Raw genomic sequence first — 115,343 nt, forward strand, 5'->3', positions numbered from 1 at the left:
ACCAGTAGAGCTCCTGGGGCAGCAGGGTGGCCGGACAGGCATCGGCACAGGCGCTGCAACGGATGCAGGCCTGTTCCGGACCGGGGAAGGGCAGTTCGGCACGGGTCGGTGCCAGCAGGCAGTTGGTCGCCTTGACCACGGGCACCATGGCGTGGGGCAGGGTAAAGCCCATCATGGGCCCCCCCATGATGACCCGCTGATCCGCCTCGGGTTGCAGCTCGAAGCGTTGCAGCAACCAGCGCACCGGCGTGCCCAGGCGTACCCAGGCGTTGCCGGGTTGTTTGAAGCTGTCGCCGGTGAGGGTGACGATCCGCTCGATCAGCGGCTCGCCGTCGATGATGGCGCGCTTGATGGCAAACACGGTGGCGACGTTGAGCACCATGATGCCAATATCGACCGCCCGGCCCCCCTTGGGCACCTGACGACCGGTGAGCAGTTCAATGGTCTGTTTGGCACCGCCCGAGGGGTACTTGGTGGGCACCGTCTTGACCAGCACGTCCTCGTCGGTGGTGTGGCGGGTCAGCTGGTCGATGGCTTCCGGCTTGTTGTCTTCCACCCCTATCAGGGTGAGCTTGGGTTTGAGCAGGTGCTTGAGTACCCGGATGCCATCCATGATTTCGTCGGCGTATTGCTGCATTAGCCGATCGTCGGTGGTGATGTAGGGCTCGCACTCCAGTCCGTTGACGATCAGGATCTCGGTGAGCTGGCCACGGCCATCGAGCTTGCTGTGGGTAGGGAAGACGGCGCCCCCGAGGCCTGCGATGCCCGCCTGCTGGATGCGTTCGAGCAGCTCGCCCCGTTCCAGATTCCAGTAGTCGGGTTTGCCATTGCGCTCGCCCCAGGCATCCTCGCCATCCGGGGTGAGGGTGATGCAAAGATCGTCGAGACCGGAGGGATGGGCAACCGTGTGGTTGCCAATCTCGGTGACGGTGCCCGAGGTGGGGGCATGGACCGGCACGATCCGCCCCTTGGCGTAACGGGTCAGGGGCTGGCCCTTCTTGACCCGATCACCCACCTGCACCAGCAGATCGCCGGCCAGGCCTGCGTGCTGGCGTACCGGAATGATGAGTTGCGGCGGCAGACCTGCGTCTACTACCGGGGTCTGGCTCGACTGACGTTTGTTGTCGGCCGGATGAATGCCGCCGTGAAAATCCCACAAGGTGCCGGCTTTGATATGTTCGAGTAAGGACTGCATGGTTACTCCACTACCTTGACCGGGATGATGACGTTGTTGAGATCCCACTTCCAGTTATCGACCGTGGTCGGCACCGGGATCATCTCGATGCAATCGGTGGGGCAGGGGTCAACACAGAGATCGCAGCCGGTACATTCGCTGGCGATCACGGTGTGCATCGCCTTGGTGGCACCGACGATGGCGTCTACCGGGCAGGCCTGGATGCACTTGGTGCAACCGATGCACTGATCTTCGTGGATAAAGGCGACCTTCTTGACTGGCACGGCGGCCTCGTCTCCCCCGCCGAGCGGCTGGGGTTCGACCCCCATCAGATCGGCAATCTTGCGCATGGTGGCGTCGCCACCGGGCACGCACTTGTTGATGGCGTCGCCACCGGCAACCGCCTCGGCGTAGGGCTTGCAGCCCGGGTAGCCGCACTGGCCGCACTGGGTCTGGGGAAGCAGGGCGTCGAGCTGATCGACGACGGGATCCTCCTCCACATGAAACTTGACGGCGGCAAAGCCCAGGATAATCCCGAACGCCAGCGCCAGCAGGGTGAGCACCAGAATGGCAAAGAGAATATGGATCATGGTTATATCTTGATTAGGCCGGTAAAGCCCATAAAGGCCAGCGACATCAGGCCGGCAGTGATCATGGCAATCGAGACCCCGCGAAAGGGGGCGGGCACATCGGCGGCCACCAGTCGCTCGCGCATGGCGGCAAACAGGATCAACACCAGCGAGAAGCCAAGCGCTGCGCCAAAGCCGTAAATCACGCTCTGGATAAAGTTGTGACGCTCATTGATGCTCAGCAGCGCCACCCCGAGTACGGCGCAGTTGGTGGTGATGAGGGGCAGGAAGATCCCCAGCAGGCGATAGAGGGTGGGGCTGCTCTTGCGTACCACCATCTCGGTAAATTGCACCACCACGGCGATCACCAGGATAAAGGCGAGGGTGCGCAGGTAGACGATATCCAGCGGCAGCAGGATATAGTGCTCCACCAGATAGGAGCTGGCACTGGCGAGGGTCATCACGAAGGTGGTGGCCAGCCCCATGCCGATGGCGGTTTCCAGCTTGCCGGAGACCCCCATGAAGGGGCACAGGCCGAGGAATTTCACCAGCACGAAGTTGTTAACCAGCACGGTGCCGATCAATAAAAGCAGGTACTCAGTCATCGAATGTCGGGTTATCCGGTTTGAAGGCGGGCGGTATTATCTGATTTTAGGGCACGTTAAACAACCGCAAGGGGGCAGGGTTATTATGCAACCGGATAATTTGCCCGCGGTTTTGCTCAAGATGGCGGCAGGTTTGGCGCCATGGCATGGTGGCGTGATGGTGCTGAGTGATGCGGTGAGCGGTTACTCTTTCACGAGGCGAGGGTGGCGGCGATATAACTCATTGAGTACCGTCAGCTTATTGCAACCATGATGGAACTCGCGATGGCAGTTGGGGCAGAGTGCCACCGTATTACTCACAGTATCTGACCCGCCATCTGCCAGCCCTTTGAGGTGATGCACCTCCAAAAAGGGCTCGCCCGCTGCTGTTAAGAAGGGGGCCGGCTCACCACAGGATTCACATCGCTGAGCTGCGTTGGTCAGCACCCACTCCCGCACCGATTGACTGCGTTCATGGCGGCTTGTCGTGCGGTAGTGTGCTTGGGGGGCTTGCACCCCTTGAGGAACGTTAGTCTCGGGGGCCGATGGCGCAGGCAGAGGAGCGAGATCGCGAATAAGCCCCTCAAGGATAGCTATGGTGCGCGAGCCCACATGCTTCGCCGGTTTTAATCCTGGCACCCAGCCTAGTCCCATCTGCTCAAAGACATAGGAGATGTTTTGCATGCGAAATTCAAAGGACTTGTCGGTCCGGCCAAATTGCTCGGCCAGTTCGCGATAATAGCGTTTTTTCACAAACCGCTCGCCCCGTTGGGCTTTGCCATGCATCTCCAGATAGGCCGCGACCGCCGCGCGTAACTCTTCGGTGGTCCAGTTATCGCGCAAGGTGAACTCCTAGAGATATTGAGGCAGTGAGAGGACAGTGGATGGCGTTTAACACAGAAAGCAGGCGCCATCTGGGTTTGCAGCCGTTGCCGGGCATGTTAATCCAAATGACGCCTTTTTTTAAGCGGTTATTTTGTCGTAACGTCGGTACACTGGGTCGATTTCTATAAACAAATCAGCAGGCTAGTTTTTCGTTCCCCTTATTGGCAAAGAACGGGCATCTGAATAGGCATGCCGCAATGCCGTGATATGGCACAACCACAAGGAGGTGGTGATGGATCCGGTATCCTATCTTTTCTCGGCCTATCTCAACCTGGTGCAGCAGCAGGTGTCGGATATCTATGGCACCGAGCTTAAGACGCTGGTGGTGCAGTATGAGGGGGAGCAGGTGCCCTACTCGTTTCAGCTGTGGCGGATCCAGCCACAGAGTGTTTGCCGACCTTACGAGCAGGATGTTCGGCGCTTTAGTCAGTGTACGGTCAATGCATCGGCGCTGTTTCACCGGCTCTGCGACGATCTGAATCGCCAAGACGACAGCAGTTTGCAACAGCCCAGGTTTCGCGCCATGTATTGCCAAGCGGCGGTCAGCTACCGCCCCATGATCGCCGAGATAGGGGAGGCCAGACAGAACCCGGCCCAATTGGCAGAACGGGCCTGCAATCAGGCCATTCTGGCGGCCATGGATAGCGAGAATGAAGCCCTGCAGGCCCAGCGTGACAAGGCGTGTGCCAAGGTGCAGTGAGGCTGGCTACCGATATTCTCAAAAAGAGGCTGTTTGCCGCACGTTTGAGCCGTTCTGCTCACTCGCTGTTCACGCCAGGTGAGTAGGGTAGGTATATAGCGGGAGCCGCCATCATCTTGATAGCCATGACAGCGATAATCACAGGGAGGATGCATGATCAGCCATATCGACCATCTGGTACTGACAGTCAGCGATATCGAACGCTCGGTGGGGTTTTACAGTACAGTGCTCAATATGGAGGCCGTTACCTTTGGCGAGGGGCGCCGCGCCCTGCGCTTTGGCAACCAGAAGATCAATTTGCAGCTGCTCGGGCAGGAGCCGCGCAACCGGGCGCAGGTAGGCTCGGGGGATCTCTGCCTCATTACCCGCTGGCCTCTGGATCAGGTGCTGGCCCAGCTTGCGAGCCTGGATGTCGAGATAGTGGAGGGGCCTGTGATAAAGAGCGGTGCCTGCGGGCCCATCGAGTCGGTTTATCTCCTCGACCCGGATCGGAACCTTATCGAAATAAGCCGTTATCGCTGACCTCTTGGTGCCTTGCCTCATTCTCCCTTGGCGGCGCGTCTGCGCAGTACCGAGTGCAGCGGAACAAGCAGGGCTAACAATGCGCCTGCGAAGAGCAATAGATAACCCAAAGGGATCAGGGCGAATGGCTCATGGAGGACTCCCTGAGTATCCAGAGTGGCGCCTATTTGATGAAAGGCCAGAAAACAGCCGAGCCCTGCCAGGATGAGCAGAATGCCGAGTCTTGTCATGGGGTGCTCCTTGTCCGCGACATGCGGTGAGAAAGGGGGAGTGCGCAGCCTGCCATGCTTGGGTGAAGTAACGGTGAAGTGGAGCAGAGAGACAACAACGGCAGCCCATTGGCTGCCGTTGTTGTTGGCGGGAGAGGGCGCTCGTTCAGGCCATCCCCTCGAGATGGGACAGGCGGAGTTAGCAGACCCCCTGCGCCAGCATGGCATCGGCCACCTTGACGAAACCGGCGATATTGGCGCCGCTTTCGTAGTTCACATGACCCTCCTCATCCTGGCCGTAACGCACGCAGGTGGCGTGGATGCTGGTCATGATCCCCTTGAGACGGGCATCCACCTCTTCCCGGCTCCAGCCAAGGCGCTGGGCATTCTGGCTCATCTCAAGGCCCGAGGTGGCCACCCCGCCGGCATTGGCCGCCTTGCCCGGGGCAAACAACACTTTGGCCTCGTGAAACAGAGCGATGGCCTCGGCGCTGCTCGGCATATTGGCGCCCTCGGCGACCAGTTGCACCCCATGGGCGATAAGCTTACGGGCATCTTCCTCCAGCAACTCGTTTTGGGTGGCGCAGGGCAGGGCGACCTGGGTGGCGATATGCCAGGGGGTGCGGCCGCTGTAATACTCGAGCCCCAGTTCATAGGCGTAATCGGCGATGCGCTTGCGCTGCTCGTTCTTGAGTTCCATCAACCGGGCCAGCTTCTCGGGGGTGAAGCCGTCGGGATCGTACACGGTACCACCGGAGTCGGAGGCGGTGATGACGCGGGCCCCCAGCTCCATCGCCTTCTCGATGGCGTACTGGGCCACGTTGCCCGAGCCAGACACCGACACCGTCATGCCAGCCAGCGACTGGCCGCGATGGGCCAGCATGGCCTGGGCGAAATAGAGCAGGCCGTAGCCGGTGGCCTCAGGGCGAATGAGGCTGCCGCCAAAGGAGAGCCCCTTGCCGGTAAAGACGCACTCGGCGCTGTTGGTGAGCTTCTTCATCATGCCGGTCATGTAGCTCACCTCGCGCCCACCGACGCCGATGTCACCGGCCGGCACGTCGGTGTTGGCCCCCAGGTGGCGATGGAGCTCCAGCATCAGCGCCTGGCAAAAACGCATCACCTCTCCCTCGCTCTTGCCCTTGGGATCGAAATCGCTGCCTCCCTTGCCACCGCCCATGGGCAATGTGGTGAGGGCATTCTTGAAGGTCTGTTCGAAGGCGAGGAACTTGAGCACAGAGAGATCCACCGAGGGGTGAAAACGCATCCCCCCCTTGAAGGGGCCAATGGCGGAGCTGTGCTGGACGCGGTAGCCGCGGTTCACCTGCACCTGGCCCTGATCGTCCACCCAGCTGATGCGAAACTGGATCAGCCGCTCCGGCTCTACCAGTCGCTCCAGCAGGCCATGTTGCAGATAGCGGGGATGGCGCTCGACATAGGGCCAGATGGAGGCAAGCACCTCGCTGACCGCCTGAATAAACTCCGGCTGGTGGGGATTGCGGCTGGCGACCTGCGCCAGGAAGTCCGCCCGGGATAGGGAATGACTCATCTGTAACTCCTGTAGTGAAGGGTGAAATTGGCCTCTTGCCAGAGAAAAGCACATGCCCTGCATCCAAATTTTTGAGGTTATAAGTCGCTTGGACGCAGACAAAGATCCGACTTAATGACGGGATTGCCGCCGATTATTGTGCTAATCGTCGAAAACTACCGAGACTCGGGGCGACGGGCACAAGATAATTCGTGTTGAGGAAAATCTTTTTATGCATTTTTGATTAATAAATAGCAAGAAATTATTAGTTCCGTATGGCGCAGAGACGGCGCCTGTGCATAACAACCAAATAACGATGAACAGGTGTAACGGGAGGGAGAGGCGTGACCCCTGGCGCATTTTGGCTGGCAGAGGGGCGCCGCGAGCAAGTATCCGGCGTGTTAAAGCTGGCAATATGCTACTGTGTCGCCATTTTTGACGGATAAGCTGGCCTTTACCCTTTTTAAGATGGAAAACTATGCAAAAACTTGATGCGGTGACGCGGTTGATGCCGCTGGCCGAGCCCTCGCTGGCAAACAATACCAGAGTTCAACGAGGCGAGGCTTCTGCCCGCAGGCAGGTGACCCATGCTGGCCGATGAATCCATGCGCCTGAACAAGTACATCAGCGAGAGCGGCATCTGTTCGCGCCGCGAGGCTGACCGCTTTATCGAGCAGGGCCACGTCTTCATCAACGGCAAGCGGGCCGGGGTGGGGGATCAGGTGTTTGCCGGGGATCTGGTCAAGGTCAACGGTCAGGTGATCGAACCGCGCGAGGCGGACAGCCTGGTGTTTATCGCGCTGAACAAACCGGTGGGCATCGTCAGCACCACGGAGGCGGGTGAGAAGGACAACATCGTCGACTTCGTCAACCACAGCACCCGCATCTTCCCCATCGGCCGTCTCGACAAGGACTCCCAGGGCCTTATCTTCCTCACCAACCACGGCGATCTGGTCAACAAGATCCTGCGGGCGGGCAACGATCACGAGAAAGAGTATCTGGTGACCGTCGACAAGCCGGTGACCGACGACTTTATCAAAGGGATGGCGGCCGGGGTGCCGATCCTCGGCACCGTCACCAAGAAGTGCAAGGTGAAAAAAGAGGCGCCGTTCGTGTTTCGCATCACCCTGGTGCAGGGGCTGAACCGCCAGATCCGCCGCATGTGTGAGCACTTCGGCTTCGAGGTAACCAAGCTTGAGCGTATTCGCATCATGAACGTCAGCCTCAAGGGGCTGCCGGTGGGTGAGTGGCGTGACCTCGACGGTGATGAGCTCATTGAGCTGTTCAAGCTGATTGAGGACTCCTCCTCCGAGGTGAAACCGGCCAAGGGCAAGCAGGGCGCAGCCCCGCAGGGCAACAAGGGGGTTGGCAACCTGGGACAAGGGGGCAAGCCGGGGCAGGGCAAGAAACCGCGCCGGGATGATGACCACGAAATTGGCGGACGCCCCAATGTGCCGGGCCCGGAAGCATTCGAGAAGAAAACCCCGGTCGGCAAGGGCGGTGCCGGTAAAGGTGCAGGGAAAGCTGGCGCAGGCAAAGGCGGTGCTGGCAAGGGGGCCCCGAACAAGGGGGGCAAACCCGCTGCGAGCAAACCGCGCGCCGGTCAGGGTGGGCGGCAGAAGAAGGGGCGCTAGGGCGCCTTGTCTGCTCGCTTTGTCGTCATCGACTCGCACATACACCGGCCATCAGGCCGGTGTATTGCTTTGGGAAAGAGGCTGGGATCAGTGATCCCGCCCCTCTTCCAGCTTGCGCTGGTAATCCTGCTGGACGATGGCGAGCGCCGCGAGAGCCAGGGCCGGATCGATCCGGTTGGTCTCCAGCAGTTCGATAAGATCCACCGCGAGCTGGACCTCGGGGGGGGCATTTTCCAGTGACATGGGGAGCTCCGGTAAGGGGAAAGCGCCATTATACACGGGGCCCGTCCCGACTGACTGGGGTTAGAGGTGCTGGCGCATCTCCTGGTCGATCTGCTCGCGCAGGGCCATCAGCTTCTTGGCGTAGAGCTGCAACTGCAGATCGGCGGCCGAGACCGGCTGCCACTGGGGTACCGGGGTCGGTTTGCCCTGTTCGTCCATGGCAACGAAGATGATGATGCAATGGGTGGTCTTGTGACGCTGGGCCTCAGTGGGGTGGCGGCTGTAGACATCCACCGCCAGGTGCATGCTGGTGGTGCCTGTGTGGATCACCTGGGCGTGTACCTCCACCAGCTGGCCTATCTGGATGGGGCGCAAAAAGCGGATCCCCCCCACATAGACGGTGACCGCATAGCCGCTGCACCAGCCGGCGGCGCAGGCGTAGCCCGCCTGATCGATCCACTTCATCACCATGCCGCCATGCACCTTGCCGCCGAAATTCACGTCGGCAGGCTCGGCCAGAAATTGCAGGGTCAACTCGCGGGGTGGGGTCATGTACTCTCCTTGATCCGGGTTCATTGCCGGTAACTCTTGCGGTAGGTTTCTGCCTGCTGGCAGGGGGGCAGGTCGCCAAGGGCAGGGCGCTTGTTGCCCTCCCGCTGGCCGAAGCTGGCGAACTCCTGCCGGCACTTGGCAGCCTTGCCGCCTTCCTTGATGCAGGCGTCGATCCGCTGCTGCTTGCCCTGTTCAATCAATTGCTGCTGGGCTTGCTGGCAGGCGGCGTCCAGTTTGGTCTGTTTGGCATCTCTGTTCTCCACTGCGGCCAGCAGGGGGCTAGAGAGGGCGCAACCGAGCAGCAGTACGAACATCTTCATGATGATTTTTCTCCTGATGGGGGGCGTCCGGCAATCACCAGGGCAATCCCCCCCAAGATGCCCAGGGTCGACAATATCAAGCGCAGTGGCCAGGACTCATTCAACCAGATGAGCCCGGCCAGGGCGGCGAGTAGGGGCACCAGCAGCTGGACGCTGGCGGCCAGGGTGCGGCCAAGATGGGGCAACACCAGATACCAGAGTGCATAACCAAGGCCGGAGGCCAGCGCCCCCGAGGCCAAGGCATAACCGATGGCGGCGGGGCTGGTCTGCAACTGCCCGAGCAGCAGATAGATCAGGGCGGCCGGCAGGCTGGCGCGCAGAAAGTGGCCGGCATTGGCAGCAACCGGATCGGCAAAGCGCGAGGCCCGCAGGGTATAGCCGGCCCAGGCGATGCCGGCCACTATCATCAGGGCTGCCCCCAGCGGATCCGGCGCACTGAGGCCGGGCAGCAGCAAGACCACCAGGCCTGCCATGGCGAGCAGCAGGCCGAGCCACTGGCGCCGGGGCAGAGACTCCCCGCGCAGCAGGGGCGGTGCCAGCATGCTGATCTGCACGGCGGCAAATAGCAGCAGGGCGCCGGTGCCCGTGGTCAGGGTGAGGTAGGAAAATGAAAACGCCGCGCCATAAATGACAAGAGCCAGGGCACCGCCCCAATCCCCCTGACGGGGCGATTTTTTGCGCGCGCCGCACAGCAGCACCAGTACCAGGGCGCCACTTGTCAGGCGCAGCAGGGTGAAGAGGGCGGGATCCATCCGCTCTTCAAACAGAGCCAGCCGACAGAGCACCGAGTTGGCGGCGAACGCCATCAGGGTCAGCAGAGTCAGTAACAGCAGGCGGGGCAGTGGCATCCATTCACCTTGAGTTCAGTGGGGCAGGTTCAGCATGGTTCACCATCCAACGAGGAGGTCCCATGAAACAAATGCTGGAGCAATTGATGGGAGCTGGCAAGGGCTGGCTCAATGAAGGCGGCGATAGCCGCAAGGCGCAGATGAAGGGGATGGCTCAGGGTGGCCTCGCCGCCGGTGCCATGGCCCTGCTGCTTGGCAACAAGAAGATGCGCAAATATGGTGGCAAGGTGGCGGCGGTCGGTGGGGCGGCGGCCCTCGGCGGTCTGGCCTACAAGCTCTATCAGGATTGGCAGGCACAGCAGGGCAGCCCGGCGCAGCCGACCCAGCCCATCGGCACCTTGCAGGGCAACGCGCTGGATGCCCGCGCAGCTCTCTTGGTGCGGGCCATGGTGGCGGCGGCCCGGGCCGATGGCCATATCGATAACGACGAGCGTCAGAAGATCCAGCAATATCTGACCGAACAGGGCCAGAGCGATGCGGCGCACTGGATCGATGCCGAACTGGCCCGCCCGCTCGATCCCCACGCCCTGGCGCGGGAAGTGACCGACATGGAGCTGGCCACCGAGGTCTATCTTGCCTCCCTGCTCGCCATCGACGTGGATCACTTTATGGAACGCGGCTATCTCGACGAGCTGGCGCGCGCCCTCAAGCTCGATGACAACCTCAAAGGCAGCATAGAGCGCCAGGTGGCCCAGCTGGATGCCCCCGCCTGATCCCCGGTTAGTACATGGATTGTCGATAAGGCCCCGTTACGGGGCCTTGTTGTTTTTTGGGGGAATGGCGTCCAGCTGCTGGTGGATAAGCTCTGCCAGCCGGGTGAGAGCCCCCTCCAACTGCTCGCTCCAGGGATGGGAGCTGTTGAGCCGCAGGCAGTGGTTGTGCAGCCCCTTGCTGGAAAAGAGCGCGCCGGGGGCCAGCGAGAAACCGCTGGCCAGCGCCCGGGCGTGCAGGGAGCGGCTGTCGAGGCGCGGGTCAAACTCGAGCCAGAGAAAATAGCCGCCATCGGGGGAGGAGATGCTCACTTCCACCGGTAGCAGGCGCAACAGGGCCGCCGATGAGGATCTCAAGGAGTCTTGAGCCATTGCCATCTTGCCAATGAAAAAGGCCGACACAGGATGTCGGCCTTCTCGTTCTGTTGCGTGGCGGACTAGATTGCCAGCGCCAGTCTGGCTTCACGCTGCTCGCTGATATGGGTGAGGACATAGGCCAGCAGCACGATAAGGGCGCCGATCCAGGGGGTGTGCATCAGACCGAGGTGCTCCACCACCAGGCCGCCGACCACGGAGCCCAGCGCAATGCCGACGTTGAAGGCGGCGATATTGAGGCCGGAGGCCACGTCCACCGCCCTTGGAGTGTGCTGCTCGGCCTGTTTCACCACCAGCACCTGCAGCCCGGGTACGTTGCCAAAGGCAAAGGCGCCCCACACCAGCACGGTCAGCACTGCCAGTACCGGGTGGGGGGCGGTGAAGGTGAGCACCAGCAGCACCATGGCGAGACCTGCAAATAGCAGCTTGAGGGCGGGCAGCGGGCCCATCTTGTCCGCGAGCTTGCCGCCCCAGATATTGCCGACGGCGACCGAGACCCCGTATACCAGCAAAATGAGGCTCACCGCTCCAGCGCTAAAACCGCTCACCTGTTGCAGGATGGGGGCCAGGAAGGTAAAGGCCGTGAAGGCGCCGCCATAGCCCAGCGCCGTCTTGGCATAGACCAGCAGCAAGGGCTTTTTGGTGAGCACGGAGAGCTGCTCGCGGATGGTCGAGGCGGCTCCTTTGGGCAGGTTATTGGGGATCAGCAGCAGGCTGCCCACCATGGCTACCAACCCCAGCAGGCTTACCACCAGAAAGGTTTCGCGCCAGCCGAACACCTGACCAATCCAGGTGCCGAGCGGTACGCCGGTCACCAGCGAGATGGTGAGGCCGCTGAACATGATGGCGATGGCGCTCGCCGCTTTCTCTTTGGCCACGAGGCCTGTGGCGATGGTGCTGCCCACAGAGAAGAAGACCCCGTGGGCCAGCCCGGTGAGGATGCGGGCCACAATCAGGCTCTCGTAACCGGGCGCCTGCCAGGCCAGCAGGTTGCCGGCGGTAAAGAGCGCCATCAGCCCCACCAGCAACCACTTGCGCGGTACCTTGCCGGTGAGTGCCGTGAGCACAGGGGCGCCGATGGCGACCCCAAGGGCATAGAGGCTGACAAGCAGGCCCGCCGAGGGGAGCGAGACATTCAGTTGCTCGGCGATGGTGGGGATCAGCCCCACGATCACGAATTCGGTGGTGCCGATCGCAAAGGCACTTAAGGTGAGGGCAAACAACGCCAGTGGCATAACAACTCCTTGGATGGTGACTCCCGACGGGAGAATGGCGCCAGTATGCCGAGGCAGTTTGTTGGCAAAAATGACGGCATGTTCAAATGACTTTTGATCAATTCACATCAATCTGGCCGTTAATCGCCTTCTCCCCCTGGCTTGCTGTGGCTATTGGCAGTGGTGTCATATTGCACTCGTTGGGCGTTGGGGTAAGCTCCGGTAGATGGTTTAGGCGCTGGTGCAGGAGTGGCCCGGATACATGACGGGGGATGTCGCTCAGGGCTGCCAGTCATGGCTTTTCCCTTGCAAAACAGGACACAAGATGAAACTGACCGGACTATCCTCCCTTCTTTTGCTGTGCGGTGCCTTTGCCGCCCAGGCCGCCCCGCAGGATCCCCTCTTCGCCTGGAATGACACAGCCGCCAAGCAGGCGATCACCCAATGGGTTGCTGATGCCACGGATCAGCAAAAGGCCACTTTTATCCCGGAAGATAAGCGCTTTGTGGTGTTTGATAATGACGGCACCCTGTGGCCAGAGGCGCCCCTGACGTTTCAGCTGCAGTTTGCGATAGACGAGATCAAGCGTCTGGTGCCAGACCACCCTGAGTGGAAAAAAGAGCCCGTCGTCGCCGCGGTGCTGAACGATGATCTCAAGGCTCTGACCAGGATGGGGGAGAAGGGGCTTGTGCAACTGGTGGCCCTGACGCACAGCGGCATGACCACCACGGAATTTGCCAAGCGGGTGAACAACTGGGTGAGCAGCAAAAAAGATCCCCGCTATGGCTGCCACTACAACCAGCTTGGCTATCTGCCGATGAAGCAGCTGCTCACCTATCTGCGGGAAAACGGCTTCAAGACCTGGATTGTCTCCGGTGGTGGCGCCGACTTTATCCGGGAGCTGGCGGAGCCTATGTATGGCATACCGCCGCAGCAGGTGGTGGGGTCGTTTGCGCAAGGGGAGTTTACCCTGACGGAGGATGGGTCAGCGATCCGCAAGACCATGACGGGGGCCTACTATGACGATGGCAAGGCCAAACCGGCGGCCATCCACCTCTTTATGGGACAGCGCCCGGTGGCGGCCTTTGGCAACAGCGATGGCGATGTGCCCATGCTGCAGTACACCTCGACCAACCCCGACTACCGTACCTTTGGTCTGCTGGTCCACCACACGGACGCCAAGCGGGAATATGCCTATGACAGTCACCCTCCGGCCAGTGGCAAGCTGGTCGATGGGTTGGCTCAGGCGAAGGCGCGGGGCTGGGTGGTGGTCGACATGAAGTCGGACTGGAACCAAGTGTTTGATCCTGCGCTCTGCCCAAACGTCCCCTGACGGGAGGTGATTGACGGGGCGTGATAAAGCAGCAAGCGGGGTTTGCTCCCGCAGATCCGGGCGAAGGCGGGAGCGCCTTCGCCCGGCTTGTTTTTGGCTGCTAGGGGCGTTACATCCCGGCTTAGTTATCCCAGGCGGGGGCAAAGTCCGGGTTGGCGCAGCGCTCGCCTCGATCCAGGGTGGCGATGGCGGCCATCTCATCGCTACTGAGCGTCACCTTGAGGGCGGCCAGATTGGCGGTCAGGTTCTCCCGCCTGGTGGAGCTCGGGATCACCGCCATGCCCTGCGCCAGCAGCCAGGCGAGCGACACTTGGGCCGCAGAGACGCCGTGGTGCTGGCCGATCTCCATCAGCAGCGGCTCGCTCAGCACCTTGCCATAGGCGAGCGGCATATAGGCGGTGACGGCGATGCCCTGTGCCTGGCAGAACTCCACCACCTTGCGGTTTTGCAGCAGGGGGTGAACCTCCACCTGCTGGTGGGCGATGGAGCCTGGCCCCAGGATCTCGATGGCCTCTTTAAGCTGGGCAACGGTGAAGTTGGAGACCCCGATCTCCTGGGTCAGGCCCCGGGCTTTGGCCTCGGCCAGCTGTGTCAGATAGACCGCCATCGGCACTTCATCCCTGGGGGAGGGCCAGTGAATGAGCGCCAGATCCAGATAGTCGGAGCCCAGTTTTTCCAGGCTCATCTCCAGGCTCGGGATCACCTTGCCCTGGCCAAACTCGCTGGTCCACACCTTGGTGGTCAGGTAGATATCCTGGCGGGGCACGCCGCTCTCGGCCATCAGCTGGCCCACTTCGGCCTCGTTGGCGTAGATCTGGGCGGTGTCGATATGGCGGTAGCCAAGCTCAAGCCCCTGCAGCAGGGAGTCACGCAGGGGTTGCCCGGACAGGCGGAAGGTTCCAAGACCCAGGTTGGGCATCTTCATCATGCTATTCCTCAAATTGATTGGCCCCTCTTTACAGATCAAAGGGCAGGGCGAAAGGGCAAGGCTGTGCTTTGTGTCGTCGTCAGGGATACGAGCCATTCAGGTACCCAGCGGCTGATAATGGCGAATGGTGCTGCCGGCAAACCAGGGCCCGGTTTTGGCGAGAAACTCGATAAAGTGGGGTTGGCTCTGGTGAGTGGTGAGGGCGGCTTCACTCTCCCACACCTCGTAGAGCATCCAGCTGTGTGGATGGTCCAGATCCTGATGCAGTTGATAGCGCAGGCAGCCCGACTCCTGCAAGGTGGCCGCGATCAAGGGGCTCAAGGCGGCGCGAAACTGGGCGGCAAATTCGGGTTTGGCCTCAAGCTGGGCAATCACTATCACGGGCGATGACATCTGAACCTCCTTGCAAAATGAAGGTTCAGTATGCCCACCGTCTATCACAGGAAACAGGGCGCTGGCCACAAAACAGTATTGAAGGGAGAGCAGCAATCGCAGTAGTGAGATTTTTTATGACTGATTATCTTAATTTGTCGTCAATGACCCTGTTTCTGCTATATGAACCAGTCTTTTTATAATTGAGGATGAATTCAACGATTGTGTCTGATCTATTTTTAACGCATACCTAAAAAGATTGGCCAGTCTATGTATCTCATCAGTGATAAATTCATTATCCATATCGATATAGGCCATTAGAAAATATGCTGATATTCTACGGTTGATATTTTCTACATATTCTGCAGTCGTTGGTGCAATATCACTAGCAATATATTCAAAAAGGCAATAAATATAATAAAGTAAATATGGAAGCCTTGTGTATAAATATCGTTGCTGACTATAGATTTGCTCAACACCTGAAAAAATAAAATTTATGTTCAATAAATCTGTTTTTATCGATGAGTGTTCGGTAAAAAGATGCATCGCATGATTACAAACTCTATCGAAGCTATCATAGCTCTTTTTGTCATATCGTAATTCAGAAATATATTGACTGCTGAATATTTCCCTTAAACCCATCTTATCTAAAACAATGTCTATTCGTTGAGCATGGCCTACTGGCCCACCTCCATTTTTAGGCCTGAGAAATAATGGGTCTTTAGATAAATGCTCTACAAATGAGTTTTTATCTATCGCCATTGACTCAAGCAGATATAAGCTTTCCTGTAATGGTTTTCGCAACAACATAAAGGAAACTGCCATTTTACTTTTTTGGATGTAGATAGGCCTTCAAAAATACAATGTAACATGTCTGATAAGACTGCTGGCAGTACAACAGTTCGTATTACTAAATTTCTTTGCTCACTTCTGTTGTTTTCTTCAAGCCAATCCAAGATATGTTGGTCGGTCTTTTCTAAAGAAGAAATTTCTTCTTCATTTATATTTATAGACTGATTGAAAACATCATGCATCTCCCCAGACTTAATAAATTCCACCATGACATCGTGAATATATAAACACAATTCATGAGAACGCTCAAATTCTGTCGGGAACATCATTTTCAGTGTTATCCTGTAATAGTCTTAGCGCCGAAATATAATAGCATGATATCGCATAGAATAAGCAGCTGAAAAATGCTGACTTGCTTCCCCATAGGGGTTAGATGCAGTCTGGCCCAGACCAGACTGCAAATTCATTGTTTCTGGGCTCAACAAAGTGGAAGCTGCAGCCAGCGGGAAAATCGAACAAGGGCACGAACTATGGTGCCCCGCGCTAGCTACCTTGCTCTGGGTCACCGCAATATCGGGGCTGTAGAACACCAGCAGGGCGCCCCCTTGCTATCAGGCGCTGGCCGACTCCGACCAGACGGCAAATTCATTACCGCTGGGCTCGGTAAAGTGAAAGCGGCGGCCACCGGGAAAGTCAAAGAGCGGCCGTACTATGCTGCCGCCAGCGCTGGCCACCTTGGCCTGGGTCGCTTCAATATTGGCGCTGTAGAACACCAGGAGGGCCCCGCCTTGCGCGCTCTGGCTGCAGAGATCGGCGCGATAGAAACCGCCATCGAGCCCTTCCCCGGCAAAGGCACAGTAGTCGGGGCCGTAATCGGCAAACTGCCAGCCAAAGGCGGCCTGAAAGAAGGCCTTGGTGGCGGCGAGATCCCTGGCGGCAAACTCCACATAGTTCAGTTTTTCATGGGCTTTCATCTGGGTTGCTCCCTGCTGGTCGATGGTTCGCCGGCTTATCCGCGCGGTGTCGATGAGTTGATGATGGCAGAAGAAACCTTGCCTATTGAAACTCCTCGCCCTGATTGGCCAGGGTATCGAGCCCGCATCTGGTGCAAACCAGATAGCGGTCGACCTGATCCATGGCGGCGATGCCGCTCATGCTTGAGCCGGAAAAAAGGCCGCTGAGAAAGGCCTTGAGGACCCCGCTGGGAGACTCTTCGTGGTGCTGAATCTTGGGCAGGATCCGCTCGCGGTGAGCGGTTTCAACCCCGCAGCGGGGACAAAATTGGTTGAACATGGGGTCACTCATGGATGGTGGGGGTCGTTGTCGTGGGGGCCAGCTGCTCCCACGGGGTCAATTTCAGCTGTTTGCGCCTTATTCCTATGTTGCTTGCCATCAGCAGACCGAAGAGGGCTGCAAACAGGGCTGTCTGGCGCAGGGCGTCAACGGGTTCCATTTCAGTGCCATGCCAGCTGAACAGCCACATCAACAGGCCCCAGATCAGCCCGGCGCTGATGCCAAATCCCAGCAGGTTGGCAAGCCAGCTCTGATAGTGGGGTGGCTTGACCGGGTAACCGAGCCTGCGCAGCAGTCTGAACAGGAGAGGAGCGTAATGGGATTGCCATACGCCCTTGCTGGCAAGCTCCTGATGGGCGGCGGCCAGTCGCTCTTCGAATGTCATGGGGTCTCTCTTGGTGAGTATGTGTGGCGCCATACGATGCCTGATGGCGGGCATTCTACCCATAAGCCCGATGGATAGATGGGTTGGCCATCACGTTATTGGCGAGGATTTTGCGGCTGGTAGCGTCCCGTTGGCCTTGCCAGTGCATGGCCAATGCGCCTATAAAGGCCCATTACTCTTGCCGGAATAACAGCAATGAAGACCCATTCTGATGAACTGACCCTGTTTGTGGCGGTGGTGGAGGCGGGCAGTTTTCGCCAGGCGGCGGAGAACCTCGGCATGGACAACTCGGTGGTGAGCCGCGGCATCAAGCGGCTCGAAGAGAAGCTCGCTACCGTGCTGCTCAATCGCACCACGAGGCGGGTCAGCCTGACTGAGGAGGGGAGCTGGTTCTATCAGCGGGCGGTGAAGATCCTGACCGAGATGAGCGAGGCGGAGGGGCTGCTGCTGATGCGCCGCGAACAGCCGGAGGGGATCTTGCGGGTCGATGCCGCTACCCCCTTTATCCTGCATCGGCTGGTACCCATCATCGGCGAGTTTCGCCGCCGTTATCCCAGTATCGAGCTGCAACTGCACAGCTCCGAAGGCTTTATCAACCTGATGGAGCGGCGGGTGGACATGGCCATTCGTATCGGCGAGCTGAGCGACTCCTCCCTGCGCGCCCTGCCGCTCGGACGATCCAGATTGCGGCTGCTGGCCTCTCCCGACTATCTGAAGGCGCGCGGCACCCCGCGCCAGCCGGCGGATCTGCTGACGGGTCACGAGCTGCTCGGCTTTTTGCATCCCGATCACCTCAATCACTGGCCGCTACTGAGTGAAGAGCAGGGGGATCGCTTTCCCATTCACCCGACCCTGCGTGCCAGCAGTGGCGAGACATTGCGTCAGCTGGCGCTGGCGGGGCAGGGGATTGTCTGCCTGTCGGACTTTATGACCGGGCCGGATCGGGCGAGCGGCGTCCTGGTGGAGGTACTGGCTCGCAGCAACAGCGGCGCTTCGCGCCCCATCAATGCGGTCTTCTATTCAGATGCCCAGCGGGATATCCGGCTGCGGGTCTGGCTCGATTTTTTGAAGGAGCAATTAGGCAGCCACACCCTCTAAGGGCTGAACAGGGCTGGGAGGAATATAGGTGCCAACCCATTCTCGGCCTCTGGCAGGCTAGAGATGAGCATGGATGTCTTGATGGTTCAATGATGCAGGTGGTCGTCAAGGCAGAACACACAGAGCGCGAGATAAAAAAGAGGCCGACATCGCTGTCGGCCTCTTGGCATGTTTGTTTCCAAAAAGGAGTCGGCTAGCCGATTAATCCTCTTCGGCCCAGCGGCGGGAACGCTCGACGGCTTTCTTCCAGCCGTTGTAGCGTTTGGCGCGCTCGTCACGGTCCATCTGCGGGATAAACTCTCTGTCCACGCTGAACTTGTCTTCCAGCTCGTCCGAGCTCTTCCAGAAGCCGACGGCGAGGCCTGCCAGGAAGGCGGCGCCCATGGCGGTGGTCTCGATACGGGTCGGACGCACTACCGGGGTGTGCATCATGTCGGACTGGAACTGCATCAGGAAGTCGTTGGCTACCGCGCCACCGTCCACCTTCAGGGCCGCCAGCTTGATGCCGGAGTCCTGCTGCATCGCATCCAGCACATCGCGGCTCTGATAGGCGATGGATTCCAGTGCGGCACGGATGATGTGGTTGCGGTTGGCGCCGCGGGTCAGGCCGACCATGGTGCCGCGAGCATACGGATCCCAGTAGGGGGCACCCAGACCGACGAAGGCCGGTACCAGGTAGACGCCGTTGGTGTCGCCCACCTTGGAGGCGAAGTAGTCGGTGTCGCGAGCATCGTGAATGATCTTGAGCTCGTCACGCAGCCACTGGATGGTGGCGCCGCCCATAAACACGGCACCTTCGAGGGCATAATTCACTTCCCCTTTCGGGCCGATGGCGACCGTGGTCAGCAGGCCGTTGTTGGAGCGAACCGGCTCGGTACCGGTGTTCATCAGCATGAAGCAGCCGGTGCCGTAGGTGTTCTTGGCCATCCCTTTTTCGAAGCAGAGCTGGCCGAACAGGGCGGACTGCTGGTCACCGGCGATACCGGCGATGGGGATGCGGGAGCCGCCACCACGTGTGGTGTAGCCATACACCTCGGAGGAGGGCTTCACTTCCGGCAGCATGGACATGGGGATGCCCAGCTCGTCCAGCATGCGCTGATCCCACTTCAGATCGCGGATGTTGTAGAGCATGGTGCGGGACGCGTTGGTCGGGTCGGTGACATGCACTTCGCCGTTGGTCATCTTCCACACCAGCCAGGTGTCGATGGTGCCGAACAAGAGCTCGCCGTTCATCGCCTTCTCGCGGGCCCCTTCCACGTTGTCAAGGATCCACTTCACCTTGGTGCCGGAGAAGTAGGCGTCCAGCACCAGACCGGTGTTTTCGCGCACGTACTCTTCGAGGCCCCGGGCCTTGAGCTCTTCACAGATGGCTGCGGTGCGGCGGCACTGCCAGACGATGGCGTTGTAGATGGGTTTGCCGGTGGCCTTTTCCCATACCACGGTAGTTTCACGCTGGTTGGTGATGCCGATGGCGGCGATCTCTTCGCTGCGAAGGCCGGTTTTGGCCAGTACTTCGGTAAAGACGGAGGATTGGGTCGCCCAGATCTCCATCGGGTCGTGCTCTACCCAGCCCGCTTTCGGATAGTGCTGGGTAAATTCGCGCTGGGAGGTGCCGACGATGTTGGCATCCTGATCGAAGACGATGGCGCGGGAGGAGGTGGTACCCTGGTCCAGAGCGACGACATATTTCTTTTCAGCAGACATGATGTTCTCCACGTTTTATGGGGCCGCTCTTACGCGGCGGCCTCTTCTTTGGCTTTGGCGGTTTGGGTGGCTTGCTCGGTGGTGGCAACACGGTTGCCCGGCACACAGGGGGCCAATACTTTCACATAGAGGGCGGCACCAATCTGGGCACCGACGATGGGGCCAAGGATGGGTACCCAGAAGTAGGGGTTGTCACGACCACCGGTCAGGGCCACATCACCCCAGCCAGCGAAGAAGGCAAACAGCTTGGGACCGAAGTCACGGGCCGGGTTCATGGCAAAACCGGTTAACGGGCCAAGGGAGGCGCCGATCACCGCGATCAGGATACCGATCAGCAGGGCGGCGGCGAAACCTTTGGGGGCACCGTTGTTGTTGTCGCACAGCGCCAGAATGCCCAGCATCAGCACGGCGGTGATCACCAGCTCGACCGCGAAGGCCTGCAGGTTGGAGATCAGGGCATTGGGGTAGGTAGAGAAGATGCCGGCGGTGCCGAGGCTCTCGATGCTGCCGCGTGCCACGTTATGGGTGACTTCCCACTGGGTGAAAAGGTTACCATACAGGAAGTAGACAAGGGCGGCGAAGCAGAAGGCACCTGCCATCTGGGCGATGATGAAGGGCACCACCTTGCGTTTGTCAAAGCCGGCGAAGGTCATCAGCGCCAGGGTGACGGCCGGGTTCAGGTGGGCACCTGAAATACCGCCGGTCACATAGATGGCAATGGCTACGCCAAGGCCCCAGGTAATGGAAATTTCCCACTGACCAAAATTGGCGCCTGCCAGCACCAGGGCGGCCACACATCCTACGCCGAAGAAGATCAGCAGGCCGGTGCCGATAAACTCGGCGATGCACTCACCAAGCAGGGTATTGGGTCTTTGTATGCTCATATCTGTATTCCTCGTATCCACCCGTAGTAGAGGTTTGATGTTCTGTTATTGTCGATGTTCCGTTTTATCGTTTTTCTATCTATCTGTTGCGTCCGGAAACGTTTCCCTGTTTTTTCTCACCTTACGCAAACGTTATGCTCGTTTTTGTTCGTTATCGGACGTGTGAGAAAATAACCCGTCCCGACGAATTCACCATCCCCCCGCCATGGGAAATGTGGGCAAGATCCCACTCATTGCTAAGAAAATGTGACGTAAAGCAACCTGATAACGGCCAATTACCCCCAAGGTGGTAGTCTCTATCCCTTGCCGTACAAGGGGTTGCGCTTGATGATTGATTTCTCATTTGAGGCTTTTTGTTTGTAATAAATCTGCAATATTTGAGCATGTGTCACAGAACTTGTGAGCGTTTATGCGCACAATTGGCTCGCTTTCGAATTTGAGGACTCACTCGATTCGTCAGCTTGGTCAGGGCATCCTCAACCGCCCATAACAACAATAAGGAAGCAGAACATGCTTAGTCTCTTCAGGCCTGCACCGCACATCGACAGGCTTCCGGCTGACAAGGTCGACCCCTTCTATAAACGCATGCGTTGGCAAGTCTTCATCGGGATCTTTTTCGGTTACGCAGGTTACTACCTGGTCCGGAAAAACTTCAGTCTGGCCATGCCCTATCTGGTGGAGCAGGGCTTCTCCCGCGGGGATCTCGGCTTTGCCCTGTCCGGGGTCTCTATTGCCTATGGTCTTTCCAAGTTTTTGATGGGCAACGTGTCGGATCGCTCCAACGCCCGTTACTTCCTCTCCGCCGGTCTGCTGCTGTCGGCCGGCATCATGTTCATGATGGGCACCATGCACTGGGCCACCTCCAGCATCGCCATCATGTTCGTGCTCCTGTTCCTGAACGGCTGGGTACAGGGCATGGGTTGGCCCCCCTGCGGTCGCACCATGGTGCACTGGTGGTCACAAAAAGAGCGGGGCGAGATCGTCTCGGTCTGGAACGTGGCTCACAACGTGGGTGGCGGCATGATAGGCCCGCTGTTCATTCTGGGGATGGGCTGGTTCAATGACTGGCGCAGTGCCTTCTATGTGCCGGCTGCGGCCGCCGCTGCCATCGCGGTCATCGCCTTCTTCGTGATGCGCGATACCCCGCAATCGGTTGGTCTGCCCCCCATCGAGGAGTACAAGAACGACTATCCGAAGGATTACAACGAGAGCCACGAGCAGGAGTTTTCCGCCAAGGAGATCTTCGTCAAGTACGTGCTGCACAACAAGCTCTTGTGGTACATCGCCATCGCCAACGCCTTCGTTTACCTCATTCGTTACGGTGTGCTGGACTGGGCCCCGACCTATCTGAAAGAGGCCAAGGACTTCTCCGTCGACAAATCCTCCTGGGCTTACTTCCTCTATGAGTGGGCGGGTATTCCGGGCACCCTGCTGTGTGGCTGGATCTCCGACAAGATGTTCCAGGGCCGCCGCGCCCCGGCCGGCATCCTGTTCATGGTGCTGGTAACCCTGTTCGTGCTGGTCTACTGGCTCAACCCGGCGGGCAATCCCACCGTCGACATGCTGGCGCTGGTGGCCATCGGCTTCCTCATCTACGGTCCCGTCATGCTGATCGGTCTCTATGCCCTGGAGCTGGCACCGAAGAAGGCGGCCGGTACCGCGGCAGGCTTCACCGGTCTGTTTGGTTACCTGGGTGGTGCGGTCGCGGCCAACGCCATGCTGGGCTACACCGTTGACCACTTTGGCTGGGATGGCGGCTTCGTGGTGCTGACCGCATCCTGCGTGCTCTCCATCATCCTGCTGGCGATGACCCTCAAGCACGAGAACATCGCCGTTGCAGCCAAGGCGGCGGCCAATAAGGCATAAAACGTGATCCCCAGCTTATTGATCCCAAAGGGGATCAGGTAAACTGCCAGAAGGCCCCGCATCTGCCGGGGCCTTTTTTCGTTTCATCATCGGAGTGAAAGCGTGAAACAAACCCAACGACATCTGGAGATCCTGGAGGTCCTGACGCGGCAGGGATTTGTCTCGACCGACGATCTGGTGAGCCATTTTGACGTCAGTCCCCAGACCATTCGCCGGGATCTGAACGATCTCGCCGAACAGAACAAGATCCGGCGCCATCACGGTGGTGCCTCTTTGCATTCGAGCACGGTCAATACCGCCTACAGCGCCCGCAAGGTGATGCAGCTCAAGGAGAAAGAGCGTATCGCCCGGGAAGTAGCTGCCAATATTCCCGATGGCTCCTCCCTCTTTATCGACATCGGCACGACCACCGAGGCCATCGCCCGCGCCCTGCTCGATCACCGTGAGCTGCGCATCGTCACCAACAACCTCAACGTGGCCAGCATACTGACCGCCAAGGATGACTTCACCGTCATCATCGCTGGGGGCGAGATCCGCAACCGGGACGGCGGCATAGTGGGGGAGGCGACCCGCGACTTCATCGGCCAGTTTCGCATGGATTATGGCGTCATCGGCATCTCGGGCATCGACAGCGATGGCTCCCTGCTCGATTTCGACTATCACGAGGTGAAGATTGCCCAGGCCATCATTGCCCACTCCCGTCAGGTGTTCCTGGCCGCCGACCACACCAAGTTCGGTCGCAATGCCATGGTCAATCTCGGCAACCTCAGCCAGGTTCACGCCCTCTTCACCGATCAGGAGCCGCCGGAGAAGCTGGTGCGCCTGATGGCGCAGCACCAGATCGCCTGCCATATCTGCTGATCATCGTCGGCAGATATCACTATTAGCCGCCCATTCGGGCGGCTTTTCTATTTTCATATCCCTTAATGGCTAGTTTTCACCTGGGCTGCGCTACCCCCTGTCCGGCAGCGCATCGCTGGTGAGCGTGCCATGCCATATTTGCCGCTTTTCGTGGGATGGTGCGATCACACTTTCGCCATAAAATGTTCGTTTGTTGGTTTTTCATGTTCTAAAATGAGCGAAATCAAACATTGCTGCCATAGCAATCATAAAAATGAAAGTAGGTGAACATGAGCGAACATTATGATCTGGTCGTCGTCGGCGGCGGCATCAACGGCGTCGGCATTGCGGCCGATGCGGCGGGGCGTGGGCTGAAGGTGGCGCTGTTTGAAGCGCAGGATCTCGCCTCGGCCACCTCGTCCAACTCCAGCAAGCTGATCCACGGCGGCCTGCGCTATCTCGAACATTATGAATTCCGGCTGGTGAAAGAGGCGCTGGCGGAGCGGGAGGTGCTGCTCGGCATGGCGCCCCATATCGCGCGCCCCATGCGTTTTCGCCTGCCCCATCGTCCGCACCTGCGCCCGGCCTGGATGATCCGTGCCGGCCTCTTCCTCTATGACAATCTGGCCAAGCGCGACAAGCTCAAGGGCAGCAGCGGCGTGCGCTTCCTGCCGCAAGATGGTTTGACCGCCGGCATCAGCAAGGGGTTTGAATATTCCGACGCCTGGGTCGATGACGCCCGCCTGGTGGTGCTCAACGCCATGATGGCCCGGGACAAGGGCGCCGACGTGCAGACCCGTACCCGCTGCGTCAAGGCGGTGCGCGGATCCAAACACTGGATCCTGACCCTGGAGCGGGAAGGGGGCGAGCAGTTCACCGTCTCCTGCCGCGGTCTGGTCAATGCGGCCGGCCCCTGGGTCAAAACCTTCTATGACGAGAGCCTGCACGAGGCATCCCCGCGCGGTATTCGCCTCATCAAAGGCAGCCATATCGTGGTGCCGCGCATCCATGAGCGCGAAGAGGCCTACATCCTGCAAAACGAGGACAACCGCATCGTCTTCGTCATTCCCTACCAGCAGGATTACTCCCTGATCGGCACCACGGACGTGGAGCACCACGGCAGCCCGCGCGAGGCCAGGATCAGCGACGCCGAAGTCAACTACCTGTGCAAGGTGGTCAACGCCCACTTCACCCGCCAGATCGCCCCGAAAGATGTGATCTGGACCTATGCCGGGGTGCGCCCGCTGTGCGATGACGAATCCGACTCGCCCCAGGCGGTGACCCGCGACTACACGCTGGAACTCTCCGGCGAGTCCGACGGCGCGCCGCTGCTCTCGGTGTTTGGTGGCAAGCTCACCACCTATCGCAAGCTGGCCCAGGCTGCCTGCAACAAGCTCAAGCCCTGGTTCAGCCAGATGGGCGACGACTGGACCGCCAGCAGCCGCCTGCCCGGCGGCGAGTTCGATTGCACGGTACGCGAACTGGCGCGCGCCTATGCGCTCGAATTCGACTGGCTCGATGATCGCAGTGCCCTGCGCATCGCCGAAGCCTATGGCAGCCATGCCCGCCTCTGGCTGAAAGAGGAGCGTGGCCAGCACTTTGGTGCCGGATTGTATGAATCCGAGGTGCGTTATCTCATCGAGCGCGAGTGGGCCTTTACCCTGGAAGATATCCTGTGGCGCCGCAGCAAGCTGGGGCTGCGCCTCTCCGACGCCGAACAGCAGCAACTGCAAGCCTGGTTGGCGCAACATCATCACGCCTTGCCCAAGGCAAGCTGATGAAAAAGCGGGCTGCTGCCAGGCAGCCCGCCCTAAAACTGCAATAAACCTCTGATAGAACAACTACCTACACAATAATAAAGAGCATCACATATGAAAAAATTCGCTATTTCCCTCATTGCGTTGGGCCTTGGGGCCTCCCTGTCATTGCCTGCGCTGGCCGTCGATGAAGGCAAGGTGGTGATCGCTCACCGCGGCGCCTCCGGTTACCTGCCCGAACACACCCTGGAGTCCAAGGCCATGGCCTACGCCATGGGGGTGGACTACCTCGAGCAGGATCTGGTGATGACCAAGGATGACCAGCTGGTGGTGATGCACGATCACTTCCTCGACGGCATCACTGACGTGGCCGAGCGCTTCCCCGGCCGGGCCCGCCCGGATGGGCGCTACTATGTAGTGGACTTCACCCTGGACGAGGTGCGCTCCCTGCGCATGACCGAGCCGTTCCAGCTGGTGGATGGCAAGCAGATCCCCGTTTATCCCGCCCGCTTCCCGCTCTGGAAGTCCAACTTCAAGATCCACACCTTCCAGGAAGAGATCGAGATGATCCAGGGCATGAACAAGAGCACCGGCAAGAATGTCGGCATCTATCCGGAGATCAAGGCGCCCTGGCTGTTTCGCCACGAAGGCAAGGACATCTCCAAGGCGGTGCTGAAGGTGCTCAAGGAGTACGGCTACACCACCAAGGATGACAAGGTCTATCTGCAATGCTTCGATGCCAACGAGCTCAAGCGCATCAACAGCGAGCTGATGCCCGCCATGGGGATGGATCTCAAGCTGGTGCAGCTGATGGCCGAAACCGACTGGAACGAGACCATGGTCTACGCCGCCAAGGGCAAGGCGACCCCCTATGACTACGACTGGATGTTCAAGCCGGGCGCCATGAAGACCATCGCCTCCTATGCCGAAGGGATTGGCCCCTGGAAGCCGATGGTGGTGACCGAGCCGGGTACTCCTGGCAAGCCGGTCTTCACCAACATGGTGAAAGAGGCCCATGCCGCCGGTCTCAAGGTGCATCCTTATACCTTCCGTCAGGATGAGGGACAGATCCCTGCCTATGCCAAGGACTTCACCGATCTCCTGAACATCTTCCTTTATCAGGCGGATGTGGACGGGGTGTTCAGCGACTTCCCGGACAAGGCGGTGGCCGTCATCCAGGCCCATGAGACGGCTAAAAAATAGTGAAAAAAGAGTAAGTTGGTGCATGGCGAGGTCAGTTGGCCTCGCCTTTTTCATGAGGCTCCCGCAACGGGCGTGTGCACCATGTCAGAAAATAACCAGATAGCGTCATTGTGTGCCGGTTCCTGCGAGATTTGCGGCGCAGAGCGCTGGCATGAAATCGGCAGAGCGGTTAGTCTAGCGGCGTTGAACCAACCCCAAGAGGTACAGATGAAAACCGTACTGCGTTTTAGCCTGCTGGGCGCCTTGTTGCTGGGCGGCCATGCCGTCGCTGCCGAGCCGAAAAAATTTGATATCAGCATGTTCCCAGCCGCTGACGTGAATCAGGAACGTGTGGTGATCCGCCTGCCCGAAGTCGAAAAAGAAGCCGACATGATGGTCGAGCTGCAGGTTGGCAAGAAGATGATGGTGGATTGCAACGTGCCACGTTTTGCCGGCAATCTGGAACAGCACAGCGTCAAGGGCTGGGGCTACAACTACCTGGTGCTGGGCAAGGTGTCCGACCCCATCAGCACCCTGATGGCCTGCCCGGATGGACAGAAGAAGGAGTCTTTCGTTCAGGTATATGGCCAGGGCTTCTTTGTGAACTACAACTCCAAGCTGCCGTTCGTCATCTATGTGCCCCAGGAATATGAAGTGCGCTATCGTCTGTGGCGTGCCGACAACCTGGCGCAACCGGCCATGATTGAGTAACTCGCTCTGCAGCCCTGCGACACGAGTTGACTCGCGATAAAAACAAAGCGCCATATGGCGCTTTGTTTTTATCTGTCGCGGTGACAAACCGGCCTGTCAGGATGACATCGTTTTGGCATAAGCCCGTTATTTATCAATGATTTTTTCTTGTTTTGAGACGAAATCATCAATAGGGTCGGGATAAATCGACATCAATAAAAATTTTTTATTAACATAGTGAAAAAATTGATTTTGCACTCGGCGATGGCCTGATGATACTTGCCCGCAAAGGTCAAACTAACCAGAAAAAAAGAGCACTATGAGCTTCGAATCAGACAAGCGTTTCAACGACTTCAAACATTTTCCCCGTGGCCTGCGTCGCAGTGGTGAATTCACTGTGGCCGAAGCGGACAGTCTGGAAAAGTACGGTACCGCCATGCTGGCACTCTATCAGGGCAACCTGGCTCCTCGTGACGAGGTTGAGTCTGCCTTCATCGAGCAGGTCAAATCCGGCGCTGCCGGTGCCAACCCCCATGCCAAGGTGTGGTTCAAGTACCTCAAGGTGATTGGTCCCAAGCGTGTTCATCGTCTCTGCACCGTCGTGGGTGGTGCCAGCGAAGAGAGCAGCGGTGGTGGCAGCTTTGACGTGGGCGGTGGCGGTGGCAGTGACGAGTCCATCGATTAATGGATACCGAGCTGCTTCGGACCTTCATTGAAGTAAGCAAGACCCGGCACTTTGGCCGGGCTGCCGAAAATCTTTACCTGACCCAGTCGGCGGTGAGTTTCAGGATCCGCCAACTCGAACAGCAACTGGGTGTCAGCCTGTTTGCCCGCCATCGCAACAATATTCGTCTGACGGCCTCCGGTGAGCGCCTGCTGCCTTATGCAGACGCCATCTTGCATACCCTGGGTCGTGCCAAGCAGGATGTGGCCCTCTCCCCCGGATTCAGTCAGCAGCTGGCTATAGGGGCGCCTGCGGTGTTCTGGGAGCTTGACTTCAACGACTGGCTCAACCACATCTATGCCCTGGCCCCCGGGCTCGCAGTGCGTCTGGAAACGGCTTCGCGCGAGCACCTCTGCCGGCAGCTGCTGGAGCGCTCCCTCGATCTGGCGCTGCTCTCCGAGCCCACCAAGATCGACGAGATCGCCCTGCACCCCATCGGCGAGCTGGTGTTCGAGCTGGTGAGCCGGGAGCCGGCCGCCAATGCCGACAACCTGATCCAGATGCCCCATATTCATCTGGACTGGGGCACCAGTTTCGAGCCGCAGCCGAGCCGTCTGCAGAGCCTGCAAAAGACGCCAGTGCTGCATTCGAGCTCCGCCAGCATGGCGTTGCAGTTCGTGCTGGCCAATGGCGGTGCCGCCTATCTGCCGCGGCGGATGGTGAGCCCCTATCTGGAGAAGGGGGCCCTGCATCTGGTGGAAGAGGCGCAGCCCCTGAGTCGCCCCCTCTATCTCGCCTATCTGGAAAAATCCGATCGGCGGGAGCTGATCGATCAGCTGCTGGCGCTGCCGCTTGGCTGGCATGAAGCCGATCTGCGCCTGAACGAACCTCAATAAGCCCGTCGAACTCATAAAAAACCCGCCTGCAGGCGGGTTTTTTGTTTGGGGCAAGGGTTGCCGGCTTCCTGGATGGGGAGGGTGGTGTCGGGCCTATTCTTGCTGCCAGCCTTCCCTTGTTCATGCGCTGAGTCACGGATTGCCCCGACCGGGCTTGGCCGGGGCTCACAAGATCAGTTAATTTCCGGCTCTCGTTGCGACACAGGGATGGAGTGCAAGTGATCGATTTTCGTCACCCCGAATGGCGGGAGCTGGCCCGGCAGCTGCTGGAACACTCGCCCTTGGCGATCCGGGGCCGCCAATGGCAGCCGTTGGTGGGCCTGCTCAGGGACAACCAGCTGTTGCTGGCCCTAGGCAATCACCACTATGAGCTGACGCCGGCGGGACGACGCTATCTGACCCGTGAGCTGATGCTGGCGGAGATCGCCACGGCGCCACCGGCTCCCGAGGAGTGGCTGCACGCCCAGGGGTGGCAGCTGGGGGAGCTGGTCAACGAGCAGGTGCTGGCGGCGCTATATCGCAAGTCTGGGACGGGGTTCAGTCCGGTCGAGCAGATCGACTTCGAGGACAAGGGGATCCGGCTCTGCAGCGATCAGCTGCTGCGCCTACGCGCCTCTGCCCCCTTCAGCCTGTTTTTCAGTGGCGGTACCCTGCTCGATGCCGCGTCCTGGTTGCAGACCCTGGGGGAGGTGGCCCTGCCGGAACGCACCCTGGCCGGGCTTGGCAAGATCCTGTGGGGGGAGGGGGAGCTCTTGCGGGTGATCAGCACGGATTGCATCGGCGCTTTTGCCGAACTTCCCCTCGCGGATGGCACTTTGCTGGTGTGGGCGCCGGCCACGGCCCACTCGACCCTGCAACAAATCGTGGCGGCCCTGCCGCCCAATGTGCAGTGGAGCCATCTCACCGCCCTCGACCCCGCCGGGGTGGATCGGGTCCAGGCGCTGGCCCAGCGTCTCGGGCGTCCGGCCAGCTGGTGGTTGCCCGTTTCCCTCTCTCCCATCATGAGCGCCTATGGCCAGCCGCTGACGGAGAGCCGGCCCTGGGAGACGAGCCGTCTGCCCAAATCTTTGTTGGCAGTTTGTAGCGCTTTGGTTGAATCCAATGGTGGTTTGTCTGCCGAAGTGTGCGCACTGGCCTCCAGCTGGCATGCCGTCGGCTGAAATCGCCGCACGGATGGGCTAAAAAGCGGTTTTCCCTCCTTGAACGCAGTGATATAAAGAGCTGACGAAGCGCTCGCAGGATGGGCGCTTTTGTTTGCCACCATGCTTTGCCATCCAAGCCATCAACGGAATACAGGGAATACCATGTTTGAAAAGGTTGTTGCCGCCCCAGCGGATCCGATCCTGGGCCTGACCGAAGCCTTCCGCACTGACACTCGCAGCCACAAGATCAATCTGGGCGTAGGGATCTACAAGGATGAGACCGGTGCCACCCCTATCCTTCATTGCGTCAAGCGAGCCGAACAGAAGCTCTTGACCGACGAGAAGACCAAGAATTACCTCGGTATTGAAGGCAATATCGAGTACGGTCGCATCGTGCAGCAGCTGCTGTTCGGGCAGGACTCCCCTCTGGTCAACAGTGGCCGCGCCAAGACTGCCCAGGCACCGGGCGGTACCGGTGCCCTGCGCATCGCCGCCGAGTTCGTGGTGCGCAACAATCTCGCCAAGACCGTCTGGATCTCCGATCCCACCTGGGCCAACCACGTCAGCGTGTTCCAGGCCGCCGGCCTGACCGTCAAGTGGTACAAGTACTACGATGCAGCGACCAAGGGACTGGATTTTGCCGCCATGCAGGCGTCGCTGGCCGAGGCGCAAGCCGGCGATCTGGTGTTGCTGCACGGTTGCTGCCACAACCCGACCGGTATCGACCCGACCGCTGATCAGTGGCGCGCCCTGGCCAAACAGAGTGCCGCCGCCGGCTGGCTGCCGCTGTTTGACTTTGCCTATCAGGGTTTTGCCCGCGGTATCGAAGAGGATGCCGAGGGTCTGCGCATCTTCGCCCAGTGCCACGACGAGCTGCTGGTGGCGAGCTCTTTCTCCAAAAACTTCGGCCTCTACAACGAGCGGGTTGGCGCTTTCACCCTGGTCAGCGCGACCAAGGAGATCGCCGAGGTGGCCTTCACCCAGGTCAAGACCGTCATTCGTGCCAACTACTCCAACCCGCCGTCACACGGTGCGGCCGTGGTCACCGCTGTGGTGAGCGATCCGGCCCTCTATGCCGAGTGGGTGGAAGAAGTGGCCGCCATGCGGGTGCGCATTCGCGAGATGCGCGAGCTGCTGGTGGAAAAACTGGCTGCCCGTGGCGTGAACCAGGACTTCGGTTTCATTCGTGAGCAGAATGGCATGTTCTCCTTCTCCGGCCTCAGCAAGGATCAGGTTGAGCGCCTCAAGAGCGAGTTTGCCATCTACATCGTCGGTTCCGGCCGGATCAGCGTGGCCGGGATCACCCGCGCCAACATCGATCCCCTGTGCGATGCCATCGCCAAGGTGCTGTGACAAGTTAGTCGTGATGGCGCCAGACCAGGCAAAAGCCCGCCGGGGAGACCCGGCGGGCTTTTTTGTATCCGTCGCTTTTGGCTGCGTCAGCGTCGCCGTTTGCTGCCTCCCAGCAGGGAGCCGAGCACCCCGCGTACCAGTTGGCGCCCCACTTCGTTGCCTATGGTGCGGGCCACGCTCTTGGCGGCGGTCTGTACCACGCCGTCATGCTGGCCACCACGGGGGCCGGTGCGGCCAAACAACATCTCGTTCAGGGCATCGAGCAGCCCGCCTTCCCCGCTGGATGACGGCTCGCTGCCTTGCTCGCTTGTGGTTGTCACCTTGTCCCCGTTGAGACGCTCGAAGGCGGATTCGCGATCCTCCGGCGTCTCGTAGCGGCCATGCAGCAATGAGCCATGGATCAGGTTCTGTCGCTCTGCCTCGCTCAGGGGCCCGATCCGGCTGGCAGGCGGGGCAATAAAAGCGCGCTCCACCACCCCGGGGCGCCCCTTCTCGTCGAGCAGGGAGATGAGTGCCTCGCCGACCCCGAGTTCGGTGATGACGCCGGCCGCATCGAAGGCCGGGTTGGCGCGCAGGGTGTTGGCGGCGATCCGCACCGCCTTCTGATCGCTCGGGGTAAAGGCGCGCAGGGCGTGCTGCACCCGGTTGCCAAGTTGCCCCAGCACGCTGTCGGGAATGTCGGCCGGACTCTGGGTGACGAAGTAGACGCCCACCCCTTTGGAGCGGATGAGCCGCACCACCAGCTCGATCTTCTCCAGCAGCGCCCTGGGGGCATCGTTGAACAAGAGGTGAGCCTCATCGAAGAAAAAGACCAGCACCGGCTTGTCCGGATCGCCCACTTCCGGCAACTGCTCGAACAGCTCCGAGAGCAGCCAGAGCAGGAAGCAGGCATAGAGGCGGCTGGAGTGGGTCAGCTTGCCCGCCGCCAGCACATTGATATGACTGTGACCCGCTTCGTTGGTCTGCAGCAGATCCTGAATGTCCAGCATGGGTTCGCCGAAGAAATGATCGCCACCGGCGCTCTCCAGGGTGAGCAGGTTGCGCAAAATGGCCCCGATGGAGGCGGTGGAGACGTTGCCGTAACGAGTAGTGAGGGATTTGGCATTCTCCCCGGCAAACTGAACCATGGCTCGCAAGTCCTTGAGATCCAGCAGCAACAGCCCCTCGTCGTCTGCCACCTTGAACACCAGCTCCAGCACCCCGCTCTGGGTATCGTTGAGACCGAGCAGGCGGGAGAGCAGCAAAGGCCCCATGTCGGAGATGGTGGCCCGCACCGGGTGTCCCTGCTCGGCAAAGAGATCCCAGAACAGGGTCGGGCTCGCGGCAAAGTTGGGGGCTGGAATGCCGAGTTGCGTCAGCCTGGCATCCAGCTTGGCCGAGCCAGTACCGGCGGCGCCAAGGCCGCTCAAATCCCCCTTTACATCGGCGAGAAACACCGGTACCCCGAGGCGGGAGAAGCCCTCCGCCAGCACTTGCAGGGTGACCGTCTTGCCGGTGCCGGTTGCCCCCGTGATGAGACCGTGGCGATTGGCCATGGCGGGCAGCAGGGTGAGGGGCTTGCCATCGGCATAGGCCAGGATCAGCGGGTCGGCCATGGTGGCCTCCTTGTTTCGGATTGTGTGCAGGAAACAACGGCTTACAAGGAGTGTGGCGGGAGAGTCAGATGAAGGCAAGACGGGCCATGGCGACCCGTCTTCGGCACGGAATAACGGCGGTTTGTGCTAGCGCTGAGCCAACTTTTGTTTCAGTTGCAGTGCCAGCAGGGTCAGCAGGCCCCCGAGCAGGGCGGTGATGATGGCCAGCAGCAGGCTGCCGAGCAGGAAGGGAGGGACCAGGGTGGCAGCCTCCTGCTCCAGCCAGTGAAGTGTCCAGGTGAGGTGGAAGGGCTCCGGCGGCTGGCTTAGCACCAGACAGCCGGTGCGATAGGCGTAAAGATACATGAAGGGCAGGGTCAACGGATTGTTGAACCAGACTGCCAGCAGGGCCAGCGGCAGATTGAGGCGAAAGGCCAGTGCCAGCGCGACGGCGATCAGCGAATGCATGGGGATGGGAAACCAGCAGGCAAAGATGCCTGCGGCCACGGCGCCGGCGAGGGCCCGGGGCTGGGTCTGCCATAGCGCCGGGTTGAGCAGGCGCTCACCAAACAGGGCAAACCACTTCTGCTGGCGCAGGGTGTCCGGGTTTATCTTGAGGCGTTCAAGCCAGCCGCTCAGCATGCTCGCGCCACCTTGCGTTTTTGCCACTGGCGCACCGTGCTGATCCGCCAGAAGGTGCGGATCAGGGCATAACCAATCAGGGAGCTCAGCAGTGCCAGCACCAGGGAGCCCAGCAGCAGCGGCGGGGCCACGGTTTCAAAGACCGAGACCAGCCAGGCCCAGGTGAATTCGATGTCGATGGGTTGGGCGTGCTGACCCAGCAATTGGCAGCCGGTCAGGTAGGCGCCATAAAACAGTGGCGGCATGGTAATGGGATTGGAGAGCCAGACCAGCGCCACCGAGAGGGGCAGGTTGACCCGAAACAGGATGGCGCCCCCGGCGGCCAGCAGCATCTGGCAGGGGAGGGGCACCCAGGCCATGAAGAGGCCCACCGCAAAGGCCCCCGCGGCGGAGCGCCGATTGAGATGCCAGAGGTTGGCATCGAGCAGCAGCTTGCCAAACAGGCGCAAGTGCTTGTGTTCTTTCAGGCTTTGCTGATCGGGCATCCAGCGCTGTATGAGTCGTTTGGGCATATCGTAACCTTGCTAAATACTTGCTCCATGGATCTGCGTCTGTTGTCGTTTGCCCTGGGGGCAAGCTCCTCACTGCTCTGGCCATGGTTACCTTCACTCGCATGGGGGGGACTCTTGCTGTCCCTGCTGCTTCCCCTTGCATATTATCGAGCCTGGCGGCTGCTGTTTCTCCTGTTCGGCATCCTCTGGATGCAGGCCAATCTGTCGTATCGACTGGCCTGGCTGAACCTGCTGGGAGATCAGGCGAGCCACATCATAACCGCACAGCTGAAAAGTGCAGAGCCCGAGGGCGATAAATTTGTGCGCCTGCAGCTGCAGGTGGAACAACTCGACGGCCAATCGCTCTGGCCCGCGCCTCTGGTGAGAGTCAATGCCTACCAGGCGCTGCCTGCGTTGACAACAGGCAGCCGGCTGACCCTGGTCAGCTCCCTCAAACCGGCACACGGGCTTGCCAACGAGGCGGGGATGGACGGTCGTCGCCTGCTGCTGGGCAAGGGGATCACCGCCACCGGCAACTTGCGCCGGATCATCGACATTCAGCCGGTGCCACCGGGTTGGCGCGAACGCTGGCTGGCGGCGGCCGAGGCAAGCTGGCGCCCGCTCACCCATGGCCCCCTGCTGGCGGCGCTCACCTTTGGCGAGCAAGGCGGGATTACGGATGAGCAGTGGACCCTGTTTCGCGGCAGCGGCATCACTCACATCATCGCCATCTCGGGTCAGCACATTGCCCTGGTGGCCGTGCTGGGCTGGTGGCTTGGCCGCCTGTTCGGGCTGCGTGGCGCCATCCTCACGTCATTGCTGTTTGCGGCGACTTACAGCTGGCTGGCGGGCTTTGCTGTGGCAACCGAGCGGGCACTCATCATGGTGCTGGTGTGGAGTCTGCTACGTTGGTGCCGGCGGGAGTGGCCCGCCTATCGCATCTGGTTGTGGGCCTTTGTGGTGCTGGTATTGTGGGATCCCTTCGCCCTCTACTCGGCGGGGTTCTGGCTCTCGTTTCTGGCGGTGGCCATCTTGCTGCTGGTCGGCTATTGCCATGCCCGCCCCGGGCTTTGGCAGATCCAGCTTTGGTTGCTGCTCGGTCTGTTACCCCTGCAGTTGGCGCTGTTCGAGGGCATAGCGCCGCTGGCCATGGTGATCAACCTGCTGGCGGTGCCGCTCTTTTGCATCGCCATCATACCGCTGGCCCTGATCGGGGTGCTGCTTGCGCCGCTTGCTGCCCCATTGGCTTACGGGCTGTTCTGGCTGGCGGATCTTGGGCTCGAGTGGGTGCTGAGTCTGCTGGCCTGGCTGGCGGCCCGGTTGCAACTGTGGTGGCCGCTGCCCCACTGGTGGTTGCCCCTGTGCTCTCTGCTGCTCTTGCTCTGGGCGGGTTGGCGATGGCCACCGGCCCGCTGGCTCTGGTTGCCTGGCGTACTGGCCATGGCGCTTGCACTCTGGCCCACCGAGGCGCGCTGGCAGCTGAGGGTGCTGGACGTGGGACAGGGGTTGGCGGTGCTGATCAGCAAGGGGGATCGGGCCATCCTCTATGACACCGGCGATCGCTACCCGGGCGGTTACAACATGGCGGACGCGGTGATCCTGCCCCAGCTGAGCCGGCTCGGGATCCGGGTCATCGATCGCCTTATCCTCAGCCACAAGGACAGGGATCATGCCGGCAACCGCCAGCGATTGCTCACCACCCTGATGGTACGTGGCGAGCTCTCTTCCCATCGGTTCGACGAACGAACGTCGCTTTGCCAGCGGGGGCAGCAGTGGCGCTGGCAGGGGCTCGATTTCTCTGTGCTCTGGCCCGAACATCCCGGGGGCGGGCGCAACAACGATGGCTGCGTGGTGCGTATCCGCGACGGGCACACCAGCGTGCTGCTGAGCGCGGACATCGAACGCCAGGCTGAGCAGCGGCTGGTAGCGCTGGAAGGGGAGGGGCTTGCCAGCACCCTGCTGGTGAGTCCGCACCATGGCAGCCGCACCTCTTCCACGCCGCCCTTTGTCGCGGTGGTCGCTCCTCGCTACGTCGTGCACAGCGCAGGCTTCATGAACCAATGGAGGTTTCCCCGCCCCGAAGTGGTGGCGCGCTATCGGGCCGCCCGCCAGTGGGTTACGGGGCTGCATGGTGCCATCCTGATCCAGCCTGAGGGAGAAGGCTTGATGGTCAGTGCCGAGCGCAGCCGGGGCCCTTGGTATCGGCGTGATGGCGCCTGGTGGCGACCCGGGCTCTGGCCTGCGCCCTGATCCGCTTTTTATCGTGCCAGGCCCTTTATCGAGATGGGGATGCTTGGTGGAAGCCCAAGCTTTGGCTAGAATAGCCCGTCATTTCCATTACTAACGGCTATTCATGCAACAAGAAACCTCACAAGAGAGCTGGCCAGTATTCAAACGCCTGCTCGGCTATGTTCGAGATCGCAAGCTGGGCCTCATTGGCGGCATCATCGGCATGCTGGGTTATGCCGCGGTCGATACCACCTTCGTCTACTCCATCAAGCCGCTTATCGATCAGGGGATCAATGGCAACGATGCCACCGTGCTGAAATGGATGCCCTTCTTCGTGCTCGGCATCGTCGCCCTGCGCGGTCTCGCCAACTTTCTCTCCAACTACTGCATGGCCTGGGTCGGCAACCACGTAGTAATGCGACTGCAGCAGCAGGTGTTCAACCACATGGTGGCGATGCCGATGAGCTTCTTCGACCGGCAGAACACCGGTCATCTGCTCTCCAAAGTGACCTATGATGCGAGCCAGGTCTCCTCGGCCGCGAGTACCACCTTGGTGACCCTGGTGCGGGAAGGGGCGACCGTCATTGGCCTGCTCGGCCTGATGTTCTATCACTCCTGGCAGCTGTCGGTGATCTTCCTGGTGGTGGGGCCGCTGGTGGGCATCATCATCGGCCTCATCAGCCGTCGTTTTCGCAAGATCAGCCGCCATATCCAGCAGGCGGTCGGAGACATCACCACCTCCACCGAGCAGATGCTCAAGGGGCATAAAGAGGTGCTGATGTTCGGTGGCCAGAAGGTAGAGGAGAAACGCTTCTTCCAGGTCAGCAACAACATGCGCCAGCAGACCATGAAGATGGTGGCGGCGGATGCCATCGGCAGCCCCATCGTCCAGATGGTTGCCTCCATCGCCCTGGCCGCCTTCCTCTATGTGGCGACTATCGACAGCGTGCGCAGCGAGCTGACTGCCGGTACCTTTACCGTCATGATCACCTCCATGATGATGCTGCTCAAGCCGCTGAAAAGCCTGACCGACGTCAACAACCAGTTCCAGCGCGCCATCACCGCCTGCCACAGCCTGTTTGGCCTGCTCGATACCGAGCCGGAGCAGGATACCGGCACCCGTACTCTGGAGCGTGCCCGCGGCGAAATCGAGTTTCGCAACGTCACCTTTACCTATCCGACCAAGGACACTCCGGCGCTGCACAACGTCAGCTTCAAGGTGGAGGCGGGTAAATCCGTGGCCCTGGTGGGGCGCTCCGGCTCCGGCAAGAGCACCATTGCCAGCCTGCTGACCCGCTTCTATGACATCGAGCAGGGGGAGATCCTGCTGGACGGCATCAACATCCGCGAGTACCAACTGAGCGAGCTGCGCAAGCAGTACGCCCTGGTCTCCCAGCATGTCCACCTGTTCAACGATTCGGTGGCCAACAACATCGCCTACGCGGCGGAGGACCGCTACAGCAGCGACGAGATCCGCCAGGCGGCCCGCATCGCTCACGCCGACGAGTTTGTCAGCAAGATGCCGCAAGGTTACGACACTGTGGTCGGTGAGAACGGTGCGTCCCTCTCCGGCGGCCAGCGTCAGCGTATCGCCATCGCCCGCGCCCTGTTGCGCGATGCTCCGGTATTGCTGCTGGACGAAGCGACCTCGGCGCTGGATACCGAATCCGAGCGCCATATCCAGGCCGCCATCGACGAGCTATGCAAGGCGCGTACTTCCCTGGTGATCGCCCACCGCCTCTCCACCATCGAGAAGGCGGACGAGATCCTGGTGATCGACGAGGGTCATATCGTCGAGCGCGGCAACCACGATGCCCTGATGGCCCAGCAAGGCACCTATGCCCAGCTGCGCGCCATCCAGTTTGGCAACCAGGCTGCGGGTCACAAGGAGTGATGGAGCAACTCTGGTATGGCAAAAGCGGTTGGCGCTGGTGGCTGGCTCCTTTTGCCCTGCTGTTTGCCATCATCAGCGGTGCCCGCCGCTACGCCTACCGACGTGGCTGGCGCAAGGCCTATCGGGCCGGCGTTCCCGTCATCGTGGTGGGCAATATCTCTGTGGGGGGCAACGGCAAGACCCCGGTGGTGATCTGGCTGGTGGAACAGTTGCAGGCGCGCGGTTACAAGCCAGGGGTGGTGAGTCGCGGTTATGGCGGCAAGGCGCCCCATTACCCCTACCGGCTTGATGCTGCCAGCACCACGGCGCAGGCTGGCGATGAGCCTGTCCTGATTGCCCGGCGCTGCGGCTGCCCCGTGGTGGTGGCCCCCAAGCGGGCCGATGCGGTCAGGCTGCTCGAGCAAAGCGGCGAGGTGGACATCATCATCACCGACGATGGCCTGCAGCACTATGCGCTGGCCCGCGACATCGAGCTGGTGGTGGTGGATGGCGCGCGCCGATTTGGCAATCGCTGCCTGCTGCCCATGGGGCCGCTGCGCGAACCGGTGACTCGCTTGAAGCGTGTGGATGCCATCATCTGCAATGGTGGCGAGCCGGCCAAAGGGGAGTATCCCATGAGCCTGATCGCCGATGGGCCGAGACGGGTGTGCGACGATGCCCCGCTTGCCGACCCTCTGCCGCGCGCCGTGGATGCCCTTGCGGGGATCGGCCATCCTCCCCGTTTCTTTGCGACCCTGACCGGGCTTGGCTATGAGCTGCAGCAAAGCGTCGGCTATGCGGATCACCATCCGTTTGATCGCGATGAACTTGTCGCCCGTTTTGGCCAACGCCCCCTGTTGATGACGGAAAAAGATGCGGTCAAGTGCCGCCCGTTTGCCCGGGACAACTGGTGGTATCTGCCAGTCAGCGCCCAACTGCCCGCCTCCTTGCTGGACACCTTGTTGCAAAAGCTGGCTCAGGCCAAGTCGGCCACTGTCGCTGCTGCCGGCGCCAGAGAATAAACGGCAGGCTTGCTCTGCCCCTGAAGGGATTATCACCTTGTCCGGCATCTTCCCTTGCCGGGCAAGGCGCTTGCTCGACACATTGTTTGCCGGGCCTATCTGCTCGACATTGTTGAAGGAGTATCGTTTTGGCATTGGATATCAAATTGCTCGACATCATCGCTTGCCCTGTCTGCAAGGGGAAACTGCAATACAACAAGGCTGTCCATGAGCTGGTCTGTCGCTTCGACAAGCTGGCTTATCCGCTGGAGGAGGGGATCCCCGTGCTGCTGGAAAACCGCGCCCGTCCCCTCAACAGCGACGAGCTGCCATCATGAGCTTCGTGGTAGTGATCCCTGCCCGCTACGCCTCGACCCGCTTGCCGGGCAAGCCGCTGGCGGATATCCATGGCAAGCCCATGGTGCAACATGTGGTGGAGAAGGCGCTGCAATCCGGCGCCGAGCGGGTGATCGTCGCCACCGATGACGAGCGGGTGGCACAGGCGCTGGCACCTGTCGCGGCAGGCATGGGCGCCGAAGTGTGCATGACATCACCGGATCATCAGTCCGGTACCGAGCGCCTCGCCGAGGTGTGCCGTCACTACGGTTTTGCTGCCGATACCATCATCGTCAACGTTCAGGGGGATGAGCCGCTCATCCCGCCCACCATCATCCGTCAGGTGGCTGATAACCTGGCCGCTGCGACGGCGCCGATGGCGACCCTCTCCGTGCCCATCCAGGATGCGGAGGAGGCATTCAACCCCAATGCGGTCAAGGTGGTCACCGACAAGGATGGCTACGCCCTCTACTTCAGCCGGGCCAGCATTCCCTGGGATCGGGACCGTTTTGCCCAAAGCCACGAGCAGATTGGCCCGCACTATCAGCGCCACATCGGCATCTACGCCTATCGCGCCGGTTTCATCCAGCGTTATGTGGACTGGGCGCCGAGTGCACTGGAGCAGGTAGAAGCGCTGGAGCAGCTGCGGGTGCTCTGGTACGGCGAGAAGATCCACGTCGCCCAGGCCCTCGAGGCGCCGCCGGTCGGGGTGGATACCCCGGCGGATCTGGAGAAGGTGCGTGCTTTCCTGGCCAGCTGAATGCATTGCCAGCAAAATGGAAAAACGGTGTCGCGAGACACCGTTTTTTGTTTTGATTATTTATATAATTATTTGATTTAAAACGCCATTAATGCACATTCTCAAACTTTTGGCCTGCGTAGTTTGCCAAAGCGACGAGTTTGGTTATGATGCAAGACGCCCTGTTAACCCTAACCGGGCGGCAATAACGAGATAAGAACGGGGTGTTTGGGTGATAAATGTATTCCTGGTCGATGATCATGAGCTGGTGCGTACAGGGATAAGACGCATTCTGGAAGATGTACGCGGGATCAAGGTGGTGGGCGAGGCACAGAGCGGGGAAACCGCGGTGGCATTTTGTCGTCAGCACCATCCGGATGTGATCCTGATGGACATGAACATGCCGGGTATTGGCGGCCTGGAGGCGACCCGCAAGATCCTGCGGATCCGCCCCGATGTGCGCATCATAGTGCTGACCATTCATTCAGAAAATCCGTTCCCCACCAAGGTGATGCAGGCGGGGGCCGCCGGTTATCTGACCAAGGGGGCCGCACCTGACGAGATGATCCAGGCGATCCGGCTGGTGCACTCGGGCCAGCGCTACATCTCCCCGGAGATCGCCCAGCAGATGGCCCTCAGCCAGTTTGCCTCGGCGGACGAGAACCCCTTCAAGTCCCTCTCTGAGCGGGAGCTGCAGATCATGATGATGATCACCAAGGGGCAGAAGGTGACCGATATCTCCGAACAGCTGAATCTGAGCCCGAAGACGGTCAACAGCTACCGCTACCGGCTGTTCAGCAAGCTGGGCATCAATGGCGATGTGGAGCTGACCCATCTGGCCATTCGCTACGGCATGCTGGATGCCGATACCCTGTAACCGGGTCATGTGTGGTCACAAAGGCGGCGTGTGCCGCCTTTTTGCTTTTTGCCACCCTGGCGCAGTATGCTCTCCCCGTTGATGTTCACTGCACCTGTTTTCGCCCCTTTGTATTGAGTCGAGTCACCGATGTCCCTATCTTCCGAGCCCCTCTTTGACAGCAAGGCCTTCTTGCGCGCAGTGACCCACCAGAGCGGCGTATATCGCATGTACGACAGCGGTGGCACCGTCATCTATGTGGGCAAAGCCAAGGATCTGAAAAAGCGGCTTGCCTCCTACTTTCGGGCCAACGTCGACAGCATCAAGACCCGCACCTTGGTGCGCCAGATCGCCGATATTCAGGTGACGGTGACCCACACCGAGACCGAGGCACTGATCCTCGAGCACAACCTCATCAAGCAGTATCAGCCGCGCTACAACGTGCTGCTGCGCGATGACAAATCCTATCCCTGGATCATCATCACCGCTCATCAGCACCCGCGCATCGGGGTTCATCGTGGAGCCCGCAAGGTGAAGGGGGACTATTTCGGTCCTTACCCCTCCGGCGGCGCGGTGCGCGAGAGCCTGCACCTGATGCAGAAGATTTTTCCGGTACGCCAGTGCGAAGATGCCGTCTATGCCAACCGCACCCGTCCCTGCCTGCTCTACCAACTCAAACGCTGCGCCGGACCCTGTGTGCCCGGACTGGTGAGTGAGGCCGAATATGCCCAGCAGGTGGAGCTGGCCAAATTGTTTTTGGCGGGCAAGAACCAGCAAGTGATAGGCGAGCTGGTAGGCAAGATGGAGTCCGCCAGCGGCGATCTGCGCTTTGAAGAGGCCGCCCGCTACCGGGATCAGATCCAGGCGCTGCGCCGGGTCACCGAGCAGCAGTCAGTGAGCGGCAACGTGCTGGACGAGCTCGATGTGGTGGGGGTCGCCTTCGAGCAGGGCTCGGCCTGTATCCACGTGCTCTTCATCCGTCAGGGCAAGGTGCTGGGCTCGCGCAGTTATTTCCCCAAGGTGCCGGGGGATACGCCGCAAGAGGAAGTGGTGCAGGCCTTCTTGCTGCAGTTTTATCTGTCGGGGCAGGGGGGACGGCAGATCCCGAGCGAGGTACTGCTGGATGTAGCCCTAGAGGACGAGGCGCTGATCGCCGAGACCTTAAGCCAGACTGCTGGCTACAAGGTGCGAGTGGTGAGCCGTACCCGCGCCGAGCGGGCCCGATTTATCAAGCTGGCCGCCATCAATGCCGAAACGGCCCTGCGCTCGCGTCTGGCCCACAAGAGCACCATCACTGCCCGCTTCAGCCAGCTGGAGGAGCTGCTGGAGCTGGAGGCCCCCATCGCCCGCATGGAGTGCTTCGATATTTCTCACACCATGGGGGAGCGCACCGTCGCTTCTTGTGTGGTATTCAACCGGGAGGGGCCCCTCTCTTCCGAATATCGCCGCTTCAATATCGACGGCATCACGGGTGGGGATGACTATGCCGCCATGGAGCAGGCGCTGGAGCGCCGCTTTGGCAAGCCTCAGGAGCCGGACAAGGTGCCAGACATCCTGTTTATCGACGGTGGCCTCGGCCAGTTGCGCCGCGCCGAGGAGATCCTGGCCCGCCAGCTGGAGTTTCTTGGTGGCAAATACCCCTTGCTGGTGGGTATCGCCAAGGGGGTGACCCGCAAGGCAGGGCTGGAGACCCTGATCATGGGAGAGAGCCACGAAGAGCTGCACTTGCCGGCGGATATGCCTGCCCTGCATCTCATCCAGCATATTCGCGATGAATCCCACCGTTTTGCCATCACGGGACACCGTGCCCGGCGCGCCAAGGCTCGCACCAGCAGCAGCTTGGAGGATATTCCCGGCGTCGGGCCCAAGCGCCGTCAGGCGCTGCTCAAATACCTGGGGGGGTTGCAGGAGGTGAAACGGGCGAGCGTTGATGAGCTGGCCAAGGTGCCCGGCATCAGCCAGGAGCTGGCCCAGACCATTCATGATGGCTTGCATTCAGCCTGAGCCTTGAATGAAGCCGCTTATTCGACGGGGCCGACAGCCGGGGAAAATCGCTAACTCCTTGATGCACAAGAGCCGTGACGAAGAGGGGGCGTAAATGCCATAATGACCCCGCATTTCGTGAAGATTGCTGGGTTAACAAGACCAGGACGGGCGCCGCCGCGGTTGCATCGCAAATCGGCTTTGGCGCACTATGTAGCGACGTACAAGAAGTGGCTGAAAATAATGACAAACATACCTAACCTGTTGACGTTTTTCCGGATTTTGCTCATCCCCGTCTTCGTCATCATGTTCTATCTTCCCTACCAGTGGTCCTATCTGGCTGCGGCCATCGTCTTCATCCTGGCGGCCGCCACCGACTGGTTTGATGGTTACCTCGCCCGCAAGCTCAATCAGTCCACTGCCTTTGGTGCTTTTCTCGATCCGGTCGCCGACAAGATCATGGTTGCCGCTGCCCTGGTGGTGATTGTCGAGCACTACAACACTATCTGGGTGACCATCCCCGCCATGACCATGATTGGTCGGGAGATCATCATCTCCGCCCTGCGTGAATGGATGGCGGAGCTGGGCAAACGTTCTGCCGTCGCGGTCAGCTGGATTGGCAAGTGGAAGACCATGATCCAGATGGTGTCGCTCACCGGCCTTATCTGGCAGTACAACGTCTGGATGGTGTGGCTCGCCTATGTGCTGCTCTATGTCGCCACCGTGCTTACCTTCTGGTCCATGTTCCAATACATGAAGGCCGCCTGGGGCGATCTGACCCATCACTCCAGATTTTGAGCCGGTGAGATGGAATGTGCGCTTTCTGGCAATTTGATGGAAGAAATTGGCAAAGGCGCTAAAACTGCTCAAAAAGGGCAAAAAATGCCCGAACGATCAGTTAATTAAATATTTCTGGTTGACTGAGCGAGGAACATCGCTAGAATGCGTCTTCGTAGTCAGGCAGTCAGCCGGACCAATGCGGGAATAGCTCAGTTGGTAGAGCACGACCTTGCCAAGGTCGGGGTCGCGAGTTCGAGTCTCGTTTCCCGCTCCAAATTCAGACAATAGAGAGTCCTCTCTCTTTTGCATGGCGCGTTAGCAAAGCGGTTATGCAGCGGATTGCAAATCCGTTTAGTCCGGTTCGACTCCGGAACGTGCCTCCATATTGACAAGCCCGCGGCGCGGACTTGATACCGATTGCGGTGCCCGAGTGGTGAAATCGGTAGACACAAGGGATTTAAAATCCCTCGACGTTCGCGTCGTGCCGGTTCGATTCCGGCCTCGGGCACCATTAAAATCAAAGACTTACGAAGGCCACTAGCGATAGTGGCCTTTTTGTTTTTTCCCGTGTCCACGTTTGGTCCACACGGAATTTTCCTAACCTACTTCCGGCAGATCTTCGAGCGTCACGTCGAGGTTGATGTTGTTGCAACATGTATCCAACCTTCATGGTCTAAGACGATGTGGTTTTTTGTTCTCTCAAGCCATATCAGGCAACCTCATGACATACCTTGAGGGTATTTAGTGTGTACTGGGGGAAATACCCCAAACCGATGCCAAGCCTTGACCACTCAGCTCTGGCGCTACCTCTTTGCTTTCTCCTACATGTGAAAAGTCTCCCATGCTGATGCAGGAGATGCTCCATCCGATATCGTTGCCACAGGTAAAATTACAAAATGGTGTGAGAAGGAACTGTGTTTGCCGGTCGATAAATTAGGCATGTACGGTCCGTCTGAAGTATCGCTATGGCGTTAAGGATACTCAGCTCGCACCCAAATGTTTCTCTCTCAAAATAGCTAGGTGAAAACGAGCTGAGGCACGATGCCTTCTGGCTGAAGGGGAAGATGAGTGGTCTAATCATCCCATTACTTCCCTGAAACCATGACATGGTTCACATAATGTGTTTTGGTTATAGCCTACGATGCCAGCTAGCGAATGCTAGTCAGTGGTTTGTATTTTGTGAGGAATACAATATGTCACTTTTAGTGAAGGATAGATTTGTAGACCGTCATTGACCCGACTTTACCGACTGCGGAGTAGTCGCTCACTTCAGTAATCTATTAATACTGCTCAAGTACGAGAGTTTTTTTCCAGATCACATACAGCGACAGTTTTTCTGTTGCCTTTTCCGCTATCCTTCCCTTTTATTATGCCTATTCGTTGTCATTCCTCACAGAGGCATAACCATGATCTTGATTAAACAAAATCAAGATATTACTTCCCCCTTGAAAAATGATGGCAATCTGTCAGTTCGACTGATTGAGGCTGCATATAAAGTTATCGATAAGGTTTCAGTAATTGTTGGACTGGTAAAATTCGAGGGGTTATTTTTCAGAAGATATCGAAAAGGGAACCAGATTTATATTTCAGGTTGCACAGAGAGATTGAATTTATCAAGACAGCGGATTGTTTCTTTACTAAAACGAATGGAGAGAAGGAGCTGGGTTAAACAAAAGGAGATTTTTCATTGTGCCATAAGAGGATTTCATAAGCATTCTTAACTGCTTAACAAAGGAACCATGATCTCCTCTAAGGGAAAAAAGATGCCAATTTTTTTACAGTGAAGGAGGATTGAAAAATGTCATCAGAACATCCCGGAGAGCTAAACATCTGCTTAAAGTGGGTATCTATGTCATTGGTTTCTCTTTTCCAGTGGTACCCATAGGACAGGTCCGCATCCGTATATCGGCTGCTCACGGTCGTGACTAGTTGGACAAGACCATCACGGCCTTCATTAGAATCGGCGATGAAATGGGGAATATCTGAATTTTTCCTTATCCTTATGGAGTAACATGATGAAAGCACTAAGTAAACTAAAGCCTGAGCAAGGTATTTGGATTGTGGACGCGCCCAAGCCTGAAATGGGCCATAACGATTTGCTGATAAAAATCCGCAAGACGGCTATCTGTGGTACCGATGTACATATTTACAACTGGGACGACTGGTCTCAAAAAACCATCCCAGTTCCCATGATTGTAGGACATGAGTATGTCGGCGAAGTAGTAGATATAGGTCAGGAAGTTCGTGGCTTCAATATTGGTGACCGCGTTTCAGGAGAAGGACATATCACTTGCGGCCACTGCCGCAATTGTCGCGGAGGTCATCCCCATTTATGCCGAAACACCATCGGAGTTGGAGTTAATAGAGAAGGAGCCTTTGCGGAATATCTGGTGATCCCTGCCTTCAATGCCTTTAAGATTCCTGATGATATCAGTGATGATTTGGCCGCTATATTTGATCCCTTTGGTAATGCTGTTCACACGGCTTTGTCATTCGATCTGGTGGGGGAAGATGTACTGATTACTGGCGCAGGTCCTATCGGTATTATGGCTGCCGCGGTTTGCCGTCATGTTGGTGCACGCCACGTGGTCATTACGGATATCAACGACTATCGTCTAGAACTGGCTGATAAACTGGGTGCCACCCGTACTGTCAATATCAACAAAGAGCGACTCGAAGACGTGATGGTCGAGCTTGGTATGACAGAAGGGTTTGATGTTGGGTTGGAGATGTCCGGTGTTTCCTCGGCTTTCCATTCCATGCTGGATACCATGAATCACGGTGGAAAAATCGCCATGTTGGGTATCCCCAGCGGGGGGATGGCTATTGACTGGAATCAAGTGATTTTCAAAGGCCTGGTGCTCAAAGGTATTTACGGCCGTGAGATGTTTGAAACCTGGTACAAAATGGCGAGTTTGATTCAATCAGGATTGGATATTTATCCCATCATCACTCACCACTATAAAGTGGAGGACTTCCTGCAGGGTTTTGATGTCATGCGTTTAGGCCGTTCAGGCAAGGTTATTTTAAATTGGAGTTAATAGCATGAGTAAAGTTTAAATGCACCTGTATCATAGGTGCATTTAAACTTTTGGCGATATTTTTGTTGGCCATTTGAAAGTCAAGCTCGTGTCGTCATATTTATATCAAGAAATACACTCTTCATTGTAGCATGTGAAGTGGGTAAGGAGGTGGGGTATGCAATCGCTTAAAATAATCATTGATACATTAAATGTTTTTTTATGGGATTATTTTTTGGTAATCGTTCTTTGTAGTGTAGGGATATATTACACGGTCAGACTTAGATTTATCCAAGTGTTACGCTTTAAACAAGGGATTTTATTATTGCTGCGAGGTGTTTCTCTTTCTGGAGAAAAGGCGGGTAAGGCAGGGATGAGCTCTTTTCAGGCAATTGCAACTGCAGTTGCTGGACAGGTCGGGACGGGGAACTTGGCGGGACCTGCTACCGCAATTATCGCGGGGGGGCCAGGGGCTATATTCTGGATGTGGATATCTTCTCTTCTTGGAATGTCTACTATATATGCTGAAGCCATCCTTGCTCAAAAATATAAATCTACTGATCGTAATGGGCAGGTAGTTGGAGGTCCTGCATATTATATTGAGCAAGGATTGAACAAAAAATGGTTGGCGGTTACATTTGCCATTCTCAATATTTTGGCACTAGGGTTAGTTGGGAATATGGTTCAGTCTAATTCCATTGCCAACGCTTTTCATAATTCTTTTGGCGTCAGCACATGGGTTGTCGGAATATGTATTGCCATTCTGGTCTCATTGGTGGTGGTTGGTGGCCTGCATTATATAGCTGCTCTCAATGAAAAACTTATTCCAATAATGGCATCTCTTTACATCACGGGTGCAGTTATTACGCTAATAGTCAATTACCAATATGTTTCACAAGCATTCTATTTAATATTTGTTGCTGCATTTTCCCCTCAGGCTGCATTCGGGGGAGCAATAGGTATATCTATCCAACAGGCTGCTCGTTTTGGGATTGCTCGAGGATTATTTTCTAATGAAGCTGGTATGGGCTCCACACCACATGCCCATGCTGTGGCAAAGGTAAAAATCCAGAGGATCAAGGATTAATGGCCATGATGGGGGTTTTCACTGTTTGCCTCATCGTGACACTGACGGGTTTGGTTATCATTACTACCGGTTTGAGCTCACTTAATAAAGAAGGGCTTCCTTTATCAGAACTTCTTTCCTTCATAGGTGAAAAAGGAACCGGTATCACAGTTACACAAAATGCCTATGAACAAACGTTTGGTTACTGGGGAAATATTTTCATATCTATTTCACTGCTGTTTTTTGCATTCTCAACCATTATTGGATGGTATTATTATGCGGAGACAAATGTTCGTTATTTATGCAGTTCAGCACGCTGGTTAAGGTGTTTGAAAATTTTGGTGATATTATGTGTCTTTGGTGCTTCGTTATTTAACGTGGATTTGGTCTGGAACATGGCTGATGCTTTTAATGGGTTGATGGTTATACCTAATATAATTGCGCTATTAATTCTATCGCCTATAGTTATTGAATACACTAAAAAACATGTTTATCGATAATGATGGGAGTACCAACTGATTGAACAGTAGTAAAGTTAAAAATTGATGAGTATGTACTGATAACCGGTGTTGTTGCCTGAGTCAGCCATCAAAAAATAATATCTCCTGCCCCGAATGACAGTTAATATTGGAGCTTTCTAACAAGTAGAACAAGGACGTTCAGTTTGTTTATCGGATGCATATACGTATACGCGATAACTTCCCTCACTTGGTCGTTGCATTTTTGTAGAGAAACTTTTCTGGTTCTCATCTATTTGAATTCAAATATTGCTTTCTCCGCCAGTGGACGACTGCGCTACCATGGACATTTTCCAAAGAGACTTCCAGCACGACGATATCTTGGGTCGCGGGATCAACGACCAGAGAGTAACTTGTGCCAGCGTCGCGGCTTCTCGGCACCGTGTGTTTTCTGAGCTTCCACTCGCTCTGACCACACACCTTGAGCCCGGTCAAGTAGGATAGCCAGGCTGGGGATTTCTCTTGGGCTGGCTGATTACAGACCACCTTCATCGTGCGAACCCGTTTGCTGACGCTGCCATAATGGACAGAGGCGCACTCATCTGTTCGAACAGGGAGTCGAGTACTGTTTGGTCTGCTCACAGGAAATGATTAAAAATGTCCCTGAGCATTGGGAGACGACAAGTTGGCTGTGGTCCTGTCGTTCGTGATGCTTGGATGTCATGATAATTATCCCAGTACAAGAAAAACGATATAAGCGATAGGTGATATAGGACAAATAGAGCTAGATAAACTCTTTTGACAGTGATGTAGATCGCAAAACGGGTTACCGCAATGACCTATTTTGTTTTTCGTGCCAGAGGTTACTGAACTTAATCATCTATTTTAATCACGCCTTTGGGGAGTGTGTTATGTTGTTTACGTTGGTTGATAGCATTATCCGACTTTATCATTGACTCCTCACATTATGCTGCGGTGCAGCATGTCATCTAACTCTTCCTCAGCGGAATAGTTACGTCTTTATTTTATTAGCTCCATTATTTTCTACTATTCATCTCTCACTTTTGAGTTGTGCCGTTCTACGCCCGGTTCAGGGGCGTTTTTACCTTGATGCTGGAGGGACGCTTTGCCATGGGTAATGATGCGTATGATGTGATTATTATCGGTGGTGGCCCGGGCGGGTTAAGTGCTGCTATTTATTCAGCACGCGCCAGATTAAAAACGCTGGTGGTGGAGGAAAAACGAAAACCAGGAGGGCAGTGTTCAACAACCGCTACTCTGGAAAATTATTCAGGAGTAATTAAAGTAGGTGGTTCGGAGTTAATGGATAATTTTACCGAACACGCCCGTCATTTTGGCACCGAGTTTATTCAGGGGCGCGTCCAATCCCTGAAGCTGAATGAAGATGGGTTGCAGAAAACGGTGCAATTAACAGATGGGAATGTGTTAACGGCGAAAAGCGTCGTCATTGCCACTGGCACGCGTCCCCGAGTATTGGGGATCCCCGGCGAGAAAGAGTTTGCCGGGCGTGGCGTCTCTTACTGCGCAACCTGCGACGCCGATTTTTACACCGATCTTGATGTTGTCGTGGTGGGCTCCGGCAATACGGCGGTTGAGGAGTCTGTCTTTCTTACTCGTTACGTTAACTCGCTGATGATGATTGTGATCCACGATGAAGGTCACCTTGATGCCGACCGGATCGTGTGTGAACAGGCTTATGCCAACGAGAAAATTACCTTCCTCTGGAACAGTACGGTAATGGCGATTACCGGTGATGATCTGGTCGACGCCGTCGAAGTAAAAAACGTTAAAACCGGGGAATGTTCGCAGATTGCGACCAACGGTGTCTTTATGTTTGTCGGCACAGTGCCGCAGACTGACTGGTTGTCGCCGCTCAAAGAGGCGCTACCACTGACAAGGGCGGGCTATATCGATGTTAACGCACAGCAGGAAACGCGTTTGCCCGGTGTATTTGCCGTCGGTGATGTCTGCAATAAATTCCTTCGCCAGGTGGTTACCGCTGCGGGCGAGGGGGCATCCGCTGCCGTCGCCGCGAGCCAGTATCTCGAACAAGAAACCTTCTGGCAGCAGCATGTGCTGAGCAGCCCATTCAAAATACTGGTGCTGTTCTGGTCGCCGACGGTGCCGCAGAGCGTGCAGATGATGATGCAGCTTGAGCATGACATCGACAATCATCCTGACTGGCGATTGGTTCCGGTCGATTCCTACAAAAATCAAAGATTAGCGATGCGTTATGGCGTGACTGAGCTGCCTACGCTGTTGTGCTTGCACCAAGGTGAAGAGTTCCGACGACGCATCGTACAGCCAGATGAATTGCTAACTACTGCCATTTTTGCGGAGTGATCCCCCATGATTGAACTCAATAAAGACAACTTTGACGACATGGTCGCGCAGGGCATCGTGCTGGTTGATTTCTGGAGCGAAAACTGCGAGCGCTGTAAAGAGCTGATGCCGGATATCCATCAGCTTGCCGATGCGTATCGCGGACAGGTGACTTTCTGTAGCTTGAATATTCAGGGCAATCGTCGGTTGGCGATGGCGCAAAAAGTGATGGGATTGCCCTCTATTGTCATCTGGCAAAACGGCGAGCGGACGATCCACCTGAGTGGAGAAGATCTGGATAGTGAACAAATTCGTCAGGCGCTGGAAACCTTGCTGCATGGCACTGCATAAAAATTTTATTACCAAAGGAGAGCGTTATGGATCTGAGTAGTAAAAAAGTCATCCTCCTCGGCGATCGGGATGGTGTACCTGGCCCGGCGATAGAAGCGTGCGTGCGTTCCACAGGTGCAGAAGTGGTGTTCAGCACAACCGAGTGTTTTGTCTGAACAAGTGCCGGAGCGATGGATCTGGAAAATCAGCGCCGCATTCTCACATTGTCAGAAACATATCCGCCGCAGGAACTGATTGTGATCCTGGGGGGAGCAGAGGCAGAAGCATCTGGGCTGGCATGTGAAACAGTGACTAACGGTGACCCGACTTTTGCAGGTCCTCTGGCCGGAGTTCAGTTAGGACTCCAGTGTTATCACATTGTTGAAGATGAAGTGAAGCAAGCCGTTGATGCAGAAGTGTATCAGCAGCAGGTTGGCATGATGGAGATGGTACTTGATGTCGACGCTATTGCCAGGGAGGTGCGCCACTATCGGGAAACATACTGTCATTACCTGGATCAGTGAGTGACTTTCCAGCCAGCTAATGACTGGAGTGACTCCAGGAGGAAATATGGGAAAAGCGGTAATACGGCAAGTAGGTTATATCTTGGCGCATGCCCCGAATTTGTTGATGTGGCACGGTAGCGCAGCGCAACAAGCACGGCTGCAAAACCCGGATGAACCTTGGCTAGCGGCGATTCCTGACCATCTGAGAACGTTTGAGCAGGCGGTGAGTTATCCGCCGAATCAGTGCTACATCGGCAACCTCAGCCCTGCTCAGCTTGCGGCGACCCCCAAGCCGTGGACCCAGTCGGATTATGCTGGCGGCCCCCGCAGCGATTGGGGGGAAATCTATAGTGAAACTTTCTTATATGCGCTGCTTTGCTACGTCGACGCATTTGATTTAACTGCGTGGCAGGCATCGTTTATTAGTGAAATGAAGGACCAACTCAGCAAACACCCGACGCTGTCACAGCATGCGCTGCTGGACAGCGCGGTCACGGTGAGCGATGACGAGCTGGCACTTCTGGTTGAGCAACATGCGGCTCCGCTATGGTTTGGCAATCGGCTGGTTGGATGTGTGAAGGCAGCTCACGAGCTGGACATCAACCTTTCCGCACACGTGATGCTGGAAAACCTGGTGGCGAAAGCCAGTGCGGTACTGGCAGGTTGGCAGCTTCCTGATGAGGCCCTGGCGCAAGTTGAGTACGTCATCGAGTGTTCAGAGGAGGCGATCGGCGATGTCAATCAGCGCGGCGGCGGTAATCTGGCAAAGGCAGTAGCAGAAAGCATCCACTGTCGACAGGCCACAGGGATCGACATGCGCGGCTTTTGTGCTGCGCCGGTTCACGCGCTGGTTAATGCTGCTGCGCTGGTACAAAGCGGCATTTATAAGAGCGTACTGGTACTGGCGGGCGGCTCGGTCGCCAAACTCGGCATGAATGGCCGCGATCACATTAAGCATGGTATGCCACTGCTGGAGGATATGATCGGCAGTTTCGCCTTGCTGATCACCGCCGATGACGGCGTGAGTCCTGTCGTGAATACACGTGTATCGGGGCGGCATACGGTAGGTACGGGGTCATCGCCGCAGTCGGTGATGGCATCACTTATCTCGCAGCCGCTGAAAGCGGTGGGCATGACGACGGAAGATGTTGATAAGTTCAGTGTCGAGTTGCAGAACCCGGAGATCACCCAGCCGGCAGGTGCGGGCAACGTGCCCGAATCCAACTACAAAATGATTGCGGCATTGAGCGTCATGGAGGGGTGGCTGGAGCGCAGTCAGCTCGACGACTTCGTGGCTCGCCACGGCATGCCGGGGTTTGCACCCACGCAGGGGCATATCCCGTCCGGTATCCCGTTTATCGGGCACGGTGTGCGCGCGATTGCCGAGCAGGCGATACAAAACTTTATGGTCGTCGGCAAAGGTAGCCTGTTCCTCGGAAGGATGACCAGTCAGTTCGATGGTATCAGCGTTCTGGTGGAACATAACTGGGGAGATGAAGAGAGCAGCACTCAGGGGCAGCACGAACTTTCCGCGCAGTTGGCGGAGGCTATGCGTAAGGTTGCCGATGTACTGGATGCGGGAGGTCAGCGTGGCTGAACACTCAATTGCACAGGCGTTACGCGGCATGGCGGATGCGCTCGTCGGCGAGTCTGAGCGGCCAAAAATCGCCTTTACCGCGCTGGGGAGCGAGCTGCCCGTGGAAGTCTTGCTGGAGGCAGCAAAACAAGCGACGGAGCAGCTCATTCCAGTCATCATCGGCCCCGTCGGGTTGCCCGGATACCCCCATCTCCCTGCCGACGATCTTTCGTCAGCGCACCGTATCATGGAGCAGCAACTGGCATTGGGTGAGGTGGCTGGTGCCGTCACACTGCATTACAACTTCCCGCTTGGCGTGGCGACCGTGGCACAGGTTTACTCCGTGGCGACAGGACGTCAAATGGTGCTCGCCAGTACCACGGGCAGCAGCGATGTCCGACGACCGGCTGCGATGGTGAGAAATGCGATCGCCGGGCTGGCACTGGCAGATGCGCTGGGCATCGCTGACCCCAGCCTGGGGATCCTCAATGTGGACGATGCCACTGCGGTGCAACGGTTGTTGACGCGGCTAAGCGAATCGGGATTTTCGTTACGCTTCGCCTCATCAGGCAGGGCGGACGGCGGCGCGCTGATGCGTGGCAACGATCTGATCCGCGCCACACCGGACGTTATGGTCTGCGACACCCTGACCGGCAATTTGTTGATCAAGCTGTTCAGTGCCGGTCAGAGCGGCGGAACAGTGGAAACCCTCGGCAGCGGTTACGGTATTGGCCTGGGGCCGGAGCAGAAAGCGACTATTGGCATCATCTCCCGCGTCAGCGGCCCGGCGACGATCGCCAATGCGCTGCGGTTCTGCGCCCTGATGACGCAGAGACAGTTGATGACTTGCTGGCAGCGTCGCTGGCAGCAAGCCTGCGCATGCGGCATTGAGGATATTCTTCGCCAGGATGCGCCCCCCGTAGCCACTAAGGTGGGACCCTCATCTGAGGTTGCCCCACCGCCAAAGGTGGTGCTGGACGATGAGATCCACGGCATCGATATTTTGCAACTCGATGAGGCCAGGCTGTGCCTGTGGCGAGCAGGTATATATGCCGAAACCGGCATGGGGTGCACCGGTCCGGTGCTGATGGTTAATCACCAGCGACGCGCTGATGCACTCACGCACCTGCAATCGTATCTGAACTAAGGAGCCAGCGATGAAACTGGAACTTGGCACAATTCATATCCAACAGTTCACGTTTGCTGACACAACATCACTGCAGGACGGTCATCTGCAGCTCAGTAAAAGAGAACTTGAGCAGTATATCCGTACGCTCCACCCGCAGATCGTCGAACTGGAAGCGACAATAGTTAATCCCGGCGATTCAGTAAGAATCATGCCGGTAAAAGACGTGATTGAACCTCGTACCAAACTGGATGGGGGATGCTGTTTCCCCGGTCTCAACCAGGGTGAAGAGAATATTGTCGGCAGCGGTAAAACGCTGGCGCTGAAAGGGGTTGCCGTCGTCACGACGGGTAAAATCGTGGGCTTTCAGGAGGGCATCATTGATATGAGCGGCCCGGGCGCAGCCTACAGCCCGTATTCTTCGTTATGCAACCTGGTGCTGCGAATTGAAGTGGATGAGCATTGCAACCAGTATCAGCACGAAGAGATCTTGTGCCGGGTTGGCCTGATGACCGCCCGCTGGATTGCCGAGCAGGTAAAATCCACACCGGCTGACGATGTTGAGTGTTTTGAAACGCTGCCGCTGGCTGAACAGCAGGCGCAATACCCGGATCTACCATCCGTGGGCTATGTCTATATGCTCCAGAGCCAAGGGTTGCTGCACGACACCTGGTACTACGGCGTGGATGTGAAAAAGATTGTGCCGACACTGATGTACCCCACCGAGGCGATGGACGGCGCAATTGTCAGCGGCAACTGCGTGTCCGCCTGCGATAAAAATACCACCTGGAGTCATCAGAATAACCCTGTCATTCGGGCGTTATACCGCCGCCACGGGCAGGACCTCAACTTTATCGGCGTCATTCTCACCAACGAGAACGTCACCCTGGGTGACAAGGTTCGTTCATCCAATATGGTCGCCAAGATGGCTGAGCTACTTGGTCTGGATGGCGCGATTATCACGGAAGAAGGGTTCGGCAATCCGGATGCGGACCTGATGATGAACTGCCACAAACTGGAGGCTCTCGGCATCCGGACCGTGCTGCTGACTGACGAGTATGCCGGACGTAGTGGCGAGAGCCAGTCGCTGGCGGATGCGGATGCGTCGGCGGATGCGGTGATCAGCGCCGGGAATGCCAACGCGTTGATTAAGCTGCCGCCGATGGAGCGGGTGATTGGTCATTCGCTGTATGCCGACGTGATTGCGGGTGGTTTCGATGGCAGCCTGCAGGACGATGGCAGCATTACCGTAGAGCTACAGGCCATGATGGGGGCAACCAGCGAACTGGGCATCCATACCCTGTCGGCGCACAGTGGATAAGGAGTGAACGCAAATGAGTTTACGGATCCTGCATTATCTCAACCAGTTTTTTGGTCAGAAGGGGGGGGAAGAGGCTGCGGGCTACATGCCTGAAATGCACTCTGGTCCTGTCGGTGTTGGGTTACAGCTGGAGAAGATGCTTAGTGGTGACGGCAGTATCGTCACCACCATCATCTGCGGCGACAGCTATTTCAACGAAAATAACGAAGCGTGCAAACAGTATGTTCGCGACGTGCTGGCAGAGGTTCGTCCGGATATGGTTGTGGCCGGGCCGGCGTTTAACGCCGGACGTTACGGGATGGCCTGCGGTCAGGTAGCGCAGGTGGCCGCTGAACAGGATATCCCGGTGATAAGCGGCATTTACCCGGAAAACCCCGGCTATGAGCTGTACCGTCCGTGGATGTATGCCGTTGAAACCGGCAACTCTGCCGCCAGCATGCGTAGCGCGCTTCCGGCGATGGTGGCGCTGATCAAGCGCTTTATCGCCACTCAGGGCAACCCCGGCCTTCCTGAAGAGGCTGGTTACTTACCACGGGGCGTGCGGATCAACCACTTTGAGACGCTGAACGGTGCCGAGCGCGCCGCCGATATGCTGGTGAGCAAGCTCAAAGGCGAGACTTTTCGTACCGAGTACCCGATGCCGGTATTTGACCGGGTGGATCCGCAGCCGCCTGTGGTGGGCATGGCGCAGGCTACGATAGCGCTGGTGACTTCCGGTGGCGTCGTGCCAAAAGGCAATCCCGATCATATCGAGTCATCCAGCGCATCCCGTTACGGCGAGTATTCGCTGGATGGGATTGAAGCGCTGGACGCAGACAATTATCAGACGGCACATGGTGGTTATGATCCGGTGGCCTGTAATGACGACCCTAACCGCGTGTTACCGGTTGATGTACTACGTGATCTGGAGCGTGAAGGGGTCATAGGAAAACTCTATCCCCACTATTATGCAACGGTCGGGAATGGAACGTCGGTGGCAAACGCTCGTAAATACGGTGCGGATATTGCGCTGAAACTGCAAAAGGCCGGGGTGAGCGCGGCTATCCTGACGTCAACCTGAGGCACCTGTACTCGTTGCGGCGCAACGATGGTGAAAGAGATCGAAAAACTGATGCCAGTGGTACATATCGCAACCGTCGTACCTATCTCACTGACCGTAGGGGCCAACCGTATTGTGCCTGCTGTCGCTATTCCGCACCCTCTGGGTAACCCGCAGTTGGAGCCTGAGGAAGAGAAGCAGCTTCGTCGTCAACTGGTGGAAAAGGCACTGCAGGCGCTGCAAATGCCGGTAACAGGACAGACGGTATTTTAAAACCCGGTGCACTGGCCTGTGGTCGGGGTGTTAAACGACGGGGGATGGCATGGTGACGACGCTGTTTATTGTGACCAATAACCCTATGGTGGCGGCGCGTTATGCCGACTATCCGGTTTGTCAGCAGGTCAATTATCTGCAGGTTCTACTGGCTGCGCGCGATGCCGTTCATCAGGGGAAGCGTTTGTTGATGCACCCGGAAAGCGGCAGCGTGCAGCCAGGGCAAACGCCGTACCGGTCGCTGCTGCTGGAGGACGTAAATGCGAGTCTGGATATCACGTCGCTGGAGATGATCGAAAACGCGCTGGTTCGCTATCGTCATTTTTCCGGTACTGGTCGGCCCCTTGTGGCCTGGACGGATGCAATATTACGTGATTTCCAGCTCATCGATTTGAGCTTCATGCGTCAGGCAATGGAGGTCTGCGACAAACGTCATTGAACAGGGAGCAATACTGTTTTTTTGAGGAAGTTGATGGGGCCCGGTGGTCCCCGCGGTCTTCAAAACCGTCGTCAGTCTATCGGCTGGGGCAGGTTCGACTCCTGTCACTTCCGCCACCTTTATCCCGTATCCCTTCCAGCAGGCACCAAAAGGGAGAGAGCCTAATGTATGCAGTCATTGGTACAGCCGGACATGTCGATCATGGTAAATCAGCCCTGATCCAGGCGCTTACTGGCGTTCACCCTTCACACCTTCCACAGGAACTCATGCGCGGTATGACCATTGATTTGGGTTTTGCCTGCCTGCGCAGTTCTGACGACGATGAGATTGGCATCATTGATGTTCCAGGGCATGAGCGATTCTTGCGAAATATGCTCAACGCCTTATGGGGGTTGGATATGGTGCTGTTTGTCGTCGCGGCGGACGAAGGATGGTCGCCGTTAAGCCAGGAACATTTACGGGTCATTGGCGCGTTGGGCCTTCGGCAAATTGTCGTTGCCGTTACCAAGTGTGATCTGGTTGACGACACTCGCATGGGGCAGGTCGAGGAAGAAATCCTCGAACATTTTCTTGCCGAATGCGACATGTTGCCAGACATCTGGCGAGTAAGTGCAAAGACCGGCGAGGGCGTTGACGCGCTGCGTCAGGGGTTGCTGGCGCGGGTTCGAAGCTTGAGCGTGCCAAGGCCGTTAACGGAAGGGCCGCATCTCTATATTGATCGTGTTTTTTCCGTCAACGGTGTGGGTACGACGGTTACCGGGACGCTGCGCGGTGACACGATTGATGTGGGGGATGTACTGCGTCTTTTTCCTGGTAACCAGCTGGTGAAGGTGAAACTGATACAGAGCTACCACCTTGCGCGCGAACGGGCGCAGCCCTGTAGCAGGGTGGCGATGAGTTTTCGCCAGCTGAAAAAAGAGGCCGTGGCGCGCGGTGATTGCCTGGCCAAGCCGGATGCTGACATTACCGCCAGTCGGGAGTGGCTTGTTCAGCTACGACCTGGCTTTTGTATGCCGAAGAAGCAGTGCCAGCTGGAAGTTGCGGTGGGGACCTCTCATACACAGGCGCGCTGCTATTTATTGGGTGAGGGCAACCTGGCCCGGCTGCAGTTGTTAAAATCGCTGCCGGTTTTTTGGGGACAAAATGTCCTGCTGATGATGCCTGGTGGTCACCGTATGGCTGGGGCCGGCCGTGTGGTCTGGAGAGGACCGTTGAAGCGGGAACAGCGGCCACGGCTTATCGAGACGTTGCTTGCGGCGCAGGAGGTGGATTTACCTCAGTTGCGATGCCGCGTACAGCTGGCGGTGGATGGTTATGTTCGCGCCAGTGATGAGATGATAACGCCACCGGAATGCCATGTCCTTGCTGGCTGGTGGCTGACGGAGCACTACTGGCAGCACGGCTTATCGAGCCTGAATCACATCCTTCAGCAGGCGACATCGGCGTTAACGGTGGAAGAACTGGCGACAAGGGGAAATATGCCGGTGGAGCTGGTTGGCGAGCTGGTCGGCGAACAGTGCAAGGAGAGGGAATGGCAAACGACGGCAGAAGGTGTCAGCCTGGTGGGGGCCAGTTTTGGCCGACTCAATCACGAGCAGCAGACGTTGCTGGATGAAATCAATACGGCAGGCAAGCTCTGCTTTTCTGCCGTTCGGCATGAACGCCCGCATCTGACGCAACAGCTCAAAGCGCTGACAGAAAAAAAATACATAGTTCCCATGGGCGACAAACTGTTTATTGCTCGCGAGTGCTATCAGACGTTGCTGGAAGATATTTTCCGTGCAAGTCATCCCGGCGAATTGCTCTCCATTGTGGATGTCAGACAGCGAACGGGTCTGGCAAGAAAGCAGGTGATACCACTGCTTAATCGAATGGAGAGGGATGGCTGGGTTCGACGGGAAGGTGATCTTCGGCGCGTGAAAAAGTACTGGCGGGCAGAGTCTGCGGTATGACTCCGGGCATTGATGGTGTTGTTATATAAACATCAGTAACAGCGGCAGCTTGAAAATAAAAACAATGATTTTTCAATTTATCTCTCTGGCCACAATCCATGCAATCATTGGCGGTGGATAATGCATTTACAGCCTGATAGTTGTTGAAACAGGGAGTTGGAATAGCGAAGGCATGGCAGGTCAGTGTGGTGGGAAATTGTTATCTTGAACACGCTATTCGCGCAATATAGTGAACAATGTCTTAGCCAGGGATCATCGTCAGGGAACCTATATAGCAGCCAGCTCTGCACGCACCACAACCATTGCACTCATCCGAAATAATAGGGAGCGAGTTTGCTGGAACGCTGATGGCACCCAGCGGGCATATTGCTGCACATTCATCACAGTTGCCCAGTGTGCGGGCATTGCAATTGTCTGCAATCTGGGGTCGCCACCCGGTATCGTTCTGACCAAGGTTATTCAGGGCCATCGTCTGACAGGCATTCAAACATTGGTGGCACAGAGTACAGTGATTAAGAGATAGATCCATCCTGGGCCCGTCTGACGTCATATGTAATACATATTGAGGACAGGCCGAGATACAGTCGCCACAATGATTGCATAGTCGTTGAAACAGGACTTCTTCGACGGCCCCCAATGGGCGCCCTGTATTTATCGGACGTTGAGATTCTTGCGCCATGGTTGCCCTGGCACTGCGAGCGACGCGCTCAAACAATTCCCGGCGGCCAGGATTGGCGGGCACGTCGTTGATATCATCAGGGAAGTACATGGCAGTCATCCTGGTTTTCAACAACAAGGTCTTGGCACAATATTGATAGCGTGTTCTGCGCAGTACAGGTTTAACCAATTCAGTGTGAAAGCTGCAACAGCTTGATAGAAATCGGTATTGGCATTTTCCTTCATCTTGCCCAGCATTGTGGGGGCAAAGGGCATCAGATGTGCCGCCAGCAGGGTATTGGCATTGGCAATATCGCCTCTATCCAGCAGCACCGAAAACATCATCAGCATCAGGCCGATATGATCTTCCGGTTCACGCATACCGGTATCGCACATCATTCCCAAATGGCTCAAGAAGGTCCGGTATTCCAGTGTTGAACAGCCAAACAGCACGTTTTCAGGGTCGAGATAGACAGAGCCCCAGGGGGGAGAAGGCATGGTGCCACTGCCTTGCAACAGGTTGAAAAAATCGGCGGCCAGCTCATCCGGCATTGTTGCCCCGGCGAGTCGGGATAACCGTTGCAACAGTTCATCCTCCTGCTCGGCAAAGCCGTCCAGTATGGTGACGACAGTCTGCGATGACGGGGGATGATAGAGCAGCGCACCCAACAGGCGCGAATATATAGCATTGTTAGTTAACATAGTTGTACAGCCAACTTATATTTTGCCAGTAACCCTATCATCCCAATAAACCATAGGTGGTTTGTTTTTGTCAAAGATTGACACCCCGGAACGAGAGTATTGAAAATAATAAAATGAATAGATTGTGATGTTTGCCGTCATTGTAATTTATGTCTTGATTAGCACGCTAATCAGGAGTTGTTAGATATGCTAACCATATTAAAGATAATAATCACAATCAGTTTATAAAAATTATATTGTCGCCGTTGATCTCATTTTCCAACATCGGCAATAGCCGTTTTCAATTTTTTTGATTTACGACAACGTTTGCCTGATTCCGAAAGGATAGTAGTCCATATGATGTGGACTATTTAGTCTGTGATAACCACTTATCGAGACGTTGTCATATGAAAGATGCACTGGAATCATTATTGACCGGCGGGTTGACCAGGCGGGATTTTATCAAGTCCTCCAGTGTCGCAGCAGTCGGCCTGGCTGCCACGGCGGGCGCCGTGGCACTGCCTTTCAAGAGCATGGCGGCTTCTGCTCCAGCAGTGAAAGAGGAGAAGATAGTTTGGAGCGCCTGTACGGTGAACTGCGGCAGTCGCTGTCCGCTGCGCATGCATGTGGTAGATGGCGAGATCACCTGGGTCGAAACCGACAACACGGGCAACGACCTGTACGGCAATCATCAGGTGCGCGCCTGTCTGCGTGGCCGTTCGATGCGCCGCCGGATCTACAATCCGGACCGGCTGAAGTACCCGATGAAGCGTATTGGCAAGCGAGGTGAGGGCAAGTTCAAGCGGATCAGCTGGGACGAGGCGTACGATGAGATCGCTGCCAGTATGAAGCGCATCATCAAGGAGTACGGTAATGAAGCCATCTATCTGAATTACGGCACGGGAACCCTGGGGGGGACCGTGACCAAGTCCTGGCCTCCAGGCAGCACCCTGATTGCCCGCCTGATGAACCTGACCGGCGGCTACCTCAATCATTACGGAGACTACTCGACAGCCCAGATCACGGTTGGCCTGGATTATACCTATGGCGGTGGTTGGGCCGATGGCAACTCATTTTCCGATCTGGAGAACAGCAAGCTGATTGTCCAGTTTGGCAACAACCCCGCAGAGACCCGCATGTCGGGGGGCGGTCTGACTTATTATCTGGCAGAGGCGAAGGCGCGTTCCAACGCCCGCATGATAGTCGTGGATCCCCGCTATACCGATACGGCAGGAGGGCGCGAAGAGCTGTGGATCCCCATCCGCCCCGGAACCGACACGGCGTTTGTGGCGGCCATGGCCTATGTGATGATCACCGAGGAGCTGGTCGATCAACCTTTTCTGGACAAGTATTGCGTCGGTTACGACGAGAAAACCCTGCCAGCTTCCGCCCCGGTCAGGAGCGACTACAAGTCTTACATTCTGGGGCTGGGGCCGGATGGTGTCGCCAAGACGCCGGAATGGGCGACCAGGATCACCGGCATTCCGGTTGAAACTATTATCCAGACGGCCCGTGAGATAGCAACAGCCAAGCCCTGCGCCATCCTGCAAGGTTGGGGTTTGCAGCGCACCGCCGCCGGGGAAATCGCATCGCGCTCCATCGCCATGCTTGCCCTGCTGACCGGCAATATCGGTATCAACGGGGGAGGCACCGGGGCCCGTGAATCGGATTACAGCATCCCCTTTGTCCGGTTTCCTACCCTGACCAACCCCGTTAAAGCCTCCATCCCCATGTTCCTATGGACGGATGCCATCGTGCGCGGCACCGAGATGACCGCAACCCGGGACGGGATCCGGGGCGTGGACAAGTTGAAGGCACCCATCAAGTTCATCTGGAATTATGCGGGAAATTGTCTCATCAACCAGCATGCGGACATCAACCGGACCCACGACATCCTGCAGGATGAGAAGGCATGCGAGATGATAGTGGTGATTGATAACCACATGACGTCGTCCGCCAAGTACGCCGACATAGTGCTGCCGGATCTGACTACCTCAGAACAGGCCGATTTCTGCATGGATGCCTTTGCGGGGAACATGGGGTACTTCATTTTTGCCGATCAGGCCATCGCACCCCAGTTCGAGTCAAAAGGGATTTACGAGATTTGCTCCGAGATTGCCAAGCGCATGGGCGTCGGTGAGGCTTTCACGGAAGGCCGTGATCAGGAGAGTTGGCTGCGCCATCTCTACACCCTGACCCGGAAGCAAGACCCAGGGCTGCCGGATTTTGAGACCATGCGAAAGCAAGGCATCTACAAGCGACGGGATCCGGACGGTCACTATGTTGCTTACAAGGCATTTCGCGAGGATCCGCAGGGGAATCCGCTCGGTACACCATCGGGAAAAATCGAGATCTACTCTGAGCGGCTGGCCCAGATTGCTGCGACCTGGGAGCTCAAAGAAGACGAGGTGATCCACCCGTTACCTGTCTATGTATCGACCTTCGAGGGGTGGGACGACAAGAAGCGGACCATTTATCCGCTGCAGCTGACCGGCTTCCACTACAAGGCACGTACTCACTCGACCTACGGCAACGTGGACATTCTCAAAGATGCGGCACGTCAGGAGCTGTGGATCAATCCCCTTGATGCCGACGAGCGAGGTATCCAGCAAGGCGATCTGATCCGCATCTTCAACGATCGCGGTGAGGTCCACATTCCGGCCAAGGTCACACCACGCATCCTGCCCGGTGTGGTGGCACTGGGGGAGGGAGGCTGGTATGCCCCGGACGGAAGCAAGGTCGACAAGGGAGGCTGCATCAATGTGCTGACGACTCAGCGACCGAGCCCGCTCGCTAAGGGCAATCCCCAGCATACCAACCTGGTGGATGTACAACTGGTGAAGAAGGCATAAGGGCTAACCATGAAACAGTTCGGTTTTTACATCGATTCAAGCAAGTGCACCGGATGCAAGACGTGCCAGCTCTCTTGCAAGGACGTCAAGGATCTGAACGTTGGCACCAACTACCGCCGCGTCTATGAATACGCAGGAGGTGGCTGGGTGAAAGACGGCGATGCATGGCGTCAAGACGTTTATGCCTATTACGTGTCGATAGCATGCAATCACTGTGCCGAGCCAGCATGTACCAAGGTGTGCCCGAGCGGCGCGATGCACAAGCGGGAAGACGGCTTCGTGGTGGTGGATACGGATACCTGTATCGGTTGCAGATATTGCGCCATGGCCTGCCCTTATGATGCGCCGCAATACAATGCGCAGAAGGGTCATATGACCAAGTGCGATGGCTGCTACGAACGGGTTGCCGATGGCAAACCGCCGGTGTGTGTGGCCTCCTGCCCGTTGCGGGCGCTGGCGTTCGGTCCCATCGAAGAGTTGCGTGCCAAGTACGGCTCTCTGGCCGAAGTGGCGCCATTGCCGCCGTCGTCCTTGACCAAACCCAACATCATCATCAAACCAAACCGCCATTCCCGACCTTGTGGGGATACGACTGGATACTTGGCGAACCCGAAGGAGGTGTAATATGGCTTGGCATGAATGGCCGCTAATCCTGTTCACAGTGATGGCCCAGACTGCGGTGGGGGCGTTTCTGATATTAAGCGCACTGCTGCTTGCCCGGCGCATCTCAGCGGAAACGGAACCTCGGTTGCATCGAGCCATGTTGGGACTGTGGGTGCTGATGGGGCTGGGCCTCGTTGCATCCGTGATGCACCTGGGGAGTCCGCTTCGTGCGATGAATGCACTGAACATGGTGGGCCACTCCTGGCTGTCTAACGAGATCGCCGGCGGCATGGCCTTTTTCGCTTTCGGCGGCTTGTATTGGTTGCTTTCGGTATCGGAAAAAGGGAGCGAAGGGGGACGCAGAGGTCTGATGCTGGGGGCCATCCTGGCGGGTCTCTTCTTCATGTACGCCATGGTCATGGTTTACATGATTGATACTGTGCCGACCTGGTACACAGGTTTAACGCCGGCTTCTTTTCTGCTGACCATGGGGGGAGGGGGAGGCGCCCTGGCGCATTTGCTGTTGCTGGCGGCGCGTCATGACGTCGCTGTGGCTGACACAGTTCTTCCCGTTTGGGGGCTACTGGTGGCGCTGGGGGTGGCCATCGCGGTGATGCTGTTGTCGCTCCATCTCGGCGGGATTGAAACCAGCGTGACGAGCGCGCTGGCCAGGGTACCTGATCTGGCTGTTACCCAGTCGGTTCGTCTCGTGTTGCTGGCTGCGGGAGTCTTGCTGTGGTTGTGGCCGCTGTTTACCAAGCGAACACCCACTGCGGCGCTGATGGCTGTGTCGTTTGGCTTCATCCTGGTGTCCGAGCTGGTGGGGCGCGGGGTGTTCTACGGGATCCATCTCACCGCGGGTTTGGGGTGATCCGAGGACTGGTGCTGACAGGCAGGATATGTCCCAGGCTAGCAGATCATGAGGGGCGGCTGAGGGACAGGGAATGACTATCTTGTTGGCCTGGTATCTTGCTGAGGCAAGCCTCAGGCACCAGTGATTGAACATAGCAAGCAAAGTGTTATCAAGGCCGCTGCAATAGCGGCCTTTTGTTTATCGTGAAATGGCTCCCGGATGGCGGTGGAAAGTGAGCGGGATAACACCAGTCTCGAGCAATAGAAAATGCAAGAAACCGGATGCCAGAAGGTATCCCGCTGCGGCAGGCAAGATAGCAGCCTCTGTTCATTTATCGATATTGTCTTCCTTTGCTGGCTTGTTTGCGTCGTCCACAGGTGCCATCCATCGCACCAGTTCAACCTGATCATGGCGCACCAGTTTCATTTCTCCGCCTTTGAGGCGATAGGCGCAGTGGCTGGTATTGCACATGACCCTGATGTGCGCGGTTTCGCCCAGCAGAGGTGACAGGGCCCGATCCGACCGTTCGTTCAACTGGCCGTTTTCCAGCTTTGTGACTCGCGCTTCTTCGGCATCGAGTCCTTCCATGAAATTGGAGAGTGTGGGCAACAGAATGATGAGTGCAGGTATAGCCAGAATGGCAAAGCGGTCGTAGACAATCTTTAGCCAGGCAAGCAATAGATAGAGTCTTGGGGCTGGGACTCGTGCCCTGCGGCGAAAGAAACGCCTGGCTCTTGGATATTGTCGCAAGCCGATGCGATGGCAAAACCATGCCCAGCGCAGACGAAGCCTGCCCGAAAGAAACAACACGAAAGTGAGCAGCACAATACCGGCAACGGCATAGAGCAGGTAAGGGCCATATAGCTTGCCCATCTGCAGCCAGAGCAAATAGCCCGTGGCGAGCGTGATATCAGCCGGTTGGGGAAACTCTGCGATATCGAGGCCATGGACCAGACATCTGCCGTAAAAGTGAGCCATACCGCTCAAATAGATACTGGCGGTGATAATCGGGATGGCTGCAAAGAGAGTGGTCAGGAAGTGGGCCATCTTGACCTGGGGCTCTTCTGGTTCCGGTGACTTGCGTACCTGCTTGAGGTGCTGCCTTAACCAGTGCCAACGCTCCCAGTTGATTGCTTTTCTCTTTTTCATGTATCCCTACGCCAGAAAAGATGAGCTTCAAAGTTGTCCGCTATTGTAGCGAGACCACAGAGAATGAACATGTGGTCTGGTGGCGGGATCCGCAGATTGGCAGCAAGTGTTATCCGGCAAATAAAAGAGGGCCTCACTCTGTGAGGCCCTCTTGTTATGGGATGGCAACCTTAACGAGGTGCACAGTGTCAGGAACCGGATCCCGTGCTGGCCTCTGACATGGCGGCGGCACTCTTGCGTCGGCGCAGCACGCGCACCAGGGGGGGCAGGGCGATGACCAGCACCGCCAACACCAGCAGGCTCTGGCTGATGGCGCTGCCCCACAGGATGTCGAGTTCGCCGTTGCTGATAGAGAGTGCCCGGCGCAGGTTTTGCTCCAGCATCTCCCCCAGCACGAAGCCCAGGATCAGCGGCGAAAGGGGGAAGTTGAGCTTGCGCAGCACATAGCCAAATACCCCGAGACCGGCCATCAGCAGCAGGTCGAAGGTGGTGCTGTGCACCGCGTAGACCCCCACCGCCGAGACGGTGGCGATGGCCGGGGCCAGGAACCAGAGCGGGATGCTGAGCATGCGGGTGAACAGCCCGATGAGGGGGATGTTCATGATGAGCAGCATGATGTTGGCCAGCAGCAGGGCGGCGATCAGCCCCCAGACGATGTCCGGCTGTTCGGTGAACATGGTCGGGCCCGGGGTGATGTTGTAGAGGGTCAGGGCCCCCATCATCACCGCCGTGGTGCCAGAGCCCGGCACGCCCAGGGTCAGCATGGGGATGAAGGAGCCACAGGCGGAGGCGTTGTTGGCCGCCTCGGGGGCTGCCACGCCGCGGATGTCCCCCTGGCCGAAGGTGCCTTGCGGGCCGGCCAGGCGCTTCTCGGTCATGTAGGTGAGGGCGCTGGCGATGGTGGCGCCGGCCCCCGGCAGGATGCCGACGAAGAAGCCGGCGGTGGCCGAGCGCAGCATGGTGCCGGTGCACTGGGTCAGCTCGCGGAAGCTGAACAGCAGGCGGCCGGTCTGGCGCACCAGCTGCTGACCCCCCTTGGTGTGCTCGAGCATCAGCAGGATCTCGCTCACCGAGAAGAGGCCGATCACCACCACGATGAACTGGATCCCGTCCGACAGGTGCACGCTGTCGAAGGTGAAGCGGTAGACGCCGGTGTTGGCGTCGACGCCGACGGTGGCGAGCCCGAGGCCAATCAGGGCGGCGAGGAAGGACTTGAGCGGGTTCTGGCTCATCATGCTGCCGAGGCAGGCGATGGCGAACACCATGAGGGCAAAGTACTCGGCCGGGCCGAAGGCGAGCGACCAGCGAGCCAGGGCCGGGGCGAACAGTATGATGCCGCCGATGGCGAGCAGGGAGCCGACGAACGAGCTCACCGCCGAGATGGAGAGCGCCACCCCGGCGCGTCCCTGCTTGGCCATGGGGTAGCCGTCGAGCGCCGTCATGATGGCGGCGGCGTCCCCCGGCACGTTGAGCAAGATGGAGGAGATCCGCCCGCCGTACTCGCAGCCGATGTAGACGGTGGCGAGCAGGATCAGGGCCGACTCGGGGGGCAGTTTCAGGGCGAAGGCGAGGGGCAGCAGGATCGCCACACCGTTGATGGGGCCGAGCCCCGGCAGCAGCCCGACCACGGTGCCGACGAAGCAGCCGATGAGGGCGATCAGCAGGTTTTCGGGGGTGAGGGCCACCGCGAAACCTTGCGCTAGGTACATCCAGGTATCCATGACAACTCCTTAGGCCAGCCAGGCGCCGAGCGGCAGGGTGACATCCAGCAGCCGGTCGAAGGCGTAAAAGAGGCAGATGCCGAGCAGGGGCCCGGCGATGAGGGCGGCGCGCCAGCTGGCGCCAAACAGCCGCCCGACCACCACGGTGAGCAGGGTGGTGGCGAGCGGAAAGCCCAGCCACTCAAAGCCCCAGCCGTAGGCAAACAGGGCCAGCACCATGGCGGCGATGCGCAGCAGCGCGGGACGCTCCGGCCAGCTGGCCGGATCCGGCGTGCGCTTAAGCAGCAGCAGGGCGCAGCCGGCCATCAACAGGCTGATGACAAGCGGGAAGGGGCGCGGCCCCACCGGCTCGTAGCTGTATTCGCTGTGCAACTGCCAGGCGAGGGCGGCGGCCCCCAGGCTCAGCAGCAGCCAGCACAGGGCAAACAGACGATCGCTCATGGTGCTGGCTCCCTCTTACTTGGCTAGGCCAAAGGCCTTGGCCTGCTCGCGATAGTCGGCCACCTGGGCCTTGACGTAGCTATCCAGTGCCTCGCCGGTGAGATCGAACTCGAACAGGCCGCGCTGATCACGCTGGGCCTTGAAGGTGTCGGTCTTGACCAACTGATCGAAGGTCTGCTTCCACCACTGGTACTCGGCGTCACTCACCTTGGGGCCCACGTAGAAGCCGCGAATGACCGGCCACTCCAGGTCATAACCCTGCTCCCTGGCGGTGGGGATGTCGGCCAGCTTGCCCGGCAGGCGATCCTTGGCAAACACCGCCAGCACCTTGAGTTTGTCGCCGCCAAGGTGGGGCACCATCTCGCTCAGATCGCCCGAGACCGCCTGCACGTGGTTACCGAGCAGAGCGGTGACCGGCTCGCCACCGCCTTCAAAGGCGACGTAACGCATCTTGTGGGGATCGACTCCGGCCAGTTTGGCCAGCAGGGCGGCCTTCATCCAGTCCTGGCTGCCGATGGAGGCGCCGGCGCCGATCACCACGCTGTTGGGATCGCGCTTGAGGGCGGCGACCAGCTCCTTGAGGTTCTGGTAGGGGGCGTCGTGACGCACCGCTATCATGCCGTAGTCGGTGCCGACGGCGGCCAGCCAGCGCACGTCATCGACGCCGTAGCGGCCGAACTTGCCCTGGGAGAGGTTCAAAAGCGAACCGCCGGAGAAGGCGACCACGGTGCCGGCCTCGGCCGGGCGCTGGGCCACGATGGCGTTGTAGGCCACGGCGCCGACGCCGCCCGGCATGTAGGTGACGCGCATCGGCTTGTCGATGGTGTTGGTCTCCTGCAGGCTCACCTGCAGCAGCTTGCAGGTGAGATCGAAACCGCCGCCCGGCTTGGCGGGGGCGATGCATTCGGTCCGATCAGGGGCGCTGGCGGTGTCGGCTGCTTGCAGTGGCAGGGCACCGAACAGGGCCAGCAGGGCGAGGGCATGACGTGTGTGTTGCTTCATGGAGTGCTCCATCTTGTTGTTGTTTTTTCCGGGTGTGACCTCGTCGGTAGACGAGGTGATGCGAAATTGTTAAAACAACAACCTTTCATTCACCTTTCAGTCGTGGCCTAAGTGACGGGAGCGTGAAGTGGATCACACCTCGCAGTATGGGGAGACGAGATGCGTTTACTGCTGGCCGAAGACAATCATGAACTGGCGCACTGGCTGTCGCGGGCCTTGACCAGCGCCGGATTCGCCGTGGATTGGGTGGCTGATGGCGAGCGGGCCGATCAGTTGCTGCGTCAGGAGCGTTATGCCCTGGCGATCCTGGATATCGAAATGCCCAGGCTGGATGGGCTGGCGGTGCTCGGCCGGTTGCGCCGCCGCGGCCAGGGCTTGCCGGTGCTGCTGCTCACCGCCCGTGGCGCGGTAGAGGAGCGGATCTGCGGTCTCAATGCCGGCGCCGACGACTATCTCGCCAAGCCGTTCGATCTGGGGGAGCTCGACGCCCGTCTGCGGGCCCTGCTGCGACGCAGCGAAAGTGGCGGCGCCGAATTGCGGCTGGGGCAGCTGATGCTGCATCCGGACGGCTATTTCGTGGTGGATGACGCCAGGCTGGCCCTGACCCCGCGCGAACAGGCGCTGCTCACCGCCCTCATGTATCGTCAGGGGCGGCCGGTGGCCAAGGGGCAGCTGTTCGAGCAGGTGTTCAACCTCGATGACGAGGTGGGGAAGGAGAGCATCGATCTCTACATCCACCGGCTGCGCAAAAAGCTGGTGGGCAGTGGCGTGGTGATCACCACGTTGCGCGGGCTGGGTTATCTGCTGGAAGCGGCGCCGGAGGCTTCCCATTAACCGCTCGCTCCTTCATCAACTGCTGCTGTTTCTTGGCGCTCCCTTGCTGATCCTCTGGGGGGCGTCGGCCTGGTACAGCTACTACGGCGCCCTGGCCGCCGCCACCCAGGCTTATGATCGCACCCTGCTCGCCTCGGCGCGCACCGTGGCCGAGCGCCTCGACGTGCAGCAGGGGCGGCTGCGGGTCGATGTCCCCTACGTGGTGCTCGACAGCTTCGAGCGCAACATGCGCGATCGCCTCTTCTATCAGGTGCGCTCGCCATCCGGTCGGGTCATCTCGGGCTATGAGGAACTACCGGCGAAGCCGGACAAGACGCCGCTCACCGACCGTTATCCGGCGCTCGCCTATTTCTACGACGGGGAGTTTCAGGGCACGCCAATTCGTGCCGTCGCCCTGCTGCAACCGGTTAACGAAGGGGGGCTGAGCGGCATGGCCACTATCACGGTGGCCGAAACCCTGATGGGGCGTCGTGAACTTGCCGAGCAGCTGTTGTGGCATGCGGTACTCTCTCAGGGGGCCCTGGTGGCCCTGACCCTGCTGCTTGCCTACCTGCTGCTCAAGCGCCTGCTTACCCCGATGCGCCGTCTGTCGCGCGAGCTATTGCGCCGCGATGCCGCCAACCTGGCGCCGCTGCCGGACTTGCTCCCCTGGCAGGAGACCCGGCCGCTTATCCTCGCCTTTAATCGCCATCTGGCCAGATTGCGCCAGCTGGTGGCCCGTCAGGAGCGCTTCAGCGCCGATGCGGCGCACCAGCTGCGCACCCCGCTGACCATACTGAAGACCCAGGTGGAGGTGGCCCGCAGCGGTAATGATCCCGCCCTGATGCAGGAGAGCCTGACGGCCATGGCGGCCCGGCTCGATCACACCATAGCGCTGACCGAACGCTTGCTGCTGCTTGCTCGCCTCAAATCCGACGAGTGCTCCGGCCTTCGCCAGCGCGAGCCCATCGAGCTGGTGGAACTGGTGCAGCAGGCTTGTCTCTCCCGCTTGGCACAGGCGCGCAGCAAGGGGATCGATCTCGGCTACGAGGGGGAGGAGTCCGCCATCATGGTGGCCGGGGAGCCGCTGCTGCTCGGGGAGCTGTGTGCCAACCTGCTGGACAACGCCATCAAGTACAGCCCGGCAGGTGGCACTGTGACGGCGCGGGTGCAGGCCACCGGTAAGCAAGTCTGGCTGGAGGTGGAAGACAGCGGCCCCGGTATCGCCCCCGAGCAGGCCGAGCGGGTTTGGCTGCCGTTCCAGCGGCTCGAAAACGGCGCCGATCAGCCCGGTGCCGGCCTTGGCCTCGCGCTGGTGCGCGACATCGCCCACTACCATCATGGCGAGGTGTTGCTGCTGCCTGCGCCGCAACTCGGCGGCCTGCTGGTAAGGCTGAGCCTGCCGATGTGAGGCAGGCGAGGGGAGAATAAAGAAAAAGCCCGTCACCATGGTGACGGGCTTTTTGCTGTTGGAACCCCGGAGATGCCGTTGCCGGTTTGGGCCCTTGAACCGTCGGTTCAAGGCGGGGATCGGATCTGACCGCAGGCTTCTCGGTCGTGCCGAGCATGCGCAATAGCCAGAAGGCAGATCCCCTGTTTGGTATGAATATCGGCTCGGGGACTTGAACCGGCTGACAAACACCCCAGGGAATTTAAAACGGTGCGAGATTAGGGCTGTTGCCCCTCTTCTTCGCTGGAATCACCATACTGTCCGTGCTCTATCAAGGCCGCTTCTATGGTGCGTTGCAGCATCTTGATCCGCTTGTCCATGGTCTCAGAGTATTGGTGGTTTTTCTCTTTTTCAAGGCAGAGCTCATGGCAAAAATTGAGCGCCGCCATCACAGCAAGCTGTTCGTTGCTGGAGACTTTGGAACGTTGACGCAGGTCGATCAATTTTTCGGTCAGCTGCTCGGCGGCCTGGCGCAGGGCATCCTGTTGTCCCAGGGGACAGGATACCTTGTAGGGACGTCCCAAAATGACGATTTCTACGGCCTCTGTGCTCATGCCTTCCTCAATACGGCGAAGAAACTTTCCGCCTTTATCCACGTGGACAACTGGGCGGGACTATATAGCGCAGATGCATAACTTTCAAGGCCTTGCTGGCTCTGGAAGAGGGAGAATGCTAGGATCCTGACCATAAATTTTGCAAACTTGCATGAACTTTGAGCGGATCCACTATGAGCAAGACAACCCCCCTTAACTATGCGGCCGTGACGGCCATCATGGAGCAGCATGAGCTGATGGCCAGTGCGGTCGAGGCTCACGGTGTGATCTGTGGTCTGGTATGTGGTGGCGTGGCGCTGGATGAGAAGAGCTGGGTGCCCCATTTCAACGATCTGGTGAACGACGGATTCGGCCTGCCGGCCCCGGTGCGCCAGCTGATGACCGATCTTTATCACAATGTGGTCGAGAGCCTGATGGCGCAAAAAGGGGTCGAGCTGCTGTTGCCCGGTGACGAGACGCCGCTGGATGAGCGCATTGATTCGCTGGTGGACTGGTCCCAGGCGTTTCTGGCCGGTTTCGGTGTGGTGCAGCAGGAGCTCTCCCGCGCCTCGGAAGAGCTGCAGGAGATGATCCAGGATATCGCCAGCATCACCCAGGTCTCTGCCGAGTTCGATCAGGAAGATGACGAGAACGAAGCCTCCTTCCTGGTGCTCTACGAGCACGTCAAACTGGGGGTCATGATGGCCTTCGAAGAGTTTGGCAAGCGTCCGGACAGCCCGGTTACCCCGCCAACCCTGCATTGATGTACCGATTGTGGTGACAGATCACCCTTTTTCACCCGATGAAAGCAAAGAGCGCCCCGTGGCGCTCTTTTGTTATGGCAAAGTGATTGCAACGTGATGGCAAAAGCTGACTAACCCTGTGAGCTGACACCGGTTTTTTGCCGCCAACCGCGCAATCGGCCTCGCCCTTTGTGGTAGCATGAGGCCATGTTTTTGACTTCTCCTTCTCTGCTTATGTCCCAATCTGATGTGCGACAGGTCGATGTGACCCTGGTCGGTGGCGGAATGAGTGGTGCCGTGCTGGCGCTCTCTCTGGCGGCCCTGCGCAAGCCCGATGGATCGCCCCTGTCGATCCTGCTGCTAGAGGCCAGTGCTCCCGACATCCATGCCTCTGCACCGGCTCACCCGGGCTTCGATGCCCGCGCCATCGCGCTGGCGGCGGGCACCTGCGAGGCGCTGGAGCGGCGTGGGCTCTGGCTCCTGTTTGCTCCCCACTGCGCCCCCATCACTCATATTCATGTCTCGGATCGGGGCCATTGTGGCCAGACTCGCCTGTCAGCGGCCGAATACGGTCTGCCCGCCCTGGGGCAGGTCATTGAACTGGCGGCCGTGGGTCACGCCTTGCAGCAGGCCATGGCTGCCTGCAAGCAGATCCGGGTGGTGTGTCCGGCGCGGGTCGGCGATATCCAGCCCCGGGAGGAGGCGGTCAGGCTCACGCTTGAGAGCGGCGAGCAGGTGGAAACCCGGTTGCTGGTGGCGGCCGACGGGGGGAACTCCTTCGTGCGCCAGCACTTCAAGCTGGCGGTGACCCGCCACGATTTTGAACAGAGTGCCATCATCGCCACCGTCAAGACCGCCGAAGATCCCGCCGGCCGCGCCTTCGAGCGCTTTACCGAGCAAGGGCCCCTGGCCCTGCTGCCGATGCAGGAGGGGCTCTCCTCTTTGGTCTGGAGCGTCGCGCGTCATGAGGTGGACGAGCTGATGGGACTGGATGAGGCCGCGTTTCTGGCTCGCCTGCAGGCGGCGTTTGGCTGGCGGCTGGGACGTTTCGAGCGCACCGGTCAGCGCCATGTCTATCCGCTGGTATTGACCGCCTGCGACTATCCGCTGGCCCAGCGTACCGTGCTGGTGGGCAATGCCGCCCACGCCCTGCACCCCATCGCCGGTCAAGGCTTCAATCTCGGCATGCGGGATCTCGATCTGCTGACCGACGCCATCGCCAGCGCCCTGGCGGTGGGGGAGGATATCGGCAGCTTCGCCGTACTCAATGGCTACTGGCAGCAGCGCAAGGTCGATCAGGCGCAGACCGTCTGGCTCACCTCCTCGCTGGCCCAGCTCTTCTCCAATGGTCACGATCCCCTGGTGGCGGGGCGCAATCTGGCGCTCTCCCTGATGGGGCGGCTCCCCTGTCTCAAGGCGCCGCTCGCCTCCCGTACCCTGGGCTTTGTCGCCGATGTGTGTGGCAAGCGTTAAGGGGCCCGGGGTCAACTTATGCTGAAAGGGGATGTGCGATGGCGCCCCCTGCTGGCCACGCTGGCCAGCCATGAAAGGAACAGATGATGCAGATGCAAGATGTGGATGTGGTGATTGTCGGGGGCGGCATGGTAGGCCTGGGGCTCGCCGCAGCCCTCAAGGAGAGTGCCCTCAAGGTGGTGGTGGTCGAGGGGCGCTTGCCCGACTCCGAGCTTGGCGAGGTGGCCGACAACCGGGTCAGCGCCCTGAGCCTCGCCAGCCAGCGCATCCTGCAGCGGGTCGGTGCCTGGTCCGGGATTGCGGCGCGCCGCCTGCAGCATTACGACAAGATGGCGGTGTGGGAGCAGGACAGCTTCGGCCACATCGATTTTGATGCCGCCAGCCTGCGCCAGAGCGCCCTCGGCCATATCGTCGAGAACCGGGTCATCCAGCTGGCGCTACTGGAGGCGATCGAGGGGGCCAGCAACATCCAGCTGCTCACGCCGGCTCGCGCCAAGAGCCTGCAGAGCGGCCCGGCGGGGGCCCTGCTGCTCCTTGAAGATGGCCAGGCCATCTCGGCGAAACTGGTGGTGGCGGCCGATGGTGCCCACTCCTGGGTCCGTCGTCAGGCCGATATTCCGCTGACCAGCTGGGATTACGGCCATCACGCCCTGGTGGCAACGGTGCGCTGCGCCGAGCCCCATCAGGCGGTGGCCCGCCAGATCTTTACTCCGGAAGGGCCGCTCGCCTTCCTGCCCCTGTGGCAGGGGGATCTCTGCTCCATCGTCTGGTCCCTGCCTGCCGCGCGGGCCGAGGCGCTGTGCGCCTGCGACGATGAGAAATTCAATCGCCAGCTCACAGCGGCATTCGATGCGCGGCTCGGTCTGTGCAAGGTGGAGGGGCCGCGCAGCGCCATCCCGCTCACCGCCCGCTATGCTCGCGATTTTGCCCGCGAGCGGCTGGTGCTGGTGGGCGATGCCGCCCACACCATACACCCGCTGGCAGGGCAGGGGGTCAACCTCGGCCTGCTGGATGCCGCCGCCCTGGCCGAGCTTATCCTCGCCAACCAGCGTGCCGGCAAGGATATCGGCCTGCAGGCCAATCTACGCAGCTACGAGCGCTGGCGCAAGAGCGAGGCGGCCAGGATGCTGGCGGCGATGGAGGGGCTCAAGCGACTGTTTAGCGGCGCTCACCCCCTCAAGAAGCTGGTGCGCGGGGTGGGATTGCGTGCGGCCGATCTGCTGACGCCTTTCAAAGAGGGGGTGATCCGTGCCGCCATGGGGCTGGAGGGCGAATTGCCCGCCCTGGCCCGTCCCGAGTGGGTGCCGGTGACACCGGTCAACCCGGTGCCGCGGGCCAAGCTTTCGCCAAAATGATGAAAAAAACTAATATTACCCGGCTTTTTTTATAAAAAAAGTAATCTGGCAAGGCTGATGCCCCTGACGAGGCGTCAGCCTTTAATTTTGGTGCAGTGCGAAACGTTTTTCTGCAAATTGTGACGAAACGGTGAAAATCGAAATTTAATCTCGACTTCTTCCGTTTACGGCTGTTTTTATCTTGGCGTTTATCTTAGTGTCTGGAAGCACTTAAACGGGAGGGGATTAGTTTTTTTTGAGCGGCGCATGGGCCCGCTTGGCATATAATCCGTCCCGTTCAAGGAATCCCTCTTGCCCGGCAAGGGCAGGAGCGAGCACAGACCCGGTGACCGGCTCTCTTTGCTGTGAAGGCTTATCTTTGCAGTGAATCGGGCGGGTTGCGAGAGTTGTCGCTAACGCTAAAGGGCTTTTTGCTAAGGAAAGAATGCGATGATCCAGACTACTGTACTGCATCCCAAACACCTGGAAGCCGGCGCCAAAATGGTGGACTTCCATGGTTGGGAAATGCCCATCAACTACGGTTCCCAGCTGGAAGAGCACCACGCGGTGCGCAGCGACGCCGGCATGTTCGATGTCTCCCACATGACCATCGTCGATCTGACCGGCGAGCGGGTCAAAGCCTTCCTGCAACACCTGCTGGCCAACGATGTGGCCAAGCTGACCGTTTCCGGCAAGGCCCTCTATAGCGGCATGCTCAATCCCGAAGGGGGCGTCATCGACGACCTCATTACCTATTACCTGACTGATACCTTCTACCGCCTGGTGGTCAACTCCGCCACCCGCGAGAAGGATCTGGCCTGGATCCGCCACCACGCCATCGATTTCGATGTCACCGTGACCGAGCGCCCCGAGCTCGCCATGATCGCGGTGCAGGGCCCCAACGCCAAGCTCAAGGTGGCCTCCGTCCTGAGCGCCTCCCAGCGCACCGCCGTGGTGGGGATGAAGCCCTTCTTCGGCGTGCAGGCCGGCGATCTCTTCATCGCCACCACCGGCTACACCGGCGAAGATGGCTACGAGATCGTGGTGCCGCAAGAGAAGGCGTGCGATCTGTGGCAGGGGCTGCTGGATGCAGGGGTTGCCCCCTGCGGCCTGGGCGCGCGGGATACCCTGCGTCTCGAAGCCGGCATGAACCTCTATGGTCAGGACATGGACGAGTCTATCTCTCCGCTCGCTGCCAATATGGCCTGGACCATCGCCTGGGAGCCGGCCGATCGCCAGTTTATCGGCCGCGCCGCGCTGGAAGCGCAGAAAGCGGCGGGCAACCAGCACAAGCTGGTGGGCCTGGTGATGGAAGAGAAAGGGGTCTTGCGTGCCGGCATGGCGGTCACCTTTACCGGTGCCGATGGCGAGCCGCGGGAAGGGGTGATCACCTCAGGCTCCTTCTCCCCGACCCTGGGCTACAGCATCGCCCTGGCGCGGGTGCCCCGTGACATCGGCGCACAGGCCCAGGTTGAGATCCGCAAGAAATTGGTTACCGTGAAGGTGACCAAGCCCGCCTTCGTCCGCAATGGTCAGGCGCTGGTGTAATGATTGATGGCGGCGCAGGAAGGTCCTGCGCCGCGCCCTTTTGTAAAAAGTGATCCAAGTACATTAAGGAAGCACAAATGAGCCATATCCCGAGCGAACTGAAATATGCCACCTCCCACGAGTGGATCCGTGTCGAAGCCAACGGTGAGGCCGTCGTCGGTATCACCGAGCACGCCCAGGAGCTGTTGGGGGACATGGTGTTTGTCGAGTTGCCCGAGGTGGGTAAGCAGGTCAGCGCCGGTGACGACTGCGCCGTGGCCGAGTCGGTAAAAGCCGCCTCCGACATCTACAGCCCGGTGAGCGGCGAGATCATCGCCGTCAACGAAGAGCTGGAAGGCAGCCCCGAGCTGGTCAACTCCGATCCGTACCAGGCTGGCTGGTTGTTCCGCATCAAGCTGGATGACGCAGGCGAGCTGGCCAACCTGCTGGACGCCGAAGGCTACCAGAACGTGGTGGACGAAGAGTAATGCCTCCGGGCCCTGCACAGCGTGCGGGGCCCTTTTGTATGACGGTCTGCCAACGAGCGGGCCGCAGGATGCCGGCGCGCATCCGCCACAATGGGATAACAGTTCCATTGCGGCACCCATGAACATGAGTGGAGTCGGTCCAGGCCGACTATCAGTGCTTTTTATCAGGATTTATGAGCAGGAATAGGGAAATGACCCAGTCATTGTTTGAACTCGAGCAAAAAACCGATTTCATCCGCCGTCATATCGGCCCGGGTGAGGAAGAGCTGCGCGTGCTGTTGGCCGAAGTGGGTGCCGAGAGCCTGGACGATCTGATTGAGCAGACGGTCCCGGCCGCCATCCGTCGCCCCGGCCCCCTGGGGATCGGCGCCAGCATGACGGAGGTGGAGGCCCTGGCCAAGCTCAAGGGTTACGCCGCCCAGAACAAGATTGCCAAGAGCTATATCGGCATGGGTTATCACGACACCCACGTGCCCCATGTCATCCTGCGCAACGTGCTGGAGAACCCGGGCTGGTACACCGCCTACACCCCCTATCAGCCCGAGCTGGCCCAGGGCCGTCTCGAAGCCCTGCTCAACTTCCAGCAACTGACCCTGGACTTGACCGGCATGGATCTCGCCAGCGCCTCCCTGCTGGATGAAGCCACCGCCGCTGCCGAAGCCATGGCACTCGCCAAGCGGATGGCCAAGTCCAAGTCCAACCTCTTCTTCGTGGCCGACGACGTGCATCCCCAGGTGATCGACGTGGTCAAGGAGCGCGCGGTGCACTTCGGCTTCGACGTGGCTGTGGGCCCCGTCGCCGAGGCGGTGAGCGAAGAGGTGTTCGGTGCCCTGTTCCAGTATCCCACCACCACGGGTGAGGTGAAGGATCTGCGCGCCCTGATCGCCGCGGTGCAGGCTCAGAAAGGGTTGGCCTGCGTCAGCGCTGATATCCTCTCCCTGTTGCTGCTCAAATCCCCGGGCGAGCTGGGCGCCGATGTGGTGTTGGGCTCTGCCCAGCGTTTTGGCGTGCCCATGGGTTACGGTGGTCCTCACGCCGCCTTCTTCGCTACCCGCGATGCCTACAAGCGCTCCATGCCGGGCCGCATCATCGGCGTCTCCAAGGATGCCCGTGGCAAGAATGCCCTGCGCATGGCGATGCAGACCCGCGAGCAGCACATCCGCCGCGAGAAGGCCAACTCCAACATCTGTACCGCCCAGGTGCTGTTGGCCAACATGGCGAGCTTCTACGCCGTCTACCACGGTCCGGTGGGGCTGAAAACCATCGCCTCTCGCGTCCATCGTCTGACCAGCATTCTGGCGCTGGGGCTGAAAGCCAAGGGTGTGGCCCTCAAGCACGACAGCTGGTTCGATACCCTGACCGTCGTGACGGTCGACAAGGCTGCGCTGATCGCCAAGGCCGAGGGGCTTGGCATCAACCTGCGCGCCGATCTGGATGGCGCCGTGGGGGTGTCTTTGTCCGAGACCACCACCCGTGACGACGTGGTCGAGCTGTTCGAGCTGTTCCTGGGGGCAGACCACGGCCTGGATCTGGAGGCGCTGGACAAGGCGGCCCAGGCCCATCACGCCATCCCGCAGGATCTGCTGCGTACCGACGCCGTGCTGACCCACGAAGTGTTCAACAAGTACCACTCCGAGACCGAGATGCTGCGCTACATCCACCGTCTCGAAGCAAAAGATCTGGCGCTCAACTATGCCATGATTTCGCTCGGCTCCTGCACCATGAAGCTCAACGCCACCGCCGAGATGATCCCGGTGACCTGGCCCGAGTTTGGCAAGCTGCATCCGTTCGCCCCGCTCGAGCAGGCCAGGGGTTACCAGCTGTTGCTGGCAGACCTTGAGGACTGGCTGGTGAAAGTGACCGGCTACGATGCGGTCTGCATGCAGCCCAACTCCGGTGCTCAGGGCGAGTACGCGGGCCTGCTGGCCATCAAAAAGTACCACGAGTCGCGCGGCGAGGGGCATCGCGACATCTGCCTCATTCCGGCTTCTGCTCACGGGACCAACCCGGCGTCTGCCCAGATGGCGGGCCTCAAGGTGATCGTCACCGCCTGTGACAAGGCCGGTAACGTGGATCTCGATGACCTGCGCGCCAAGGCGGCCGAGGCGGGGGATCAGCTCTCCTGTCTGATGGTGACCTACCCCTCCACCCACGGGGTGTACGAGGAGACCATCAAGGAGGTGTGCGACATCGTTCACCAGTACGGTGGTCAGGTCTATCTGGACGGCGCCAACATGAACGCGCAGGTGGGCCTCACTGCGCCTGGCTTTATCGGTGCGGACGTCTCCCACCTCAACCTGCACAAGACCTTCGCTATCCCCCACGGTGGTGGTGGTCCGGGCATGGGCCCCATCGGTGTCAAGCAGCATCTGGCACCGTTCGTGGCCGGTCACGCCGTGGTCAAGACCGATAAAGAGAGCCGTGACAACGGCGCCGTATCGGCCGCACCGTTCGGCTCGGCCAGCATCCTGCCCATCAGCTGGATGTATATCGCCATGCTGGGTGACGAGGGGCTGAAGAAATCCACCCAGGTCGCCATCCTCAACGCCAACTACCTGGCCAAGAAGCTCGGCGAGGCCTTCCCGGTGCTCTACACCGGGCGCAACCATCGCGTTGCCCACGAGTGCATCCTGGATATCCGTCCGCTCAAGGAGGCATCCGGCATCAGCGAGATGGACGTGGCCAAGCGCCTGATGGATTTTGGCTTCCACGCGCCGACCATGAGCTTCCCGGTGGCGGGTACCCTGATGGTCGAACCGACCGAATCCGAATCCAAGCGCGAGCTGGATCGCTTCGTCGAGGCGATGATCGCCATCCGCGCCGAGATCGCCAAGGTGCAGGACGGCCACTGGAGCCTGACCGACAACCCGCTGGTGCACGCGCCCCACACCCAGGATGACGTGATGGACGAGCAGTGGAACCGTGCCTACAGCCGCGCCGAGGCGGTCTTCCCGTCCGACGCCGTGCGCGCCAGCAAGCTGTGGCCGTCGGTTAACCGCATCGACGACGTCTACGGCGATCGCAACCTGTTCTGCTCCTGCGTACCTACCGAGGATTACGCCAAGTAAGAAGAGGCGTTGATCACGGCCATTTAAGTTGGAAACCGTGACATTGAAGTTGGAAACCGACCATTCAAGTTGGAAACTCAAAGGCCCTGCAACAGCAGGGCCTTTTTATTTTGTGCGGTGAATATCTGTAATTAAATTACAAAAATGATCTCAGTTGGATCTTTCAGGCAGGTCAGGGTCTACCTCTTGTCAATGGCACACATAAAAGCATCATTCCAATTGATGCAAAAATAATGGGCGTTGATATTGACTCAGTAGCGTCAGATGCGACACACTGTAACTGCATCATTAACGATGAAGAGATTTTTTGTGAAGCTGAACCAAATTGCCACCATCAGTGCTGGGCACCCCTATCGCGGCAAGATCCCGGAGATCGATTCCGGCAGCATGGCCGTGGTGCAGATGAGAGATGCCTCGCCAGAAGGAGGGGTTGACTGGTCTGCCTGCCTTCGCTCCGAGCCTACCAGCAAGAAGGAGCCTGACTGGCTGCAAACCGGCGATATCCTAGTGGCGGCCCGTGGCAGCACTAACTATGCCGTGCTGGTCGATACCGGGCTTGCACCATTGCCCGCCGTAGCCGCCCCTCACTTCTATGTGGTGCGGTTGCATAGCGAGGCGCTCAGTCCCGAATTTCTGGCCTGGCAGCTCAATCAGTCCCCTTGCCAGCGCTACTTCGAGCTTCACGCCGAAGGCAGCGCGGCAAAAAGTATTCGCCGTCAGGTGTTGGAGGAGGCCCCTATCGGTATCCCATCTCTTGCAAGACAAGCCGCCATCATGAAGCTGGCCCACAGCCTGCGTGAAGAACGGAACCTGATGCAACAACTGCAACGTAACGGCGAGCAGATAATGCAGGCCATCGCTGCCAGCCTGCTCGAACAATCCGATCAGCCAGCGAAATAGTTTCGCTGAGCAGCCCATTTTTCCAAGAAATACCCAAGGAATTGTGACTTATGACTACCTCGATAAACCAGGACGATATCAACAAGGCCCTCTGGTCTGCCTGCGACACCTTCCGGGGCACTGTCAGCCCTGATACCTATAAAGACTTCGTGCTCACCATGCTGTTCCTGAAATACATCTCCGATGTCTGGCAGGATCACTACGATGGCTACAAGGCCGAATATGGCGATGAGCCGGAGCTCATTGAAGAGATGCTCAAAAACGAGCGCTTCGTGTTGCCCAAACAGGCCAGCTTCTACAGCCTGTTCGAGCGTCGCTTTGAACCGGGCAATGGCGAGCGGATCGATCAGGCGCTGCACGCCATCGAAGAGGCCAACGGCACCAAGCTCAAAGACGCGGGCAAGAGCGTGTTTCAGGACATCAGCTTCAACACCGACCGACTCGGCGAAGAGAAGCAGAAGAACACCATACTGCGCCACCTGATGGAAGATTTTGCCAAGGATGAGCTCAACCTCAAACCGAGTCGGGTCGGCACTCTGGATGTGATCGGCAACGCCTACGAGTATCTCATCAAAAACTTCGCTGCCAGCGGCGGCCAGAAGGCGGGGGAGTTCTATACCCCGCCCGAAGTTTCCGATCTTATCGCCGAGCTGCTGGAGCCGATGCCGGGCGACACCATCTGCGATCCGGCCTGTGGCTCGGGGTCACTCTTGATGAAGTGCGGCCGCAAGGTGGTGGCAAACCATGGCGAGAAGCACTACGCCCTCTACGGGCAGGAGGCCATCGGCTCCACCTGGTCGCTGGCCAAGATGAACATGTTCCTGCACGGGGAAGACAACCATAAGATCGAGTGGGGCGACACCATCCGCAACCCCAAGCTGCTCGATAAAAACGGCGACCTGATGCGCTTCGATATCGTGACCGCCAACCCGCCCTTTTCGCTGGATAAATGGGGTTATGAGGAAGCGGGGAACGATAAGTTCGGTCGCTTCAAGCGCGGGCTGCCGCCCAAAACCAAGGGGGATTACGCCTTTATCCTCCATATGATTGAAACCCTGAAGCCCAAGAGTGGGCGCATGGGGGTGGTGGTGCCCCACGGCGTGCTATTCCGGGGTTCCAGCGAGGGGAAAATTCGCCAGCAGTTGATCGACGAAAACCTGCTCGATGCGGTGATCGGCCTGCCGGAGAAGCTCTTCTATGGCACCGGTATCCCCGCCGCCATTCTGATCTTTAAAAAGCAGAAGGTAGACGACAATGTGCTGTTTATCGACGCCAGTCGTGAGTTCAAGGCGGGTAAAAACCAGAACCTGCTAAGTGCGGACAATATCGCCAAAATCGTGGCCACCTATCGCAATGGCGGCAATGTCGATAAATACGCCTATCTCGCCTCGCTTAAAGAGATCAAGGAGAACGACTACAACCTCAATATCCCCCGTTATGTGGATACCTTCGAAGAAGAGGAGGAGATCGATCTGCTGGCGGTGCGGGCCGAGCGCGAACAACTGAAAACCCAACTGGCCGAGCTGGAAACCGAGATGGCTAACTATCTGAAGGAGCTCGGTTATGGTGCCTAATGGGTGGAAAAAAACACATCTCAAATGTGTTATTAGTGGCACCATCAAAAACGGTTATTCGCCACTCCCAGCTTCAACTACTACGGGTTATTGGGTATTAAGCCTTGGCGCATTGACTGACCATGGAATCAATCCTTTAGAAATAAAACCTGTGGTAGTTGATGAGAAGGTAAAACAAGCTTTACTTTCTGATGGTGATTTTTTGATTAGTCGTTCTAATACCCCAGACAAAGTAGGGCGCTCGATTAGATTCAAAAATGAAGTTCAAAACTGCTCTTACCCTGATCTTATGATGAGATTTTGTGTAGATACCCAAAAAGCAGATCCCAATTTTATTGAAATAAAATTAAAGTCAGCAGAGGTAAGGCAGTATTATAAAAGCTGTGCCGCAGGCAGTAGTAGCTCAATGGTGAAAATAAATAAAGCGGTTGTTGAAAATACTCCGCTTCTGCTTCCCTCATTTCCTGAACAAAAGAAAATCGCCAAAATCCTCTCCACTTGGGATAAGGCGATCAGCACTACTGAGCAACTGCTGGCCAATAGCCAGCAGCAGAAAAAGGCGCTGATGCAGCAACTGCTCACCGGCAAAAAACGCCTGCTGGATAACAATGGTGTGAGGTTTAGTGGGGGGTGGCGCGAGCGTTTGTTGGGAGATATATCAAAAATAACTACTGGCAGCTCTAATCGGCAAGATTCACATATGAACGGTGCATACACGTTTTTTGATCGATCTGAAGATATAAGAACTAGTGACACCTACTTATTTGATTGCGAGGCTGTAATTGTTCCAGGTGAAGGGCAGGACTTTATACCTAAGTATTTCGTAGGAAAATTTGACCTTCACCAACGCACCTATGCAATCATGGATTTTCCCGAATGCCACGGAAAATTCTTGTTCTACGCAATACATTACTTCCGTTCGCATTTTCTATCTCAAGCAGTTGGGTCAACAGTGAAATCATTGCGGCTACCTATGTTTCAAAAAATGAAGCTGAATCTGCCAACGTTTGAGGAGCAACAAAAAATAACAGTAGTGATCTCCACTGCCGATCAAGAAATTACTACCCTGCAACAAAAGCTCGATGCCTTAAAGCAGGAGAAAAAAGCCCTGATGCAGCAACTGCTGACCGGCAAGCGGCGGGTCAAGGTGGTGGGGGCCGCATGAAAAAAGTGACCCTTCACCCCATGACCGAGGCCGACGTTGAGTGGCTGGAGCAGCGGCTGATGGAGTATGGCAATGACGACTCGATGCTGAGTCTGTCGGCACTCGACGGCTTTCTGACTGGCGTGCTCTCCGGCCCCGAGCTGGTATCACCCAGCCAGTGGTGGCCGGTGCTCTGGGGCGGCATGCCCACCGAGTGGTCATCCGAGCGGGAGATGAAACGGGCGCTAGACCTTATCATGGGCCATATGAATATTCTGGCCCATACCCTCTGTTATCAGCCCGAGCACTTTATCCCTGTGTTGATGGTCAATCTTTTCGAAGAACAAGAGATCTGCAACGCCGAAGAGTGGTGCTTTGGCTATCTGCGTGGCATGGCGCTGGGGAACTGGCCAGCACTGCCAGAGGAGCTGGATACCTGGCTTGAGGTGATCCGCCTGCATGGCAGCGATGACCAATTGCCACTGCTTGCCAGCCTGTCGCTGCCGGAACATCAGCAGAGCGTGGCCGAAGTGGGCCCTGCCGCGTTGAAATTGCACGCCTATTTTCTCGCACAACGGGGGCCAAACAGGGGGCCTGTCGCGGCGCCATCGGTGAAACCGGCCAAGGCCCCTGCCAAGGTCGGGCGCAATGAGCCCTGCCCCTGTGGTAGCGGCAAGAAGTACAAGCAGTGCTGTTTGCACTGATCAGGCGCTCGGCCCGTACCCTCAGTGAGGGTGACGGCCAGGCGAATGGCGAGCCTTGGTTGCATCGCATCACCATAAAAATTAAATAAGATAAACAGTCAGTTAGGGATAAACATGAAATTACAACAACGGATGGAACGGCTGGTCAACGCGGTATGTGAAGGGATGTTTGAGCGGGAGGAGGTGATCTCGGTGGCACTGCTGGGTGCCTTGTGTGGTCAGAATACCTTTCTTTACGGCCCACCCGGCACGGCCAAAAGCCTGATCTCCCGTCGCATCGCCTGTGCCTTTGCCAATCCGGCCTACTTCGAGTATCTGATGAACCGGTTCAGTACCCCCGAGGAGGTCTTTGGCCCCATCTCGATCAAGGCACTCAAAGAAGATCGGTATGTTCGTAAAACCGAGCATTATCTGCCCCAGGCCGATTTCGCATTTCTGGACGAGATATGGAAATCGAGCCCGGCGATCCTCAATACCCTGCTGACACTTATCAATGAGCACACCTTTCGCAATGGCGAACAGATCGAGCAGGCCCCACTGAAAGCCTTGGTGGCTGCGTCGAATGAAACACCCGATGCCAATCAGGGGCTGGATGCGCTGTATGATCGCTTTATCATCCGCCTGATGGTCGGGCCCATTGAGCAGTCTGATAATTTTGAACGATTGCTGGCGTGTAAACCGACCGAGGCGGCTATCAGGATTGATGACTCGCTTGTTGTGAAGGCCGATGAGTGGGCTAAATGGCGAGAGCAACTGCATGAGGTGAGTTTGTCACCGGAAACCCTGACCATTATTCGCCTGATCCGCAGTGAACTCGCCACCAAATATGACAAACTGAAGGTCTATGTTTCCGACCGCCGCTGGCAGCGGGCGACCCAACTGCTCAAGGCCGCAGCCCTCTTTAATGGCCGCAGCGAAACCAATCACAGTGATGCCTTGCTATTGCGGCACTGCTTGTGGACCCATGAAGAGAACCGTCTTGCCGTTAACGATATCGTCGAGCAAGCCGTTAAGGATACCGGTTTTGACAGTGGTATTAATCTCGCGCAGATTGATGCCGAAAAAGAATCATTGGAGAAAGAGATCCATAATGAACTTTTCAGTGCCACTGATATTTACGATACACAGATTATTAATGGGCACGCTTTTTTCAAAGTGAAGAACGACTTTGATAATACTAGGATTGGTTCTTACATTTTTATTCCATTGGATAACCTTAAGAACACACATGAATTCCACCCGACAAGTGAAACGGGTAATGAACTAAATTATATTGTCTGTCAATTTGATGGCCAGGGTACTTGTCGGATATCAATGAAGAGCAGATATGGCAGTTTTAATTTCAAACCAGAAGTTCTCTTCCATAAAGGTGACAAGAAACCAAATATTAACAAGCGGCTTATCACCTCATTGGCTGAGTCGGTGGCAAAAACCAGAGAACAGCTTATAGCCACTCTGAATAAGATAGAAAAACAGTGCCAAGGCTATGAGAAAAAATTGGCATCCATTTTCGTTCCTGCCCAGCAGAGCGCATTGGCTATTGATGGCATTACCGAGCAGATTGCTCGGCTCAAATTGCGTATCAAAGATTGTGAACGGCTGGAAGCCTTATGCAAATAAGCCAGGTGGAGAGTGCTTCGCATCTCGCTCAAAAAGAACTCCGCGACAGCTATGGTGGATTGCTGGCTCACTCCAGCTCGCTGACCAGCCAGGTCTCGCAGCACATCGAGGAGTGGAAGAGAGATACTGAGGCAGCGTTGACCAACGAGTGTCCATTCGCTGAGCATGCCCACAAGCTGAACCATTGGCGAAGAGAGAGTGCGCTTGGCGATATATCCAAAGCCTCTTTTCAAGGGGCGGTGAAGGATTATCTCGCGCTCTGTAAAGCCAGCCAGCACCCGGTGGACCCGCCATTTTGGCAAAAGCAGGTTGCCGATAGTTTCGCTCAGGACGTAGAGCAGCCGAGAGAGGATAAGGCCGTCAGTTGCCAACTGCTGGCTACTGAATGGCAAAAGGTGCTGGATAAAGCCCGCAATAGTTGGGAGCTGGCCAGGATCGAGCAGCTGCGTCGCCAGTTAATGGAACGATTGGAGAGCATGCTCAAGCTGTTGCAGCAGTTGCAACCGCTGCTTGAAGCGTTGGGGCTGGATCCGGGGCGACTGGTTGATCTCTCCAGTGGCCAGCTCTCTGCCCAAGATCTGGCCCAGTTCCAGAAGTGGGCAAGCTATCTGGCAAACGACAAGGGGTTGCATGCGTTATGCGACTTGCTCGGCAAGATCCGGCAGATTGAACTCTCCGAAAAGATTGAGCGGGTGAAGGTCAACCACGTTCTGGATCTCTGTCTGCCCGATATCAACTCCCGAGAGGAGATAGTGGCTATTAGGTTGGGACGAGATCTGGAGCATGTATTGCCCAGCGAGAAAGCCCTGTTGGCTGATGACGAGACCGCATTGCTGTTTGATTTGAAGTTCGTCGAGTCACGACTGATGAGCTTTGATATGGCAGGTATGCAGACTCAACATCTGCATGTTGAACGAGAAGAGGAGAGGCCGGTCAACGAAGAGGAGAAGCGCGGCCCCATGATCCTCTGCGTTGATACCAGTGGCTCGATGAGCGGGGCGCCCGAGACGATCGCCAAAGCGATGACGCTATTTCTGGCAACCAAAGCGAGAGAGGAGCAACGCCCCTGTTACCTGATTAACTTCTCTACGGGTATCAGGACCTTGGAGTTGAGTGGAAAATGGGGCCTTGCGTCGATAATCGACTTTCTGAAAATGTCGTTTCATGGTGGTACTGATGCGGCACCAGCCCTTGGCCATGCGTTGAAAACCATGGCCGCAGAGACCTACCAAAAGGCCGACCTGTTGATGATTTCTGACTTCATCATGGCGGATCTGCCACCGGAGACCCTGGCAAATATCGAGCAACAGCGTGGTAAGGGTAACCGCTTTTACTCTCTGGTGGTCGGCTCTGCTTATATGGTTCAGCGGCTAAAGCGCCTCTTTGACCATGAGTGGGTGTATAACCCGACGACGAGTACCATTCATGAGTTGATCGGCTTTCAGCAAAAAATTGACAACCAGTTTGAGGCATCCCCGTTATGAAGGCCTTGCCGAAATTTCAAGAAGAGTACAGCGCCAAGATCCCAGCCCTGACCCTGCTGACCCAGTTGGGCTGGTCTTTCTTCTCCCCTGAACAGACGCTGGCGGCACGGGATAACAAGTTCGATCAGGTGGTGCTGCGCCAACAACTGCGCAGCGTACTGGCCGAGCGCACCTTTGTGTTTGCGGGCAAAACCTATCCGCTTTCCCCTAAGTCAGTGGACAATCTGGTCAGCGAGCTGTGCAGCCCGGCCCTGAATGAAGGGTTGCAGGCGGCCAACGAGCGGCTCTATAACCACTTGCTCTATGGCATGTCGGTCACCGAGTTTGTTGATGGCAAGAAGGTGAGCCCAACCATCCCCCTTATTGATTGGCACAACCCGCACAATAACCGCTTCACCTTCACCGAAGAGTTTCGGGTTACCCGCGCAGGCGGCATCGAGTCGCGTCGCCCGGATATCGTCTGCTTCGTCAATGGCTTGCCCTTGGTGGTGATCGAGGCCAAGCGCCCGGATGGCAACGCCAAAAAAGGGCCGACCATCAAGGAAGGGATCTCCCAGAGCCTGCGCAACCAGCGCCCGGATGAGATCCCGCTGCTGTTTGCCTACAGCCAGTTACTGCTCTCCATCAATGGCATCGAAGGGCGATATGGCACCTGCGGTACGCCGGAGAAGTTCTGGGCCGCCTGGCGTGAGGAAGACATCGGCGATGGTGAGATGACAGCCATCAAGAATCAGCCGCTCTCATCCGAACAACGCTCTGCCCTGTTTAGCCACCGGCCCGCCGCCGATCTGGGCTGGTATCAGTCCCTGGTTGCGGCTGGCGAGCTGGCGGTCAGCGATCAGGATCGGCTGCTAATCAGCCTGCTCTCCCCGGATCGGCTGCTGGAGATGACCCGCCTGTTCACCCTGTTTGACAAGAAGGCGGGCAAGATAGTCGCCCGCTACCAGCAGGTGTTTGGCATCAAGCGGTTGATCGAGCGTATCAACCAGAAACGCCCAGATGGCGGGAGAGAAGGTGGGGTGATCTGGCACACCACTGGTTCGGGCAAGTCGTTCACCATGGTGTTCCTCAGCAAGGCACTGATCCTGCACGACAGTTTGAAACAGTGTCGCCTGTTGGTGGTGACCGACCGGGTGGATCTGGAGAGCCAGCTCAGCAAGACCTTTGCCTCCAGCGGTGAACTCGCGGGCAAGAAAGATAAAGAGGCGGCCATGGCTACCTCGGGCAAGCGGCTGGCCGAGCAGATCGGTAAGGGCAGCGAGCGGATCATCTTCTCGCTTATTCAGAAGTTCAACTCAGCGACCAAGTTGCCGGAGTGCATCAACAAGAGCCCGGATCTCATCGTGCTGATCGATGAGGGCCACCGCAGCCAGGGGGGCGAGAACCATGTCCGCATGAAGCTGGCATTGCCCAACGCCGCGTTTGTGGCTTTTACCGGCACGCCGCTTCTCAAGGATGACAAGACCACCAATAAGTTTGGCCCCATCGTCCATGCCTACACCATGCAGCGGGCGGTCGAGGACAAAACGGTGACGCCGCTGCTCTATGAGGAGCGCATCCCCGATCTGGAGGTCAACGAGCGGGCCATCGACAGCTGGTTTGAGCGTATCACCCTGGGGTTAAACGAGCAGCAGCAGGCCGATCTGAAACGCAAATTTGCCCGCAAGGGCGAGATCTACAGCGCGGAGGATCGCATCAAGCTGATTGCGTTCGATATCGCCAGTCACTTTTCAAACCACATTGTCGAGGGGCTCAAGGGCCAGCTGGCCTGCGATAGCAAGGCATCGGCGGTGCTCTATAAAAAGTACCTCGACGAGGCGGGGCTGTTCGAGTCGGCGGTGGTGATGAGCCCGCCCGACAGTCGTGAAGGCAACACCGAGGTCGATGAATCAACCACCCCGCTGGTCACTCAGTGGTGGAAGGAGAATGTCGGCACTCAGGATGAGCAGGTGTATTCCAAGGCGCTTATCGAGCGTTTTGCCGATGAAAATGACCCCCTCAAGTTGCTGGTCGTGGTGGACAAGCTGTTGACCGGCTTCGATGAACCAAAGAACACCGTGCTCTATATCGACAAGCCACTCAAAGAGCACAACCTGATCCAGGCGATTGCGCGGGTCAACCGGCTGCACCCGAAGAAGCAGTTCGGTCTGCTTATCGACTATCGCGGCATCTTATCCGAGCTGGATACCACTATCGGCAAGTATCAGGATCTCGCTTCCCGCACCCAGGGCGGCTATGACGTTGACGACCTCAAAGGCCTCTACAACCAGATGGGCACCGAATATAAGCGGCTGCCTCAGCTCTACCAGACCCTGTGGAACATTTTCGCCGGGGTGAAGAACAAGCAGGATATCGAGCAACTGCGTCAAGTGCTGGTGCCCAAGATGGAGGAACTGGACGGCGAACTGGTGGATGTGAACCTCAAGGTGCGAGAAGACTTCTACGAGGCGCTCACGGCGTTTGCCAGTTGCCTAAAAGTGGCGTTGCAGTCGGCCTCTTTCTTCGAGGACAGTGCCTTTAGCGAGGCGGATCGCCGTCACTACAAGGAGACGGTGAAACAGCTCTCCAGCCTGCGCCAACTGGTGCAGCAGGATGCCGGTGAGAAGGTTGACTACGACGAATATGCCGAGCAGGTGAAGAAGCTGCTGGATAAGCATGTGGTCGGTGTAGAGGTCAAAGAGCCGGGTGGCGTCTACGAGGTCGGCAAGATGGGCCAGCAGCAGCCAGAAGAGTGGAACGAGAACAAGACCCGCAACGAGACCGACATCATCAAAACGCGGGTCAGCCGCATGATTGAGCAGGAGCTACGAGATGACCCTTACGCCCAGGAAGCCTTCTCCAAGCTGCTGCGACAAGCTATCGAGGAGGCAGAGAAGCTGTTCGAGCACCCGCTCAAGCAGTACATGCTGTTTCGGGAGTTCGAAGAGCAGGTGCAGGAGCGCCGCCTGAGTGACATACCTGACGCCTTTGCTGGGCATCGCCACGCTCAGGCCTACTTTGGGGTGTTCAAAAAGGTACTGCCGGAGGTGTTCGCCATTACCGACAGCCAAGTACAGGATAAGTGGATAAAGCTGGCCTTCGAGATCGATACGGTCGTGGATGCGTCTGTGGCCGAGCACTCCATCAACCCGCAGAACATCGAGGCGGGTATTCGCAAGAAACTGTTGCCGCGCATGTTCCAGGAGTGCAAAGCAATCGGCAGTGGTATGGAGCAGGCCAAGAAGATCGTCGAGATGGTGGTGCAGATCACCCGAGTCGGCTTGAGCGGAGTCTGATCAGATGAATGTGCCTATTCGGGTCAAGGGCGATGCTCAGCCCCAGGCTCCAGCTCCATCCTTTAGCTTTCGCTACGGCGATGAGCGGATCGCCTTCGAGCGGGTGCAACGGAGACAGGCTAGCGGCAAGGTGCTTATCAAGGTGCATCCCGATTGCCGCGTCGTGGTCTCGGCCCCGCGTGAGACGGCTGATGATGCGGTTCTCGCAGCGGTCAAGCAGCGCGGACGCTGGATCTACGAACAGTTACGCGACTTTCGCCAGCAGTTGGAGCACGTCACCCCACGCCAGTACATCAGCGGTGAGAGCCACTATTACCTCGGCAAGCAGTACCTGCTCAAGATGATCGAAGCCCCTGATTCGGTGCAGGGGGTCAAAATGCTGCGTGGCAAGTTGGAGGTGTCGGTTCGACAACGTAGCGCCGAGAAAGTTCGTGAGCTGCTGGCAGACTGGTACAAGGCCCGTGCCAAAGAGGTGTTTGCCAGACGCCTCAACGCCATGCTGGATCAAGCCATCTGGGTCACGGGCAGACCAGCACTGCGCATCCTGACTATGCAGACACAGTGGGGCAGTTGTTCCCCCCATGGCCGGATCACGCTCAACCCACATTTGGTCAAAGCGTCCCGCGAGTGTATCGATTACGTGATCCTGCACGAGCTCTGCCATATCGCCGAGCACAACCACAGCGAGCGCTTTTACCGGCTGATGAGTCAGGTGATGCCCGGTTGGGAAAAGACCAAAGCGAAGCTGGATGGCATGGCTAATCGCTTGTTGACCTGAGTTATCTGCTCGTCAGTCACCCGCAGCCCGGCAGGCCCCCTTGCCGGGCTGAATTTTTTGGTGTGGATGCATTGATTGCTCTTCGCATGGAGCCTTTTGTAGCCAAAAACGGACATTTTTTCTGAGCGGAATCATCAATCGCTTCAGAATAATGTTCTATATCCGCCACCCTATTATGTCAAAAAAGGAATAAAAAACATTTACTTATTATTTATAAAAATAAATATTCGTGATTATGTATGCTTATGTGATTTTTTATAACTATATGTTTTTTAAGATAAAAAATGAAATTTTGTTGAGTGTGGCATTTTTGCCATGATAGCGTCGATAGTTATTATTTATAAAAATAAATAAGTAAAAACAACGCCTTACGTGCACTATTGCGGTTGACGACCCCCTGCCCAGTTACTAGGTTGTATGCAGGTCAGGTAGGAGTAGTCATGCAGCAAAAAACGGTTCAGCAGCCCATCGTCACCGATGCGGAGATCGCAAAAACAGCACGGTACAACCGAGACATCAAAGCTTCGGGGTATCGCCCCTGGGTCACGGTGCGGCAGTCCCACACCTACGGCCAGGGGCAGATTGTATTTAGCCACAAAACGGGTCGTGAGCATCATCTTCTCAGCCGTGGCGAGAGGGCACCATTTTTCTATTTCGAACGCGATCCAACTGTTATCGACATTCTCGAACAGTATCCGTTACCACTGCATGAAACGCTCAAAATTGCGGCATCTCTGCACATTGTCCATCCTGGTAATTACAAAGAGCGGGCGAATTATGGTGGCCGCATCCCAGCCAAAACTATGACTCAGGATTTTGTCATTATTCGGCAAACGGAGGCAGGGAAGCATATATTGAGTCCATATAGCTTCAAATATTCTGATGCGCTGGATCCGGAAATAACATCCCCCCGTGTTGTTAATCGTACAAGGGCAAAGGAGAAAATTGCCATTGAATATTGGCGTACTCAAAATATTGATCATGTGCTGTTAACGGAAAAAAGCTTCAATAAAGTACATATATATAATCTGGAATTCCTGCGTGAGTGTTTTGATACGCCTGAGTATATTCAGGTATCTGAGACCATATACCTCATTATATTGGGACGTATCAAACATCACCTGATTGCCCATCCCTCAAATACCTTGTTAGTGTTGATCAAGCAGGTGGCTAAGGAGTTGAATATTTCTGACGTGCAGGTGAAATGTGTATTTCAATATGCAGTTTATCATGGTGTTATAATCGTTGATCTTACACAACGTTTAGAGTTATATAGGCCTGTGCCATTCAACGAGGTGGTTCATGCGAGTTAACCAGAAACTGATCACTAATACAAATGGTGGTTCAGAGTTTCTGATTGTCTCTATTTGTTATGACATGGGGTTGTTAGCTGTAAGTGAATTATTAGATGGGCCACCAAAACGGCCGACTAATCTATTAATCGAGAATGTCGAGTCTAATATTGAAAGTGGTGAGTGGACTCTGGCTGAACATCAATTTCCAAAAGTTTTATTTTCCTCTGATAGTGAGCTAGAACCTCAATGGATCAAGATTCGCAATGAGAGGTTGGCTGTAATTAGTCCGTTGCTTAGTCAGCCTGAATTGTTACATCGCTATTTATATGGTGATGCAAGTGGTATATTGAAAACGTTGATTGAACATTCCGGCCGAAGTAGGAAATACATTTGCGCTCAATTGAATAGTTATTTCTTTTTTGGGGCATTTCCAAATTCATTGCTTCCACACTATTTTAATTGTGGCAGCAACTTTCAACTACCAGATGTGCCATTGGGTCAGAAAGCAACCAAGAGTGGCCCAATTACTCGATATGGTACACCATATCGTGGCATTACTCAGCGAGATATTATACAAATTGAGCGTTTTTCAAAATCTATTAAATCTGGCTCTGAAGTGAGGTTGTCAGAACTATACTTTGACTATTGTTTGAAATATGAATGTGTCAATGTTTTACCGAAGGGCATTGAGGATTGTGACATAGCAGAACCAATTAAAATGTTACTTCATAGGGAATATTTAATATCACCAAGAATATTTAAATATCATCTGAAAAAGTTCGTCAGTGATCTCACGTTCCTGAAAAAGCGAGTAGGCAGTATTAATTATTCCCGTGACCATGCAGGAAAACCAGGTCTTGCCCGTGCCGGCCTGCGGGGGCCAACGTCACGATATGAAATAGACAGTACTATTGCCGATGTTTACATCCGTTACCCGTACAGTAACGATGAGCTACTGAGTACTGGAAGACCGGTTATATATTTTGTCGTTGATACCGCCAGCAGTATGATTGTTGGATTGCATGTCGGTTTCGACTCGCCTTGTTGGCATGGAGCAAGTCAAGCATTATTCAATGCGATGAGCAGTAAGCGAGAGTTTTGTCGGCAGTATGGTGTGGAGATCGAAGAGGCTGACTGGCCCTGCAATTTACCATGTCGTGAATTAACGTTCGACCGGGGCTCTGAGAATACTGATACCAATATTTGCAGCCTGCTGCGCGGACTCATTGGTATCACAGTCGGTAATTTTAATGCCTATCATCGCGGGGATATGAAAGGCCAAGTGGAGAAAACTTTCGACATTATTCAGACTCTAGCGATCCCGTTCGAGGCAGGCAAGGTGGTTAAGTATCCACATAAGGAGGATCAGCACGCATCTCGTCGCCCCCTGTTGACGTATGAACAGTTCATGTATCGACTCATTAATATCATTATCTATTCAAATAATCATCGTCAGCGCGTGACCTCGCACAACCTAGAAATGTCACGTGATGGGGTTGGTTTTACTCCTCGTGATGTATGGAACTGGGGTCTGAAAAATTCAGTGATAGTGAGGCCTGTTCCCATAGACCGCCTGCGATTTGCGCTGTTGCCAGAGGATGAGGCTACGGTGCGTGCTGATGGGATATTTTTTCGAGGCCTTTACTATAGCAGTAATGAAATTGTTCGAATGCAGTGGCTGGATCAGGCGAAAAATCTCGGACGTTTCAAAATTAGAGTCAGGTACATAGATACATGTACTAATTATCTTTGGTTTAAAACTGAGGAGAGTGATGAGGTCTATCAGGTTGAGCTGACAGATCGCAGTGAGGCATATCGGAATCAGGTTTGGGCAAATGTCATGCATCGCCTGTATATTGTTAAACAACAATTGGCTGCGTTGGATGAGAAGAGATTCAATGCTCGCGCAGTGTTAGAAATGGACTTTCGCGAATGTGATGAGGTAATTCGAAAAACTAATCGTGGACTGAAAAAATCCACTGCAAAAAATATACAGTCAGGAATGAAAATCCATAAACAGGTCGAAGGGAACTTGCAACGTCATCATGAGGAAATGGCTATTGCTGCTGATTTAAGAAATACATGTCAGCAAGATAATTATATTAAAAAAACACCCAGTCAGAACCTTGCTGATCCGACAATATTTACAGTTCAGGAGAAATAATCATGGCCGCACCTCAATATTACCCACATCCCAATTCAAAATATCGGGGAAACCCCTATATCGAGGGGCTTGGCTTGCCGCTCTCAACGGCACAATTTTATGCTAACTGTGAGATCCCTTTTCAGTGTGATCTGGATCTTGCAGGGGTGGATGAATCGCTGCATTCATATTTTATCCGCACTGCCATTGATCAACTGGCGGAGGTTTATACCTCTCCAGATGAGGCGTACCGTTTATATGACCAGATACGACGGATGATCGAGGCTGGGTATGCTCGACGCAATCCAATTGGGGCCGATGTACGCCGAATATTAGCTGCGATTGATCGTGACAAGGCCGAGCCATGGAAAGCTTCACATGTATTGGAACTAGAATTGTCTGTTCAGTATAGCCTGTTACTGCTAGGGCTCAGTGGACGTGGGAAGAGCACGATGGTTAGGCAAATTTGCCAACAGATACCACAAACGATAGAGCATGATCGCTATACGGACCTGCATGGTCACGAAATTATTGTGAGTCGAGTGCAGGTGACCTATCTGTACATTGAAATTCATGATCGCCGTGGCCAAAAAGCACTTTTGCTGAACTTGTTAGAATCACTCGACGCTGTCACTGGTGAGAGTTATAGCCACGCCCATAGGAACCGCTCTGTTAATGAGTTGATTTCGGTAGTGCAAAAATCGTTTATCGGCCATGGGGTTGGTTTGCTGATCCTTGATGAAGCGCAGAACCTAGCCAGGTCTGCCAAGAATGAAGTGATCAGTAACAACGAGAAAACGACCATGAAATTTCTAGAGGAACTATTAAATCGAGTGGGGATCCCGTTGATGTTTGTCGGAACATTGGCCACGATGAAATTGTTTGATAGCGAAATGACGCTAACCCGCCGAGCAACTAAAAATGGATTTATGCAGTTGGTGAGCTGCGATATACATAGCTCATTTTGGCTGCGTTTTATCCGCCTGATATGTCAAACCAGATTTCTGAAAAACCAGAAAACATCAGAGGATGTATTACGCCAACATATACATTATTTGAGTGCCGGTATCCCGGCTATTGCAACCAGTCTAGTTCGCGCCACGCTATCATATCTAACCCTGCTGAAACCAACAGATCAAGATCTCTCGATCGCTGCATTGGACTTATGTTTCAATCGCGAATTTAAAATCCTCCAGCCTGCGTTGAGTGCTCTGCGTAAGGGTGATTACTACCAATTTGAGGACCTATCGCCGATGTTACTGCTCGAATCAGTGGGAAATAGTCAGGTTGTTGATGGAGACACATATTCAGCAGAGGGAGAAATCCTGCTGCAAGGTGAGGTTAAAATCACCAAAAAGCTGCCAAAAACAGAGGAAAAGAAGCTAAAAACTTTAGAGCAATTATCCCCGGATTCATTGCTGGGGCAACTCGGTTACTCTGTAGATAAGGGGCCGTGCAAATGATCCTCCATCGGTTGGAGTTGCTACCTGGTGAGCATTTAGGGGCGGTAGTTGGCCGGATGCATGTGCTGAGCACGCACGGGACGTTTACTGCAACGGCCCAGATGCTGGGGCTGAGCAGCCCACAAATCCGTCCCCATCGTTTATGTCATCCCGACGATCCTGTCCTCGATACCCAATTTCGGGCCCGACACGTTCAACGTGCGTGGCAGGATCACTCTGTCGGCAATTATTTAGCTTCTTTTTTGACTCCGGATGAGCAGAGGATAGTGGCATCAGCACTGGCGGGCCGTTCCCAGCTTCGGTTACGGGTGACTGGCCTGCACAATGTACAACACCAATATTGGCGCTGGTGCGCAGACTGTATTGCCGAGGATTATGAGCTCTATGGTATGCCCTACTACCACCGAGATCATCAACTACCAGGAGTGTTCCATTGTCATCGGCATCAACGCGGTTTGTCTGGTCACTGCGCAGGCTGTGGTTTTTCCGCCAAATTGTTGTCGGAGCAACTGATCCCGCCCTACGACAGCCTCTGTTCCCATTGTGGACACTGGATGGGGGGATACGATGGTCATTTTTCCGAGCGGATGCACGAGATTGAGTTGGCGTCGCTGGCATTGGCCCAGTCCACGAGCACTCTCACCCTGTGTGCACTAACTCAGCTGGTGACTGATTCGATGGGCATCTCGGGCGAGGCGATGCGCACGGTCAAAAGTATCAAAACGATCAATGCGTGGTTTCAGCAGATGGACTCGCAATGTGATCCCCTGGCACTTACTGCGTATTTCACCAATAGTGGGGGGCCAGGTCAGGTATGGCAATTACCCCCACAGCTGCGCAATGCACGGGGCTACCATGAGAAGTCAGCCCGAGATCCGTTGCACCCTCTGGCCCACCTAATGATGTTGCAGCATGCAGGCGTCGATCTGGTGAGGCTCTTGGGATCTGAGGGGTGATCGGTGTTGACCTCGGTGATCCCCACCTATATCCCTGGCGAGTCGGCCTACAGCTGGGTCAGCCAGTATTTTGTTCATTCGGCATACAGTGATCGAAACCATTTTTGTAACCAGCTATTCCACTGTCCTGCTGTTCGGTTGCATCCGGCATTACCAGGCCATATTAAGGCGGCTGCCCAGGCGGCGGGGGTGGATCCGCAATACCTGCTGCACCACGGCTCGGCCTTCCCATTGTTCGCCCTGACGCTGAACAATAAGCACCAAGTCCACGCCCTGGCTGCCGCCATGCTGGGTGAGGGGAGGGGAATAATGGCCCTGTCAGGACAAGCCGCCAGCAAACTAAGGGTCGGTGGCGCTTGCCTGAAATGGTGTCCGGCCTGTCTTCTAGAAGATGAAAAGCAGTTCGGGTGTGGGTATTGGCATACGGTACACCAGTTGTATGGGGTCACGGCCTGTGCCAAGCATGAGCTACGATTGCAAACCCTGGCGGCCAGTGCGGGAGGTATTGATCGGCGACTGCTAATACCGGATCCCGAGATACCCTGTGAACCATCGCGTCCATCTGAACAGGAAATCAAACTTTCTACATATATCACCGCTATGCATCGGTATCTGTGCGTCCAGTCGCCAACGGAGTCGCTAGCTGAGCTGTACCAGCGATGGCTCGGGCAACAGGGCTATCTGACGGCCAGAGGCCATCTGCGTAGCCAGCCCCTGTTGCAGGCCATGACGGAGTTCTGGCAGGGGTTGTTTGCCGATATAACGCCAATAGTGCCGCCGGGGCTGGCCAACTATCGATACGTCTCGGGGCTGGTGCACGGTGACCGCAGTCACCACTACCTGAAACATGTGATGCTGATGGCGTTTGTAAGCCGTAGCCCAGCGGAATTTTTTTCTATCAGTAGCCCAGCTGCGGTGCAGATACAATCCACTATGCCTAGCGACGGACAGCTATCAGAAACAGCAATACTGACATTGTTGGTGAAGCGGGTTTCCATGCGACAGATTGCCTGCCAGACCGGATACAGCATCGGCTATATCAAGCAACTCGCCCTGAGACACAATCAACCGGTTGATCACCGTGCCAAGCGCATTACAGCTGAAGTTGAGCGGGGAATATGGCGTCAGGCGTTCATGGGGGGATCACGGCAGCAGATCGCGCACAGTCATGGCGTTTCTGTCGGGGCGGTCGAAGCCATTATTCAGAGCCACCAAGGGCTGTCTGACTGGCGACGGCATTTGAGAAGGGTTAACCGTCTCCGTGAGCACCGTGTAACGGTGGCTGCATATTTGGCAAAACATGCTGATGCTAGTCGAGGCTTTGTCGAGCAGGTGTGCAGAACGGCTTTCACCTGGCTCTATAAACATGATCGTGCCTGGTTGTATCAACAGTTACCTGCCGCCAAGCGAGCAGTTCACCATCCCAGTGTGGATTGGGAAGAACGGGATAGGAAACTGGCTGAGCAACTGGGGCTGCTGGCCGAGCAGGCAAGCTCTCTATCTGCACTGGAACGGGCAGTCGATAGGCCAGACTGCCTGAGGAAATACAAAACACGTCTACCGCTCAGTTACGCATTGGCTGTGCGGCTGGTTGCGGCGTATGCCGCTCAACATCCTATGCCCTGATGCTCGCCGTCGATACCTATACAGGTTCTGATATCAGGCATCACAACGAGGAGTATTGCCATGAAGGTCGAAGCAATCGTTCCTACCACACAGGTCGTCGATATTTTGTGCGATGTCTGTGGTGCTAGTACTACTAAATCGCTCGGTACGCAGGAATTCGGCACGCTGGAAGCTTGCTGGGGTTATGGTTCGCAGCACGATGGTGAACGATATCAGGTACACCTATGTGAAGGCTGCTTTTTTGGGGCGCTGGCCAACCTGAGACAGGAGCATCGGTTGATGAATATGTTTTCGGATGATTATCAACCCGCAGACCCTGATCAATTTGGGAAAATTGAAGGCAATCGAGAGCTTATCTAACCACGATTTGAGTGGTTGTGTTGATCGGCTCATCAAGTGAGTCGATTGGTCGAGGTCATCGGCTCATCAAGTGAGTCGGTTGGTCGAGGTGATCGGCTCATCAAGTGAGCCGATTGGTCGAGGTGATCGGCTCATCAAATGAGCCGATTGGTCGGGGTGATCGGCTCACCAGATGAGCCTATTGTTGGTGCTTTATGGTCACGTATGAACTGTTAATCAACAGGGGATGCCATGCCGAATCCGGCCGACAAGATCGATAACTGCCTGCGCTCCCATAGGCGTAGTAATCACATCGGCCGGTTTTTCACCACCTAATCCCCACGCAGAGCGGGTGAGCCATCTCATCGTTTTAGCAGTATCTCCCCGGTGTAGGGATATGGCTGCGTCCACTGCTAAGGCTGCCCAGTAAACGCGATCTCCCTGAGCTGTCGATAAGCGATTGCCCCGTTTGATTTGGCGATTCAGTGTGTCTCGGCTAATGCCAATCATCTGGCAAATTGTTCGGGTATTAGACCCCAATAGCGTGCTCAGTTTGACGACGATCTCAGGAGATACACCAGACACTATGTGCTGATGGGCGGCTAGCCAGTTACGTGGTAGACCGAGCGACTCCAGAACAGATAGATTGCTGGTTGGGGGAGATTGCTCTACATGAGTCATGATTAGTCTGCGCCTCCGTCTGGGGGTTGTTGATGGCAGCCCAATGCGAATCATCACTCAGGAGTTCATTGGGTCATCATCTAGTTTGGGGCATTTCGCAAGCCGTTGGCTACAAAATTGACATCATGATGTAATTATATATAAATCAATACTTTAAGTTGGCCAACCCCGATTGGCTCAGTTATCGTTCAACACAAGTGTGCACCAATCAGTTGATGGTATCCATATGGCAGCCATCGTGCGCTCAATCTGTTCCCTTTCTGGCGACTATTGCTGCGAATAGAATCAGTCTATGCGCGGCCCTACAACCTATAAACATTCAATCCTCCAGAGCTGCCATGGCCCCAGGGGTAGAGAGGCCGCACAGGCGTGTGCCAACCTATGAGAGGTGTCATCTGATGACGAAAGTTTTCGTCTAGTTTCCGCTTTGCCGCCTGGCATCTCGCCCGAGCAGGACTATCGTCTGCCGGTGGCGAGTGGGTCATTGTGCTAAACCGATCAAAATGCCCGCTTGGCGGCCTTTCTTGTGGCAAACCAGAGCGGCCACCTCGCTGAGTCAAACTCACCAGCGATTTGTCTTAAACTTTCATCCCGATCAGGCCCTACCGAGCTTCGACAGAGGGTGTAAAAGTGGCGCTACATTACTATTTGGCTGCAAAGCGACCATTTTGCTAAGCGAACTCTGCCATTCAACATAATGGGCATTAGATGCGGCGATTTGGGAGAGGCGAACGGCATATCGGCCTGACTGATAGCGAGCATGACCCACTAGAGTCTTTCTGCGACGGTACACTCGGTCAGATTGGCAGCGAGGGCATTGAACAGTGATAGTGGCTATGATTCAGCAATCGGTTTCAAAAGCCGCCATAACACACAGAAATCAACTCATTGGAGGCACCACTGCGTTCTGGTTAGCATTTTGGATCAGGATGAAATATTGCTTCATGGTGGAAAAATTTATGCAGATGCCCTCAAAAATAGAGCATAAAGCACGCAAGTGCTCTGTGTATTAAGGAGACAGACTATGACAGGGAAAATAGATGGATTGACAGTTTTGAAAGAAGGTGTGCGCTATCACCAATGGATTAGTGGGATACAGCCACCGCTTGAAGGTGTCTCGTTACCTATACTTGCGGATATCGCGCTTCGTAGCAATAAGTACCTACACTTCCTACGCCGAACTCAGGGAATCGAACTTTATAAAGGCGGTGATAACGAAGGATTTCCTATTGTTCAGAGTACCAATCTCAGATACTTCAATAAGGAGAAGGTAGACAAGCCATTGGCTGTGACAGGCATGCGCAACTTTAATCTGACGGAATTATTACCCAGAAATCCTGTTGCAGAGATCTTAATTTATTTCCACGACACGGATGGAGATGATTACGATTACATAGCACAGGAATACAAAGTTCAGCGTGGAACGGATTATAAAAGTGGGCCTGCATCAGGGCCGTTTGATATGAAATTCAAGATCTATCAAGTGAACGTAAAACGACCAGAAGGTGATGTGGCCGAATGGCTACAAGGTGAAGTTGTTCGACTGAAAAACACTTTGGATGGCCTGGATCACGATACGCAAAGCCTTCGCTCGTGGGCAGAAGCTGGTATCAATATGAGGGTCATCTGCGGTGGTTCCCAATGCTGCCCTGTTGGCCTCGTTGAAAGTCGAGAACTACTTGTCCTAGCAAACAAAGGACTGTCTCTCGATGACGTCAGGCAAAAGCTCAAATGCAAAGCCTGCGGAGCACGATGCCGAGACATTTTTCCAGTGTAGAGATCAGACGCATGGTGAATAAGGGGCGATGGGGAAATACACTATTATTTATTATATATTCGATAGGGATGAAACTGTTACGATATTATGTTGAGTGTTATTTTCAATTAAGACGGTGTGCCGTGGTGTTTTTGATTGTGTTGATTGGAGGTAAATATGAAATTTGAATTTAAGGTTATGCCTGCCAATAATCTATGGATGAATGTTGAAGATGCTAAGTCATCGGATGATGAAATCTATGAAAGGTATTTAAATGCTCTATATGAAGATCTTGTACGTATTGATGATCTTGTGGTTGAGCGGATGAGTAAAGATGTGTTTTGGATTGAGACTAAATGCTCATATGAGATGGTAAAAGAGTTGATTAGACCTGTGTTGGGCTCCAGTCTCATAGATGTCTTGCGTTATGACCACCTAAAGGAACTGCCTGTATGATTGTGTATAAGGGGCGGTTACGTTAATTGGCCGCCTTTTGTAATTAAGTTACATTGGCCTGTCACGTCGAGAAGAGCTTGGTTTCCAACTTCAATGTCCTGTTTGCTTGTGGAGCGGGTGGAAAATCTCTTTTAAGTTTCCAACTTAATTGTCACTTTGGATGTCGCTAAGATATTGAAATTTTTGACTCACAAGTTTCCAACTTAGTTGTCCGTGATCAGGCGTTCGCGGCTAAAGCGCCGTAACCTTGTGAACTAAGGCCCTGCATCAGCAGGGCCTTTTTTATGTCGCTCGGCGAAAGAAAGTTAGAGAGGCATAAAAAAACGGCGCCATTGAATGGCGCCGTGAAAATAGGGGGAGCTTGTTGTTGGTATAGGTATCAGGTCAGGCTGAAGCGGCCGATGCTCTGCTGCAGGTGAATGGCCAGTTTGTTGAGATCCTGACAGGCCTGGGCCGTGTGCTGCGCACCCTGGGCGTTCTCGTCGGCGACCTCGTGAATGGTGACCATGTTGCGGTTGAGCTCGCCCGTCACCGTATTCTGCTGCTCGGTGGCGCTGGCAATCTGGGTGTTCATGTCGGTGATATGGGTCACTGCTTCGTTGATCTTGCCGATGCTGTTGCCCGCCTGGCGTGCCAGCTCGACGGAAGTCACCATCTGGTCGCGGTTGGCCTGCATGGCATTGCCGGCATCGATGGCGCAGTTTTGCAGTATTTCGATGATCTTGTTGATCTCGCAGGTCGAGTCCTGGGTGCGTTTGGCCAGGGTGCGTACCTCATCGGCTACCACGGCAAAGCCGCGACCCTGTTCACCGGCGCGTGCGGCCTCGATGGCGGCGTTGAGGGCCAGCAGGTTGGTCTGATCGGCGATGCCGCGGATCACGTCCAGTACCACGCCGATATTGCTGCTCTCCTGCTCCAGGTTGTGGATCACCCGGCCGGTCTGCTCCAGCTGGCTGGAGACCTCTTCGATGCTGTCGATGGCATCCAGCACGACCTGATTGCCCTGATGGGACGCCTCGAAGGCGTGCTGGGCCGCGACGGCTGCGTCGGTGGAGTTGCGGGCAACTTCATGTACCGTGGTCTGCATCTCGTTCATGGCGGTGGCGACCTGGGCAATCTCCTGCTGCTGCTGATGCATGCTCTGGGAAGCCTGAACCGAGATGGTGCTTACCTCTTCCACGGCGCAGCTCAGCTGGCTGACCGAGGCGTCGATATCGTTGACCAGGTCGGTCAGCCCCTCCTTCATGTGGCGGATGGAGTGGGCAAGCTGGCCAATCTCGTCCTTGTGGAAGCGGCCCTGATCGAACCAGTCGCACAGGGTGCCGCGCCCCAGACGGCCGGACGCAATCTGCTGGGCCTGGTCGGCCAGCATCAACAGGGGATCGCGGATCTGGCGAGTCAGGATGGTGGCGAACACGACCACGGCGATGACCCCCAGCAGCAGGGTGATCATGATGTTGATGCGTGCGTTGCCATAGGCCTGTTCGGCCATGCTGCGCCCTTCGACCGCATAGTCCTGGTTGATCTTGATGAGTGCCTCGACGGCCTCGTGGAGCTTGTCGTAAAGGGGCGTGCCATCGCGCAGGAACATATAACGTGCGTTGAGGGTATCACCTTGTTCCAGAGTATTTTTTACCTTGTAGTAAAAATTCAGGTAATTGCGCCAATCGGATTTCAGATCTTCGAAAAGACGGGTCTCGTTTTGATCAAATAGCGTCTTGCGATATTCCTCGAGCAGCATGTCCATTTGTGCCGGCTTGCTGTCCATGATGACCCGATATTCATTTCGTTTTTGCTCATCATCGAAATTGACGAAATAGAGCAATTCATGGCGACGCAGATCGGTCGCGACATTGCGAATATCGTTGGCGCGATTGATGCTGGGGATCACCGCATCTGTGATATCCAGCGTCTGCGTGTTCATATTTTCGAACTGCAGCAGGGAGAAGCCGCCGATGGAGGCCAGCATCAGCCCCAATACGATGAATGCGGCGCTCAGCTTCTTGCCGATGGTCATGTTGTTGATGGACATAGAGGATCCGAACTGTGAGTGTGATTTTTCCTTCCGAAATAGCTGCACTCATCCCGCCAAAATAAATTCAGGCAAGAGAGAATCAGGGGTCCTTGATATAGCGCGGGGTATTGTTTTTTATTATTTAACCTGAGATTTCAGGTGAAACCAAAAGGTGAATTAATTTCTACTATATAACAAAAAGGCATGTTTGGTCAAATGTAATGAGTCGATTAATATCATTTTGGATGGTAAATCGTTTTCTTTTTTTTGTGTTCTGCTGGATGTATTCAGTCTGTTTTTTTAATGAAATTGAACGTTGCAAAATGTAACGTAATTTATTTTTGGTCAGACCAGATAATAGGGGGTGAATAAAAGGACTGGGAGTTGGAAAAATAAAAATCAGAATTGTCAGTTATTTATTGGCGTTAATACCCACATGGGGTTAGCCATGAAACATGGCGTGCCGGGCAGGTAAAGAGGGGCAACCCACCGTGATGGCCGGTGGGTTGGAGAAGGTTGGAGAAGACAAGAGACTGACAAAGAGACTTGATACAGAGAGCGAAAAGGTGGGCAAACGCTGGGCGGCCATGCCCGGTACTTATCTGCCCTGATCCTGCTCTTTCAGCACCTGTGCTATGCCTGCCAGTATGGGGGCTGCGTAGTCGAAGAAACGCTTTATCCCGGGGCAGAGGTAGTTCAGACCAATCTCGCCATCCGGGGTCCTGACCAGGCGATTCTTGGGACATTCGCCCCAGCAGAGCGTCAGGTAGGGGCACTTGAGGCAATATTCGGGCAGGCTGTCCCGCTTGGACATGCCAAAGGCCTCCTGGCGGGTGGAGAAGGCCATGTGGCTCAAGGGGCGCTGTTTGATATCCCCCAGCCGATACTCCGGATAGACGAAGTGATCGCAGGAGAAGACGCTACCATCGTGCTCGATGGCCAGGGCCTTGCCGCAAAACTCGGCGGTGACGCAGAGCTGGGAGGGGTATCCCATGGTCTGGGCCACGGCGGTTTCGAACAGATTGACCAGCACGCGCCCCAGGTCGTTATTGACCCACTCCTCGAACACGGTTGCCAGAAAGGTGCCCCAGTCATCGGGATCCACCGACCAGTCCGTGACGATCGACATGGGGTGGCCGGGTTTGCTCAGCTCGCTGCCGACCAGGGGTAGCATGCTGTCGTTCCAGAATTGCGGGGCCGTGCGTTTGAAATCGCTGGCCTCGACGCAGGGGGTGAACTGGATGTAGGTGGCCCCCAGCTCCCTGGTCAGAAAGCGATACACCTCGAGGGGATATTTCGCATTGTGCCGGTTGATGACGGTCAGGGCATTGAAGGGGATCTGATGTTTGCGCAGCAGCTCGGCCGCCGCCATCACCAGATCGAAGGTGGGTTTGCCGCTGCGGGTCACCCGGTATTTGTCGTGCAGTGCGCGGGGCCCGTCGATGGAGAGGCCAACCAGAAAGCCGTGCTCCTTGAGAAACCGGCACCACTCGTCATTGAGCAGGATGCCGTTGGTCTGCAAGTCGTTGCGGATGCTGACCCCGGGTGGGCAATACTTTTGCTGCAGCGCCACTATCTGGCGAAAGTAGTCGATGCCGAGCAGGGTCGGTTCACCGCCCTGCCAGGAGAAGACGATCTCGTCGCCATCCTGTCCCTCGATGTAGCTGCGGATGAAGGTATCCAGGGTCTCTTCATCCATCCTGGGTTGTCTGGGTTGATGGAGCAGGTCTTCCTTGTGCAGGTAGAAGCAATATTGGCAATCTATGTTGCACTTGGAGCCCCCCGGTTTGGCCATGACATGGAAGCGGCGGGCATAGGCGCCGCTGCTGTCGCGGCTGGCGGTTTTGAGCGGGGTGACGTCCAGGTGCGTCGTGTCACGGGTCCGGATTTTGTTCATCGTTACTCTTCTGATGACTACGGGTGAGGTCGATACGGGATGAAAACCTGACGAAAGGGAAAGGTGTCAGCCTGCGGGATGAAGATGGCGGAGGGATAGCCCTCCGCCGTATCGTTTACTGCTGGGTTTTCTGCATGGCTTCCTGAATGACCTTGGCCATGTCGAAGGTGGTGCTCCCCTGAACCGGCGGATACTTGACCAGGGTGTTGACGTGCTCGCCGACCATCTCGCTGACCGGTGCCAGCATCCAGGACATCTTCTGCACCAGGTGGCCGTTGGCATCGATGGAGTCGTAACTCTCGAACGGATCGGCTCTCAGGTTGTAGAGCTTGGGCTTGGAGAGCGGGGTGAGGTTGTCATAGTAGTTCTCTGCCACCGCGAAGTGGAACTTCCAGGGGCCGACCCGCACCGCCGAGAGCTTGTCCTCGAAGTAGTAGAAGATGGAGTCGCGAGCCGACTCCTTGCTCTTGCCTTCCCAGTAGGCGAGGTTGTTGACGCCATCTATGTACTGTTTCTTCTCGTCCATCATCTTCTTGCTGACGTCAGGAACGCCAGCCGCCGCTGCCAGGGTGGTAAAGAGATCCTGGTGACCCTGGATGCCATTGAGTACGCCACCCGCCGGGATCTGTGCCGGCCAGCGTGCCATCATGGGCACCCGGACGCCCCCTTCATAGGTGGTCATCTTCTCGCCGCGGAATGGCGTGGTGGCGCCATAAGGCCAGGAGGAGTGTTCCGGACCATTGTCGGTGGTATAGATGACGATGGTGTTCTCTTTCAGACCCCGCTTTTCCAGTTCGTCGAGCAGATAGCCGATGTCGCTGTCGTGCTGCATCATGCCGCTACCATGGTAGTCGTATTCACTGGTGTACTGCTCGGCAGCATAGCGCCACTTGTCGTTGAGACGGGTATAGAGGTGCATGCGGCTGGTATTGACCCAGGTAAAGAAGGGCTTGTCTTCTTTGAGCGAGTTGTCGATGAACTTGAGGGCGGCCGGGATCATCTCGGCGCGGTCGAAGTCCTTCATCCGCTCCTGGCCCAGCGGGCCGGTATCGGTACATTTCTGTTTGCCGACTTCACCGAAACGCGGGTCGACCGTCTTGTCTTCGGTCTCGGTGGCGTAGCAGTGCAGGACGCCGCGGGTACCGAACTTCTTGCTGTACGCCTCCACCGAGCCAGAGTACTTCTTGGCAAAATTCTGGTAATCCCGTTGCTCGTGTTCTTCTTGGGTATTGAGGTGATAGAGGTTACCGAAGAATTCGTCGAAGCCATGGACGGTCGGCAGGGCAAAGTTGTGATCCCCCAGGTGGTTCTTGCCAAACTGGCCGGTCTTGTAGCCAACGGCTTTGAGCACTTCGGCCAGAGACGGGGACTCTTTCTTCAGACCCAGCGCACCACCGGGCATGGCAACCGTCGTCATGCCGGAGCGAATGGGGTACTGGCCGGTCAGGAAGGCGGCGCGGCCCGCCGTCGAACTCGGCTGCGCGTAGTGATCGGTGAACTTGATGCCTTCGTTGGCGATCCGGTCGATATTGGGGGTGGTGTAACCCATGGTGCCCATGCCATAGGCGCTGACGTTCTGCCAGCCGACGTCATCACCAAAGATGACCAGAATATTCGGTTTATCCGTTTTTGCCATGACACCGGCGGAGAGGATCATGCTCACTGCCGCAGATATTTTTCCCAATTTCATGTTGTCGCTCCATCTAGGTTCAAAAGAAACCTCATCATCAGCCGAACGGCCTGTACATCCATTACACAGCAGCACATTGAGTCCGGTACACCAAGATACTGTACCCATGTGAACAATGACACGCCACGCCCAGCTTATTACGCAGACACTGACTAATAACCAGAGTGTCAGTTGCGAAATATGAAGAGTGTGATGGGGCTCTCATGAGGAATATTCAAACATGACTTCTGTTCAGGTCATGGTATGAACGTCTGATGAGGCCAAAGGGGAGGGAGCCTCTCTTTATGCCGGCTCAACAACAGGTCAATCTGGTCATATTGATAGGCTGGCGCCAGTGCCATGAATAAATACGCAGACTCTGGCCCGCCGCGATTCGACTCGCCAAGGCCGTGAACGTCGTTGTTGGCCTTGAAGCCTGAGCGTATGGAGGGCCTGGCTGGCAGTTGCAGGAACGTTATTGTGTGACAGCATAATGAGGAGTGATGGATGGACAATACCGAACGATTTTCAGCCCGCGTCGAAGCCTATGTGAAATACCGCCCCGGCTACCCGTCAGCCATGCTGGATTTTCTGTCCGATGAGCTGGCTATGGGGTCAGAGACTCTGGTTGCCGACATCGGGGCGGGTACCGGCATACTGACGGCGCAGCTGTCCCCCAGGGTGCGTCAGGTTTTGGCCGTTGAACCCAATCCGGATATGCGTGCGGCGGCGCAGCAGCTGCTGGCCGAGGTTCCCAATGTCGTCTGTCATGATGGTCGGGCCGAGGCAACCGGCCTGCCGGATGGGGGTGTGGATCTCGTCACGGTCGCCCAAGCGTTCCACTGGTTCAATCGCCCGGCCTTCAAGGCCGAGTGTCGCCGCCTGCTGAAGCCAGGTGGCAGAGTGGCGCTTATCTGGAATGACAGGCTGACGAATACCGAGTTTCTCAAGGCCTACGAGGACGGGCTGCGCACCTATTCCGGCGACTATGAGGAGGTCAATCATCGCAACCTGGGGGAGGATGACTTTGCCGCCTTCTTCGAGGAGGGCTATCGGCTCAGCCGGTTCGACAACTGCCAGTATTTCGATCTGGATGGGGTGCTGGGTCGGCTCAACTCCTCTTCCTATGCCCCCGCTATCGGCACGTCGGCTTATGAGCAGTTGACGGCACTGATCCGCCGCGAGTTTGCGCGCTGGGAGCAAGATGGCCGGATTGCCTTCAATTACAGCACCCTGGTCTACAGCGGCCGAGTCTGACGCTATGGGTTGGCAGGGCATTTATGTCAAGGGTGCCATTAATAGCAGAGCCCTCACCGTGGCCGGAGAGGGCTCTGTTGCCATCTGTTGCCCCGGGGAGTGGGCACGCGTCAGTGGTTCTCTATCTCCAAGAGAGCCATGGCTTTGGCCAGCGCATCGACGGATTCCTGATGCTTGCCCGCCTGGTGCAGAGACTCCCCTTCGGCGCGCAGCTTTTTCACCTGTGCCAATTGCTCGGCACTGAGGTCGGGGGCTCTGGCCAGGGCATCGTCAATCTTCTTCATGTCGGCAGGGCAGTGAAAGGCGAGCGCGCCGCCGGCAAAGAGCAGGGTGAATACAAACAGGAGTGATTTCATCTTGATTACCTCGCTGGGGGACATCTGCAAGAATAGACGTCGTCAGGGCGCAACGAAGGCCCGTGTTTTGGATAGACGGCACAGGAGTGCCGTCACAGGCGACCCGGAGCCATGCGCGGGAAGGTCAGGGTAAAGCAACTGCCCTCTCCCGGGGCCGAACGTACCGTCAGGCAGCCTCCCAGTACCGAGGTGGCGATGCGGCGGCAGATGGATAACCCCAGCCCCGAGCCACCCTTGCCCAGGGTGGTGGTAAAGAAGGGATCGAAGATGTGGGCCAGTACGTTGGGGGCCATGCCCTGACCGTTGTCCAGCACCTCCAGACAGATGGTCTCCTTGTCCTGATAGGCGCTGATCACTATTCGCCCATCCTGCCTGCTCCCTATGCCATGCACGGCGGCGTTGTGAACGAGGTTAAGCAGGACCTGGCTCAGGGGGCCCGGGTAGGTGTCACAGAGAAGTCCCTCACCGACGGTATTTTGCATGATCACACGGTCATAGCCCTGTCCGGCCTTGAGGTTGGCCAGGTTGTCGTCGATGAGGCGCTTGAGTTCGAAGCTACGCCGGCTCTCCGAAGTCTGATCGATGGCCACTTGTTTGAAGCTCTTGACCAGCTTGGCTGATTGGGTGATGGCCTGCAGCGCCAGCTCGCTCATCTCCTGGGTGGCCTGGATAAACTCTTCCAGAGTGGCGCGGCGGATCGTCTGTGCCCCCAACTGGGCGGCCAGTTGTCGCGTTCTCTCCTGCAGGGCCGTGGTGGCGATCAGGGCATTGCCGATGGGGGTGTTCAGCTCGTGAGAGATACCGGCCACCATGGCCCCCAGTGCCGCCAGGGTTTCGGTGTGGATCAGTTCTTCCTGGGTCTTTTTCAGGCTGTCGAGGGTTTGGGTCAACTGCGCCTTGTGCTGTTCGAGATCTTCCTGCGTCTCATGAAGACGAATATTGTCGTAGAGGGTATGCATGCTCTGCTGCACCGAGTCACGAAATTGCCAGAGCAGTTGCCGGTAGAGACCGCCGTAGTCGTTCTCCTCCCGGCTCAGCACGCAGATGGTGCCGAAGATCCGACCATCGGGCCAGCAGAGCGGCAGACCGCAGTAGGAGATCATGCCGAGCTTGATGTCCGGATTGTGATCCCATTCGGGATCCTTGAGGGCATTGGGAACGAGGAGCTCCTGGCGGGTATCCATGACCCGTTCGCAATAGAGCCCGGAGTCGAGGTGCTCACGTGCGCCGGCAGGGTAGCAGTTGTCCGGCGTCTGGCTGGTGATGAAGACTTCGATCTCGTTGGGATGTACCCGCATGATGAGCCCGGCCGGCACGTGAAACAGCTCAGCCATCAGATTGATGGTTTTTTGCCAGGAGAGACGCAGGGAGTCCGGGATCTCGAACTCGGGGGCGATCGGGTACTTGGCGATGCTCGCAGACATGAAGGCGTTCCTGTTTGCTGGGACTATGGTGAGCGGACTCTATTTCCCATTCTAGTTGTCCGGTTCAGGCCGTGCGCGCCATGGTTTGGCAAACGCCGCAGGGTTGAAGCGAACCGGAAGCAAACGGTACCATGATCCTTTCGCCGAATTATTCGCCACCCTTATTCATCATACTGGAGTGCCCATGACCCTCAGACGATTGTTGTCCCCCCTGACCAGTCTGGTGATCTTCATCCTGGGGCACGGCATGTTCAACACCCTGTTGACGGTGCGCCTGTCGGCCGAGGATGTCTCGGCCCAGGCCATCGGCCTGGTGTCGGCCGCCTATTTCGGTGGCCTGGTGCTGGGGGCTTTCGTCAACGCCCGCCTCATCATCCGGGTGGGGCATATCCGGGCCTATGCGGCCTATGCCTCCCTGCTCTGCTTTCTGTTCCTGTTGCACGGCATGGTGGTCGAACCCATCAGCTGGGCGGCGATGCGTCTGGTGGGGGGATTTGCCACCGGCGGCCTGTTCGTGGTGCTGGAGTCCTGGATGCTGGTCTCGAGTACCCCCGCCAACCGGGGGCGGTTGATGTCCCTCTACATGATCCTGCTCTACGGATCCCTTGCCATGGGGCAATTGTTGCTCAAATGGATCGATCCTATGGTGCTCACTCCCTTTGCCCTGTGCGCCATGGCCGCCACCCTGTCGGTGGTGCCGCTCGCCATCTCGCGGGTGGCCATGCCCGCCATGGTGGCGCCGCAGCCGGTCGGGGTGCGCGAGCTGGTGCGCCTCACCCCGGCGGGGATGGGCAGCAGTTTTACCTCAGGCCTTATTTTGGGGGCTATCTATGGCTTGCTGCCCCTCTATTTTGCCGATACCGGAGCCTCCCTTTCCCGGGTGGCGGATATGATGGCGCTGGTGATCCTGGGGGGCATGTGCCTGCAGTACCCCATTGGCCGCATGTCCGACCGCTTCGACCGGCGACTGGTGATCCTGCTGCTGTGCAGCGTGCTGACCCTGCTTGCCCTCTTGATGGTGGCGCTGCCCGCCAGCTGGCGCGAGCCGATCGCGGGGGCCCTGGTGTTCCTGCTCGGCGGCATGGCGTTTTCCATCTATCCCCTGAGCCTCAGCCACGCCTGTGACGAATTGCATCCGGATCAGGTGCTGGGGGCCAACCAGGGGTTGCTGCTCGCCTACAGCATGGGGGCCATGATAGGCCCGCTGCTGGCGCCGCTCCTGATGCGCCCGTTCGGGCCAGAGGGACTGTTCCTCTACTTTGCCCTGTGCGGGGCGCTGCTCGCCACTTACCTTGGCTGGCGCAAGCGGCAGCGGGCGCCCATTCCGCTGGACGAGCATCAGGTGTTTATCCCTGTGCCGCCCAATACCCCCATGACCGCCGAGCTGGAACCCAGAACCGATCTGGCGGGGGAGGCGGTGCCTACCTCCTATGCCACTCCTGATGCTCCCCTTGACACGGCTCCCGAGAACACTCCCGACCTGACTTCCGGCAACACTGGGGGGGCCAGAGAGGGGGCCTAGCCACTTCCCCGTCTGGCCATTTGCCATGGTCAACGAGTCTTACCAGACAATAAAAAACGCCGATCATCTGATCGGCGTTTTTCTTGTTTTGTATTGCCCGAGGTTAGCCGGGCTCGGCGACGGCCTTGCTCTGGGCCTGGCTCTTGCGCTTGATGGCAAAACCCACCCCCAGCACCACCAGCCACACGGGGATCAGCTCGACCGAGATGCGGGTGCCCTCGTTCAAATACATGATCACCAGGATGGCGGCCATGAAGGCGAGGCAGAGGTAGTTGCCAAACGGGCTCCACAGAGCCTTGAACTTGGTAGTCACCCCTTCGGCGGCCTTGACCTTGCGGAACTTAAGGTGAGCCAGGCTGATCATGGCCCAGTTGATGACCAGGGCGGAGACCACCAGAGACATCAGCAGACCGAAGGCCTTGCCCGGGATCAGGTAGTTGATCAGCACGCACAACAGGGTGGCGGCGGCCGAGATGGAGATGGCGGTCAGGGGAACTCCGCTCTTGTTGGTCTTGAGCAGCGCCTTGGGACCGTTACCCTGCTTGGCCAGGCCAAACAGCATGCGGCTGTTGCAGTAGACACAGCTGTTGTAGACGGAGAGCGCGGCGGTCAGTACCACCAGGTTCAGCACGTTGGCCACCAGGTTGCTGTCCAGGGCGTGGAAGATCATCACGAACGGGCTGCCGCCTTCCACCACCTTGCCCCAGGGATAGAGGGAGAGCAGTACGGCCAGGGCACCGATGTAGAAGATGAGGATGCGGTAGATCACCTGGTTGGTGGCTCTGGGGATGCTCTTCTCCGGGTTGTCGGCTTCTGCCGCCGTGATGCCGACCAGCTCCAGGCCGCCGAAGGAGAACATGATGAAGGCCATGGCTATCACCAGCCCGCCCACGCCGTTGGGGAAGAAGCCGCCCTGGGCCCAGAGGTTGCTGACCGTGGCCTCGGGGCCGCCGCTGCCGGAGAGCAGCATCCAGCCGCCAAACCCGATCATGCCGAGAATGGCGACCACCTTGATGATGGCAAACCAGAATTCCATCTCGCCGAACGCCTTGACGTTGGAGAGGTTGATGGCGTTGATCAGCACGAAGAAGAAGGCGGCCGACATCCAGGTCGGGATCTCGGGCCACCAGTACTGGACATAGATACCCACTGCGGTCAGCTCGGCCATGCTCACCAGCACGTAGAGCACCCAGTAGTTCCAGCCGGAGGCAAAGCCGGCGAAGTCACCCCAGTACTTGTAGGCAAAGTGGCTGAACGAGCCGGCAACCGGCTCTTCCACCACCATCTCGCCAAGCTGGCGCATGATGAGAAACGCAATGAAGCCGCCGATGGCATAGCCCAGCAGCACCGAAGGGCCCGCCATCTTGATGGTGTCGGCGATGCCGAGAAACAGGCCGGTGCCGATGGCGCCGCCCAATGCAATCAACTGAATGTGGCGGTTTTTAAGGCCGCGTTTCAGCTCCTCGCCGTCTTGTTTCAAATCCATGGTCTGTCCTTATCTCTCAATTGTCTCTGTCGGTGTTGGGCTCATCCTGAGCAGGCCGCTATGCGTAGCCAAAACCTGACGAAGGCTGTATTTATTTCGTTACGCCATGCGTTTTGTGATTTTTCATGCTGGCTGGCAACGCAAGCAGAATAGTGATAATCCGCCATAAATGCACCTGTTTTCCATGTTGAACGGTGGTGTTTTGCACGATAGCCAGCTTTTTTATGAGTTGAACAAGCTTTTAGTTGGTGGTTGGGTGAAAAATAAGCAATCGAATTGAATTTTGTTGACATGATTTTTTGATAGTGATTTTTCATTGCTTTTACTGAGAAAGGGATGCAAATGATGCACAAGCTGGCTGAAGGGGCGGATAAAGGGGGTCTGGTACAACAGGGGGTGGCCAAGGGCGTGCTACTGGCGCTCTGGTTGGCCATGGCGGCCTGCCCACTGCTCCTGACGATGGCGATCGCCATCCTGGCCGGTTGGGGCTGGTTGGGAGATGAAGGGTTGCTGCAGCACTGGCCACGGCTTCTGCAGGTAGGGGGGCTGATCGGGGGAGTGGCCGGTTGCTGGCTGGCCGAGCGGGTACGCCAAAATGACGGCTTGCTGGCCTGCTATGCTCGCCTGATGAATAACCCTGAGCTCAATCGCCACCACTAAACGGCGCGTTTGGTCAGATGGGAAAGAGGAGGGGCAAGCGCCTTGATGTGCTTGCCCCTCGTTGTATCCGTCGCATCAATGGTCACTGTGATGGCTAGCCATGCCTTGGCTGGCAAGGGCTGACTCCGGATTTTGTCATTATCCTCAGCGATAGCTGTCAAGCTGGCTTAACAGAGGTGGCGGCGCAGGCCGGTTGCCTCCAGGATCTTGGCGCTGATCTCCTCCACCGAGTGGGAACTGGTATCGAGAAAGCGGATCGCCTCCCGGCGAAACAGTCGCTCCACGCTTGCCAGCTCCTGCT

Annotated in this window: 103 protein-coding genes, 4 tRNA genes, 1 other RNA gene and 3 pseudogenes (2 of these 111 running past the window's edge); 68 read left to right on the forward strand and 43 right to left on the reverse strand. The window is 57.1% G+C overall.

Annotated elements, in window-relative coordinates:
- From rsxC to ACB034_RS00730, 4 genes are all read right to left on the reverse strand, one after another.
- Positions 1 to 1,195, reverse strand: partial view of an electron transport complex subunit RsxC gene (gene rsxC / locus ACB034_RS00715; RefSeq protein ID WP_371171815.1) — the 5' portion only. The gene continues 1,349 nt to the left of window position 1, outside the view; the window shows 1,195 of its 2,544 coding nt (coding positions 1–1,195); the start codon lies at positions 1,193 to 1,195; its stop codon lies off the left edge, out of view.
- Positions 1,196 to 1,197: 2 nt separating this feature from the next.
- Positions 1,198 to 1,764 (reverse strand): electron transport complex subunit RsxB, encoded by a 567-nt coding sequence (rsxB, locus tag ACB034_RS00720; RefSeq protein WP_026458166.1) that lies wholly within the window; start codon positions 1,762 to 1,764, stop codon positions 1,198 to 1,200.
- 2 nt (positions 1,765 to 1,766) lie between these two features.
- A complete protein-coding gene (rsxA, locus tag ACB034_RS00725; protein ID WP_042028612.1) occupies positions 1,767 to 2,348 on the reverse strand; it encodes an electron transport complex subunit RsxA in 582 nt (193 codons plus the stop codon).
- A 183-nt stretch (positions 2,349 to 2,531) separates the two neighbouring features.
- Positions 2,532 to 3,170, reverse strand: a complete 639-nt coding sequence (locus tag ACB034_RS00730) for an HNH endonuclease (RefSeq protein WP_371171816.1) — start codon at positions 3,168 to 3,170, stop codon at positions 2,532 to 2,534.
- 274 nt (positions 3,171 to 3,444) lie between these two features.
- Here ACB034_RS00730 and ACB034_RS00735 point away from each other — a divergent pair, with 274 nt between their 5' ends.
- Positions 3,445 to 3,912 carry a hypothetical protein gene (locus tag ACB034_RS00735; RefSeq protein WP_371171817.1) on the forward strand — a complete coding sequence of 156 codons (468 nt, stop codon included), beginning with the start codon at positions 3,445 to 3,447 and terminating at the stop codon, positions 3,910 to 3,912.
- A 153-nt stretch (positions 3,913 to 4,065) separates the two neighbouring features.
- Positions 4,066 to 4,434 carry a VOC family protein gene (locus tag ACB034_RS00740; RefSeq protein WP_371171818.1) on the forward strand — a complete coding sequence of 123 codons (369 nt, stop codon included), beginning with the start codon at positions 4,066 to 4,068 and terminating at the stop codon, positions 4,432 to 4,434.
- 17 nt (positions 4,435 to 4,451) lie between these two features.
- On the opposite strand, the gene ACB034_RS00745 is transcribed toward ACB034_RS00740, so the two are convergent.
- Positions 4,452 to 4,664: a DUF3955 domain-containing protein gene (locus ACB034_RS00745; RefSeq protein ID WP_371171819.1), complete on the reverse strand. Its 213-nt coding sequence runs from the start codon at positions 4,662 to 4,664 to the stop codon at positions 4,452 to 4,454.
- Between the two features lie 178 nt (positions 4,665 to 4,842).
- Positions 4,843 to 6,189, reverse strand: a complete 1,347-nt coding sequence (gdhA, locus tag ACB034_RS00750) for an NADP-specific glutamate dehydrogenase (RefSeq protein ID WP_371171820.1) — start codon at positions 6,187 to 6,189, stop codon at positions 4,843 to 4,845.
- A 566-nt stretch (positions 6,190 to 6,755) separates the two neighbouring features.
- Between gdhA and rluF the strand changes: the two genes are divergently transcribed.
- Positions 6,756 to 7,802 (forward strand): 23S rRNA pseudouridine(2604) synthase RluF, encoded by a 1,047-nt coding sequence (gene rluF / locus ACB034_RS00755; RefSeq protein WP_371171821.1) that lies wholly within the window; start codon positions 6,756 to 6,758, stop codon positions 7,800 to 7,802.
- A gap of 87 nt (positions 7,803 to 7,889) precedes the next feature.
- On the opposite strand, the gene rsmS is transcribed toward rluF, so the two are convergent.
- From rsmS to ACB034_RS00775, 4 genes are read right to left on the reverse strand one after another with little or no spacing between them, the layout of a single operon-like run.
- Positions 7,890 to 8,045 carry a pleiotropic regulatory protein RsmS gene (rsmS, locus tag ACB034_RS00760; protein ID WP_082037565.1) on the reverse strand — a complete coding sequence of 52 codons (156 nt, stop codon included), beginning with the start codon at positions 8,043 to 8,045 and terminating at the stop codon, positions 7,890 to 7,892.
- A gap of 60 nt (positions 8,046 to 8,105) precedes the next feature.
- A complete protein-coding gene (locus tag ACB034_RS00765; RefSeq protein ID WP_371171822.1) occupies positions 8,106 to 8,576 on the reverse strand; it encodes an acyl-CoA thioesterase in 471 nt (156 codons plus the stop codon).
- 20 nt (positions 8,577 to 8,596) lie between these two features.
- Entirely contained in the window at positions 8,597 to 8,896 is a 300-nt protein-coding gene (locus ACB034_RS00770; protein ID WP_371171823.1) for a hypothetical protein, read from the reverse strand.
- The gene (locus ACB034_RS00775; RefSeq protein WP_371171824.1) at positions 8,893 to 9,744 is read right to left on the reverse strand and encodes a DMT family transporter; all 852 of its coding nucleotides are present in this window, start codon (positions 9,742 to 9,744) and stop codon (positions 8,893 to 8,895) included. Before ACB034_RS00775 ends, ACB034_RS00770 begins: the two co-directional genes overlap by 4 nt.
- A gap of 62 nt (positions 9,745 to 9,806) precedes the next feature.
- Here ACB034_RS00775 and ACB034_RS00780 point away from each other — a divergent pair, with 62 nt between their 5' ends.
- The gene (locus ACB034_RS00780) at positions 9,807 to 10,457 is read left to right on the forward strand and encodes a tellurite resistance TerB family protein (RefSeq protein ID WP_371171825.1); all 651 of its coding nucleotides are present in this window, start codon (positions 9,807 to 9,809) and stop codon (positions 10,455 to 10,457) included.
- A 36-nt stretch (positions 10,458 to 10,493) separates the two neighbouring features.
- Here the strand turns inward: ACB034_RS00780 and ACB034_RS00785 are convergent.
- Positions 10,494 to 10,796, reverse strand: a pseudogene (locus ACB034_RS00785) (PLP-dependent aminotransferase family protein); the annotation flags it as partial.
- 95 nt (positions 10,797 to 10,891) lie between these two features.
- Positions 10,892 to 12,064: an MFS transporter gene (locus ACB034_RS00790; RefSeq protein ID WP_371171826.1), complete on the reverse strand. Its 1,173-nt coding sequence runs from the start codon at positions 12,062 to 12,064 to the stop codon at positions 10,892 to 10,894.
- A 304-nt stretch (positions 12,065 to 12,368) separates the two neighbouring features.
- On the opposite strand from ACB034_RS00790, the gene ACB034_RS00795 reads away from it, so the two are divergent.
- Positions 12,369 to 13,376, forward strand: coding sequence for an HAD family phosphatase (locus tag ACB034_RS00795; RefSeq protein ID WP_061475713.1), 1,008 nt, complete (start codon positions 12,369 to 12,371; stop codon positions 13,374 to 13,376).
- Between the two features lie 121 nt (positions 13,377 to 13,497).
- On the opposite strand, the gene dkgB is transcribed toward ACB034_RS00795, so the two are convergent.
- From dkgB to ACB034_RS00835, 8 genes and pseudogenes are all read right to left on the reverse strand, one after another.
- A complete protein-coding gene (gene dkgB, locus ACB034_RS00800) occupies positions 13,498 to 14,304 on the reverse strand; it encodes a 2,5-didehydrogluconate reductase DkgB (protein ID WP_371171827.1) in 807 nt (268 codons plus the stop codon).
- A 96-nt stretch (positions 14,305 to 14,400) separates the two neighbouring features.
- The gene (locus ACB034_RS00805; protein WP_371171828.1) at positions 14,401 to 14,697 is read right to left on the reverse strand and encodes a putative quinol monooxygenase; all 297 of its coding nucleotides are present in this window, start codon (positions 14,695 to 14,697) and stop codon (positions 14,401 to 14,403) included.
- Between the two features lie 129 nt (positions 14,698 to 14,826).
- Positions 14,827 to 15,438, reverse strand: a complete 612-nt coding sequence (locus tag ACB034_RS00810) for a hypothetical protein (protein WP_371171829.1) — start codon at positions 15,436 to 15,438, stop codon at positions 14,827 to 14,829.
- Complete coding sequence (locus ACB034_RS00815) at positions 15,429 to 15,797, reverse strand: hypothetical protein (RefSeq protein ID WP_371171830.1); 369 nt, start codon at positions 15,795 to 15,797, stop codon at positions 15,429 to 15,431. Before ACB034_RS00815 ends, ACB034_RS00810 begins: the two co-directional genes overlap by 10 nt.
- Before the next feature lie 100 nt (positions 15,798 to 15,897).
- A pseudogene (locus ACB034_RS00820) lies at positions 15,898 to 16,076 on the reverse strand (VOC family protein); the annotation flags it as partial.
- A 3-nt stretch (positions 16,077 to 16,079) separates the two neighbouring features.
- Positions 16,080 to 16,442, reverse strand: a complete 363-nt coding sequence (locus ACB034_RS00825; protein WP_371171831.1) for a VOC family protein — start codon at positions 16,440 to 16,442, stop codon at positions 16,080 to 16,082.
- Positions 16,443 to 16,524: 82 nt separating this feature from the next.
- On the reverse strand, positions 16,525 to 16,761 hold the full coding sequence (locus ACB034_RS00830) for a hypothetical protein (protein WP_371171832.1): 237 nt from the start codon (positions 16,759 to 16,761) through the stop codon (positions 16,525 to 16,527).
- A 4-nt stretch (positions 16,762 to 16,765) separates the two neighbouring features.
- Positions 16,766 to 17,146 carry a DUF6404 family protein gene (locus ACB034_RS00835; RefSeq protein WP_371171833.1) on the reverse strand — a complete coding sequence of 127 codons (381 nt, stop codon included), beginning with the start codon at positions 17,144 to 17,146 and terminating at the stop codon, positions 16,766 to 16,768.
- Positions 17,147 to 17,341: 195 nt separating this feature from the next.
- On the opposite strand from ACB034_RS00835, the gene ACB034_RS00840 reads away from it, so the two are divergent.
- Positions 17,342 to 18,244, forward strand: coding sequence for a LysR substrate-binding domain-containing protein (locus tag ACB034_RS00840; RefSeq protein ID WP_371171834.1), 903 nt, complete (start codon positions 17,342 to 17,344; stop codon positions 18,242 to 18,244).
- A 201-nt stretch (positions 18,245 to 18,445) separates the two neighbouring features.
- Here the strand turns inward: ACB034_RS00840 and glpK are convergent, their stop codons facing one another.
- Positions 18,446 to 19,948 carry a glycerol kinase GlpK gene (glpK, locus tag ACB034_RS00845; protein WP_042028651.1) on the reverse strand — a complete coding sequence of 501 codons (1,503 nt, stop codon included), beginning with the start codon at positions 19,946 to 19,948 and terminating at the stop codon, positions 18,446 to 18,448.
- A gap of 29 nt (positions 19,949 to 19,977) precedes the next feature.
- Positions 19,978 to 20,832 carry an MIP/aquaporin family protein gene (locus ACB034_RS00850; protein ID WP_042069858.1) on the reverse strand — a complete coding sequence of 285 codons (855 nt, stop codon included), beginning with the start codon at positions 20,830 to 20,832 and terminating at the stop codon, positions 19,978 to 19,980.
- 510 nt (positions 20,833 to 21,342) lie between these two features.
- Here ACB034_RS00850 and glpT point away from each other — a divergent pair.
- From glpT to ACB034_RS00895, 9 genes are all read left to right on the forward strand, one after another.
- A complete protein-coding gene (glpT, locus tag ACB034_RS00855) occupies positions 21,343 to 22,698 on the forward strand; it encodes a glycerol-3-phosphate transporter (RefSeq protein WP_042028653.1) in 1,356 nt (451 codons plus the stop codon).
- Between the two features lie 102 nt (positions 22,699 to 22,800).
- The gene (locus ACB034_RS00860; RefSeq protein ID WP_026456932.1) at positions 22,801 to 23,559 is read left to right on the forward strand and encodes a DeoR/GlpR family transcriptional regulator; all 759 of its coding nucleotides are present in this window, start codon (positions 22,801 to 22,803) and stop codon (positions 23,557 to 23,559) included.
- A 269-nt stretch (positions 23,560 to 23,828) separates the two neighbouring features.
- A complete protein-coding gene (gene glpD / locus ACB034_RS00865; RefSeq protein WP_338610329.1) occupies positions 23,829 to 25,316 on the forward strand; it encodes a glycerol-3-phosphate dehydrogenase in 1,488 nt (495 codons plus the stop codon).
- Positions 25,317 to 25,409: 93 nt separating this feature from the next.
- Positions 25,410 to 26,498 carry a glycerophosphodiester phosphodiesterase gene (glpQ, locus tag ACB034_RS00870; protein WP_371171835.1) on the forward strand — a complete coding sequence of 363 codons (1,089 nt, stop codon included), beginning with the start codon at positions 25,410 to 25,412 and terminating at the stop codon, positions 26,496 to 26,498.
- A gap of 207 nt (positions 26,499 to 26,705) precedes the next feature.
- The gene (gene eco, locus ACB034_RS00875; protein WP_026457944.1) at positions 26,706 to 27,188 is read left to right on the forward strand and encodes a serine protease inhibitor ecotin; all 483 of its coding nucleotides are present in this window, start codon (positions 26,706 to 26,708) and stop codon (positions 27,186 to 27,188) included.
- Positions 27,189 to 27,486: 298 nt separating this feature from the next.
- Positions 27,487 to 27,852 (forward strand): DUF413 domain-containing protein, encoded by a 366-nt coding sequence (gene maoP, locus ACB034_RS00880; RefSeq protein ID WP_042028657.1) that lies wholly within the window; start codon positions 27,487 to 27,489, stop codon positions 27,850 to 27,852.
- On the forward strand, positions 27,852 to 28,727 hold the full coding sequence (gene hdfR / locus ACB034_RS00885; RefSeq protein ID WP_026457942.1) for an HTH-type transcriptional regulator HdfR: 876 nt from the start codon (positions 27,852 to 27,854) through the stop codon (positions 28,725 to 28,727). The genes maoP and hdfR overlap by 1 nt, the downstream gene beginning before the upstream one ends.
- Before the next feature lie 218 nt (positions 28,728 to 28,945).
- Positions 28,946 to 29,887, forward strand: a complete 942-nt coding sequence (locus ACB034_RS00890; RefSeq protein WP_371171836.1) for a hypothetical protein — start codon at positions 28,946 to 28,948, stop codon at positions 29,885 to 29,887.
- A 144-nt stretch (positions 29,888 to 30,031) separates the two neighbouring features.
- Positions 30,032 to 31,222 (forward strand): amino acid aminotransferase, encoded by a 1,191-nt coding sequence (locus ACB034_RS00895; RefSeq protein ID WP_371171837.1) that lies wholly within the window; start codon positions 30,032 to 30,034, stop codon positions 31,220 to 31,222.
- Positions 31,223 to 31,308: 86 nt separating this feature from the next.
- On the opposite strand, the gene ACB034_RS00900 is transcribed toward ACB034_RS00895, so the two are convergent.
- From ACB034_RS00900 to ACB034_RS00910, 3 genes are all read right to left on the reverse strand, one after another.
- The gene (locus tag ACB034_RS00900; RefSeq protein ID WP_371171838.1) at positions 31,309 to 32,817 is read right to left on the reverse strand and encodes a helicase HerA-like domain-containing protein; all 1,509 of its coding nucleotides are present in this window, start codon (positions 32,815 to 32,817) and stop codon (positions 31,309 to 31,311) included.
- Between the two features lie 126 nt (positions 32,818 to 32,943).
- Entirely contained in the window at positions 32,944 to 33,438 is a 495-nt protein-coding gene (locus tag ACB034_RS00905) for a DUF2062 domain-containing protein (protein ID WP_042069848.1), read from the reverse strand.
- Complete coding sequence (locus tag ACB034_RS00910; protein ID WP_026457808.1) at positions 33,432 to 33,950, reverse strand: DUF2062 domain-containing protein; 519 nt, start codon at positions 33,948 to 33,950, stop codon at positions 33,432 to 33,434. The genes ACB034_RS00905 and ACB034_RS00910 overlap by 7 nt, the downstream gene beginning before the upstream one ends.
- Before the next feature lie 27 nt (positions 33,951 to 33,977).
- On the opposite strand from ACB034_RS00910, the gene ACB034_RS00915 reads away from it, so the two are divergent.
- The 23 genes and pseudogenes from ACB034_RS00915 (at position 33,978) to selB (ending at position 59,175) form a co-directional block, all read left to right on the forward strand.
- Positions 33,978 to 36,179: a DNA internalization-related competence protein ComEC/Rec2 gene (locus ACB034_RS00915; protein WP_371171839.1), complete on the forward strand. Its 2,202-nt coding sequence runs from the start codon at positions 33,978 to 33,980 to the stop codon at positions 36,177 to 36,179.
- Between the two features lie 103 nt (positions 36,180 to 36,282).
- On the forward strand, positions 36,283 to 38,052 hold the full coding sequence (msbA, locus tag ACB034_RS00920; RefSeq protein ID WP_042028667.1) for a lipid A ABC transporter ATP-binding protein/permease MsbA: 1,770 nt from the start codon (positions 36,283 to 36,285) through the stop codon (positions 38,050 to 38,052).
- The gene (gene lpxK / locus ACB034_RS00925) at positions 38,049 to 39,053 is read left to right on the forward strand and encodes a tetraacyldisaccharide 4'-kinase (protein WP_042069845.1); all 1,005 of its coding nucleotides are present in this window, start codon (positions 38,049 to 38,051) and stop codon (positions 39,051 to 39,053) included. Before msbA ends, lpxK begins: the two co-directional genes overlap by 4 nt.
- 128 nt (positions 39,054 to 39,181) lie before the next feature.
- Entirely contained in the window at positions 39,182 to 39,370 is a 189-nt protein-coding gene (locus tag ACB034_RS00930) for a Trm112 family protein (protein ID WP_026457119.1), read from the forward strand.
- Complete coding sequence (gene kdsB, locus ACB034_RS00935) at positions 39,367 to 40,128, forward strand: 3-deoxy-manno-octulosonate cytidylyltransferase (RefSeq protein WP_371171840.1); 762 nt, start codon at positions 39,367 to 39,369, stop codon at positions 40,126 to 40,128. Before ACB034_RS00930 ends, kdsB begins: the two co-directional genes overlap by 4 nt.
- 211 nt (positions 40,129 to 40,339) lie before the next feature.
- Positions 40,340 to 40,984 (forward strand): UvrY/SirA/GacA family response regulator transcription factor, encoded by a 645-nt coding sequence (gene uvrY / locus ACB034_RS00940; RefSeq protein WP_026457117.1) that lies wholly within the window; start codon positions 40,340 to 40,342, stop codon positions 40,982 to 40,984.
- Between the two features lie 129 nt (positions 40,985 to 41,113).
- Positions 41,114 to 42,967: an excinuclease ABC subunit UvrC gene (gene uvrC, locus ACB034_RS00945; protein ID WP_042069841.1), complete on the forward strand. Its 1,854-nt coding sequence runs from the start codon at positions 41,114 to 41,116 to the stop codon at positions 42,965 to 42,967.
- Between the two features lie 222 nt (positions 42,968 to 43,189).
- Positions 43,190 to 43,744: a CDP-diacylglycerol--glycerol-3-phosphate 3-phosphatidyltransferase gene (gene pgsA / locus ACB034_RS00950; RefSeq protein WP_026457115.1), complete on the forward strand. Its 555-nt coding sequence runs from the start codon at positions 43,190 to 43,192 to the stop codon at positions 43,742 to 43,744.
- Positions 43,745 to 43,924: 180 nt separating this feature from the next.
- Positions 43,925 to 44,000: transfer RNA gene (locus tag ACB034_RS00955), tRNA-Gly, on the forward strand.
- A 35-nt stretch (positions 44,001 to 44,035) separates the two neighbouring features.
- Positions 44,036 to 44,109, forward strand: a tRNA-Cys gene (locus ACB034_RS00960).
- A 41-nt stretch (positions 44,110 to 44,150) separates the two neighbouring features.
- Positions 44,151 to 44,237, forward strand: a tRNA-Leu gene (locus ACB034_RS00965).
- A gap of 1,504 nt (positions 44,238 to 45,741) precedes the next feature.
- Positions 45,742 to 46,767 carry an L-threonine 3-dehydrogenase gene (tdh, locus tag ACB034_RS00970; protein WP_371172058.1) on the forward strand — a complete coding sequence of 342 codons (1,026 nt, stop codon included), beginning with the start codon at positions 45,742 to 45,744 and terminating at the stop codon, positions 46,765 to 46,767.
- Positions 46,768 to 46,924: 157 nt separating this feature from the next.
- Positions 46,925 to 48,312 (forward strand): annotated as a pseudogene (locus ACB034_RS00975) (alanine/glycine:cation symporter family protein).
- A gap of 1,089 nt (positions 48,313 to 49,401) precedes the next feature.
- On the forward strand, positions 49,402 to 50,634 hold the full coding sequence (locus tag ACB034_RS00980) for an FAD-dependent oxidoreductase (RefSeq protein WP_371171841.1): 1,233 nt from the start codon (positions 49,402 to 49,404) through the stop codon (positions 50,632 to 50,634).
- 6 nt (positions 50,635 to 50,640) lie between these two features.
- The gene (locus tag ACB034_RS00985; protein WP_223378117.1) at positions 50,641 to 50,964 is read left to right on the forward strand and encodes a co-chaperone YbbN; all 324 of its coding nucleotides are present in this window, start codon (positions 50,641 to 50,643) and stop codon (positions 50,962 to 50,964) included.
- Positions 50,965 to 50,990: 26 nt separating this feature from the next.
- Positions 50,991 to 51,467, forward strand: a complete 477-nt coding sequence (gene grdA, locus ACB034_RS00990; protein WP_082043357.1) for a glycine/sarcosine/betaine reductase complex selenoprotein A — start codon at positions 50,991 to 50,993, stop codon at positions 51,465 to 51,467.
- Positions 51,468 to 51,513: 46 nt separating this feature from the next.
- Positions 51,514 to 53,046 carry a glycine/sarcosine/betaine reductase complex component C subunit beta gene (gene grdC, locus ACB034_RS00995; RefSeq protein ID WP_371171842.1) on the forward strand — a complete coding sequence of 511 codons (1,533 nt, stop codon included), beginning with the start codon at positions 51,514 to 51,516 and terminating at the stop codon, positions 53,044 to 53,046.
- Complete coding sequence (gene grdD / locus ACB034_RS01000) at positions 53,039 to 54,172, forward strand: glycine/sarcosine/betaine reductase complex component C subunit alpha (protein WP_371171843.1); 1,134 nt, start codon at positions 53,039 to 53,041, stop codon at positions 54,170 to 54,172. Before grdC ends, grdD begins: the two co-directional genes overlap by 8 nt.
- A 10-nt stretch (positions 54,173 to 54,182) precedes the next feature.
- The gene (locus ACB034_RS01005) at positions 54,183 to 55,472 is read left to right on the forward strand and encodes a glycine/sarcosine/betaine reductase component B subunit (RefSeq protein ID WP_371171844.1); all 1,290 of its coding nucleotides are present in this window, start codon (positions 54,183 to 54,185) and stop codon (positions 55,470 to 55,472) included.
- 13 nt (positions 55,473 to 55,485) lie between these two features.
- Complete coding sequence (locus tag ACB034_RS01010) at positions 55,486 to 56,784, forward strand: glycine/betaine/sarcosine/D-proline family reductase selenoprotein B (RefSeq protein ID WP_371171845.1); 1,299 nt, start codon at positions 55,486 to 55,488, stop codon at positions 56,782 to 56,784.
- A gap of 49 nt (positions 56,785 to 56,833) precedes the next feature.
- The gene (locus ACB034_RS01015) at positions 56,834 to 57,223 is read left to right on the forward strand and encodes a GrdX family protein (RefSeq protein WP_371143874.1); all 390 of its coding nucleotides are present in this window, start codon (positions 56,834 to 56,836) and stop codon (positions 57,221 to 57,223) included.
- Positions 57,224 to 57,248: 25 nt separating this feature from the next.
- A tRNA-Sec gene (locus ACB034_RS01020) sits at positions 57,249 to 57,339 on the forward strand.
- 48 nt (positions 57,340 to 57,387) lie between these two features.
- Positions 57,388 to 59,175 (forward strand): selenocysteine-specific translation elongation factor, encoded by a 1,788-nt coding sequence (gene selB, locus ACB034_RS01025; protein WP_371171846.1) that lies wholly within the window; start codon positions 57,388 to 57,390, stop codon positions 59,173 to 59,175.
- 241 nt (positions 59,176 to 59,416) lie between these two features.
- Here the strand turns inward: selB and ACB034_RS01030 are convergent, their stop codons facing one another.
- Positions 59,417 to 59,953, reverse strand: a complete 537-nt coding sequence (locus ACB034_RS01030) for a 4Fe-4S dicluster domain-containing protein (RefSeq protein ID WP_371171847.1) — start codon at positions 59,951 to 59,953, stop codon at positions 59,417 to 59,419.
- A gap of 8 nt (positions 59,954 to 59,961) precedes the next feature.
- Positions 59,962 to 60,534: a molecular chaperone gene (locus ACB034_RS01035; RefSeq protein ID WP_371171848.1), complete on the reverse strand. Its 573-nt coding sequence runs from the start codon at positions 60,532 to 60,534 to the stop codon at positions 59,962 to 59,964.
- A 386-nt stretch (positions 60,535 to 60,920) separates the two neighbouring features.
- On the opposite strand from ACB034_RS01035, the gene ACB034_RS01040 reads away from it, so the two are divergent.
- Genes ACB034_RS01040 through ACB034_RS01050 form a run of 3 tightly spaced genes read left to right on the forward strand, consistent with a single transcriptional unit; the run spans position 60,921 to position 64,839 of the window.
- Entirely contained in the window at positions 60,921 to 63,365 is a 2,445-nt protein-coding gene (locus tag ACB034_RS01040; RefSeq protein ID WP_371171849.1) for a DmsA/YnfE/YnfF family dimethyl sulfoxide reductase, read from the forward strand.
- Positions 63,366 to 63,374: 9 nt separating this feature from the next.
- On the forward strand, positions 63,375 to 63,989 hold the full coding sequence (locus ACB034_RS01045) for a DMSO/selenate family reductase complex B subunit (RefSeq protein ID WP_042069761.1): 615 nt from the start codon (positions 63,375 to 63,377) through the stop codon (positions 63,987 to 63,989).
- A gap of 1 nt (position 63,990) precedes the next feature.
- Positions 63,991 to 64,839 (forward strand): DmsC/YnfH family molybdoenzyme membrane anchor subunit, encoded by an 849-nt coding sequence (locus tag ACB034_RS01050; protein WP_371171850.1) that lies wholly within the window; start codon positions 63,991 to 63,993, stop codon positions 64,837 to 64,839.
- 309 nt (positions 64,840 to 65,148) lie between these two features.
- Here ACB034_RS01050 and ACB034_RS01055 read toward each other — a convergent pair whose 3' ends face one another.
- The 4 genes from ACB034_RS01055 to ACB034_RS01070 form a co-directional block, all read right to left on the reverse strand.
- Complete coding sequence (locus ACB034_RS01055) at positions 65,149 to 65,970, reverse strand: hypothetical protein (RefSeq protein WP_371171851.1); 822 nt, start codon at positions 65,968 to 65,970, stop codon at positions 65,149 to 65,151.
- Between the two features lie 188 nt (positions 65,971 to 66,158).
- Positions 66,159 to 67,691 (reverse strand): tripartite tricarboxylate transporter permease, encoded by a 1,533-nt coding sequence (locus ACB034_RS01060; RefSeq protein ID WP_371171852.1) that lies wholly within the window; start codon positions 67,689 to 67,691, stop codon positions 66,159 to 66,161.
- A gap of 9 nt (positions 67,692 to 67,700) precedes the next feature.
- Positions 67,701 to 68,132 carry a tripartite tricarboxylate transporter TctB family protein gene (locus ACB034_RS01065; protein WP_201941130.1) on the reverse strand — a complete coding sequence of 144 codons (432 nt, stop codon included), beginning with the start codon at positions 68,130 to 68,132 and terminating at the stop codon, positions 67,701 to 67,703.
- Between the two features lie 15 nt (positions 68,133 to 68,147).
- On the reverse strand, positions 68,148 to 69,134 hold the full coding sequence (locus tag ACB034_RS01070; protein WP_156130285.1) for a tripartite tricarboxylate transporter substrate binding protein: 987 nt from the start codon (positions 69,132 to 69,134) through the stop codon (positions 68,148 to 68,150).
- 159 nt (positions 69,135 to 69,293) lie between these two features.
- Between ACB034_RS01070 and tctD the strand changes: the two genes are divergently transcribed.
- Both tctD and ACB034_RS01080 read left to right on the forward strand, forming a co-directional pair.
- On the forward strand, positions 69,294 to 69,968 hold the full coding sequence (gene tctD, locus ACB034_RS01075) for a transcriptional regulator TctD (protein ID WP_371171853.1): 675 nt from the start codon (positions 69,294 to 69,296) through the stop codon (positions 69,966 to 69,968).
- A 43-nt stretch (positions 69,969 to 70,011) separates the two neighbouring features.
- The gene (locus tag ACB034_RS01080; protein WP_371171854.1) at positions 70,012 to 71,358 is read left to right on the forward strand and encodes a sensor histidine kinase; all 1,347 of its coding nucleotides are present in this window, start codon (positions 70,012 to 70,014) and stop codon (positions 71,356 to 71,358) included.
- Positions 71,359 to 71,417: 59 nt separating this feature from the next.
- Here ACB034_RS01080 and ssrS read toward each other — a convergent pair.
- A non-coding RNA gene (ssrS, locus tag ACB034_RS01085) (6S RNA) lies at positions 71,418 to 71,600 on the reverse strand.
- Between the two features lie 15 nt (positions 71,601 to 71,615).
- Positions 71,616 to 71,951, reverse strand: coding sequence for a cell division protein ZapA (zapA, locus tag ACB034_RS01090; protein WP_026458364.1), 336 nt, complete (start codon positions 71,949 to 71,951; stop codon positions 71,616 to 71,618).
- A 173-nt stretch (positions 71,952 to 72,124) separates the two neighbouring features.
- Between zapA and ACB034_RS01095 the strand changes: the two genes are divergently transcribed.
- From ACB034_RS01095 to ACB034_RS01190, 20 genes are all read left to right on the forward strand, one after another.
- Positions 72,125 to 72,694 carry a UPF0149 family protein gene (locus ACB034_RS01095; protein ID WP_042024943.1) on the forward strand — a complete coding sequence of 190 codons (570 nt, stop codon included), beginning with the start codon at positions 72,125 to 72,127 and terminating at the stop codon, positions 72,692 to 72,694.
- 213 nt (positions 72,695 to 72,907) lie between these two features.
- Positions 72,908 to 74,146 (forward strand): 2-octaprenyl-6-methoxyphenyl hydroxylase, encoded by a 1,239-nt coding sequence (gene ubiH, locus ACB034_RS01100; RefSeq protein ID WP_371172059.1) that lies wholly within the window; start codon positions 72,908 to 72,910, stop codon positions 74,144 to 74,146.
- An 86-nt stretch (positions 74,147 to 74,232) separates the two neighbouring features.
- Positions 74,233 to 75,501 carry an FAD-dependent 2-octaprenylphenol hydroxylase gene (locus ACB034_RS01105; protein WP_371172060.1) on the forward strand — a complete coding sequence of 423 codons (1,269 nt, stop codon included), beginning with the start codon at positions 74,233 to 74,235 and terminating at the stop codon, positions 75,499 to 75,501.
- 429 nt (positions 75,502 to 75,930) lie between these two features.
- Positions 75,931 to 77,028: a glycine cleavage system aminomethyltransferase GcvT gene (gene gcvT, locus ACB034_RS01110; protein ID WP_026457263.1), complete on the forward strand. Its 1,098-nt coding sequence runs from the start codon at positions 75,931 to 75,933 to the stop codon at positions 77,026 to 77,028.
- A gap of 77 nt (positions 77,029 to 77,105) precedes the next feature.
- Positions 77,106 to 77,495, forward strand: a complete 390-nt coding sequence (gene gcvH / locus ACB034_RS01115; protein WP_026457262.1) for a glycine cleavage system protein GcvH — start codon at positions 77,106 to 77,108, stop codon at positions 77,493 to 77,495.
- Positions 77,496 to 77,686: 191 nt separating this feature from the next.
- Positions 77,687 to 80,563 carry an aminomethyl-transferring glycine dehydrogenase gene (gcvP, locus tag ACB034_RS01120; RefSeq protein WP_371171855.1) on the forward strand — a complete coding sequence of 959 codons (2,877 nt, stop codon included), beginning with the start codon at positions 77,687 to 77,689 and terminating at the stop codon, positions 80,561 to 80,563.
- A 309-nt stretch (positions 80,564 to 80,872) separates the two neighbouring features.
- The gene (locus ACB034_RS01125; RefSeq protein WP_255912056.1) at positions 80,873 to 81,463 is read left to right on the forward strand and encodes a restriction endonuclease subunit S; all 591 of its coding nucleotides are present in this window, start codon (positions 80,873 to 80,875) and stop codon (positions 81,461 to 81,463) included.
- 50 nt (positions 81,464 to 81,513) lie between these two features.
- A complete protein-coding gene (locus tag ACB034_RS01130) occupies positions 81,514 to 83,037 on the forward strand; it encodes a type I restriction-modification system subunit M (RefSeq protein ID WP_371171856.1) in 1,524 nt (507 codons plus the stop codon).
- The gene (locus ACB034_RS01135) at positions 83,027 to 84,202 is read left to right on the forward strand and encodes a restriction endonuclease subunit S (RefSeq protein WP_371171857.1); all 1,176 of its coding nucleotides are present in this window, start codon (positions 83,027 to 83,029) and stop codon (positions 84,200 to 84,202) included. The genes ACB034_RS01130 and ACB034_RS01135 overlap by 11 nt, the downstream gene beginning before the upstream one ends.
- On the forward strand, positions 84,199 to 84,885 hold the full coding sequence (locus ACB034_RS01140) for a UPF0149 family protein (protein WP_103251395.1): 687 nt from the start codon (positions 84,199 to 84,201) through the stop codon (positions 84,883 to 84,885). The genes ACB034_RS01135 and ACB034_RS01140 overlap by 4 nt, the downstream gene beginning before the upstream one ends.
- 114 nt (positions 84,886 to 84,999) lie before the next feature.
- Positions 85,000 to 86,505 carry an AAA family ATPase gene (locus ACB034_RS01145; protein ID WP_371171858.1) on the forward strand — a complete coding sequence of 502 codons (1,506 nt, stop codon included), beginning with the start codon at positions 85,000 to 85,002 and terminating at the stop codon, positions 86,503 to 86,505.
- Entirely contained in the window at positions 86,496 to 87,989 is a 1,494-nt protein-coding gene (locus tag ACB034_RS01150; RefSeq protein ID WP_371171859.1) for a VWA domain-containing protein, read from the forward strand. Before ACB034_RS01145 ends, ACB034_RS01150 begins: the two co-directional genes overlap by 10 nt.
- Positions 87,986 to 91,264: a type I restriction endonuclease subunit R gene (locus ACB034_RS01155; RefSeq protein WP_371171860.1), complete on the forward strand. Its 3,279-nt coding sequence runs from the start codon at positions 87,986 to 87,988 to the stop codon at positions 91,262 to 91,264. Before ACB034_RS01150 ends, ACB034_RS01155 begins: the two co-directional genes overlap by 4 nt.
- 4 nt (positions 91,265 to 91,268) lie before the next feature.
- Complete coding sequence (locus tag ACB034_RS01160) at positions 91,269 to 92,042, forward strand: M48 family metallopeptidase (protein ID WP_371171861.1); 774 nt, start codon at positions 91,269 to 91,271, stop codon at positions 92,040 to 92,042.
- A 440-nt stretch (positions 92,043 to 92,482) separates the two neighbouring features.
- The gene (locus ACB034_RS01165; RefSeq protein ID WP_181224287.1) at positions 92,483 to 93,355 is read left to right on the forward strand and encodes a TnsA endonuclease N-terminal domain-containing protein; all 873 of its coding nucleotides are present in this window, start codon (positions 92,483 to 92,485) and stop codon (positions 93,353 to 93,355) included.
- Entirely contained in the window at positions 93,345 to 95,501 is a 2,157-nt protein-coding gene (locus ACB034_RS01170) for a transposase (RefSeq protein WP_181224286.1), read from the forward strand. The genes ACB034_RS01165 and ACB034_RS01170 overlap by 11 nt, the downstream gene beginning before the upstream one ends.
- Positions 95,502 to 95,503: 2 nt before the next feature.
- On the forward strand, positions 95,504 to 96,943 hold the full coding sequence (locus ACB034_RS01175) for an AAA family ATPase (protein ID WP_042082326.1): 1,440 nt from the start codon (positions 95,504 to 95,506) through the stop codon (positions 96,941 to 96,943).
- Positions 96,940 to 97,899 (forward strand): TniQ family protein, encoded by a 960-nt coding sequence (locus ACB034_RS01180; RefSeq protein ID WP_080768656.1) that lies wholly within the window; start codon positions 96,940 to 96,942, stop codon positions 97,897 to 97,899. The genes ACB034_RS01175 and ACB034_RS01180 overlap by 4 nt, the downstream gene beginning before the upstream one ends.
- Positions 97,900 to 97,902: 3 nt before the next feature.
- On the forward strand, positions 97,903 to 99,525 hold the full coding sequence (locus tag ACB034_RS01185) for a TnsD family Tn7-like transposition protein (RefSeq protein ID WP_077097821.1): 1,623 nt from the start codon (positions 97,903 to 97,905) through the stop codon (positions 99,523 to 99,525).
- A 60-nt stretch (positions 99,526 to 99,585) separates the two neighbouring features.
- On the forward strand, positions 99,586 to 99,885 hold the full coding sequence (locus tag ACB034_RS01190; RefSeq protein WP_024941359.1) for a hypothetical protein: 300 nt from the start codon (positions 99,586 to 99,588) through the stop codon (positions 99,883 to 99,885).
- 216 nt (positions 99,886 to 100,101) lie between these two features.
- On the opposite strand, the gene ACB034_RS01195 is transcribed toward ACB034_RS01190, so the two are convergent.
- Positions 100,102 to 100,599 carry an antitoxin Xre/MbcA/ParS toxin-binding domain-containing protein gene (locus ACB034_RS01195; RefSeq protein ID WP_306236834.1) on the reverse strand — a complete coding sequence of 166 codons (498 nt, stop codon included), beginning with the start codon at positions 100,597 to 100,599 and terminating at the stop codon, positions 100,102 to 100,104.
- 541 nt (positions 100,600 to 101,140) lie between these two features.
- Positions 101,141 to 101,386, reverse strand: a complete 246-nt coding sequence (locus ACB034_RS01200) for an IS1 family transposase (protein WP_181269005.1) — start codon at positions 101,384 to 101,386, stop codon at positions 101,141 to 101,143.
- 183 nt (positions 101,387 to 101,569) lie between these two features.
- Here ACB034_RS01200 and ACB034_RS01205 point away from each other — a divergent pair, with 183 nt between their 5' ends.
- Both ACB034_RS01205 and ACB034_RS01210 read left to right on the forward strand, forming a co-directional pair.
- A complete protein-coding gene (locus ACB034_RS01205) occupies positions 101,570 to 102,322 on the forward strand; it encodes a hypothetical protein (RefSeq protein ID WP_181224285.1) in 753 nt (250 codons plus the stop codon).
- 156 nt (positions 102,323 to 102,478) lie between these two features.
- Entirely contained in the window at positions 102,479 to 102,757 is a 279-nt protein-coding gene (locus ACB034_RS01210; RefSeq protein WP_181224284.1) for a hypothetical protein, read from the forward strand.
- 379 nt (positions 102,758 to 103,136) lie between these two features.
- On the opposite strand, the gene ACB034_RS01215 is transcribed toward ACB034_RS01210, so the two are convergent.
- The 3 genes from ACB034_RS01215 to ACB034_RS01225 form a co-directional block, all read right to left on the reverse strand.
- On the reverse strand, positions 103,137 to 104,789 hold the full coding sequence (locus tag ACB034_RS01215) for a methyl-accepting chemotaxis protein (protein WP_061477205.1): 1,653 nt from the start codon (positions 104,787 to 104,789) through the stop codon (positions 103,137 to 103,139).
- 580 nt (positions 104,790 to 105,369) lie between these two features.
- Entirely contained in the window at positions 105,370 to 106,668 is a 1,299-nt protein-coding gene (locus ACB034_RS01220) for an anaerobic sulfatase maturase (protein WP_371171862.1), read from the reverse strand.
- A 115-nt stretch (positions 106,669 to 106,783) separates the two neighbouring features.
- Positions 106,784 to 108,325, reverse strand: a complete 1,542-nt coding sequence (locus tag ACB034_RS01225) for an arylsulfatase (protein WP_371172061.1) — start codon at positions 108,323 to 108,325, stop codon at positions 106,784 to 106,786.
- A gap of 519 nt (positions 108,326 to 108,844) precedes the next feature.
- Between ACB034_RS01225 and ACB034_RS01230 the strand changes: the two genes are divergently transcribed.
- A complete protein-coding gene (locus ACB034_RS01230) occupies positions 108,845 to 109,594 on the forward strand; it encodes a class I SAM-dependent methyltransferase (protein WP_371171863.1) in 750 nt (249 codons plus the stop codon).
- A 110-nt stretch (positions 109,595 to 109,704) separates the two neighbouring features.
- Here the strand turns inward: ACB034_RS01230 and ACB034_RS01235 are convergent, their stop codons facing one another.
- Together ACB034_RS01235 and ACB034_RS01240 are read right to left on the reverse strand one after the other, a co-directional pair.
- Positions 109,705 to 109,950, reverse strand: a complete 246-nt coding sequence (locus ACB034_RS01235; protein WP_042024934.1) for a hypothetical protein — start codon at positions 109,948 to 109,950, stop codon at positions 109,705 to 109,707.
- 92 nt (positions 109,951 to 110,042) lie between these two features.
- The gene (locus ACB034_RS01240) at positions 110,043 to 111,374 is read right to left on the reverse strand and encodes an ATP-binding protein (protein ID WP_371171864.1); all 1,332 of its coding nucleotides are present in this window, start codon (positions 111,372 to 111,374) and stop codon (positions 110,043 to 110,045) included.
- A 184-nt stretch (positions 111,375 to 111,558) separates the two neighbouring features.
- On the opposite strand from ACB034_RS01240, the gene ACB034_RS01245 reads away from it, so the two are divergent.
- Entirely contained in the window at positions 111,559 to 112,896 is a 1,338-nt protein-coding gene (locus tag ACB034_RS01245) for an MFS transporter (RefSeq protein WP_371171865.1), read from the forward strand.
- A gap of 103 nt (positions 112,897 to 112,999) precedes the next feature.
- Here the strand turns inward: ACB034_RS01245 and ACB034_RS01250 are convergent, their stop codons facing one another.
- Positions 113,000 to 114,382 (reverse strand): amino acid permease, encoded by a 1,383-nt coding sequence (locus ACB034_RS01250; RefSeq protein ID WP_371171866.1) that lies wholly within the window; start codon positions 114,380 to 114,382, stop codon positions 113,000 to 113,002.
- A 41-nt stretch (positions 114,383 to 114,423) separates the two neighbouring features.
- A complete protein-coding gene (locus ACB034_RS01255; protein ID WP_371171867.1) occupies positions 114,424 to 114,699 on the reverse strand; it encodes a hypothetical protein in 276 nt (91 codons plus the stop codon).
- Positions 114,700 to 114,724: 25 nt separating this feature from the next.
- Here ACB034_RS01255 and ACB034_RS01260 point away from each other — a divergent pair, with 25 nt between their 5' ends.
- Positions 114,725 to 115,042: a hypothetical protein gene (locus tag ACB034_RS01260; RefSeq protein ID WP_371171868.1), complete on the forward strand. Its 318-nt coding sequence runs from the start codon at positions 114,725 to 114,727 to the stop codon at positions 115,040 to 115,042.
- Positions 115,043 to 115,209: 167 nt separating this feature from the next.
- Here ACB034_RS01260 and ACB034_RS01265 read toward each other — a convergent pair whose 3' ends face one another.
- On the reverse strand, positions 115,210 to 115,343 hold the final stretch of the coding sequence (locus ACB034_RS01265) for a pyruvate, water dikinase regulatory protein (RefSeq protein ID WP_026456094.1). 679 nt of this gene lie beyond the right edge of the window; 134 of the gene's 813 nt are visible here — the last part of the coding sequence; its start codon lies off the right edge, out of view — the gene reads right to left on this strand; its stop codon occupies positions 115,210 to 115,212.

This window comes from Aeromonas sp. S18(2024), from assembly GCF_041402525.1.
Taxonomy (GTDB): Bacteria; Pseudomonadota; Gammaproteobacteria; order Enterobacterales; family Aeromonadaceae; genus Aeromonas; species Aeromonas enteropelogenes.

Coding starts and splice junctions, on each gene's coding strand:
- dkgB (WP_371171827.1), bottom strand. CDS start 14,304: ATGATGAAGATGCCCAACCTGGGTCTTGGAACCTTCCGCCTGTCCGGG.
- hdfR (WP_026457942.1), top strand. CDS start 27,852: ATGGATACCGAGCTGCTTCGGACCTTCATTGAAGTAAGCAAGACCCGG.
- gcvH (WP_026457262.1), top strand. CDS start 77,106: ATGAGCCATATCCCGAGCGAACTGAAATATGCCACCTCCCACGAGTGG.
- ACB034_RS01245 (WP_371171865.1), top strand. CDS start 111,559: ATGACCCTCAGACGATTGTTGTCCCCCCTGACCAGTCTGGTGATCTTC.
- ACB034_RS01235 (WP_042024934.1), bottom strand. CDS start 109,950: ATGAAATCACTCCTGTTTGTATTCACCCTGCTCTTTGCCGGCGGCGCG.
- ACB034_RS00765 (WP_371171822.1), bottom strand. CDS start 8,576: ATGACCCCACCCCGCGAGTTGACCCTGCAATTTCTGGCCGAGCCTGCC.
- ACB034_RS00985 (WP_223378117.1), top strand. CDS start 50,641: ATGATTGAACTCAATAAAGACAACTTTGACGACATGGTCGCGCAGGGC.
- ACB034_RS01050 (WP_371171850.1), top strand. CDS start 63,991: ATGGCTTGGCATGAATGGCCGCTAATCCTGTTCACAGTGATGGCCCAG.
- ACB034_RS01005 (WP_371171844.1), top strand. CDS start 54,183: ATGAAACTGGAACTTGGCACAATTCATATCCAACAGTTCACGTTTGCT.
- ACB034_RS01045 (WP_042069761.1), top strand. CDS start 63,375: ATGAAACAGTTCGGTTTTTACATCGATTCAAGCAAGTGCACCGGATGC.
- ACB034_RS01145 (WP_371171858.1), top strand. CDS start 85,000: ATGAAATTACAACAACGGATGGAACGGCTGGTCAACGCGGTATGTGAA.
- ACB034_RS00815 (WP_371171830.1), bottom strand. CDS start 15,797: ATGATGTTCCCGACAGAATTTGAGCGTTCTCATGAATTGTGTTTATAT.
- ACB034_RS01250 (WP_371171866.1), bottom strand. CDS start 114,382: ATGGATTTGAAACAAGACGGCGAGGAGCTGAAACGCGGCCTTAAAAAC.
- ACB034_RS00775 (WP_371171824.1), bottom strand. CDS start 9,744: ATGCCACTGCCCCGCCTGCTGTTACTGACTCTGCTGACCCTGATGGCG.
- ACB034_RS00810 (WP_371171829.1), bottom strand. CDS start 15,438: ATGGCGATAGATAAAAACTCATTTGTAGAGCATTTATCTAAAGACCCA.
- ACB034_RS00830 (WP_371171832.1), bottom strand. CDS start 16,761: ATGTTCAACCAATTTTGTCCCCGCTGCGGGGTTGAAACCGCTCACCGC.
- ACB034_RS00790 (WP_371171826.1), bottom strand. CDS start 12,064: ATGCCACTGGCGTTGTTTGCCCTCACCTTAAGTGCCTTTGCGATCGGC.
- ACB034_RS01065 (WP_201941130.1), bottom strand. CDS start 68,132: ATGAGCGATCGTCTGTTTGCCCTGTGCTGGCTGCTGCTGAGCCTGGGG.
- gcvP (WP_371171855.1), top strand. CDS start 77,687: ATGACCCAGTCATTGTTTGAACTCGAGCAAAAAACCGATTTCATCCGC.
- ACB034_RS00805 (WP_371171828.1), bottom strand. CDS start 14,697: ATGTCATCGCCCGTGATAGTGATTGCCCAGCTTGAGGCCAAACCCGAA.
- ACB034_RS00850 (WP_042069858.1), bottom strand. CDS start 20,832: ATGAGCATACAAAGACCCAATACCCTGCTTGGTGAGTGCATCGCCGAG.
- ACB034_RS00840 (WP_371171834.1), top strand. CDS start 17,342: ATGAAGACCCATTCTGATGAACTGACCCTGTTTGTGGCGGTGGTGGAG.
- ACB034_RS01140 (WP_103251395.1), top strand. CDS start 84,199: ATGAAAAAAGTGACCCTTCACCCCATGACCGAGGCCGACGTTGAGTGG.
- ACB034_RS00900 (WP_371171838.1), bottom strand. CDS start 32,817: ATGGCCGACCCGCTGATCCTGGCCTATGCCGATGGCAAGCCCCTCACC.
- ACB034_RS01040 (WP_371171849.1), top strand. CDS start 60,921: ATGAAAGATGCACTGGAATCATTATTGACCGGCGGGTTGACCAGGCGG.
- ACB034_RS01180 (WP_080768656.1), top strand. CDS start 96,940: ATGATCCTCCATCGGTTGGAGTTGCTACCTGGTGAGCATTTAGGGGCG.
- ACB034_RS00745 (WP_371171819.1), bottom strand. CDS start 4,664: ATGACAAGACTCGGCATTCTGCTCATCCTGGCAGGGCTCGGCTGTTTT.
- glpT (WP_042028653.1), top strand. CDS start 21,343: ATGCTTAGTCTCTTCAGGCCTGCACCGCACATCGACAGGCTTCCGGCT.
- ACB034_RS01015 (WP_371143874.1), top strand. CDS start 56,834: ATGGTGACGACGCTGTTTATTGTGACCAATAACCCTATGGTGGCGGCG.
- ACB034_RS01135 (WP_371171857.1), top strand. CDS start 83,027: ATGGTGCCTAATGGGTGGAAAAAAACACATCTCAAATGTGTTATTAGT.
- tctD (WP_371171853.1), top strand. CDS start 69,294: ATGCGTTTACTGCTGGCCGAAGACAATCATGAACTGGCGCACTGGCTG.
- ACB034_RS00740 (WP_371171818.1), top strand. CDS start 4,066: ATGATCAGCCATATCGACCATCTGGTACTGACAGTCAGCGATATCGAA.
- ACB034_RS00780 (WP_371171825.1), top strand. CDS start 9,807: ATGAAACAAATGCTGGAGCAATTGATGGGAGCTGGCAAGGGCTGGCTC.
- ACB034_RS01035 (WP_371171848.1), bottom strand. CDS start 60,534: ATGTTAACTAACAATGCTATATATTCGCGCCTGTTGGGTGCGCTGCTC.
- glpK (WP_042028651.1), bottom strand. CDS start 19,948: ATGTCTGCTGAAAAGAAATATGTCGTCGCTCTGGACCAGGGTACCACC.
- ACB034_RS00915 (WP_371171839.1), top strand. CDS start 33,978: ATGGATCTGCGTCTGTTGTCGTTTGCCCTGGGGGCAAGCTCCTCACTG.
- ACB034_RS01225 (WP_371172061.1), bottom strand. CDS start 108,325: ATGATCCTCTCCGCCGGTGTCATGGCAAAAACGGATAAACCGAATATT.
- ACB034_RS00895 (WP_371171837.1), top strand. CDS start 30,032: ATGTTTGAAAAGGTTGTTGCCGCCCCAGCGGATCCGATCCTGGGCCTG.
- ACB034_RS01210 (WP_181224284.1), top strand. CDS start 102,479: ATGAAATTTGAATTTAAGGTTATGCCTGCCAATAATCTATGGATGAAT.
- ACB034_RS01095 (WP_042024943.1), top strand. CDS start 72,125: ATGAGCAAGACAACCCCCCTTAACTATGCGGCCGTGACGGCCATCATG.
- rsxA (WP_042028612.1), bottom strand. CDS start 2,348: ATGACTGAGTACCTGCTTTTATTGATCGGCACCGTGCTGGTTAACAAC.
- rluF (WP_371171821.1), top strand. CDS start 6,756: ATGCTGGCCGATGAATCCATGCGCCTGAACAAGTACATCAGCGAGAGC.
- ACB034_RS00735 (WP_371171817.1), top strand. CDS start 3,445: ATGGATCCGGTATCCTATCTTTTCTCGGCCTATCTCAACCTGGTGCAG.
- zapA (WP_026458364.1), bottom strand. CDS start 71,951: ATGAGCACAGAGGCCGTAGAAATCGTCATTTTGGGACGTCCCTACAAG.
- rsmS (WP_082037565.1), bottom strand. CDS start 8,045: ATGTCACTGGAAAATGCCCCCCCCGAGGTCCAGCTCGCGGTGGATCTT.
- ACB034_RS00905 (WP_042069848.1), bottom strand. CDS start 33,438: ATGCTGAGCGGCTGGCTTGAACGCCTCAAGATAAACCCGGACACCCTG.
- ACB034_RS00825 (WP_371171831.1), bottom strand. CDS start 16,442: ATGAAAGCCCATGAAAAACTGAACTATGTGGAGTTTGCCGCCAGGGAT.
- ubiH (WP_371172059.1), top strand. CDS start 72,908: ATGTCCCAATCTGATGTGCGACAGGTCGATGTGACCCTGGTCGGTGGC.
- ACB034_RS01160 (WP_371171861.1), top strand. CDS start 91,269: ATGAATGTGCCTATTCGGGTCAAGGGCGATGCTCAGCCCCAGGCTCCA.
- ACB034_RS01155 (WP_371171860.1), top strand. CDS start 87,986: ATGAAGGCCTTGCCGAAATTTCAAGAAGAGTACAGCGCCAAGATCCCA.
- ACB034_RS00910 (WP_026457808.1), bottom strand. CDS start 33,950: ATGCCCAAACGACTCATACAGCGCTGGATGCCCGATCAGCAAAGCCTG.
- ACB034_RS00980 (WP_371171841.1), top strand. CDS start 49,402: ATGGGTAATGATGCGTATGATGTGATTATTATCGGTGGTGGCCCGGGC.
- ACB034_RS01220 (WP_371171862.1), bottom strand. CDS start 106,668: ATGAACAAAATCCGGACCCGTGACACGACGCACCTGGACGTCACCCCG.
- ACB034_RS01215 (WP_061477205.1), bottom strand. CDS start 104,789: ATGTCCATCAACAACATGACCATCGGCAAGAAGCTGAGCGCCGCATTC.
- pgsA (WP_026457115.1), top strand. CDS start 43,190: ATGACAAACATACCTAACCTGTTGACGTTTTTCCGGATTTTGCTCATC.
- ACB034_RS01105 (WP_371172060.1), top strand. CDS start 74,233: ATGCAGATGCAAGATGTGGATGTGGTGATTGTCGGGGGCGGCATGGTA.
- selB (WP_371171846.1), top strand. CDS start 57,388: ATGTATGCAGTCATTGGTACAGCCGGACATGTCGATCATGGTAAATCA.
- ACB034_RS01150 (WP_371171859.1), top strand. CDS start 86,496: ATGCAAATAAGCCAGGTGGAGAGTGCTTCGCATCTCGCTCAAAAAGAA.
- rsxB (WP_026458166.1), bottom strand. CDS start 1,764: ATGATCCATATTCTCTTTGCCATTCTGGTGCTCACCCTGCTGGCGCTG.
- gdhA (WP_371171820.1), bottom strand. CDS start 6,189: ATGAGTCATTCCCTATCCCGGGCGGACTTCCTGGCGCAGGTCGCCAGC.
- ACB034_RS01165 (WP_181224287.1), top strand. CDS start 92,483: ATGCAGCAAAAAACGGTTCAGCAGCCCATCGTCACCGATGCGGAGATC.
- ACB034_RS01175 (WP_042082326.1), top strand. CDS start 95,504: ATGGCCGCACCTCAATATTACCCACATCCCAATTCAAAATATCGGGGA.
- msbA (WP_042028667.1), top strand. CDS start 36,283: ATGCAACAAGAAACCTCACAAGAGAGCTGGCCAGTATTCAAACGCCTG.
- ACB034_RS01070 (WP_156130285.1), bottom strand. CDS start 69,134: ATGAAGCAACACACACGTCATGCCCTCGCCCTGCTGGCCCTGTTCGGT.
- ACB034_RS00795 (WP_061475713.1), top strand. CDS start 12,369: ATGAAACTGACCGGACTATCCTCCCTTCTTTTGCTGTGCGGTGCCTTT.
- kdsB (WP_371171840.1), top strand. CDS start 39,367: ATGAGCTTCGTGGTAGTGATCCCTGCCCGCTACGCCTCGACCCGCTTG.
- ACB034_RS00835 (WP_371171833.1), bottom strand. CDS start 17,146: ATGACATTCGAAGAGCGACTGGCCGCCGCCCATCAGGAGCTTGCCAGC.
- glpQ (WP_371171835.1), top strand. CDS start 25,410: ATGAAAAAATTCGCTATTTCCCTCATTGCGTTGGGCCTTGGGGCCTCC.
- ACB034_RS01055 (WP_371171851.1), bottom strand. CDS start 65,970: ATGAAAAAGAGAAAAGCAATCAACTGGGAGCGTTGGCACTGGTTAAGG.
- ACB034_RS01030 (WP_371171847.1), bottom strand. CDS start 59,953: ATGACTGCCATGTACTTCCCTGATGATATCAACGACGTGCCCGCCAAT.
- ACB034_RS01170 (WP_181224286.1), top strand. CDS start 93,345: ATGCGAGTTAACCAGAAACTGATCACTAATACAAATGGTGGTTCAGAG.
- uvrC (WP_042069841.1), top strand. CDS start 41,114: ATGTCCCTATCTTCCGAGCCCCTCTTTGACAGCAAGGCCTTCTTGCGC.
- ACB034_RS01205 (WP_181224285.1), top strand. CDS start 101,570: ATGACAGGGAAAATAGATGGATTGACAGTTTTGAAAGAAGGTGTGCGC.
- ACB034_RS01230 (WP_371171863.1), top strand. CDS start 108,845: ATGGACAATACCGAACGATTTTCAGCCCGCGTCGAAGCCTATGTGAAA.
- gcvT (WP_026457263.1), top strand. CDS start 75,931: ATGATCCAGACTACTGTACTGCATCCCAAACACCTGGAAGCCGGCGCC.
- grdC (WP_371171842.1), top strand. CDS start 51,514: ATGGGAAAAGCGGTAATACGGCAAGTAGGTTATATCTTGGCGCATGCC.
- ACB034_RS01195 (WP_306236834.1), bottom strand. CDS start 100,599: ATGATTCGCATTGGGCTGCCATCAACAACCCCCAGACGGAGGCGCAGA.
- ACB034_RS00770 (WP_371171823.1), bottom strand. CDS start 8,896: ATGAAGATGTTCGTACTGCTGCTCGGTTGCGCCCTCTCTAGCCCCCTG.
- eco (WP_026457944.1), top strand. CDS start 26,706: ATGAAAACCGTACTGCGTTTTAGCCTGCTGGGCGCCTTGTTGCTGGGC.
- ACB034_RS01255 (WP_371171867.1), bottom strand. CDS start 114,699: ATGAAAAATCACTATCAAAAAATCATGTCAACAAAATTCAATTCGATT.
- glpD (WP_338610329.1), top strand. CDS start 23,829: ATGAGCGAACATTATGATCTGGTCGTCGTCGGCGGCGGCATCAACGGC.
- ACB034_RS01190 (WP_024941359.1), top strand. CDS start 99,586: ATGAAGGTCGAAGCAATCGTTCCTACCACACAGGTCGTCGATATTTTG.
- tdh (WP_371172058.1), top strand. CDS start 45,742: ATGAAAGCACTAAGTAAACTAAAGCCTGAGCAAGGTATTTGGATTGTG.
- ACB034_RS01130 (WP_371171856.1), top strand. CDS start 81,514: ATGACTACCTCGATAAACCAGGACGATATCAACAAGGCCCTCTGGTCT.
- ACB034_RS01240 (WP_371171864.1), bottom strand. CDS start 111,374: ATGTCTGCGAGCATCGCCAAGTACCCGATCGCCCCCGAGTTCGAGATC.
- ACB034_RS01060 (WP_371171852.1), bottom strand. CDS start 67,691: ATGGATACCTGGATGTACCTAGCGCAAGGTTTCGCGGTGGCCCTCACC.
- maoP (WP_042028657.1), top strand. CDS start 27,487: ATGAGCTTCGAATCAGACAAGCGTTTCAACGACTTCAAACATTTTCCC.
- ACB034_RS01260 (WP_371171868.1), top strand. CDS start 114,725: ATGATGCACAAGCTGGCTGAAGGGGCGGATAAAGGGGGTCTGGTACAA.